This is a genomic window from Bythopirellula superficialaquae, assembly GCF_059632245.1.
The window spans coordinates 2,709,473-2,824,815 of sequence record NZ_CP197426.1; the positions used below are offsets into that span (position 1 = coordinate 2,709,473).

The 115,343-nt window shown below is 55.5% G+C and carries 104 protein-coding genes (2 of these 104 running past the window's edge); 63 read left to right on the top strand and 41 right to left on the bottom strand.

What is annotated here, in order from left to right; translation table 11 throughout:
- The 17 genes from SH678x_RS11085 to SH678x_RS11165 all read left to right on the top strand — a co-directional run.
- On the top strand, positions 1 to 1,329 hold the final stretch of the coding sequence (locus SH678x_RS11085) for an outer membrane protein assembly factor BamB family protein (RefSeq protein ID WP_496922976.1). The gene continues 3,270 nt to the left of window position 1, outside the view; only the last 1,329 of its 4,599 coding nucleotides appear in the window; its start codon lies beyond the left edge, outside the window; it ends in the stop codon at positions 1,327 to 1,329.
- 84 nt (positions 1,330 to 1,413) lie between these two features.
- Positions 1,414 to 2,484 (top strand): prenyltransferase/squalene oxidase repeat-containing protein, encoded by a 1,071-nt coding sequence (locus SH678x_RS11090; RefSeq protein ID WP_496922977.1) that lies wholly within the window; start codon positions 1,414 to 1,416, stop codon positions 2,482 to 2,484.
- Positions 2,485 to 2,524: 40 nt separating this feature from the next.
- Positions 2,525 to 3,580 (top strand): AAA family ATPase, encoded by a 1,056-nt coding sequence (locus SH678x_RS11095; protein WP_496922978.1) that lies wholly within the window; start codon positions 2,525 to 2,527, stop codon positions 3,578 to 3,580.
- Positions 3,546 to 4,457, top strand: coding sequence for a DUF58 domain-containing protein (locus SH678x_RS11100; RefSeq protein WP_496922979.1), 912 nt, complete (start codon positions 3,546 to 3,548; stop codon positions 4,455 to 4,457). The genes SH678x_RS11095 and SH678x_RS11100 overlap by 35 nt, the downstream gene beginning before the upstream one ends.
- A gap of 25 nt (positions 4,458 to 4,482) precedes the next feature.
- Entirely contained in the window at positions 4,483 to 6,690 is a 2,208-nt protein-coding gene (locus SH678x_RS11105) for a BatA domain-containing protein (RefSeq protein ID WP_496922980.1), read from the top strand.
- Positions 6,687 to 9,167, top strand: a complete 2,481-nt coding sequence (locus tag SH678x_RS11110) for a hypothetical protein (RefSeq protein ID WP_496922981.1) — start codon at positions 6,687 to 6,689, stop codon at positions 9,165 to 9,167. The genes SH678x_RS11105 and SH678x_RS11110 overlap by 4 nt, the downstream gene beginning before the upstream one ends.
- An 8-nt stretch (positions 9,168 to 9,175) precedes the next feature.
- Positions 9,176 to 11,413 (top strand): hypothetical protein, encoded by a 2,238-nt coding sequence (locus SH678x_RS11115; protein WP_496922982.1) that lies wholly within the window; start codon positions 9,176 to 9,178, stop codon positions 11,411 to 11,413.
- Between the two features lie 16 nt (positions 11,414 to 11,429).
- Positions 11,430 to 13,307: a hypothetical protein gene (locus SH678x_RS11120; RefSeq protein ID WP_496922983.1), complete on the top strand. Its 1,878-nt coding sequence runs from the start codon at positions 11,430 to 11,432 to the stop codon at positions 13,305 to 13,307.
- A gap of 28 nt (positions 13,308 to 13,335) precedes the next feature.
- Entirely contained in the window at positions 13,336 to 14,364 is a 1,029-nt protein-coding gene (locus SH678x_RS11125; RefSeq protein WP_496922984.1) for a hypothetical protein, read from the top strand.
- Between the two features lie 14 nt (positions 14,365 to 14,378).
- Positions 14,379 to 15,611 carry an NPCBM/NEW2 domain-containing protein gene (locus SH678x_RS11130; RefSeq protein ID WP_496922985.1) on the top strand — a complete coding sequence of 411 codons (1,233 nt, stop codon included), beginning with the start codon at positions 14,379 to 14,381 and terminating at the stop codon, positions 15,609 to 15,611.
- A complete protein-coding gene (locus SH678x_RS11135; RefSeq protein ID WP_496922986.1) occupies positions 15,608 to 17,410 on the top strand; it encodes a S1C family serine protease in 1,803 nt (600 codons plus the stop codon). Before SH678x_RS11130 ends, SH678x_RS11135 begins: the two co-directional genes overlap by 4 nt.
- Positions 17,410 to 18,510, top strand: a complete 1,101-nt coding sequence (locus SH678x_RS11140) for a S1C family serine protease (RefSeq protein ID WP_496922987.1) — start codon at positions 17,410 to 17,412, stop codon at positions 18,508 to 18,510. Before SH678x_RS11135 ends, SH678x_RS11140 begins: the two co-directional genes overlap by 1 nt.
- The gene (locus SH678x_RS11145) at positions 18,507 to 20,489 is read left to right on the top strand and encodes a PDZ domain-containing protein (protein ID WP_496922988.1); all 1,983 of its coding nucleotides are present in this window, start codon (positions 18,507 to 18,509) and stop codon (positions 20,487 to 20,489) included. The genes SH678x_RS11140 and SH678x_RS11145 overlap by 4 nt, the downstream gene beginning before the upstream one ends.
- A 120-nt stretch (positions 20,490 to 20,609) precedes the next feature.
- Positions 20,610 to 21,251, top strand: coding sequence for a hypothetical protein (locus SH678x_RS11150; protein WP_496922989.1), 642 nt, complete (start codon positions 20,610 to 20,612; stop codon positions 21,249 to 21,251).
- A 45-nt stretch (positions 21,252 to 21,296) separates the two neighbouring features.
- Positions 21,297 to 21,575, top strand: coding sequence for a ribbon-helix-helix domain-containing protein (locus SH678x_RS11155; protein ID WP_496922990.1), 279 nt, complete (start codon positions 21,297 to 21,299; stop codon positions 21,573 to 21,575).
- Positions 21,575 to 21,739: a hypothetical protein gene (locus SH678x_RS11160; RefSeq protein WP_496922991.1), complete on the top strand. Its 165-nt coding sequence runs from the start codon at positions 21,575 to 21,577 to the stop codon at positions 21,737 to 21,739. Before SH678x_RS11155 ends, SH678x_RS11160 begins: the two co-directional genes overlap by 1 nt.
- A complete protein-coding gene (locus tag SH678x_RS11165) occupies positions 21,717 to 21,896 on the top strand; it encodes a type II toxin-antitoxin system RelE/ParE family toxin (RefSeq protein ID WP_496922992.1) in 180 nt (59 codons plus the stop codon). The genes SH678x_RS11160 and SH678x_RS11165 overlap by 23 nt, the downstream gene beginning before the upstream one ends.
- 3 nt (positions 21,897 to 21,899) lie before the next feature.
- Here SH678x_RS11165 and SH678x_RS11170 read toward each other — a convergent pair whose 3' ends face one another.
- Both SH678x_RS11170 and SH678x_RS11175 read right to left on the bottom strand, forming a co-directional pair.
- Entirely contained in the window at positions 21,900 to 23,690 is a 1,791-nt protein-coding gene (locus SH678x_RS11170) for a Gfo/Idh/MocA family protein (RefSeq protein WP_496922993.1), read from the bottom strand.
- Positions 23,687 to 24,826 (bottom strand): DoxX family protein, encoded by a 1,140-nt coding sequence (locus SH678x_RS11175; protein WP_496922994.1) that lies wholly within the window; start codon positions 24,824 to 24,826, stop codon positions 23,687 to 23,689. Before SH678x_RS11175 ends, SH678x_RS11170 begins: the two co-directional genes overlap by 4 nt.
- 213 nt (positions 24,827 to 25,039) lie before the next feature.
- Here SH678x_RS11175 and SH678x_RS11180 point away from each other — a divergent pair, with 213 nt between their 5' ends.
- The 3 genes from SH678x_RS11180 to SH678x_RS11190 all read left to right on the top strand — a co-directional run bounded on the left by SH678x_RS11180 (position 25,040) and on the right by SH678x_RS11190 (position 29,048).
- The gene (locus tag SH678x_RS11180; protein ID WP_496922995.1) at positions 25,040 to 26,017 is read left to right on the top strand and encodes a D-2-hydroxyacid dehydrogenase; all 978 of its coding nucleotides are present in this window, start codon (positions 25,040 to 25,042) and stop codon (positions 26,015 to 26,017) included.
- A 496-nt stretch (positions 26,018 to 26,513) separates the two neighbouring features.
- The gene (locus tag SH678x_RS11185) at positions 26,514 to 27,620 is read left to right on the top strand and encodes a serine/threonine-protein kinase (RefSeq protein ID WP_496922996.1); all 1,107 of its coding nucleotides are present in this window, start codon (positions 26,514 to 26,516) and stop codon (positions 27,618 to 27,620) included.
- 177 nt (positions 27,621 to 27,797) lie between these two features.
- Positions 27,798 to 29,048 (top strand): hypothetical protein, encoded by a 1,251-nt coding sequence (locus SH678x_RS11190; RefSeq protein WP_496922997.1) that lies wholly within the window; start codon positions 27,798 to 27,800, stop codon positions 29,046 to 29,048.
- Here SH678x_RS11190 and SH678x_RS11195 read toward each other — a convergent pair.
- Complete coding sequence (locus tag SH678x_RS11195) at positions 29,045 to 29,734, bottom strand: PspA/IM30 family protein (RefSeq protein ID WP_496922998.1); 690 nt, start codon at positions 29,732 to 29,734, stop codon at positions 29,045 to 29,047. The two genes, SH678x_RS11190 and SH678x_RS11195, sit on opposite strands and share 4 nt — an antisense overlap.
- A gap of 166 nt (positions 29,735 to 29,900) precedes the next feature.
- Positions 29,901 to 30,710, bottom strand: coding sequence for an RNA polymerase sigma factor (locus SH678x_RS11200; RefSeq protein ID WP_496922999.1), 810 nt, complete (start codon positions 30,708 to 30,710; stop codon positions 29,901 to 29,903).
- A 200-nt stretch (positions 30,711 to 30,910) separates the two neighbouring features.
- On the opposite strand from SH678x_RS11200, the gene SH678x_RS11205 reads away from it, so the two are divergent.
- The 4 genes from SH678x_RS11205 to SH678x_RS11220 are packed head-to-tail and all read left to right on the top strand — an operon-like array spanning position 30,911 to position 36,128.
- The gene (locus SH678x_RS11205) at positions 30,911 to 34,078 is read left to right on the top strand and encodes a protein kinase domain-containing protein (RefSeq protein ID WP_496923000.1); all 3,168 of its coding nucleotides are present in this window, start codon (positions 30,911 to 30,913) and stop codon (positions 34,076 to 34,078) included.
- A gap of 57 nt (positions 34,079 to 34,135) precedes the next feature.
- Positions 34,136 to 35,197 (top strand): tRNA dihydrouridine synthase DusB, encoded by a 1,062-nt coding sequence (dusB, locus tag SH678x_RS11210; protein WP_496923001.1) that lies wholly within the window; start codon positions 34,136 to 34,138, stop codon positions 35,195 to 35,197.
- 33 nt (positions 35,198 to 35,230) lie between these two features.
- Complete coding sequence (locus SH678x_RS11215) at positions 35,231 to 35,932, top strand: ankyrin repeat domain-containing protein (RefSeq protein ID WP_496923002.1); 702 nt, start codon at positions 35,231 to 35,233, stop codon at positions 35,930 to 35,932.
- A 25-nt stretch (positions 35,933 to 35,957) separates the two neighbouring features.
- Positions 35,958 to 36,128, top strand: coding sequence for a hypothetical protein (locus tag SH678x_RS11220; RefSeq protein ID WP_496923003.1), 171 nt, complete (start codon positions 35,958 to 35,960; stop codon positions 36,126 to 36,128).
- Here SH678x_RS11220 and SH678x_RS11225 read toward each other — a convergent pair.
- The 3 genes from SH678x_RS11225 to SH678x_RS11235 are packed head-to-tail and all read right to left on the bottom strand — an operon-like array spanning position 36,125 to position 38,569.
- Positions 36,125 to 36,562, bottom strand: coding sequence for a DUF2721 domain-containing protein (locus SH678x_RS11225; RefSeq protein WP_496923004.1), 438 nt, complete (start codon positions 36,560 to 36,562; stop codon positions 36,125 to 36,127). The two genes, SH678x_RS11220 and SH678x_RS11225, sit on opposite strands and share 4 nt — an antisense overlap.
- 9 nt (positions 36,563 to 36,571) lie before the next feature.
- On the bottom strand, positions 36,572 to 36,736 hold the full coding sequence (locus tag SH678x_RS11230) for a hypothetical protein (RefSeq protein ID WP_496923005.1): 165 nt from the start codon (positions 36,734 to 36,736) through the stop codon (positions 36,572 to 36,574).
- A 27-nt stretch (positions 36,737 to 36,763) separates the two neighbouring features.
- A complete protein-coding gene (locus SH678x_RS11235; RefSeq protein ID WP_496923006.1) occupies positions 36,764 to 38,569 on the bottom strand; it encodes a sodium-dependent transporter in 1,806 nt (601 codons plus the stop codon).
- 208 nt (positions 38,570 to 38,777) lie between these two features.
- On the opposite strand from SH678x_RS11235, the gene SH678x_RS11240 reads away from it, so the two are divergent.
- From SH678x_RS11240 to SH678x_RS11285, 10 genes are all read left to right on the top strand, one after another.
- On the top strand, positions 38,778 to 39,446 hold the full coding sequence (locus tag SH678x_RS11240; protein ID WP_496923007.1) for a helix-turn-helix transcriptional regulator: 669 nt from the start codon (positions 38,778 to 38,780) through the stop codon (positions 39,444 to 39,446).
- Between the two features lie 171 nt (positions 39,447 to 39,617).
- The gene (locus tag SH678x_RS11245) at positions 39,618 to 40,238 is read left to right on the top strand and encodes an NADH-quinone oxidoreductase subunit B (RefSeq protein WP_496923008.1); all 621 of its coding nucleotides are present in this window, start codon (positions 39,618 to 39,620) and stop codon (positions 40,236 to 40,238) included.
- A gap of 40 nt (positions 40,239 to 40,278) precedes the next feature.
- A complete protein-coding gene (sufC, locus tag SH678x_RS11250) occupies positions 40,279 to 41,109 on the top strand; it encodes a Fe-S cluster assembly ATPase SufC (RefSeq protein WP_496923009.1) in 831 nt (276 codons plus the stop codon).
- A gap of 78 nt (positions 41,110 to 41,187) precedes the next feature.
- Positions 41,188 to 42,594 (top strand): Fe-S cluster assembly protein SufB, encoded by a 1,407-nt coding sequence (sufB, locus tag SH678x_RS11255; RefSeq protein WP_496923010.1) that lies wholly within the window; start codon positions 41,188 to 41,190, stop codon positions 42,592 to 42,594.
- A 55-nt stretch (positions 42,595 to 42,649) separates the two neighbouring features.
- Positions 42,650 to 43,966, top strand: coding sequence for a Fe-S cluster assembly protein SufD (gene sufD, locus SH678x_RS11260; RefSeq protein WP_496923011.1), 1,317 nt, complete (start codon positions 42,650 to 42,652; stop codon positions 43,964 to 43,966).
- Positions 43,963 to 44,286 carry a Rieske (2Fe-2S) protein gene (locus SH678x_RS11265; RefSeq protein ID WP_496923012.1) on the top strand — a complete coding sequence of 108 codons (324 nt, stop codon included), beginning with the start codon at positions 43,963 to 43,965 and terminating at the stop codon, positions 44,284 to 44,286. The genes sufD and SH678x_RS11265 overlap by 4 nt, the downstream gene beginning before the upstream one ends.
- A gap of 25 nt (positions 44,287 to 44,311) precedes the next feature.
- Positions 44,312 to 44,629, top strand: coding sequence for a metal-sulfur cluster assembly factor (locus SH678x_RS11270; RefSeq protein ID WP_496923013.1), 318 nt, complete (start codon positions 44,312 to 44,314; stop codon positions 44,627 to 44,629).
- 153 nt (positions 44,630 to 44,782) lie between these two features.
- Positions 44,783 to 45,805 carry an ATP-grasp domain-containing protein gene (locus SH678x_RS11275; protein ID WP_496923014.1) on the top strand — a complete coding sequence of 341 codons (1,023 nt, stop codon included), beginning with the start codon at positions 44,783 to 44,785 and terminating at the stop codon, positions 45,803 to 45,805.
- Positions 45,806 to 45,841: 36 nt separating this feature from the next.
- The gene (locus SH678x_RS11280) at positions 45,842 to 46,849 is read left to right on the top strand and encodes a hydantoinase/oxoprolinase family protein (RefSeq protein ID WP_496923015.1); all 1,008 of its coding nucleotides are present in this window, start codon (positions 45,842 to 45,844) and stop codon (positions 46,847 to 46,849) included.
- A gap of 27 nt (positions 46,850 to 46,876) precedes the next feature.
- Positions 46,877 to 47,464, top strand: a complete 588-nt coding sequence (locus tag SH678x_RS11285; RefSeq protein ID WP_496923016.1) for a hypothetical protein — start codon at positions 46,877 to 46,879, stop codon at positions 47,462 to 47,464.
- 52 nt (positions 47,465 to 47,516) lie between these two features.
- On the opposite strand, the gene SH678x_RS11290 is transcribed toward SH678x_RS11285, so the two are convergent.
- Together SH678x_RS11290 and SH678x_RS11295 are read right to left on the bottom strand one after the other, a co-directional pair.
- The gene (locus SH678x_RS11290) at positions 47,517 to 48,392 is read right to left on the bottom strand and encodes a deoxyribonuclease IV (protein WP_496923017.1); all 876 of its coding nucleotides are present in this window, start codon (positions 48,390 to 48,392) and stop codon (positions 47,517 to 47,519) included.
- On the bottom strand, positions 48,389 to 48,628 hold the full coding sequence (locus SH678x_RS11295; protein ID WP_496923018.1) for a hypothetical protein: 240 nt from the start codon (positions 48,626 to 48,628) through the stop codon (positions 48,389 to 48,391). Before SH678x_RS11295 ends, SH678x_RS11290 begins: the two co-directional genes overlap by 4 nt.
- 112 nt (positions 48,629 to 48,740) lie before the next feature.
- Here SH678x_RS11295 and SH678x_RS11300 point away from each other — a divergent pair, with 112 nt between their 5' ends.
- Positions 48,741 to 49,592, top strand: coding sequence for an SPL family radical SAM protein (locus tag SH678x_RS11300; RefSeq protein ID WP_496923019.1), 852 nt, complete (start codon positions 48,741 to 48,743; stop codon positions 49,590 to 49,592).
- Between the two features lie 283 nt (positions 49,593 to 49,875).
- On the opposite strand, the gene SH678x_RS11305 is transcribed toward SH678x_RS11300, so the two are convergent.
- Positions 49,876 to 50,724 carry a preprotein translocase subunit SecD gene (locus SH678x_RS11305; RefSeq protein ID WP_496923020.1) on the bottom strand — a complete coding sequence of 283 codons (849 nt, stop codon included), beginning with the start codon at positions 50,722 to 50,724 and terminating at the stop codon, positions 49,876 to 49,878.
- Between the two features lie 417 nt (positions 50,725 to 51,141).
- On the opposite strand from SH678x_RS11305, the gene SH678x_RS11310 reads away from it, so the two are divergent.
- Both SH678x_RS11310 and ndk read left to right on the top strand, forming a co-directional pair.
- Positions 51,142 to 52,227: an AAA family ATPase gene (locus SH678x_RS11310; protein WP_496923021.1), complete on the top strand. Its 1,086-nt coding sequence runs from the start codon at positions 51,142 to 51,144 to the stop codon at positions 52,225 to 52,227.
- A 174-nt stretch (positions 52,228 to 52,401) separates the two neighbouring features.
- Entirely contained in the window at positions 52,402 to 52,860 is a 459-nt protein-coding gene (gene ndk, locus SH678x_RS11315; RefSeq protein WP_496923022.1) for a nucleoside-diphosphate kinase, read from the top strand.
- Between the two features lie 138 nt (positions 52,861 to 52,998).
- Here ndk and SH678x_RS11320 read toward each other — a convergent pair whose 3' ends face one another.
- The 6 genes from SH678x_RS11320 to SH678x_RS11345 all read right to left on the bottom strand — a co-directional run bounded on the left by SH678x_RS11320 (position 52,999) and on the right by SH678x_RS11345 (position 59,546).
- Positions 52,999 to 54,015, bottom strand: a complete 1,017-nt coding sequence (locus SH678x_RS11320) for an acyl-CoA desaturase (RefSeq protein ID WP_496923023.1) — start codon at positions 54,013 to 54,015, stop codon at positions 52,999 to 53,001.
- Between the two features lie 232 nt (positions 54,016 to 54,247).
- Positions 54,248 to 55,534: a metal ABC transporter permease gene (locus SH678x_RS11325; protein ID WP_496923024.1), complete on the bottom strand. Its 1,287-nt coding sequence runs from the start codon at positions 55,532 to 55,534 to the stop codon at positions 54,248 to 54,250.
- Positions 55,531 to 56,826, bottom strand: a complete 1,296-nt coding sequence (locus SH678x_RS11330) for a metal ABC transporter permease (protein WP_496923025.1) — start codon at positions 56,824 to 56,826, stop codon at positions 55,531 to 55,533. Before SH678x_RS11330 ends, SH678x_RS11325 begins: the two co-directional genes overlap by 4 nt.
- Entirely contained in the window at positions 56,823 to 57,590 is a 768-nt protein-coding gene (locus SH678x_RS11335; protein WP_496923026.1) for a metal ABC transporter ATP-binding protein, read from the bottom strand. Before SH678x_RS11335 ends, SH678x_RS11330 begins: the two co-directional genes overlap by 4 nt.
- An 11-nt stretch (positions 57,591 to 57,601) precedes the next feature.
- A complete protein-coding gene (locus SH678x_RS11340) occupies positions 57,602 to 58,582 on the bottom strand; it encodes a metal ABC transporter solute-binding protein, Zn/Mn family (protein WP_496923027.1) in 981 nt (326 codons plus the stop codon).
- A 97-nt stretch (positions 58,583 to 58,679) separates the two neighbouring features.
- On the bottom strand, positions 58,680 to 59,546 hold the full coding sequence (locus tag SH678x_RS11345) for a transporter (RefSeq protein WP_496923028.1): 867 nt from the start codon (positions 59,544 to 59,546) through the stop codon (positions 58,680 to 58,682).
- A 214-nt stretch (positions 59,547 to 59,760) separates the two neighbouring features.
- Between SH678x_RS11345 and mntR the strand changes: the two genes are divergently transcribed.
- Positions 59,761 to 60,189 carry a manganese-binding transcriptional regulator MntR gene (gene mntR / locus SH678x_RS11350; RefSeq protein WP_496923029.1) on the top strand — a complete coding sequence of 143 codons (429 nt, stop codon included), beginning with the start codon at positions 59,761 to 59,763 and terminating at the stop codon, positions 60,187 to 60,189.
- Positions 60,190 to 60,204: 15 nt separating this feature from the next.
- Here mntR and SH678x_RS11355 read toward each other — a convergent pair whose 3' ends face one another.
- Together SH678x_RS11355 and SH678x_RS11360 are read right to left on the bottom strand one after the other, a co-directional pair.
- Entirely contained in the window at positions 60,205 to 60,540 is a 336-nt protein-coding gene (locus tag SH678x_RS11355) for a hypothetical protein (RefSeq protein ID WP_496923030.1), read from the bottom strand.
- Positions 60,537 to 61,601, bottom strand: a complete 1,065-nt coding sequence (locus tag SH678x_RS11360; RefSeq protein ID WP_496923031.1) for a DUF1559 family PulG-like putative transporter — start codon at positions 61,599 to 61,601, stop codon at positions 60,537 to 60,539. Before SH678x_RS11360 ends, SH678x_RS11355 begins: the two co-directional genes overlap by 4 nt.
- 369 nt (positions 61,602 to 61,970) lie before the next feature.
- On the opposite strand from SH678x_RS11360, the gene SH678x_RS11365 reads away from it, so the two are divergent.
- The 3 genes from SH678x_RS11365 (at position 61,971) to SH678x_RS11375 (ending at position 65,111) form a co-directional block, all read left to right on the top strand.
- Positions 61,971 to 62,543 (top strand): GNAT family N-acetyltransferase, encoded by a 573-nt coding sequence (locus SH678x_RS11365; RefSeq protein ID WP_496923032.1) that lies wholly within the window; start codon positions 61,971 to 61,973, stop codon positions 62,541 to 62,543.
- Between the two features lie 86 nt (positions 62,544 to 62,629).
- On the top strand, positions 62,630 to 63,895 hold the full coding sequence (locus SH678x_RS11370) for a M16 family metallopeptidase (protein WP_496923033.1): 1,266 nt from the start codon (positions 62,630 to 62,632) through the stop codon (positions 63,893 to 63,895).
- A complete protein-coding gene (locus SH678x_RS11375; protein WP_496923034.1) occupies positions 63,882 to 65,111 on the top strand; it encodes a M16 family metallopeptidase in 1,230 nt (409 codons plus the stop codon). The genes SH678x_RS11370 and SH678x_RS11375 overlap by 14 nt, the downstream gene beginning before the upstream one ends.
- A gap of 32 nt (positions 65,112 to 65,143) precedes the next feature.
- Here the strand turns inward: SH678x_RS11375 and SH678x_RS11380 are convergent, their stop codons facing one another.
- On the bottom strand, positions 65,144 to 65,536 hold the full coding sequence (locus SH678x_RS11380) for a gamma-glutamylcyclotransferase family protein (RefSeq protein WP_496923035.1): 393 nt from the start codon (positions 65,534 to 65,536) through the stop codon (positions 65,144 to 65,146).
- Positions 65,537 to 65,579: 43 nt separating this feature from the next.
- Complete coding sequence (gene sthA, locus SH678x_RS11385) at positions 65,580 to 67,034, bottom strand: Si-specific NAD(P)(+) transhydrogenase (protein WP_496923036.1); 1,455 nt, start codon at positions 67,032 to 67,034, stop codon at positions 65,580 to 65,582.
- Between the two features lie 204 nt (positions 67,035 to 67,238).
- Here sthA and SH678x_RS11390 point away from each other — a divergent pair, with 204 nt between their 5' ends.
- The 7 genes from SH678x_RS11390 to lipA all read left to right on the top strand — a co-directional run bounded on the left by SH678x_RS11390 (position 67,239) and on the right by lipA (position 77,044).
- Positions 67,239 to 68,582, top strand: a complete 1,344-nt coding sequence (locus tag SH678x_RS11390; protein WP_496923037.1) for a replication-associated recombination protein A — start codon at positions 67,239 to 67,241, stop codon at positions 68,580 to 68,582.
- The gene (locus SH678x_RS11395; RefSeq protein WP_496923038.1) at positions 68,579 to 69,367 is read left to right on the top strand and encodes a DUF6498-containing protein; all 789 of its coding nucleotides are present in this window, start codon (positions 68,579 to 68,581) and stop codon (positions 69,365 to 69,367) included. The genes SH678x_RS11390 and SH678x_RS11395 overlap by 4 nt, the downstream gene beginning before the upstream one ends.
- The gene (locus SH678x_RS11400) at positions 69,368 to 69,847 is read left to right on the top strand and encodes a CbiX/SirB N-terminal domain-containing protein (RefSeq protein WP_496923039.1); all 480 of its coding nucleotides are present in this window, start codon (positions 69,368 to 69,370) and stop codon (positions 69,845 to 69,847) included. It abuts the gene before it with no gap.
- A 129-nt stretch (positions 69,848 to 69,976) separates the two neighbouring features.
- Positions 69,977 to 70,993, top strand: a complete 1,017-nt coding sequence (locus SH678x_RS11405) for a hypothetical protein (protein WP_496923040.1) — start codon at positions 69,977 to 69,979, stop codon at positions 70,991 to 70,993.
- A 90-nt stretch (positions 70,994 to 71,083) separates the two neighbouring features.
- The gene (locus tag SH678x_RS11410; RefSeq protein WP_496923041.1) at positions 71,084 to 74,899 is read left to right on the top strand and encodes a hydantoinase B/oxoprolinase family protein; all 3,816 of its coding nucleotides are present in this window, start codon (positions 71,084 to 71,086) and stop codon (positions 74,897 to 74,899) included.
- Between the two features lie 152 nt (positions 74,900 to 75,051).
- On the top strand, positions 75,052 to 75,993 hold the full coding sequence (gene cysK, locus SH678x_RS11415; protein ID WP_496923042.1) for a cysteine synthase A: 942 nt from the start codon (positions 75,052 to 75,054) through the stop codon (positions 75,991 to 75,993).
- Between the two features lie 103 nt (positions 75,994 to 76,096).
- Positions 76,097 to 77,044 carry a lipoyl synthase gene (gene lipA / locus SH678x_RS11420; RefSeq protein ID WP_496923043.1) on the top strand — a complete coding sequence of 316 codons (948 nt, stop codon included), beginning with the start codon at positions 76,097 to 76,099 and terminating at the stop codon, positions 77,042 to 77,044.
- A gap of 61 nt (positions 77,045 to 77,105) precedes the next feature.
- Here lipA and SH678x_RS11425 read toward each other — a convergent pair whose 3' ends face one another.
- Entirely contained in the window at positions 77,106 to 77,594 is a 489-nt protein-coding gene (locus tag SH678x_RS11425) for a DUF309 domain-containing protein (RefSeq protein WP_496923044.1), read from the bottom strand.
- Positions 77,591 to 80,218 carry a hypothetical protein gene (locus tag SH678x_RS11430; protein ID WP_496923045.1) on the bottom strand — a complete coding sequence of 876 codons (2,628 nt, stop codon included), beginning with the start codon at positions 80,216 to 80,218 and terminating at the stop codon, positions 77,591 to 77,593. The genes SH678x_RS11425 and SH678x_RS11430 overlap by 4 nt, the downstream gene beginning before the upstream one ends.
- A 203-nt stretch (positions 80,219 to 80,421) precedes the next feature.
- On the opposite strand from SH678x_RS11430, the gene SH678x_RS11435 reads away from it, so the two are divergent.
- The 5 genes from SH678x_RS11435 to SH678x_RS11455 all read left to right on the top strand — a co-directional run bounded on the left by SH678x_RS11435 (position 80,422) and on the right by SH678x_RS11455 (position 85,828).
- A complete protein-coding gene (locus SH678x_RS11435) occupies positions 80,422 to 80,721 on the top strand; it encodes a hypothetical protein (RefSeq protein ID WP_496923046.1) in 300 nt (99 codons plus the stop codon).
- A gap of 20 nt (positions 80,722 to 80,741) precedes the next feature.
- Positions 80,742 to 82,841 (top strand): hypothetical protein, encoded by a 2,100-nt coding sequence (locus SH678x_RS11440; RefSeq protein WP_496923047.1) that lies wholly within the window; start codon positions 80,742 to 80,744, stop codon positions 82,839 to 82,841.
- Complete coding sequence (locus SH678x_RS11445) at positions 82,842 to 83,789, top strand: ABC transporter ATP-binding protein (RefSeq protein ID WP_496918579.1); 948 nt, start codon at positions 82,842 to 82,844, stop codon at positions 83,787 to 83,789.
- Positions 83,786 to 85,432, top strand: a complete 1,647-nt coding sequence (locus SH678x_RS11450) for an ABC transporter permease (protein WP_496918580.1) — start codon at positions 83,786 to 83,788, stop codon at positions 85,430 to 85,432. The genes SH678x_RS11445 and SH678x_RS11450 overlap by 4 nt, the downstream gene beginning before the upstream one ends.
- 147 nt (positions 85,433 to 85,579) lie before the next feature.
- Entirely contained in the window at positions 85,580 to 85,828 is a 249-nt protein-coding gene (locus tag SH678x_RS11455; protein ID WP_496918581.1) for a hypothetical protein, read from the top strand.
- A 476-nt stretch (positions 85,829 to 86,304) separates the two neighbouring features.
- Here SH678x_RS11455 and SH678x_RS11460 read toward each other — a convergent pair whose 3' ends face one another.
- The 13 genes from SH678x_RS11460 to SH678x_RS11520 all read right to left on the bottom strand — a co-directional run bounded on the left by SH678x_RS11460 (position 86,305) and on the right by SH678x_RS11520 (position 97,049).
- Positions 86,305 to 86,793 carry a hypothetical protein gene (locus tag SH678x_RS11460; protein WP_496918582.1) on the bottom strand — a complete coding sequence of 163 codons (489 nt, stop codon included), beginning with the start codon at positions 86,791 to 86,793 and terminating at the stop codon, positions 86,305 to 86,307.
- A 90-nt stretch (positions 86,794 to 86,883) separates the two neighbouring features.
- Positions 86,884 to 88,776 carry a type II secretion system protein GspD gene (locus tag SH678x_RS11465; protein WP_496918583.1) on the bottom strand — a complete coding sequence of 631 codons (1,893 nt, stop codon included), beginning with the start codon at positions 88,774 to 88,776 and terminating at the stop codon, positions 86,884 to 86,886.
- A 43-nt stretch (positions 88,777 to 88,819) separates the two neighbouring features.
- Complete coding sequence (locus tag SH678x_RS11470) at positions 88,820 to 89,443, bottom strand: hypothetical protein (RefSeq protein WP_496918584.1); 624 nt, start codon at positions 89,441 to 89,443, stop codon at positions 88,820 to 88,822.
- Complete coding sequence (locus SH678x_RS11475; RefSeq protein WP_496918585.1) at positions 89,436 to 91,004, bottom strand: PilN domain-containing protein; 1,569 nt, start codon at positions 91,002 to 91,004, stop codon at positions 89,436 to 89,438. The genes SH678x_RS11470 and SH678x_RS11475 overlap by 8 nt, the downstream gene beginning before the upstream one ends.
- A gap of 14 nt (positions 91,005 to 91,018) precedes the next feature.
- Positions 91,019 to 91,330 (bottom strand): hypothetical protein, encoded by a 312-nt coding sequence (locus tag SH678x_RS11480; RefSeq protein WP_496918586.1) that lies wholly within the window; start codon positions 91,328 to 91,330, stop codon positions 91,019 to 91,021.
- 59 nt (positions 91,331 to 91,389) lie between these two features.
- Entirely contained in the window at positions 91,390 to 91,908 is a 519-nt protein-coding gene (locus SH678x_RS11485; RefSeq protein WP_496918587.1) for a PilW family protein, read from the bottom strand.
- Positions 91,898 to 92,389 carry a type IV pilus modification PilV family protein gene (locus tag SH678x_RS11490; protein ID WP_496918588.1) on the bottom strand — a complete coding sequence of 164 codons (492 nt, stop codon included), beginning with the start codon at positions 92,387 to 92,389 and terminating at the stop codon, positions 91,898 to 91,900. The genes SH678x_RS11485 and SH678x_RS11490 overlap by 11 nt, the downstream gene beginning before the upstream one ends.
- Before the next feature lie 74 nt (positions 92,390 to 92,463).
- The gene (locus SH678x_RS11495) at positions 92,464 to 92,934 is read right to left on the bottom strand and encodes a pilus assembly FimT family protein (protein WP_496918589.1); all 471 of its coding nucleotides are present in this window, start codon (positions 92,932 to 92,934) and stop codon (positions 92,464 to 92,466) included.
- Positions 92,935 to 92,984: 50 nt separating this feature from the next.
- The gene (locus SH678x_RS11500) at positions 92,985 to 93,308 is read right to left on the bottom strand and encodes a type II secretion system protein (RefSeq protein WP_496918590.1); all 324 of its coding nucleotides are present in this window, start codon (positions 93,306 to 93,308) and stop codon (positions 92,985 to 92,987) included.
- Positions 93,309 to 93,432: 124 nt separating this feature from the next.
- Positions 93,433 to 93,759, bottom strand: a complete 327-nt coding sequence (locus SH678x_RS11505; protein ID WP_496918591.1) for a competence type IV pilus major pilin ComGC — start codon at positions 93,757 to 93,759, stop codon at positions 93,433 to 93,435.
- 21 nt (positions 93,760 to 93,780) lie between these two features.
- Positions 93,781 to 94,932, bottom strand: a complete 1,152-nt coding sequence (locus SH678x_RS11510) for a type II secretion system F family protein (RefSeq protein WP_496918592.1) — start codon at positions 94,930 to 94,932, stop codon at positions 93,781 to 93,783.
- 12 nt (positions 94,933 to 94,944) lie between these two features.
- Complete coding sequence (locus tag SH678x_RS11515; protein ID WP_496918593.1) at positions 94,945 to 96,633, bottom strand: GspE/PulE family protein; 1,689 nt, start codon at positions 96,631 to 96,633, stop codon at positions 94,945 to 94,947.
- 23 nt (positions 96,634 to 96,656) lie between these two features.
- Positions 96,657 to 97,049 carry a response regulator gene (locus tag SH678x_RS11520; protein ID WP_496918594.1) on the bottom strand — a complete coding sequence of 131 codons (393 nt, stop codon included), beginning with the start codon at positions 97,047 to 97,049 and terminating at the stop codon, positions 96,657 to 96,659.
- Between the two features lie 290 nt (positions 97,050 to 97,339).
- Between SH678x_RS11520 and SH678x_RS11525 the strand changes: the two genes are divergently transcribed.
- On the top strand, positions 97,340 to 97,705 hold the full coding sequence (locus SH678x_RS11525) for a competence type IV pilus major pilin ComGC (protein WP_496918595.1): 366 nt from the start codon (positions 97,340 to 97,342) through the stop codon (positions 97,703 to 97,705).
- Positions 97,706 to 97,729: 24 nt separating this feature from the next.
- On the opposite strand, the gene SH678x_RS11530 is transcribed toward SH678x_RS11525, so the two are convergent.
- Both SH678x_RS11530 and SH678x_RS11535 read right to left on the bottom strand, forming a co-directional pair.
- Positions 97,730 to 101,560 (bottom strand): LamG domain-containing protein, encoded by a 3,831-nt coding sequence (locus SH678x_RS11530; protein ID WP_496918596.1) that lies wholly within the window; start codon positions 101,558 to 101,560, stop codon positions 97,730 to 97,732.
- Positions 101,561 to 101,593: 33 nt separating this feature from the next.
- Positions 101,594 to 101,989 (bottom strand): CBS domain-containing protein, encoded by a 396-nt coding sequence (locus SH678x_RS11535; protein ID WP_496918597.1) that lies wholly within the window; start codon positions 101,987 to 101,989, stop codon positions 101,594 to 101,596.
- 301 nt (positions 101,990 to 102,290) lie between these two features.
- On the opposite strand from SH678x_RS11535, the gene SH678x_RS11540 reads away from it, so the two are divergent.
- Positions 102,291 to 103,436 carry a hypothetical protein gene (locus tag SH678x_RS11540; RefSeq protein WP_496918598.1) on the top strand — a complete coding sequence of 382 codons (1,146 nt, stop codon included), beginning with the start codon at positions 102,291 to 102,293 and terminating at the stop codon, positions 103,434 to 103,436.
- Positions 103,437 to 103,439: 3 nt separating this feature from the next.
- On the opposite strand, the gene SH678x_RS11545 is transcribed toward SH678x_RS11540, so the two are convergent.
- Complete coding sequence (locus tag SH678x_RS11545; RefSeq protein ID WP_496918599.1) at positions 103,440 to 105,104, bottom strand: outer membrane protein assembly factor BamB family protein; 1,665 nt, start codon at positions 105,102 to 105,104, stop codon at positions 103,440 to 103,442.
- 148 nt (positions 105,105 to 105,252) lie between these two features.
- On the opposite strand from SH678x_RS11545, the gene SH678x_RS11550 reads away from it, so the two are divergent.
- From SH678x_RS11550 to SH678x_RS11575, 6 genes are read left to right on the top strand one after another with little or no spacing between them, the layout of a single operon-like run.
- On the top strand, positions 105,253 to 106,044 hold the full coding sequence (locus SH678x_RS11550) for an SDR family NAD(P)-dependent oxidoreductase (RefSeq protein WP_496918600.1): 792 nt from the start codon (positions 105,253 to 105,255) through the stop codon (positions 106,042 to 106,044).
- Between the two features lie 21 nt (positions 106,045 to 106,065).
- Positions 106,066 to 107,481 carry a DUF6513 domain-containing protein gene (locus SH678x_RS11555; protein ID WP_496918601.1) on the top strand — a complete coding sequence of 472 codons (1,416 nt, stop codon included), beginning with the start codon at positions 106,066 to 106,068 and terminating at the stop codon, positions 107,479 to 107,481.
- Positions 107,468 to 108,877 carry an aminodeoxychorismate synthase component I gene (gene pabB, locus SH678x_RS11560; RefSeq protein WP_496918602.1) on the top strand — a complete coding sequence of 470 codons (1,410 nt, stop codon included), beginning with the start codon at positions 107,468 to 107,470 and terminating at the stop codon, positions 108,875 to 108,877. Before SH678x_RS11555 ends, pabB begins: the two co-directional genes overlap by 14 nt.
- A gap of 9 nt (positions 108,878 to 108,886) precedes the next feature.
- Positions 108,887 to 109,552, top strand: a complete 666-nt coding sequence (locus tag SH678x_RS11565; protein ID WP_496918603.1) for an anthranilate synthase component II — start codon at positions 108,887 to 108,889, stop codon at positions 109,550 to 109,552.
- A gap of 11 nt (positions 109,553 to 109,563) precedes the next feature.
- Positions 109,564 to 110,172 carry a DUF447 domain-containing protein gene (locus SH678x_RS11570; protein ID WP_496918604.1) on the top strand — a complete coding sequence of 203 codons (609 nt, stop codon included), beginning with the start codon at positions 109,564 to 109,566 and terminating at the stop codon, positions 110,170 to 110,172.
- A complete protein-coding gene (locus SH678x_RS11575; protein ID WP_496918605.1) occupies positions 110,169 to 111,134 on the top strand; it encodes a hypothetical protein in 966 nt (321 codons plus the stop codon). Before SH678x_RS11570 ends, SH678x_RS11575 begins: the two co-directional genes overlap by 4 nt.
- Here SH678x_RS11575 and dapA read toward each other — a convergent pair.
- The gene (dapA, locus tag SH678x_RS11580) at positions 111,131 to 112,018 is read right to left on the bottom strand and encodes a 4-hydroxy-tetrahydrodipicolinate synthase (RefSeq protein ID WP_496918606.1); all 888 of its coding nucleotides are present in this window, start codon (positions 112,016 to 112,018) and stop codon (positions 111,131 to 111,133) included. The two genes, SH678x_RS11575 and dapA, sit on opposite strands and share 4 nt — an antisense overlap.
- Positions 112,019 to 112,131: 113 nt before the next feature.
- Entirely contained in the window at positions 112,132 to 112,848 is a 717-nt protein-coding gene (locus tag SH678x_RS11585) for a pyridoxine 5'-phosphate synthase (protein WP_496918607.1), read from the bottom strand.
- A gap of 328 nt (positions 112,849 to 113,176) precedes the next feature.
- Here SH678x_RS11585 and SH678x_RS11590 point away from each other — a divergent pair, with 328 nt between their 5' ends.
- On the top strand, positions 113,177 to 113,512 hold the full coding sequence (locus SH678x_RS11590; protein WP_496918608.1) for a hypothetical protein: 336 nt from the start codon (positions 113,177 to 113,179) through the stop codon (positions 113,510 to 113,512).
- Between the two features lie 118 nt (positions 113,513 to 113,630).
- Here the strand turns inward: SH678x_RS11590 and mgtE are convergent, their stop codons facing one another.
- Positions 113,631 to 114,989 (bottom strand): magnesium transporter, encoded by a 1,359-nt coding sequence (mgtE, locus tag SH678x_RS11595; protein ID WP_496918609.1) that lies wholly within the window; start codon positions 114,987 to 114,989, stop codon positions 113,631 to 113,633.
- A 339-nt stretch (positions 114,990 to 115,328) separates the two neighbouring features.
- Between mgtE and rnc the strand changes: the two genes are divergently transcribed.
- On the top strand, positions 115,329 to 115,343 hold the beginning of the coding sequence (rnc, locus tag SH678x_RS11600) for a ribonuclease III (protein ID WP_496918610.1). Its footprint extends 729 nt past the window's final position; 15 of the gene's 744 nt are visible here — the first part of the coding sequence; its start codon is at positions 115,329 to 115,331; its stop codon lies beyond the right edge, outside the window.

The following is a 115,343-nucleotide window of genomic DNA, read 5'->3' on the forward strand; positions in this document are numbered from 1 at the left end:
TACGGCCGCGAAGTGTTTCACAAAGTCCTCGGGGAAGAAGAAAAGCAGCTGTTCGACCCCCGAGGAATTTACGGCGTGTCCCGCGGCAATCTGTTGATCTGCTCGATTGGCCAACAGATCACCGCGATCAACACCCTCGCTAAAGAGTCTGACGCGACCGCGGTGCTCTGGCGAAAAAGCACGGTCCGTCTGACGGGTGACCGCTTCCGCTTTCAAGGTCAAAGCGTTTACGGTGGTGAGCGTCCGGGTTCGTATCGTCCTCCCCGATTCCGAGAAAGCGATCGCTTTGTGGGCGTGTTGGCTCCGCTGACTCGTGATAGTTGCGTTTTCCAAGATCAACGCGGTTTGCACTGCGTGGATTCGATGACCGGCAAATTGCGTTGGTCGCGTTTGGGCACGCCCAATGCTTGCCAACTTTTGGGTGACGAAGAAGTGGTGATCGCCGTTCCAGAAAGCACCGGACCCGCGCAGGCCTACAGCATGCTCGACGGCCGCAGTTTGGGCGAAATGATTCTGCCACGGTGGCAGGAACAACTCGCGACACAAGGTCTTAACGTGATTGCTTGGACTCGCTCGGACAAGGGTGAGCACATTCTTTCACGCCGCGATGCGATGACCGGCACGGTGGATTGGGAGAAAACGTTTGCCCGGGGTTCACACGTCGACGTGGCACGCAATCGGTACATCGCCGTGGTCGAGCCGACGGGAAGTTACCATGTGATCGATGCCGTCGATGGCCAGACGCTTGTGGAGTATAAGACTGACCCGATCCCAAGTTTGGGCAAGATTCATCTCTTCGCCGGCAGCGATCATTATTTGATCGCCTCCGAGGTGAATCTCCACACGACCGCCGACCGCACGCACATGCCATTCAATCCGTTTGATTTTGTGATCTTCAACGGTCAATTGATGGCGTTTGCCGCCGAAGATGGTAAGCCGCTGTGGTCCCGCCCCGCGGAAGTGCGTCAGGAATCGCTTATGCTTTCGCAACCAGTTGATTCGCCGATCGTCACGTTCGTCAGCAACCACACTCGGCAGGATGCGAATGGCTCGCGGCAATTGGTTGACATGCTGCTGCTCGAAAAAGCGACGGGTCGAGTATTGTTCTCGGAAGAAGGTCTGCCCCAATCGTCGAACCATTGTGTCGCGGTGGCCAACCCGGCGACGGATGAAGTGTTCATCGAAATGATCAACCGGCTGGTGCGACTCAAGTTTACCGACGAACCCCGCGCGCCCGAGCCCCCAGCCAGTTATGAGGCCGCCCCGTCGGATCAGGAAGGACCGAAGGGAATTTTCGGCATCCTGGAAAAATTCAGCGGCGTGCCGTGACACTCGCCCACCGTTTTCTTAGCACGATGCTCCGGATATAAATCAGAAGCCTTATTGCCCGCCTGAATCACTTTTCCAAGTTTTATGCCCTGCCTGTTCAGATCACTGGGTTCGTCGTCGTGGCTCACGCTCGTATTCGGTCTAGCGTTGTGTAACTCGCTGTTTAATTCAGCGTTGGCCGCGCAAACAGCCAGTGAAGCACAAGTCGATGAGCGTGTTCAGCAAGGTTTGGATTGGCTCGCCTATCAACAAGAAAAAGGGGGGCATTGGACCGCCCAGGGCCGTTATCCCGCCGCGATGACGTCGCTGGCCGGGCTTGCCTTTCTTTGCGAAGGCTCGACCACAACTCAAGGTAAGTATTCCGAGAATCTCCGCCGTGCGGTTGATTTCCTCGTGCGCCGCGCGCGGCCGAATGGACTGATTGGCGATGCAGGTGACGACCGCTATACCTATGGTCATGGGTTTGCGATGCTGTTTCTTTCGCAAATTTTGGGCGAGGAGGAAGATTTAGAACGCCGCGAGGATTTGATCCGCGTATTGACCAAGGCCGTGGTTTTCACCGGCCAGGCCCAGACCGCCGCCGGAGGTTGGGGCTATGTGAGCGCCAAAGACGGCAGCGGTTTTGACGAAGGTTCCACGACGATCACGCAAGTGCAAGGCCTGCGCGGTTGTCGTAACGCGGGAATTCCCGTCCCCAAGGAAGTTATTGATAAGGCGATCAACTACATTCACCAGTGTACGACCAGTGAAGGGGGCGTGCAGTACAGCTCCAAAGGGGGCGGCAGCCGACCCGCGATTACCGCCGCCGCGATCGCCTGCTTGTACAACGCGGGCGAATATGACGACGAATATGTGCCTCGGATGTTGGAATATTGTGAGAAAAATTTGCAGCCCGACCAACACGACAGCTTTGGCCATTGGCATTACGCCCACTTTTATTATTCTCAAGTCAACTATCGCCAAGGGGGCGACGACTGGGATAAGTATCTCAAGACGATTTCGCAGCGGATTCTGCGAGAAGTCGAGCTAATGAAAGTCGGCGACGAAACCGTCGCGGTGTGGAAGCAAGGGATGGTGGGTCCCGTTTATACGACGGCGCTCAATTTGATTATTTTGCAGTTGGATAAGGCTTGTTTACCGATTTATCAACGTTAATTGCCACGCAACAGGCGTGAATAGGAAGAGGCATATCCGGATGAGTTCTCTTGATTCGGCAAATGGAAATGGTCAGGTCATCGAACGCTTGGCCGCGGCGATAGACGGGATTCGCGATCAGCTCAGCCAAGTGATCGTCGGCCAAGATGAAGTCGTAGAGCAGCTGCTGATTAGCCTGTTCAGCCGCGGACACTGCATGCTGGAAGGTGTGCCGGGGCTAGCCAAGACGTTGCTCATCAGCACGCTCGCGCGGAGTTTGAACCTATCGTTCAGCCGCATCCAATTCACGCCCGACCTGATGCCCGCCGACATCACGGGGACCGACATCATCGAAGAGAATCGCTCGACTGGCGAACGAAATTTGCGTTTTCTCGAAGGCCCGCTGTTTTCCAACATTATTTTGGCCGACGAAATCAACCGCACGCCCCCCAAGACACAAGCGGCCTTGCTCGAAGCGATGCAGGAACGCCAGGTGACCGTCGGCCGCGTGCGTCATCAGCTTTCCGATCCGTTCTTTGTGCTGGCCACACAGAACCCCATCGAACAGGAAGGGACCTATCCTCTCCCCGAGGCGCAACAAGACCGCTTCATGTTCAAGGTGTTGGTGACCTATCCGACGTTCGACGAAGAATTTGAAGTCGCACGGCGAACAACGACGACCATGAACGATTCGGTAAAACCAGTGGTCTCGCCCGACGAAATTATCGCCCTTCAAAAACTGGTCCGCGAAGTGCCAGTTTCGGATCACGTGATTCGCTACACATTGTCGCTCGTGCGGCAAACGCGCGTCGGCGAGAAGGGCATTCCCGAATTCGTCGCTGAACAGCTGGCCTGGGGCGCGGGACCGCGGGCCGTGCAGTTTCTTATCATCGGAGCCAAGGCACGGGCGCTCATGAATCGCCGTTCGCACGTGACCGTGGCCGACATTCAAGCCCTCGCCAAGCCGGTGCTTCGCCACCGCATCGTCGTTAACTTCGCCGCTGAGAGCGACGGGGTCTCTTCCGACGACGTGATCGATTCTTTGCTTGCCTCGACGCCGACACAGGAGGATGAGTTGGCCAATGACGCCCGATTCCAAGCGATTTTTGCATCCTGAAGCGATCCGACGCATCAGCCGTCTGGAACTCCGCGCCCGACATATTGTCGAAGGCCTGTTGAGCGGTATGCACCGGAGTCCCTACTTCGGACAATCAGTCGAGTTCTTGCAGCACCGGCAGTACACCCCCGGCGACGATCTCCGGCACGTCGATTGGAAGGCCTGGGCCAAGCAAGATCGGCTGTACGTCAAACAGTTTGAAGAAGATACGAACATGCGGGTCACGATGCTGGTGGACGTGTCGGCCAGCATGCAGTACGGCAACGGTCCGCTCAATAAATATGAGTATGCCGCCACGGTGACTGCGAGCTTAGCTTATTTATTGCTCAAGCAACACGACGCCGTGGGGTGCGTAGCGTTCGATAGCACGATTCGCGCGCGTTCGCCGCTTAACAGCACCCGGCAGCATTTGTATTCGATTGTCAAAACGCTTGATGCCACGAAGCCGCAAAATAAAACCGACGCGGGCACGATCTTGCGCGAAATCGCTGAGAGTGCGCCACGTAGGGGCATGATCGTGGTCGTTTCTGATTTATTGGGAGAAGTGGAATCAACATTACGTGGCCTGCGGCTCTTAAGACAACGTGGGCATGACGTGATGGTTCTACACGTCATGGACGATGACGAGTTGGATTTTCCGTTTGAAGGGCCAACACGCTTCGAGGGTTTAGAAATTCCCGACCATTTGAACTGTAATCCGCGGGCGTTGCGTGAAGGTTATCTTGCGGCACTAGAAAAATTTCTGACCGAGTTGCGGCGAGGCTGCGCCCGCAACGAGGTCGACTACGCATTGGTGCGCACGAGTGCCCCGCTTGACGCGGCTCTCACGGCGTTTTTGAGTCATCGATTGGCCGCGGAACGCACGCGATCGGTCTGAGAATCACGTTTTAGAAAGTTGTTCGTTGTCATTTTTGTTTCAATCGCTGCTTTGGATCGGTCTGCCGTTGGTGGCCGCGCCGCTGTTAATCCATTTGATTAACCTGCGTCGGCATCAGCGCGTCGAATGGGCGGCGATGGACTTTCTGCTCGAAAGCCAGAAACGCAATAAGAATTGGATCCGGCTTAAGCAACTGCTGCTATTGCTGCTGAGAACCTCGGCGATTTTGCTCGTGGTATTGATGCTCGCTGGGCCCGTGTTGATGTCGCAATGGGGCAGTTTGCTGGGAACAGGTCAGACGCATCACGTCGTGCTGCTCGATGATACCTATTCCATGGCTGACCGCTGGCAGGACACGAGCGCTTGGGATCAAGCCAAGCAAGCCGTCGGCGAGATTCTCGAGCAAGCCACCGCGAGTGGCGGCAGTCAGAAACTCACGCTGATGCGATTTTCGCAAGCTGCCGACGCCACCGCCGGGCAAGGGCTGGAGTTTTCCGACAAACCGCTCGATCGCGAAACGCTCAATCAGGTGAACTCGCTGCTGGAAAGAACGACCGCGAGTGAAACAGCCGTGGGGCCAGTGGAAGTCATCCAAGCCGTGCTGGGACTGCCCGCCACGACCGCGGAATCGAAGATCGTGTATTTGATTTCCGACTTCCGCAATCGCCAGTGGGCCAACAATCCTCAAGCCAAACAAGTGTTAGGCGAGCTCCGCGAACAGGTTTCCGATCTGCATCTCGTGCAAGCGATCGACGAAACGCGGCCCAATTTGGCGATCACGCAACTGGAACCCGAGTCGGGCATCCGCGCGGCTGGCGTCGAAACTTGGATGCTGCTTTCGGTGGCCAACTATGGCGATGAAGCCGCCGTGGCCGTGCCGGTGAGCATTTCGCAAGACGGTCATAAACTGCCTGCGGTGGAATTCGATGAAATTGGTCCTGGGGAAGAAGTGACACGACGATTTCGAGTGGCATTTCCCACCGCGGGCCCGCATGAACTCGAAGCCCAAATCGCCAGCGACGCGGTCACTACCGACAACAAGCGGTTCTTCGCCTGCGATGTCCCCAACACATTTCCCTTGTTGCTGATCGACGGTTCTCCCGCAGGGGATGACGGCTACTATTTGCGGACCGCGTTGAGTCCCGGTTCCAGCAAACCGGGTTGGAGCCCACGGGTCGAGCCCCCCAGCTTTTTGCGCGATCACGACGAGCTCAAGAAATTCGCGGCCATCTTTTTGCTCGATGTCCCCCGCCTGGACGATGCCGAAGTGACTGCGTTGGAAGATTACGTCAAGCAAGGCGGTGGCCTAGCCATCTTCCTCGGCCCGGAATCTCAACGCGCGTTTTATAACGACCATCTTTATCGCGATGGCACGGGCTTGATGCCGGTTCCATTGGATGTGCCATCCCAACTATTGAGCGACGGTGCGGAAGAGACCCCCGATGTGGTGGTGACCGATCACCCCGTGTTCCGGATTTTTGCCGGCCAGCGCAACAGCTTTTTGTCGGTCGCTCAAGTGAACTTGTATTACGCGACCGCGCCGCAAACTTCGGCGGACAATCCCGACGTCCGTGTGATCGCCCGCTTGCAGAACGAAGCCCCCTTCGTGGTGGAAAAAAAATACGGCGCGGGCCGCGTCGTTGTGCAGCTGAGCAAGTTGTCGCCCAAATCGACGGACCTTGGCGTGTGGAGCAACTGGAGTTTGAATCCCGTCTTTCCGGTCGTTGCCAATGAACTGGCCGGATACCTGACCGCAGGGGAGCGCGAAGCCGACGTCGAGCAGGTTGGCAGCGACATCGCGTTTGATTTGCCGGAAGATGATTACGAACCCGAAGTGCAGGTTCGCACGCCCGCGAGCGATGCGCTCGTGACGCTCACCCCGCAAGCGAAAGATGGTCGTTATGTGGTCGATGCTGGTCGCGGCCAGGTGAGCGGCGTTTGGCAATTCGCTTTGCAGCCCCGGCAGCAAGCCCCCGCGAGCCATTTGGTCGCCGTCAATGTGGCCAATGGCGAAGGCGACGTGCACCACATGGATCGCGCGGCCTTGGCCAGCGAACTCACTGGGATCGACTACCAATTTTCGTTGGCCTCGCAAATGACCGCCGCCGATGATCAGCTCGCCGGTTACCGTTTGGGCGACACGATGCTGCTCTTTTTGTTGGGGGTACTCCTCGCCGAGCAGTGGCTGGCGTACAAAGTGAGCTATCACAGCCCCGTGGGGAGCCGGTCATGATCCCTACGCTCCCCATCAATTTGCTGTTTGCCGCGGCAAGTGACGCGACGGCACCTACACGTGAACTCGTGACCTACGAATTTCGGCGACTCACGCAATTCGACGATCCGCGCATCTTTTGGGCGTTGCTGGCCGTACTGGCCGTGTTGATCGCGGCCTATATCGTGTGGCTCTACCGCCGCGAAAGTTCGACGCTCTCCCCTGCCCTGCGGTTAGTTTTCCCCGTGCTGCGAATTATCGCGTGGACCGGGGCAATCCTGTTTTTCCTGGGTCTCGAAAAGCGGGTCGATCAACAAATCGTTTCCGATTCGCAAGTCGTATTGCTTGTCGACACCAGCCAAAGCATGTCGGTGGCCGACGTGAATGCCGAAAGTCGGCAGCCGCTCACCCGTGGCGAAGCGGTCGCGCAAACGCTTGAAGAGTCGCCGCTGGTGAAATCGTTGCGCGAACGGCACAAGGTTTCACTCGCCACGTTCGACCGCGACTTGCGGCAGATTCGCAGTTGGGATCGCGGCACCGATATTTCGGAAAAGCCTGCTGAAACGGCTGGTGTTTCGCCACAGGCGTTGCAGCCTTTGGATTGGGAAGATGCCCTGCAACCGCGTGGCGTCGAAACTCGGCTTGGCGACGCTTTGAAGGGGACACTCGATCAACAACGCGAAGGTCCGCTCGCCGGGATGATTGTCATCACCGATGGCGTGCAGAACAGCGGCATCGAACCACTCTCCTTGGTCGAAGGCGACGAGCAATCTTCCGTGCCGATCTACACCGTCGGCATTGGCTCGAACGAACCTCGCCGCAATTTGCGAATTCAAGAACTGAGCGCACCCTCGCGGGTTTATCCCGAGGACCGCACGATGGTCACGGCAATGATTCAGGGCGAAGGCTTTGCCGGCCGCACCGTGCCGGTGCAGCTTTACGCCCGTGAAGCGGAATCCAAAGACGCCGTACCCGCATTGGTCGGTGAAGCCCAAGTCACGTTCTCCGAGGATTCGGAAATCTTGCCCGTGGAGTTTCCCATCGAGCCTGCGGAGATTGGCCGCTTGGCGTTGGAGCTGCGCATCATGGCCCCGCGCGAGGATCAATATGCCGGAGATAATGAGCGCGAAGTGGAAGTGGAAGTTGTCGAAGCCAGCACCCGCGTGCTGTTGATCGCTGGCGGTGCTTCGCGTGATTATCAATTCTTACGGAATCAATTGTTCCGCGATCGTCACGCGACGGTCGACGTCTGGATTCAATCCGCCGACGGAGGCATCTCGCAAGAGGCCGATCATATTCTCAACGGTTTCCCGAGCACCCGCGAGGAACTTTACAACTACGACGCCATCGTGGCCTTCGATCCCAATTGGGAACTGCTCGATGCCGAGCAAGTGGAAATGCTCGATTCGTGGGTCGCCGAAGAAGCCGGTGGGTTGATCGTTGTCGCAGGACCGATTTATACGCTCAGTTGGTCGCAAAGCCCGGAACTCGGCAAAATCCGCGCGCTTTATCCCGTCGAGTTCCAACGCCGACTGACTCTGCTTGACGATGGACTTTATGGCAGCAAGAGCCCGTGGCCCATTCTGTTCACCCGCGAAGGGGAAGAAGCCGAATTTTTGTGGCTCGCCGATGATGCCGTCGAAAGCCGCGTCCGTTGGGAAGAGTTTCCCGGCGTATATGGCTGCTACGCCGTGAAAGGTCCTAAGCCGGGGGCGCGTGTGCTGAGCTACTATGGTGATCCCGACGCGAGTCTTTCCGGCGACTATCCTGTTTATATGGCCGAGCAATTTTACGGCAGCGGTCGTGTGTTTTATTTGGGAAGCGGCGAGCTCTGGCGGTTGCGTTCACTCGACCCCGCGTATTTTGAAGTCCTCACCACGCGACTTATTCGCCATGTCAGCCAAGGCCGGTTGCTGAAAGGTTCGTCGCGGGGGCGCTTGCTTGTCGAGCAAGATCGTTATTCCGTCGGCGATGAAGTCGTCGTGCGGGCGCAACTTTTGTCGGCGAGCCGCGAGCCCTATCTGGCCGATCAAGTCACCGCCCAAGTTGTGGAAGATGGCGGCCGCAGCAGCACTCTCGTGATGCAACCCGATAAAAGCCGACCGGGGAACTATATCGGGCAGTTCACCGTCAAAGGGGAAGGCTCCTATCGCATTCAACTCGCCGTGCCCGATGCGGTCGACGAACAACTGGTGCGCCGAATTCAGGTGGTGGTTCCCGATTTGGAATTCGATCACACGCGACGCAACGATGAATTGTTGGCGGCGCTCGCTGCTCGCACGGACGGAAAGTATTACACAGATTTGACCGCCGCTGTGAATGGCACCGACGATGTCAAACCGATCGGCGAGCTCATCGAAAGTCGAGCCGAGACGCGCACCTTGCGTGGCACGCCCGACCCGGTGTTTGGTGAACGATGGAACAAGATTTTGCTCGCCGTCATTTGTGGCGCATTGTGCCTGGAATGGCTGCTTCGTAGGTTGGTGAAACTCGCGTAAGAAAGTGTATGGCCTCCGCTTCCCTATCCACTGCAATACCCAAGACGATTGCCCGTAAGGTGCAGTGGTTGCGGCTGCTCGTGCGCGGATATGTGGCCGTCGAGGGTCTTGCGGCGACGACGATTGCCGCGGGACTCGCCTTTTGGATCGCTCTGTTCTTGGATTGGTCGTTTGAACCGAGCGCTGCGCTGCGCGTGATCATGTGGGCCATTGCCGCCGCTGTGGTCGGCTTTGTGGCGTGGCGGCAATTTTTCTCGCGGTTCTTTGCCCGGCTCTCCGACAACAACATGGCCTTGCTGTTGGAACGGTCGTTTCCCCAGATCAATGAAAGCTTGGTCACAACGCTGCAAGCCGCGCACAGCCGGTTTAGCATCTCACCGCAGCAACGCGAATTGCTGACCAACACGAGCAACCAAGCCAGCCACCGATTGCAAGAAGTTTCGCTCACCCGAGTGTTTCGGTACCAGCCATTGATCTGGAAGTGTTTGGCGGCGGTCGCACTCGTGGGGTCCATCGTCGCCTTCGCTACGCTGCGTGCCAACGCGTATCACTTCTGGCTCGACCGGATGGCCCTGTCTCATGATCTTTGGCCGCGGCAAGTGCAGCTCGCGGTCGCGGGTTTCGACGAAATGGATGGCGAGCGAGTTCGCAACGTCGCCCGCGACGATGACTTTGAATTGCAAGTACTGGCTTCGCTCACAGACAAGCACGTTGCCCCCGAGCAAGTTGAGATTCGTTATGAACTGGCCGATGGTCGCCGGGGCCGCGATACGCTGACTCAAATCGGTGCCGCGGTCGCTGGGCAAGATGATGCCCAAAAGTTCCGTTACGACTTCAAAAATCTATCGGGCGATATTTCGTTCGATGTCATCGGCGGTGATGACCGCATTCGCGATCTGCGATTGCATGTGGTCGAGCGCCCCCAGATTTTGCAGACGGCAGTAGAGTGTGAGTTCCCTGCTTATTTGGATTGGGCACCGCGTTCGATTCCGTTCACGGGGCGGGTCGAAGTCCCTTATGGTTCGCAGATTGTCTGCAAGGCCGAGGTCAACAAGCCGCTCACAGAGGTTCGCGTTTACGACCCCGCGACCAAAGAAGAAATTACCGCGGAGCTTTCCAACGACAAGCCACGCGAATTCAGTTTCCCGCTCTCGACGATCAAGGAAGACCGGATTCTGCTCGTTGATTTGCGCGATCAGGATGGCGTCGTCAATCGCGAACCGTATCGGCTGATGGTCGCGATGGTGCCCGATGAACTCCCCGAGGTCGCCGTGCAACTCCGCGGCATTGGCGCGGCGATCACTCCCCAGGCGACGATTCCGCTCGTCGGCACGATTGTCGATGACCACGGCGTGGCTGAAGCGTGGATTGATGGTCAGATCGATAAACATGAGCCCCAGCGGCGTCCGCTCGAAAACATTGCCGACACGAGCCGCGAGAATGTGGAACTCGGGCAGTTTGATTTGGCGGCAATCGACCCCGAAACGCAGGAACGATTGCTCGTCTTGAAGCCGGGGCAACAAGTGACGCTCTCGGTCAAAGCGCAAGACGCCTATGACTTAGACGATGCACCACACGTCGGTTCGAGCCAGCGGTTTGTGCTCGACGTGGTGACTGATTCACAGTTGCGATCGCTCTTAGAGAAACGCGAGTTGGGTTTACGACAACGGTTTGAAGCGTTGCACGAAAAGATGGTTTCAACCCGCGAATTGCTCACGCGGATTGAACTCAATCCCCAAGGCGAGGACGGCAAGCCGTTGAGTGCCGACGAAATCGCTCAACTCAAAGAACGCGATAAACTGCGGGTCGTGGGCGTTTTGCAGAATGTGTCGCAACTTGGCTTTGAGACGTTTGGCGTGGCCGAAGGGTTTGAAGATATTGTCATCGAACTCGAAAACAATCGCATTAACACCGAAGAGCTCACGCAACGCTTGGGCCGCGACATCGCTGAGCCTTTGCGGGTCATGGCGGCGGATTTGATACCCGAGCTAGAAAAACGTGTCCAGAAAATCCCTGCAGCCCTCGACGACGGTAACGGAAATGCCGACGTGCTTTCCGCGGCAATTATCCAGTCCGATGAAGTTGTTGCGGCTATGCAACGCATTTTGGACCGCATGCTGGAGCTAGAGAGTTACAATGAATTAGTGGACTTGTTGCGCGGCATCGTGGAAGACCAGAAGCAATTGAGCGAAGAAACCCGAGCCCAACGCCGCGAGCGACTACGTAGTATGCTCGATGAGGAATAATCGAGAGCGAAGACCGATGATCCAAGTTTTCAATCACTGGCGATTCTTTTGCATGAGCGTGGCGCTCATGCTCACGCTCGCGGTCGCGGTCGGTCCACTCTTCGCTCAAGAAGAAAAACAGAAATCGGACCTGGCCATGCAAGAGCAATCCCTCTCCGAACGCTACGACCGCTTGGAACTGTTGGCCGGTCGGCTGGCGGAAATGTCGAAAGCGACGCAACCTCGCCGTGCGGAGCTTTTGCAACAACTCGTAGCCCGCAGCCGCGAAAAGGATTTGCCAGGCCGCTTTGAAGCCATCGTCGAAGCGCTTAAGACCGACGATCTGAGCAAAGCGAACGATGGTCAAACGTCCTTGCAATCCGATCTGCAAGCGATGCTCGAATTGTTGTTGCAAGAAGATCGCGATCGGCAGATCGAATCCGAGCGGCAACGCATCAGCAAGTATCTGGCGGAACTCAACAAAGTGATTCGCCAGCAACGCGGAATTCGCGCTCGCACGGCGGGTGGCGATAACGAAAAAGAGCTCAGCGACGAACAAGATCGCACGGCCGACAATACCAAACAGCTGGGCAACAAGATCGAAGAGACCGAAGTCAGCGAAAAAGACAACTCCTCGGAAGCTGATTCAGAAGGCAAAGAGTCGGACGCCAAGAATTCCGACGGCAAATCCGCTGAAGGCAAACCAAGCGAATCCGATTCCAAGGACGGTAAGCCGGGAGAGCAATCGGAATCAAAGAACGGCGAATCAAAAGAAGGAAAGCCAGGCGAGCAATCGGAATCTCAAGAGAAAAAACCCGGCGGCTCCGAATCCAAGGAAGGCCAAGCCGGTGAGAAATCCGAATCGGAGTCAAAGCCGGGCGAACAACAAGCGGGTGAACCCAAGCCGGGCGAATCCGACTCGAAAGAATCAGGTGAATTAAAACCCGGGGAATCGAAGTCGAGCGAGGGACAGCCCTCAGACTCCAAGCCCTCCGATTCCCAATCCCAGGGTTCGCCGAGCGAATCTCAAGGTCAGCCCGGCGAATCGGGCGAAAGCGGCGAATCGTCAGAGAGCCAAGAGCAACAAAAATCACAAAGCCCTGGTGAAAAAGCGGTTCAAAAACTTCGCCAAGCTCAACAAAAGATGAAGCAGGCGGAAGAACGCTTGAAAAAAGCGGAACGCGAAAAGGCCGTTGAAGAGCAAGAAGCCGCGCTGCGGGAACTTGAGCAAGCCAAGGCCGAACTCGAAAAAATCCTCAGGCAACTGCGTGAAGAAGAAATGGAGCGGATGCTCGTGCTGTTGGAAGCCCGGATTCGCAAGATGCTCGACGCACAGAACGAAGTTTATGACGAGACGGTGAAGTTGGACCAAACCACTAAGCAGATCGCTCATCATGAACTGGAAATCGCGAGTGCAAGCTTGGGCCGCAAGGAAGATCAAATCGTCAACGAAGCCGATCGCGCGCTGGTGCTGCTCCGCGAAGATGGCACGTCGGTGGCGTTTCCTGAAGCGTTGCAGCAAGCCCGTGAAGATATGCAGACCGTCGCCGAGCGGTTACGCCGCGTGAAGCCCGACAAGATTACGCAGGGGCTGGAAGAAGATATCATCGCCACGCTGGAAGAAACGCTGGCGGCATTGCAGCAAGCACTCAAAGAACTGCGCGAGCAGAAGGCCTCGCAGCAAGGTGGGGGTGGCGAGCCCGGCGAGCAAGCTCTGGTAGACCAGTTGGCTGAATTGCGTATGATTCGGGCATTGCAAAACCGCGTGAACGACCGCACCGAGTTTTACGACAAGATCATTCTCGAAGACCGCACGTTCGAACCAGAGCTCCGTGAAGCACTCGATGGCTTGGCGGAACGCCAGGAACAGATTTTTGAAGCGACCCGCGACTTGGATCAAGGCACCAATCGATAACAGACATGTTTTCGCACACTGACAAAACTTGGTTGGCCGTTGTCACGCTCATCTCTGTGAGTATGGTTGCGCCCGCGCGGCGCAATTGAGCTTCGAGCCGAGTTGGCAACTGCCCGCTTATGAAGATGTGCGGGGAGAGGTGTTCGAGTGGATCGATCAATCCGAGGCCAACGCCAAGTTAAAACAAGAAGCGCGGTCGCTGTGGCCGTCGGTGGCATTGCGAGAAATGGATGGCCCGGCACTGCTGGATAGCGTGGTCGAAACTGCAGCCCTGCTCGATCCGCAAGTCGCCGAGTTGGTCAAACAAAGCAATGCCGAGGTGCAAATTCCCAAAGCACCCGACGTGAGCTGGATCGGCGACAGCGATTTGCCGGAGTTCGTTCAGCAAAACCTGCGGCTGTATGTGGCCCGCTGGCTTGGCCAGCAAGCGATGTACGATGAAGTGCTCGAAACGGTTGGGGACATTAAGCCCGACGATGTTGTCGACCCGGCCAGCTTGTTGTTCTATCGAATGGTGGCCTACCATCAAATCGTCGAGCCCGATCAAAGCCGTGTCGCGCTCGTGGAACTATTAGAACACGAAGATCAACTGCCAGTGCGTTATCGTCAAATTGCCGAGATGATCCGCCAAGATCTGGCGGGGCTTAAAGATGAGTCGCTCGATCACATTTCGCGTCGCATGAACGACGTCCGTCGGCGGCTGAAATTGGGCGAAGCGGGTAAGACGGTTCAAGTCGTCGAAAAAGGGGTGTCCGATTCGCTCGACAACATGATCAAGAAGATTGAAGAGCAACAAAAGCAACAACAAAGTGGCGGTGGTGGCGCGGCCCAAGGTTCCACACCGATGCAAGACAGCCAACTCCCCGCGATGCAAGCTCCCGGCAAGGTCGATCCCAGCGACATTGGCCACAAGTCGGGTTGGGGGGATTTGCCGCCCAAAGAGCGTGAAGAAGCGATGCAACAAATTGGCCGAGAATTTCCCGCCCACTATCGCCAGTTGATCGAGCAGTATTTCCGCGATCTGGCCGATGAATCGACCAACGAGCCTCAGAAGTAACCCCGCCGAATATTATGTCGCGAATTTTTCCCCTAACCCGCTGTGTGATTGTGTCGCTGCTGTTTTTATCAACAGCATGGGCGCAGCAGGTCGAGTTCACCCAGCTCGATGGTAAAAAATCGACCGGAGAACTCACCGATTGGCAAAGTGATCAACTGACCGTTGGAGTGGAGGGGAAAGCCACGACGATCCCAGCGGCAGATTTGCTGTCCGTGCGGATGGTCGACGCGCCCGTGGCCAAGGTGGTCTTTACGCCAACGGTCGAATTGGTCGATGGCACACGCATTCCGTTCACAGAGTTCACAGTCGCTGATCGACAAGCCAAGATTGTCACACCACTCTCTCCGCAGCCGATCACGATCCCTACGCAAGAGATTCGCGGCGTGCAGTTCGTAGCGTTAAAAGCCGGCACGCAACCATGGCAGCAAGATCTTACTGCCGACGTGCTGGTGATCACCAAGAAGGATTCCGATCAAACCGAAACGCTCGAGGGAATCATCGGCGACGTGCTACCTGAACAGGTGTTGTTTTCCTGGGATGGGGACACGATTCCCGTCAAACAGAGCAAGATCGCGGCCTTGGGATATTTTCACGCGCAAGCGGCTGAATCCGGCGAGCCGGTTTGTTTGTTGCAACTCGTATCGGGAGCGTTACTGCCTGTAGCTAAGATCGAGCAATCGGGTGATGAACTGCGCGTAACGACCGTTGGCAAATTGGAATTCACACTGCCGCTGGCTGATATCATCAGCGCCGACTACTCTCTCGGAAAGCTGACCTATTTAAGCGACCTTGAGCCGCTCACCTCAAGTTGGACGCCACTTGTGGCGCTGCCCACAAGAGCGGAATCAATTCAAAATTTCGGTGAGTTCCGTCGGAACATTTCCTTCACGGGTTCGCCACTCACGCTCTCGTGGCCCGGCAAAGATAACACTGCGCTCACGACTTACGATAAAGGGTTGGCGATTCGCAGCCGCTCGGAACTTGAATATCGACTGCCTCGAGGTCTGCGGCGATTCGTGGCAATTGCGGGGATCGATCCGCAAACCCAATCCCAGGGGAGCGTTGATCTGGCAATCGAAGTCGACGGCGCCCAGGTCTTCAAGCAAACCATCGACGGCACCGCCGAACCGGTGGCCATCGATTTGGATATTGCCGGCAAACAGCGACTCAAGCTGATCGTGGACTATGGAGAGAACCTCGATTTGGGCGACCGGCTACACGTGGTCGACGCACGATTGGTGAAATGAAATACCCGCTACTAATCAACTGTTGTTTGCTGCTGGCTGCGTTCGGGGGAATTGCGCGTGGCGAAGTCACGCCTGATCCGCAGGTGCTTGCCACCGAAGCCGAGCGCGTGGAAGTCGTGAAGCGGGCCTCAGCCGCCGCGGTCGCCATATTTGAGTCGAGCGGCCAAGGGGGTGGTTCAGGCGTGTTGATCACGCCTGATGGTTTGGCGCTCACCAATTTTCACGTCACAGCCCCCTGTGGCGCGACGATGAAATGCGGACTCAACGATGGCCAGCTTTATGATGCAGTGATCGTGGGCCTAGATCCCGTGGGCGACGTCGCCTTGATTCAATTGCTCGGTCGTGATGATTTTCCCACGGCGGAGCTGGGCGATAGCGACAAGGTGCGCGTCGGCGACTGGGCTTTCGCGATTGGCAATCCGTTTTTATTGGCCGACGATTTTACTCCTTCCGTCAGCTATGGATTTATCTCGGGTGTGCATCGCTATCAGTATCCCGCCGGCACGCTGCTGGAATACGCCGACTGTCTGCAAACCGATGCGGCGATCAACCCCGGCAATTCCGGTGGCGCTTTGTTCGATGCCGACGGCAAACTCATCGGCATCAACGGCCGTGGCTCGTTTGAAAAGCGTGGCCGTGTGAACGTCGGCGTCGGTTATGCTATTTCGATCAATCAGATCAAGAAATTTCTCTCGCACCTTGAAGCGGGACGGATCGTCGATCATGCCTCGCTGGGCTTCACCGTGAGTACCGGCGAGATCGGCCGCGTTGTGGTCGACGATATTCTGGAAACCAGCGACGCCTATCGCCGTGGCTTGCGCTATGGTGACGAAATCGTGGAGTTCGCCGGCCGAGAAATTACCACGGCCAATGCGCTCAAGACTGCCCTTGGTACATTCCCGCGTGATTGGGTGACAACACTCACCTATCGCCGCGACGGTCAGAATCACAAGGTGACTGTGCGACTGCCTGGCGTACATGACCCCGCGCAGCTGATCGACATGATTCAAAAGCAAGAAGCGGAGCCTATGGAGCCCTCGGAGGAGAAACAGCCCTCTGACGATCCGTTGGAAGAGCCCAAGGAAGGCAAAGAGAAAAAGCCGGGCATGATTCCCGATCTGCACAAGCTGCTCAAGAAAGAGCCCGAAATGCCTGCCGCGGTGAAAGCGCGTTACGAAGAAGTTCGCGGCTATGCCAACTATTGGTACAACCGGCAGAAGCAAGAGGAACTTTGGAACAAGTTTCGTGCTGAAAATCATCTGGAACAAATGGGCATGAGTTGGCAACTTGCTGGCACCACCAAGGATGGCGAGTTCACGCTCAAGATTGGTCCTGACCGCGCGGAGATGCGTTTGCCCACGGGCCAGTTTGGCGCGGTGTTCGCCGGTGATCTCGACACACAACTCAGCCCCCCTGGCTCTGGTGGGTTGTTATTGTCGCTGCATCTATGGCAGCGGATGTTCGACAAAGGCCTGCAGAAGTTCGGCGAAGTGTTTTATCTCGGGCAATTGCCGCTGGGTGAGAATGGCGAACTGGTTGATTGCCTGGTCGGCTATCATGCTGGTCTCGAATTCCGTCAACTCTTTTCACCGGCCACGGGTGAGCTCGTGGGGCTGGAGATGTCGCCGTCCGATGATGCCGACCCCTGCGTGATTCATTTCTCAGAGTACGGTGAAGTCAACGGTAAGCGTTTGCCCAAGCGGTGGCGAGTACGTCACGGCGACAAGAAGTTTGCCGACTTGCAGATTACTTCCTGGCAGATTGATAACGCGGCCCCTGCCCCGGAGGCGACCAACTGATGAGCCGTGCCGTCTGCAAAATGATTTGTTGGTTGGCAACGCTGCTCATCATCGGCGATTTACAGGCTCAAGATCTCCACAAAGTCATTCGCCAAGCTCAGCAGAAAGTCGTCAAGATTTATGGTGCGGGCGGATTGCGACAGATGGAGTCCTATCAATCCGGCATCATCGTTTCGCCCGAAGGGCATGTGCTCACCACGTTGAGCTATGTGCTTGATACCGATGACTTGGCGGTGGTGCTTGATGATGGGCGTAAGTTTTTGCCCGAGCGTGTGGGGACAGATCCCTTGCGTGAGCTGTCGCTCTTGAAACTGCCGCTCGAAGAAGGGGAAACCGTTCCCTACTTCGATTTGAAGCAGAAGCCCGAAGTCACCATCGGCGAGCGAGTGATGGCGCTCAGCAATTTGTACGGCATTGCCGCGGGTGATGAACCTGTGAGCGTGCTGCAAGGCATGATCACCGCGATCGCACCGCTTGATGCGCGCCGTGGTTCGTTTGCCACGACTTACCGTGAAAATGTCTACATCACCGATGCATATGCCAACAACCCCGGCGCAACGGGTGGGGCGCTGGTCAACTGGCAGGGCGAACTCTTGGGCCTGTTGGGCAAAGAACTCAAAAGCCGCGTAACGGGCACGTGGCTCAACTATGCCTTGCCGGTGACGAGTTTCGCCGAAAGCGTCGACAACATGATTGCCGGTCGCGCGAATAATGTGGAACCGCCGTCGCAACTTCCCGAGGAATCGCTGAGCCCTGAATTGCTCGGTATCCGTTTGATTCCCGATGTATTGCGGCTCACGCCTCCCTACATAGACGCCGTGCGGCAAGGCTCGAGTGCCGAGCAAGCTGGCTTACGGCCTGATGACTTGATCGTGTTCGCCGCGGGCAAGCAAATTGCTTCCTGCCGGGCGCTTATTGAAGAATTGTCTTATCACGATCAGCGCGAGGAAATCGATCTGGTTGTGCTGCGTGACGGCGCGATTGTCGAGACGAGTTTGCAACTCGCGGAAGAACCTGTTGCAACTTCTGAAAACTCGCCAGCAGAAGAAACGAGCACAGACGAACCCACCGCGGAAGATTCCGAGGAGGCCGCGCCTTGAATTGCAAAGCCTTTTTCGTGATGTTGGCGTTGTCCCTTACTGCGACTGCTAGTTTTGCGGCGGATCGCGATTACGCTCTCGAACAACAAGCCATCAACCAAGCCACCCAAGCGGTTGCAGATTCGGTCGTCCAGATTCGGACGGTGGGTGGCTTTGAGCGCATCGGCGAAACGACTGTCTCGCAAGGCCCATCAACCGGTTTGATCGTGACCCCCGATGGCTACATCGTGTCGAGCGCGTTCAACTTCGCTCAACGCCCGAGTTCGATTCTTGTGACGCATCCCAGTGGCAAGCAACTCCCCGCCGAATTGGTGGCCCGCGATCTCAATCGCATGTTGGTGCTGCTGAAAGTTGAAGCCGAGGACGAACTCCCCGTGCCGACGTTTGTTCCTGAGCGGGAGATCGCCGTGGGGCAATGGGCCCTGGCCTTGGGCCGCACGTTTCAGACGGACAAAGTCGATACGTCGCTCGGCATTATCAGCGCGCTCAACCGTATGCATGGCCGCGTGGTGCAAGCCGATGCTAATGTCTCCGCGGCCAACTATGGCGGACCTTTGGTCGATATTCGCGGCCGCGTGTTTGGAGTACTCGTTCCCATGTCACCGCAACCTGCGGGCGCTGGGGCGGAAAGCGAAGTCGCCGGCGCCGAGTTTTACGACTCGGGCATTGGCTTTGCGGTTCCGCTGGAGCATGTCCTCACGACGCTCGACCGGTGGAAGGAAGGCGAAGATTTGCTTCCCGGCAAACTGGGCGTGGCCCTGAAAGCGGGTAGCCCGTTTGTCGAACCTCCGGTGATTCATACCGTGTGGCCCGGTTCCCCCGCGGCTGAGGCGGATTGGCAGACGGGTGACACAATCATCGCGGTCGATGGCAAAAGTGTTGCTACGCAATCGCAGCTTCAGTTCTTGACTAAGCCGCTTTATGCCGGAGACACGCTCACGATTTCCTTGCGCCGCGGCGAAGGAGACAAAGCGGAAGAACTCGACACCGACATCACGCTCGCCGGTGAGTTGCCGCCCTATCGGCATGCGTTCTTGGGCATCTTGCCGAAAGCCGAGCAGAAAAAAGCGAAAGACAAGGGAGTCGTCGTGGCCCACGTGTGGCCCGGTTCGCCCGCGGCCCGCGCCGGTGTTGAAATTGCCGATCGGCTGACGAAAATCAACGACACGGAAATCGCACATCTTCCCGCGGCGATGGCTACCCTGCGAGCTTTGCAACCCGAGGAAGAAACTAAGCTCACGATCATGCGTGATGACAAAGAGCGGGAACTCTCGACCGAGCTCACGACTCTGCCAGACAACATCCTGACGAGCGTCGATCTCGATCAACAGGGCTCGCTCAAACCTGCCGAGCCGCGTGAACTGGAAACCTTGAAGCTGCCGCAATTTCCGCAAGAGGCCAAGTTTCTTACGCCCGATAGCAAACCGGACCAGCCCGGACTGCTGGTTTGGCTTCCCGAGAAAGGTGAGGAAGAAGAAACGGCGCTGGCTAAGTCTTGGCAAGCCGTATGTGATGCGCAAGGCTTGGTGCTGCTGATGCCGCGACCGAGTGGCGAAGATGGTTGGCAGTTTGAAGACTTGGAATATCTCGACAACTTGGTGCGCATGGCGAAGGGAAAATTCAACGCGGACCCACTGCGGACCGTGATCGCCGGCAGCGGCAAGGCGGGCCAAGTAGCCTATGCCCTGGGGCTGCGGCGGGCCGACGAATTCAGCGGCGTGGTTGCCGACAATGCCCCCCTCCCCCGTACGCTGAAGATCCCCGACAACTCGCCATCGAATCAGTTGTCGCTACTGACCATCATGCCGGCGAATTCAAGCTTTGCCCCCCTCGTGAAGCAAGACATCACGCAGCTTCGCGAGAAAGGGTTCGCAGTGAGCATCCTCGAACGCCCCGCGGCAACCGACGAAGGCCAGCTTCTCGACGCCAAAACCCGCGCAGCGCTGGCTCGTTGGATCGCTGGGTTGAGGCGGTTTTGAACCAGGGGAGTCATCCTGAGAGAGGCTTGCCGACCGAAGGATCTGGCCTGTAGTACCCTCACGTATTGAAGACGCGTAGGTCAGGAAGCTAGATTCTTCTGTCGCCTAGGCTCCCTCAGAATGACAAAAATTTTCTCCAAGATTCCATCCTCCCCGGCGAATAGCGAACAACACGAAATCATAATCGCGGAGATTCGACGCATGACCGCCAATGCCGGTGCCCTCGGGGCCAACGACAACCTGCTGTTCAAGGAGATCGAATATCAGTGGGAGGAAACCGCCCTGGGGCTGTGGCGGAGATATGTTTATCCCAGCGGCGCGCGATTCGAGGAGTTCAAATCACACGGCTATATCGGCCCGCTGCCGATTCTTCACTACACCTACGGCAAGTGCCCTGAGACGGGGAGGCGAATCGTCGCCCACGGTTTCATCGCGGTCGGCCGGCTCGCAAGAGGCGTGATCGCCATCGGCCATGCCTCGGTGGGAATCATCGCGATCGGCCAACTTGCCATTGGCTTGGGCCTGGGCTTAGGCCAAGCCGCCACGGGGATTGTTGCCATCGGCCAATTGGGAATCGGCGCGTACTTCGGCCTCGGCCAATTTGTGACGGGGCATATCGCCATCGGCCAGATCGCGCTGGGCGGCTACGTCCTCGCACAAGTAGGCTTCGGCTCGCACGTGTGGGACAGCGTCCACGGCGTCGACGCCGGAGCCAAGGCGTTCTTCGGGCCAGTCCTGCGGTGGTTTGGGATTGATGTATAATGGCAGTGAATGATTTGGTAACGAATCTCCAGAGCCGAGTGTTCCATGTCGGAAATTCAAATTAACTTGCCCGATGCAGCAGCTGAATTTGCAGGCGCACAAGTGTCGTCGGGAAGATTCCCATCCGTTGACGATTATTTTCATGCTCTTGTCCAGGCCGACCAATTATCTCGAGAAGAGCTTAATTCCATTTGGAAGAGTCCTAAGCTTGAGAAGCTTTTGGAAGAAGGAATTAACAGCGAGTCGTCGTATGAATGGAATGCAGAGTCACTTGCGAGACTTAAACAGCAAGTTTTGGATCGTTCGTCAGGAAAGCACTCGTAATGCTTACTTGTAAGTACACGAGCCATGCGGAAGTGGACTTGGCATCCTGTTCCGTGTATTTGCAAACACAAAGCGATGACTTGGCGATTCGCTTTCTCAACGCTTTTGATAAAACCGTTAACTTCCTCAAACAATCACCATTTGTCGGCAAGGTTTGCCCCTAACCCCAATCCACTTCTCGAAGGGACAAGAGTTTGGCGAATCAGTGGATTCAAGAACCACTTGATCTTTTACCGTGTCATTAAAAACGAGTTAAAAATCATTCGCGTTCTGCATGGCTCGCGAGATTTGGAATCAATGTTTGGCCATTCCGACTTTTGACCCCTACACCAACTCGCTCAGCTTCCGCGGCTTTTGGCCTTCGGGGGTTTCGTCGCTGTCGATGTCGAACCATTCCGGCTTGAAGTCGATGCGTTGGTTTTGCTTCATCGCGATGTTCGAGGTCAGTGCGATCACCGCGTCGGCGAGTGCCACCTTGGGTGGGCATTTGGGCTGATTGGCGGGGTCGGGATTGCGAATGCACCAGGCCCAATGTTCGATCTCTTCTTTGTAACCGCGACTGACGTCCTTGGGCAGCGCCGCTTCGGCGACCGCGGCTTGTCCGCCGCCTGTTTCGTAAGTATCCATCTTCGAGCCGCCGTCAGTCACGGAAATCTTTGTGGCCGTGTCGGACTTCTTGAACAGCATCGCTTCCTGCTCGCGGTCGAGGATCAGCGTCCCCTGCGTGCCAAGCACGACTTCGCCGTAACCGCCGTAACCATTGCCGTTGATCGACGAGTAAGTGACGATCGTCTTCTTGCTGGGATCGGCCACCTCGCCCTTGAAGCCTTCCTTGTAATAACCCTTGGCCGGATATTCAAAGATCGTGTAAACGTGGTCATCGACGTCGCGGTCGGCGGGGAACAAGGATCGACTGCCGTTGCCCGTGACGCTCAGCGGCAAGACTTTTTCATGGGCCGGATTCTGGGCACTGATGAAAATGCTCGCCGCATCGAGTTGATGGCTTCCCAGTTCCGCCATCAAACCCCCGCCCGTGCGATCCCACAACCGCCAGCGGATCAGTTCCTCAAGCGGAGTCCGCTCGCGGTTGAGCTCGGTGAGCATCCGGCTTTCGTAACCATAAGCGGCGGCATCCACTTGGGCGTCTTCGAGTTGCTGACGCTTCTGCGCGACTTTAAGAGCCCATTCCTCCGCAGCTGCACCGGAGCTTTGATCGCGTTGCTTGGTCCAAGCGTGAAGTTCACGCAGCAATTTGTATTCGTTCCGCAAAGCAGCGAGTGCCGCATCGCCGCCGCTGTTTTTTGCCGCGCGCTCCATCTCGGCGAATTCGCTGGGCGACAAAACATTCGTCGGCAATGCCGGTTGCCAACTGTCGTTGCCCGGCAGGTTGTCGCGATGCCATTGGGCGCGAATGTGATGCACGTAGCCCAACAGACCGCTGGAAATTTGATCGACCGCATTGGCGTAGAGAATGCTGTAATGCCGTTGATGACCGGTGGCGAGTATCTTGCCGGTTTCTTTCGCGACGCGGCCCATCTCTTTGCATTGGCGTACACTGTGAGCCATCAGTTTTTCGGTCAGCACGTGTTTGCCAGCACGCATCGCCTTGATCGCCGCCACGTCGTGGAGCCACAATGGCAGTGCGATAATCACAGCTTCGACGTTGGGATCGTTGATCAGCTCGTCGTAGGTTTGACCTTTTTCTTGGCAATAAATCTTGACGTTCTTTTCACCCTCGGCTTGATCCTTCCAACCATAAACACTGCACAAGCCCGGGCGGGCCTTAGCGGTGCCGGGGCTCGAAAGATCGCCATAAAACGCGCGGTGGATGTTGTAGGGACGAATGTCGGCGATGGCCACCACGTCGATGTATTCCGGATTGAGCGCGCCGATCAACACGCCCCCTTCATCTCCCGTGCCGATGATCCCCACCCGCAAACGGTCGTTCTTGATCGAGCCGTAGCCAAAATACATGGCCCCCAGCGACGCACCGGTGACGGCGCCACCGACCAGCGCTCCCTTGAGGAAGTCGCGGCGATTGGCGTTCAGATTGTAGCCGGTCGCTTCTTGAAAGTTTTGCTTACCGACGGCTTTTTCTTCGGGGGTGAGATTCATGCGTTAACTCCCTGGGCACTGCTTTTTGGAGTGACTTGGCGTCTGCTCCACAGTCCCTGGATAATAAAGTCGAGCCCCGCCCAGTGCCCCGCGCCGATGGCCGCGAGATAGATGAGGGCCGCGAATTCGACCAATTGATAGTAGAAAAACATCGCGTTGGCTCCCGCGACCCACGGGGGTTGCGAAGCCATCACGGACAACAAAAACAGAGCGCCGACCACCGCGGCCACGCGCGTGAAAAGTCCCAACATCAAGCAAATGCCCCCCCCCGTCACAACGCACGTGATCAGCACGTTCATGCGATTGAGTCGCGTCACTTCGGGATTGGCAACCGCCGCGTCAACCTGGTTAGCTAGCGGCGATTCCTGTTCTGGTACGGTCAAAATCCCGCGGAGTTCGTCAGCAAAACCCTCATCGAGCGATTTTGCCTGGGCCACCCACTTGCCGGGGGTCCGGTCGACCGTGGCTTGCTGGTCGCTCACCCGGGCGATTTCAAACGGCACTTCATCGAAAGCGGGCGTTTGTTTGGCCGTTTCCAAACGCCAAATTTCATGCTGATAGGCCTCAATGGCCAGGGCTTCTTCGGCTAGAAAATCGGCCAAATAACGCTCATGCTTTTTGAACGCTTCGTCAGCCTTTTCGAGTTGTTCCTTGCTCAGCGATTTAATCTGTTTGAACCGTTTGAGCGTGTCCTGCCAATCAGCGCGAATTTGCTCGCCCCAAGTTGCCGCGGGGGAAAAATCCGCGAACTGGGCTTCGGTCGGCTTGCCGCTCTTGAGTTCCCCCTGCCGCCGCTTCACGTAGCTGGCCACCCAACCGGAGAGCTTGGCGCTCTTCGCAGGATCAAGCTGCTTGGCGACCACCAAGTTGTTGCGCCACTTGTGGGTTGTGGGGGCTTGGTTCTGAAAAAACGGGGCCATCGGTCCCTTGGCTCCGTTCAAAAATCCTTCCGCCGAGAAGACCATCTTCCACTCGCCGCGGCTGGTGTCGTGCTCGACCTTTTTGATTCCTTCGCTGAAAAAATGCCAGCCAATGCACAGCCGCAGAAACACCAGCGCAACAATCGCCGACCAAACGCAGCAACTCACGCCCGTCGGCGTACAACTGTTCTTCTCAACGGTGGAGTTTTCGCTCACAATCGGAAACCTCGGTCAGCGGTCCGTCGAATGACGGAGGGATGGATATAGAGTTTAGGTGGGATATCTGAAAAGCAGGATGGCTGGCGACAAGATAACGAACGATTTTCTTACATGCCTAAGTAACTCATTTTAGGCCACAATTGCGGAATTCTCCAGTCCCTGGCGGCCTCGAAAGTTCCGTAAACTCGACAACTTACCCCGATTTTTCCCATGCGTATTGTCCTTTGCTATCCGGTAGAAGATCGCCACCTCGCCCAAATTCGCACGGCCTGGCCGGGCTGCGAAATTATCGACGCGGGACAGGAACGCATCGCCGAGGAGCTTCCCACGGCCGACATCTATTGTGGACACGCCAAAGTGCCGGTGCCCTGGGATGAAGTGGTCGCCGCAGGGCGGCTCCAGTGGATTCAATCTTCTGCCGCGGGGATGGATCACTGCCTCGTGCCGTCGGTCATTAATTCTGAAATCCCCGTGACTAGCGCTTCGGGCGTGCTCGCCAAACAGGTGGCCGATCACACGTTGGCGCTGTTGGCCGGAATACTTCGTAACCTGCCGACGTTTTTTCGCGCCAAAGATGCGCGGGAATTTATCCGCCGCCCGACCCGCGATCTGCACGGCGCGACCATCGGCATCGTCGGCATGGGGGGCAATGGGCGTGTGTTGGCCCGCGTGCTCAAGCCGTTCGAGACAACCATTCTCGCGACCGATTGGTATCCCGAGAACAAACCCACTGAAGTCGATGAACTTCATCCTGCCGATACGCTCGATGAGATTTTACCGCGCTGCGACATTCTCATCCTCGCCGCCCCGCTCAACGATTTCACCCGCGGCATGATCGACGAACGCCGGTTGCGATTACTGCCCAAAGAAGCTGTGATCGTCAACATGGCTCGCGGGCCGTTGATCGTCGAAAGCGATCTGGCCAAGGTTCTCACATCCGGCCACCTCTGGGGCGCGGCGATCGACGTCACCGAGGAAGAACCACTCCCCGCGGATAGTCCCCTGTGGGAGATTCCCAATCTCATCATTACCCCGCACGTCGGCGGTCAGCGCAAGAGTCGTATCGACGACATGACACGCTTGTTTCTAGAAAACTCCCGCCGCTGGCAAGCTGGCGAAACACTCATCAACCGCGTGGACAAGCAGTTGGGATTCCCCGAGCACGGGGCGATTTTGTTCTCGCCGTGAAGTGTCATAGCATTTAGCTGGAGTACGTAGATCGTTAAGTGTCATTCCGAGGGGCCCAGCATGTTTGTTGTAGCGCGACCCGAGGAATCTGGCTTCTAGCTTTTCACGTTTTCCCTACGAGATCGTGCCGCGCACCAGCTCCTTTCCACCTGTGGCGGATCAAGCCTCTCTCAGGATGACACATTGGGCGGGCTGGGCTAGTCATACTCTCCAAACACCTCGTGATCTTCTTCTCTTCTGAAGGTGTCTGAAAATCGTACAACCCGCATGTTTTCGCTGAAAATGCGGCCAAATTTGCGATCTGGACTCCCCGCAATCGCACACAGTATCATTTTCTTCGCCTCTGATCCTGACTAAGATGAAATTGTCGGGCCTCGAATCTGTCGGTTTTGGCCTGGCAGTTAGCAACCCACCTTGCCCTCCCCCTGGTCGGCATGACTTATTTGATGCACATCTTGAGCTCTCGACTCTCCTATCCCATGCACCCAGGTAACGGATGAATCCTTCGACAACGATCCTGCAAGGAACGCGGACGATCACTTTCGATGGCGAGCAATCCCGCCGCTGTCCCAACGAGCTGTATCAGCGCTACGAGCATCTGCTCAACACGCAATACATCGGTTGGACAGAGCATTTGCGCTTTCGTCGGTTGCTGGGAACCGGTGGCCAAGGCGTGGTGTATCTCACCGACCGCCGCGGCTCCGACGGTTTTACGCTGCCTGTCGCGTTGAAAGTTTTTTCGCCGGAGCGTTTTTCCTGCCAGCAAAGCTATGACTTGGCGATGGAACGGATCGCGCAAGTCGCCAGCTGCGTGGCCAAGATCCAGCACGACAACTTGCTCGACGTTCAGAATTTCACCGAGCGCCGCCGTATTCGCGTAATGGAAATGGAATGGGTCGACGGCTACGACCTCGACAATTTGCTCACCCCTGCGATGTTTTCCCGTGTGCAACAACGTGTGAGCAATCGTCGCTGGAAATATATTAACGACGTGATCGTCACCGCCGGCCCCGTGCGGCCCCGTTTGAAACCGGGCGTGGCGGTTGCGATTATTCGTGCCTGTCTCGCTGCACTGGCTGCACTGCACCGCGAGCGAATTGTCCACGGCGACTTGAAGCCGTCGAATATCATGGTCAAGCGCACGGGTCATCCGAAGATCGTCGACATTGGTTCGGCTTTGCAGCTCGACAACATGCCCGAGCAGCGCACCTGCACACCGCAATATGCCGCGCCGGAAATGCTCGAGCGGAACGAATTCACTCCGCGCGCTGACTTGGCGAGCCTTGGTTACGTGTTGATCGAAGTTTTGGCGGGTCGGCCATTGTTTGCTGGCTTACGTAATCTGGGCGAACTGCTCGAAGCCAAGTGGACCCTGCCGCAACGACTTGAGCGCATCTTGCCCGAGGACGTGGCCGACAGCGATTTGCTGATGAGTATTTGCCGGCGTCTCACTTCCCCCGATCCCGTGTTGCGGTTTGGCAGTGCCGAAGATGCCGACACCGGCAGCGGCGGGTTGGCCGAATTCCAGCGTTCACTCGTGATCGGCGATTTGGCCAGCGAATACGAAAACGAGCTCCGCGTCTGGCTCGAAGAATTGGACTGATAAGTTAGCCACGTCGCTTGCGACGGTTTGCCGAAAACACGGTAATTTGGGTCATTTGCCGCGAGGATTGACGTTTCTCACCCCTCATGGCAAGCTAGACTTCCCTTGGCAGGGATGCCCTGTCTGCAAATCCGCCCGCCGCGAATCTTGCCTAAATCGCCACAGGAGTTTCAAGCGATGCAATCCACGCTCATGCTATTGGTTGTGTTTCTGGCTGCCCAAATCGGCGATCGCTATCCCGATTTGTCCCCACCGCCCGCTGAGGAAACCCCTGCGGAAGCCACGACCGAAACTCCGACAACCGACGCTCCTGCTGGCGATTCGACCGACGTCACGAGCAATCTGTTTGACGAGATCGATGCCACGGCCCAGCCCCTCGCGACTCCCCCCGATTCCAATCCGCTGAGTTCCGAAGAATCCCCCGACCTCGATTCTCCCACAACGACAACTCCCAATACTACTGCTCCAGCTTTTGGCGCCACCACTCCACCCGCCACGCAGCCTCCACGCACTCCCACCACAACAGAGACGGCACCACCCGCCAGCGAAACCGATCCGGCCAAGCTGCTCGCGAGTTTTTTGGAACCCCCGTTGGGGGAACAACTCAAGGGCACGCCGATCACCTTGGCCCAGGCGGTGAATAATTCACTCTCACGCAACGAGCAAACGCAGCGCGTGATCGCCTACTGGGAGTTGTCCCAAGCCATCGCGAATTATTACCTCGCGCTCGACGACCGCACAAAGCTCGTGGCTCTCGAACAGGCGATCACACAACCGGGCCCCGAATGGGAGCTTGCGAAACAGACCGCCGAAAACCGCGTGCAACTTGCTCGCGACCGGGCGCGCGTGGCTCAAGAAAATTTAGCCGCGATGATGGGCAACGTGACCTTCGGCTTCATGCCGTTGCCGAGCGATGCCCCATTTTCCGACGCCTACGAAACCCGCTATGCCGAAATTTTTCAGAATCGCCCTTCGCAGCTTGCTCAGCAGCTGAATGAACTCTTGCCGCGGGCTTATACCGACTTGTCGACGCGCACGCTGGAAATCGCCGATGCCCGCAAGTGGATGTTTCAGGTGAGCGATGCCCGCAGCCCGCAATCCGATGGCAGCGATCTGTTGATGGCCTTTGAACTGTTCTCCGCCCGGCGGCGGATGTTTGTCGGCGCGGTCAAGGAATACAACCTCGGCATCGTCCGCTACACCGAGATCGCCACCCCCGGCACGCTCGATACGGACCGTCTCGTAGCGATGCTGATCCGCACCGGCAGTTCCCCGGCAAGCACGTTCGACACCGAAGTGCAACGCGCGAACGCCGTGGAAGGACTCAACGATTCATCAAGCGTTGCGCCGCAGACACCCAGCGTCAGCGGCTGGCAAGGCGTCCCCACCAACGGCTCCGAACGCTCGATCTTAGTTCCGAAAAGCTAACTCGCTTGCGGCTTAGCGCCCCGTTGTTTGAGCGCCATCAACTCCGCATCGACATCGATATTCGCTTCCGGCTCGCAGCACTCCCCCAATTCAACCGTGCGAGTCGCCGATTGTAATTCCGACATCGCTTCGGCCTCAGCCTCGGCTTGTTCGACGCGATTCCGCAGGCGCTCAAACTTCGCGAATGCATGTTGATCGAGTTCCGAAGGAGCACCCAAATCGACGGTTTGCATCTTCTTGCGAAACGCGGCCGCGCGATGCCGCACCGACAGATTCGCCAAACTACGTTTCGCTTCCGTGAGTTTTGCCTTCATCGCTTCGAGTTGCCTCTTCAAGGCTTGAGCCGCTTCCTGCGAGGCCGTGAGTTGATCTTCGAGCGCCGCCACAAGTTTTTCGTGCTCTTGTTTCCGCTTGATCGCCTTGCGAGCCAATTCATCATCGCCGGCCTGGACCGCTTGTTCGGCCCGCTCCAGCCATTGCGTGGTTTGCACTTGGTTGGTTTTGAGAGCCTTAGACGTGATTTTTTCGCTGGCCAGGGCTCTGGCCGTTTCCTCGGTCGCCTTGGCGATCGATTCTTCCATCTCGCGAATCGCTTGCTTCAACAGCTTTTCGGGATTCTCAAAGCCGTCGACGAGTTCATTAAAATTGGCCGAGAGAATATCGCTGATACGTTTGAAGATTCCCATGATCGTTTCCTGCACACAAATTGTTGGCTTGGCGGCCGAACAACACGCTCTGGCAACGCCTCTACCAACCTTCATGTCAGGAAATTGGAAAACTCGTAAATAATTTCTCTGACAGCCCAATAGCCGGACCGCCACGCGGTCCGGGGTCTTCAAGACAGCATTGATCTCAGCAGTCCAGCGGCAGCTTCGTCAGCGTCTCCCGAATCCGCGTTGGCTTATGAGCTTCCAACGACTCGCGTTCCACGAATTCCTGCCCCCCGCGAATTGCCTGCTCCAGCCCGCCGTGATCGTGCAGATATTCGCCCAGCCGATTCCATTCCGCCGCGAATTCCTGCTCAACCTCTGCTGCATCACAATAGCGAACCACGTGCGAGCGAACCGCCGACTCCAATTGCTCATTAAGCCGCTTGCGAGCATGGCGGTAATAATTGTCGACGTCGCTGGTGCTGATGCCGAGTGCCGTGGCGGTTTCCGTAATCGACAACTCTTCGCAAATCCGGCCGTAAAGCACGCGGAAATAGTTTCCCTTGCCAGCCGCATGATATTCGCGTGCCATCGTGCGCAGCGTTTGTTGCAACAATTCCTCAGCCCACGCGGCAAAGAAGGCCGTGTCGACATCGGCGGAACTTGTGGGCCGCGTGTGTAGCAATTCCTCGGCCAAAGCTTGCTCGAATTCCCCTTTCTTGCGCGTCGCGCGAAATTCATTCGCTTGCAGCTTGCAAACAACGCTGCACAACAACGTGCGCAGCTTGGCTTGCCGGCTGCTCACCCACCGCTCGAGCAACTTATTGCGAATGACGACCTCGAAGCATTGCGAGGCCAAGTCCTCAGCCGTGGCCAGCGTCGCCGCACCACGCCGCAAAGCAAATCGGCAGATTGGTCCCCAATAATCGGTCAGAAATTCCTGCCAGTCGCGTTCACTTTGACCGTCAACGAGTCGCAGTATCAGCGTATGCCGTGTTTGGGGAAAACTCATGGTAGAAAATATATCCCCCTCCCCTGTACTCGGGGGAGGGGCTAGGGAGGGGGAATTTAGCAGCATCACCAGCTACACTATTCTAGCAAGCGTCGTATTAAAAGTTCTTCTGAGATTTCCATCTTTGCTTTACGAATTGTCTCGCCAACGGACATGAACTTAGTGATCCGCCCGCAAAAACCCTGCTAACTTGTCCCGTCATGCCGCAACTCTCACCCAACAACCTGACGGATTCAATCGACTCGCCCGCCCGGCGAGCCCAAATCCTCACGTTGTTGAACCAACTCTGTGAACAAGTCGCCAAGCTGCACGCCAATGGCCAACTGCATCGCGCAATCAACGCCGAAAACGTTTCCGTCAGCCCAAACTTTCAGGCCACGTTATCCCCGCCCCAGGAAATCGCCGTTGAATGCGCAGGTCCTTGGGCCTCTGTTCCGCCGGAATTAGAATCCGCGACCACGCTGCTCGCTCCTGCCGACATCAAGCAAGCCGAATCCGTTCTCCGGCGTGCCGACATTCACTGCGACCCCCGCCGCATCGACCTCTTTCAAATCGGCCAGCTCGCTCTTCAATGGCTCACCGGCGAATCGGTTGAAGCCTATCTCACGAGCCCGCAAGTAGCCGCCAAAGTACCCGCGGAGTTTCGTGAGTTGATTGACGGTGCCTTAGGCTACGATCCCGCGCGGCGTTTCACCAACAGCCAAGAAATACAAGCCGCACTCGCAAACGTAGCAAAGTCCATTACGGCCAATAACGAAACTCCAGCACGCGGCACTGGCATCGATGTCCATCACGACACGCCCGCCTTTGGTCATCAGCAAGCACAAACAGAAATCCCGTTTGAACGCTTGGGGCCTTATCGTATCGACGCCAAAATCGGTGCGGGCGGCATGGGCGATGTTTACCGCGGTTACGACGAACGGCTCGAACGGACCGTCGCGATCAAAGTCTTGCCGCGCGAATTGGCACGGCAACAAGCTTTTGTCGACCGGTTTACTTCTGAAGCCCGCGCGGTGGCGAAACTCGTTCATCCCCACATCGTGCCCATCTATCAAATCGGCGAAGAGCAAGGGCATCACTACTTCGCGATGCAATACATCGCTGGGGGTTCGCTCACCGAGCTGTTGAAGGCGAACGGCAAGCTGCCATCTCAATCGGCCGTGCAGTTGATTGCCCAAGTCGTTGCGGGGCTCGCTCACGCGCACGAGCAGGGTCTCGTTCACCGCGACATCAAGCCGGGCAACATTCTGATCGATCACCTTTCGGGCAAAGCCCTGCTTGCCGATTTTGGTTTGGTGAAGTCGCTCTCCAGTGAGTTGCAACAAACGGCCACCGGCGTCGTGATGGGGACCGTCGATTATTTGTCCCCCGAGCAAGGCCGAGGGCAACCGGTCGATGGCCGCAGCGATCTCTATTCGGTCGGCGTGTTGCTCTATCAGATGCTCAGCGGGCGGTTGCCGTTCCAAGCCGACAGTCCCACGTCGATGATCTTTCAGCATGCGTATGAAATTCCGCCGCCGCTCACCGAGATCATTCCTAGTGTGCCAGCCGACGTGGCCCAGATCGTCCATCGCTTGCTGCTCAAAGATCCCAACGCCCGCTATCAAACGGCTGGCGAATTGCTCGCGGATCTCAACCGCGTGCAAGCGGGCCAATCGCTTTCCCAAAACTCGGCGGCGACATCCCGGCCTACGTCGGTGATCTATCTTCCCGCCGAACCGGCGAGCCCGTCTTCTGCCATCGAAAACTATCCGAGTGCGTTCGAGCAGCCCGCATGGCCAGCGCGATTGCGAGCGTTCTTCAATCTGCACGCTCCTGAATCGCTCAAGAATTTGCAGAACACGCAACAATTGGTCGATGGAGGCTTGGCCGTCTTTCAGCACCGTCGCCAACAACTCGCCGCGCTCGCCGAAGAGGCTTACGCCGTCGAACGCGCGCTCACCGATCAAATCGCGCTCGAGCAAGAGAGCCTGGCCGAATTGCGGCAACAACAGGGGAACACGCCCAGCGCAGAATTGGAAATTCCCATCGCCGAACGGGAAACGAATCTTGAATATTTGGAGAGCCAACTCGTCGAGCAACGCCGACAGTCGCAGCAAATCCGCCAGCGTTTGTCTGATATCAATGCTCAGTTACAGAATCTGCGTTCCCAACGCGACTTGCTCCGCGCACGATTGGAAACGACCCAAGATCGGATGGCTATCGAGCGCGGCGAAACACCTCCAAGCAAATTCCATATTCCCCCGAGGGCTGCCCTACTTACAGCGGGAATCGTGGGGATTGTGCTCCTGGGCTTAATCTCGCGCAAATCGACTCCTCCTTCTGAAAGATTCTCTATCGGTGTACCGGCGCCCCCATCTCCGGGATTGACGGGAGGCGACACGATCACCATTGCCAAGGGTTCCGTCGATCTCATGTCGTTGATCGCCGTCGAGCGGGATGCGATCTCCGGGATCTGGCGGCGAGACCCCCGCGGTGATATCTGGCGAGAGCAACGCGATTTGGGCGCGAAAAGCCTCGTCGTGCCAATCCTGATTGATGGCTCTTATGAACTCTCGGCCCGATTTGAGGTTCGCGCCGGTGCGCCTAACCGAGCCGTCGGTTTTCAACTTCCATTCGGCGCGGGCCGTGGCATGGTCGTGTTGGGTATGGATCATTTGCAATCCATCAATGGCGTGGGTGGAGTGATGGGTTTAATGCCCTATGACCTGGCCAATCCCACCTTTAATTCCGAGTATCGGTTTCATCCAGGATTCGAACACAACGTCGTGATCGGCGTGCGTCTGGCAGGGAAAAATGTTTCGATTCGCGTGATGGATAATAATGAAACAGTCATCGATTGGACCGGTTTACAAAGCGACATTCATCGTGGTTTGAGCATAAAGGGCAGTCCTCCCACAGACGATCGCTTTATCATCAACGTGTGGGGGAGCACGGTGATCTTCAGCGAATTGAAGTTGCAGATGTACGATGGCCAAGCCACGATCCTTCAGCGCGAAGCCGCAGTGCCTAAGAAAGCTGCCCCTGGCCCCTATCACGGCACGTGGCAGATCAACTTCCCCGCCGGTGCCCAGCGGGCGGTGACGATTCTCTCGATGCCCAAGGACGAGCTCATGCTCTACGGCAGTGGAAATCTCGATGGCCGCTATCGCTGGGAGGAAGACCGACTCGTGATGGTCGAGCCCGAGGACAAACGCTACCAACATTTGATCTGGGAGAAACAAGGCGAGGATCTGGTGCTCGTCGAAGAGCCCCCCGATCACCCCAGCGGCGCGCGCTACGTCGGCGTGCGACTTAAATTCATTTCCCAGGACACTTCCAAGGAAACCCAGGCCACGGTTCCTGTCTTGCCGGTGAAGCCCAAATAGCCGCTTGCGGCTTGGCGGCCTGCAAGAACTTCTTATTTTCGCGTACAATAGCGCATCATGTCGCTCACCGAATCCCCACTCGCCGTTGCGCCCATCGCCAAGCCGTTTTACATCGGCCCGCTGCTGATTGATCCGCCGATCTTGCAGGCCCCCATGGCGGGGTTCACCAACTATGCCTTTCGGCAGATCGTTCGCGAATTCGGCGGGGCGGGTTTGTTGGCTACCGAGATGGTCAACGCCCGCGGCTTTGTGTGGCTCGATGAGCAAGAAGCCGAGCACCCCGACCGCTTGTGGGGCGTCGCCGAAGAGTCGCGGCCACTTGCTGTGCAGATTTGGGATAATGAGCCCGAAACGCTGGCCAAAGTGGGTGCTCGGCTCGCTGGCGATGAATACGGCGTGAGCGTTGTCGACATCAACTTCGGCTGCCCCGTGCGTAACGTCACACAAAAAGCTCACAGCGGCTCTTATTTGTTGAGCCAACCCGAGCGGATGGGTCAAATCATCGAGCAAGTCGTCGCGGCCTGTGCCCCGACGCCGGTCACCGCGAAAATCCGTCTCGGCTGCACCCGCGACACAATCAACGCCATCGACATTGCCCAAGTTGTCGAGGGAGCCGGTGCCGCGGCACTCACCGTGCATGGCCGGACCGCGCAAGACATGTTCACCGGTTCGGCCGATTGGGATCGCATCGCCTCAATCAAACCCCATTTGAAACGGATTCCGCTCATCGGCAACGGCGATCTCGACACGCCGCAGAAAGTGGTCAATGCCTTCCGGCGTTACAACGTCGACGGCGTGATGATCGCCCGGGCATCGCTCGCCAAACCGTGGCTGTTCGGGCAAGCCGCCGCGGCGATTCGTGGCGAGCCGATTCCCCCCGAGCCGACGCTCGAAGAAGAGCGGCAGCTTCTGTTGCACCATTTTGAACTCGTGTGCGAACGCTTCGGCGACGAGCGAGGCACGATGCTGATGCGCAAGTTCGCCTGCTGCTACGCCCAAGGCCGCCGGGGAGCGCGCGAATTCCGCAAGCACGTGGCGACGATGAAAACCCCGGCGGAATTTCGCGCGATCGTCGCGGAGTATTTTCCGCGGGAAATCCTGGGGCACTTTCACACTTAAGCGGTGTCTCAAAGAGAAGAACGGGTCCATAAAATGCCTATTGATCTCATCTCCGCCGTCAAAGAGGGAAACATCGAAGACGTGCAAGAAGCACGTCAACATTCGAGGAACATCAATGAAGTCGACCGCGAGGGATGCACCGCGCTGTACCATGCTGTTATCCAACGCGACCTTGAGAAGGCTAAGTTCCTGTTGCAAAAAGGCGCTAGCCCAGTAGCCATTGCTTTAGAGCGGATGCACAAAAGCGCCTTGAATAAAGCCGCCGAACGGGGGTATTTGGAAATTGTGGAGGCCATCTTGGACGCGGGTGTTCATCCTGACGCGGTTACCGAACACGGGTTTCCTACTGCACTCATGAGCGCAGCACTCAAGAACCGTTTGGAAGTCATGCAACTTCTGCTTAATCGAGGCGCCAACCCTAACTACAAATCTGTTGATCGGCTACGTCCAATCGATTACACAACTGGTGGACCTACTTTGGAGGCCTACGAACTTCTCTTGCCGTTGACGGATCGCTGGTACCGTAAGACTGCAAAAAAGAATTTGGAACAACGACAGTGGCTCAATGCACAGCGAGCGGCCAAAGAGACGCCCGAGTTTAAGGCGGAGCAGCAGCGAAAGTATCAAGAGTTTGTTGAGAATCAGGAGGAAGTTTCTCTACTAGACCAGCTCATTGCAGGTAAAATTCATATATCAGACATTAAGCCCTATAACGTCGAAGATTTCGACAACTGAGTGTGTTCTCTCTGACTTTGCCCGAATGCTGACGCAAATCGAATTCACACTTCTTACCCTATATATTGCTCCGTTCAAGGCCGCCGGGGCACGTGAATTTCGCGAACACGTGGCGACGATGAAAACTCCGGCGGAATTTCGCGTGATCGTCGCGGAGTATTTTCCGCGGGAGAGCATACACTTGGCGGGCACCTAACTCGGATGCCGCACTTCAATCGCTAGCGCGTGCAACGTCACGTTCACGTCGCGCAGAAACGACACCAACGAGCCGATGATTCCGAGCATGCTGCCCATGAAAATGATGCTAAGGAGCCAGCCGATTTCCCACTTCATCAACACGCTCAGGAAGACCAAGATGATCAGCAGCGCCGCGAGTAACGCACTGGTGGCTGCCATGAAGATTGCCGAACGAAGTAATCGACCTCGGTGAAGCAAGACTTTCAGCTGCGATTGGCTATTCTCCTGCTCTTCGTTCTCGGCTTGTTTCAGGATCGAGACTAATTGCCGTGAACGGTCGATGACTCGGCCCAAACGATTGGTCATCGTCAGCAGCAGCAGCCCGTCGCCAGAAATCAGAATTGCCGGGCCAACGGCGATCTGCAACACGGGAATCAATTCATTTAAGATCATGCCAGCCACTCAATCCGCATCCTGCGTGTCGCCCGTGTCGATATCTAACGGAGCTTTCATGCTGTCTCCGAGTTCGCTCGGAGGCAAGGTGAGAACTCGATACATGCAAAAGCTAACGAGTCCTAAAACACCGCACACCGACGCGATCATAATCATCCAGCCGGATGAAGTCATAATAAGTTCCTCGCAAAACTGCGGCTATTACAAGCGGCCTTCGCGCTCCCAACGTCGGCAGGCGATATTAGTCAGAATGCTCATAAATATTCCCACGATGATGATAAAGCCAATCGACATCATCGCGACCCTGTTGTAGGCCAAGGCCTGCACGGTGCCGATTGAAAATCGATTGACACGCAGCCCCGACTGACCTTCGTCATTTTTCGCGATTTCAAACGTGTAGAGCGGCTTAGTTGTTTCGTCGCGAATCATCCAATACGGTTCGCCTTCTTCGGTGGTGATGGAAAACGTCGTGGGAACGGTTTGCTTGTTGTCATTGAGCACACTCATCACGTTCTCGGGGACCGTATTGTCGAAGACCTGCGGGACTTCCTCACCGGGTAGGAAGGCAATTTCCACGTCTTTGCTCACCAGCGATTGCCAACAGAACATCCCAAAAATGACAAACAAAAAGAGTGGCGAAACATATTTCAACATGAACTGCACCAACCGCGGCACGCGCAAATGGGCGCCGTGGTGCATCTCTTCTTCGCCCTTCTCAATTCCTAATCCCCACCCATACAGCAGCGTCTGAAACATGGCCAGCACATAGATGAGGAATGTCCCCACCCAGAAATCCATCGTATCGAGGGCGACGGTTCCTTTGGAAAAGTAAACGCAAAAGCCCGTGCCAAACGCCGCGATCAACCCAAGAAATGTCACCGAGGCATGACGCTTCAGCCCTAAACCCTCTTCAAAAAAGGCGATCACTGGTTGCAGCATCGACAGGCTGCTGGTGATGGCCGCTAAGAACAACATAAAGAACCAGACGAAACCAAAGAACCGACCACCGGGCATCACGGCAAACACGTTGGGCAGTGCGTTGAAGCCCAAACCAAACGTCCCCATCATCGTGGCACTCGCGCCTAGAAAAATAAATGCCGCCGGCAGGGTAATCATTCCCCCCAAACAGACTTCGAAGAACTCATTCACGCTGCACGCCGTCAAACTGCTCAGCGCTACGTCATCTTTCTTCTTCAAGTAACTGGCGTAATTGATGATGATGCCAAAACCGGCAGAGATGCTGAAAAAGATCTGCCCCGCCGCAGCGAGCCAGGTGTCGGGCTTCCACAGAAACTCGGGATTCGGGTTCCACATCGAGCCCAAGCCGTTAACCAAATTGTTTTCGGGATGCGCGGGATCGGGCGTTCCCAGGGTGAGAACACGAATCAAAACGCAAATCGCGCACACCGCCATCAACGGTATGGCCACGTTGCAAAATTTTTCGATCCCTTTGCTGATCCCGCGATAAATCAAAATGAAATTTAGGATGAAGACGAAAGCCAGTATCCCAACCAGTTCATTATTGCCCCCTTCGTAGATAAATCCGTCGGCGTTTTTACCGACAAAATTATCGAAGTAGGCCGTGTAGGCCGCGGGGGTCGGTTCGATATTATTGAAGTTGCCCACGAGATAGTCGTAAGCGTAGCCCAAACACCACGCTTCGATCAGCACGTAATACATGTAGATCACCAGCGGGATCAGTAACGCCAGCGAACCGAAATAGCGCGCGATCTTGCTGGGCCAGATGACGGAAAAAATTCCGGGCGCGGAATTGAAGCCTTTGCCGCCGCCATAACGGCCCATGGTCCATTCTGCCCAACACATGGGGATTCCCAGGATCAGGAGGGCCGCGAAGTAGGGGAGCATGAAGGCCCCCCCGCCGTTTTGAGCGGCTTGCCCAGGAAATCGCAAGAAATTTCCCAAGCCCACGGCCGAGCCAGCCACAGCCAGAATGACCCCCAACTGCGAACCCCACTGCTCCCCTTGTGGGCCTTTTGCTTCGCTCATGCTCTCTGCTCCCAATCGGGGAAGTTGCTGGTCGGGTTCCGTGTGCTAGCAGGCACGCGAATTTCCATGCTACTTCTAGCTAATAAACTGTTCTGGGTCAACACTTTACGATTTGTCACTTATTTTTCAAACCAACCATTGTCAAAAATAGCCGATTCGGTACGATAACTAAGGAAGTAGTAGCCAAGCTTTTTCAGAGTAACGACTTATGTCCGTGCCTCACCATCAATTTTCGGACGAAGAGCATGCCGTTGGCGACCGCGCGGTGGTCGAATACCTGCGTCGCCAGGGTGCTGCCACGGTCCAAGACTTGGTCGACTACGCTGGCGTGACCGCCACGGCCATTCGCCAACGCCTGACTCGCTTGATGGATCAGGGCCTGATCGTTCGCGAATCAGAAGCCGCCGGACGCGGGCGGCCCACACATCGCTACTCGCTCTCCACGGCAGGAGTGCGCTCAAGCGGCACGAATTACGAAGATTTGGTGGGTGTTTTGTGGACCGAAATTCGGGCCGTGAAGGACCCTGATGTCCGTTATGGTTTGCTCAAACGGATTGTTGTTCGTTTGGCCGAGCTTTACCGCGATCAAATCAAGGGCGAGTCGGTCAACGATCGAATGGAATCGTTGGTCGAGCTGATGCGAGGTCGCGACATTCCGTTTGAAGTGATCAAGCCCGTCGAAGGGCAACTGCCGGTGCTGAAAGCGCTGGCCTGCCCTTACCCGAGCTTAGCCGAGCAGGATCGCAGCATCTGTTCGATGGAAAAGATGCTGTTTGCCGAAATCCTGGGGAGTGGCCTGCGACTGAGCGACTGCCGCTTGGACGGGGCGACCCATTGTACGTTTGATATGAACCCTCACGTGGCTGCCTCGGTTTAGCGGTGGCTTCCAGCCGCTGCCAAGTGACTTGGCGGCTGGAAGCCACCACTACGCAGCACCTAGCCACTAGGAAAATACCGTGTTACTCTTGACCGATTCGAGCGGTTCCTGGAAGGGACCGCAGCGCGAACAAATCAGTCGAGAGAAACCCTTGGAAATTGGAAGATTGTTATGAGCCAGCCATGGATTGAAGGTCGCTTTGAAGAGAACGTCATCACCACGACGGTCGAGCAAGCCATTAACTGGGCTCGGCAGTCGAGCATTTGGCCGATGACGTTTGGACTCGCTTGTTGTGCTATCGAGATGATGGCCGCGGGCGCTAGCCGCTACGACATGGATCGCTTCGGTGCGGGGGCGTTTCGCGCAACTCCTCGTCAAGCCGACCTGATGATCGTGGCCGGCACGGTGACCTACAAAATGGCGAGCCGCGTACGCCGACTTTACAACCTGATGCCCGATCCGAAGTTCGTGATCGCCATGGGTGCCTGCACCGTCGGTGGCGGTCCTTATTTTAAGTATGGCTACCACGTGGTGAAGGGTGTCGATTTGGTTGTGCCCGTCGACGTTTATGTCCCCGGCTGCCCGCCGCGTCCTGAAGCCTTGCTCGAAGGACTCATGCGTATCCAAGACAAGATCAAAGGCCACCGCATCGGCAAAGCCGCCGGCACTGCAGGCCCAGGTTTGCTCGGTCGTAAGCTCGAAGACGAACTTCCGATGCCTCACCACAGTGGCTATGTCGCCTCCGCGGTCGAGATCGACCCTGTGTACGACCACCAAAAAATCACTGGTTAATTTTATTCCGTAAACCGAATTTCGAACTCCGCAATTGAAAATGACTGAAACGCTGAAAATTACGAATCTCCATGTCTCCGTCGAAGGCAAGCCAATCTTGCGCGGCGTGAATCTTACGATCAACCGTGGCGAAACCCATGCCCTCATGGGCCCCAATGGTTCCGGCAAGAGCACGCTCGGCAACGTCATCATGGGACATCCTAACTACGAAGTGACCGAAGGCACGATCGAGCTCAACGGCGAAGACATCTCCGAGTGGGATGCCACGGAGCGGGCCCGCGCGGGGATTTTCATGGCGTTTCAACGTCCGATGGCGATCCCCGGCGTGAAGATGGCCGACTTCCTCCGCCATGCGACGACCAACGTTCGCAACCCGGCGCGTAAGGAAGGCGAAGAGCTGATCCCCATGCGGCAGTTCCGCAAGGAATTGACTGAGAAGATGGAACATCTTCGCATGGACGTCGAGTTTGCCCGCCGTTATGTGAACGATGGTTTTTCGGGTGGCGAAATGAAGCGGGCCGAAATCCTGCAGATGGCCATGTTGCGGCCCAAGTTCGCGATCCTCGACGAAACCGATAGCGGTCTCGACGTTGACGCCGTTAAGTTGGCCAGCCAGAGCATCGCACAAATCGGCAAAGAGACGGCCGACAGTGCGGCCATGGGCATCCTGATTATTACCCACCACGACAAGCTCCTCGACCAAAACACGCCGGACTTCACGCACGTGATGCTCGGCGGCAAGATCGTCGAAACCGGCGGAGTCGAATTGGCTCACGAGTTGTTCACCGATGGCTACGACCGCGTGCGGGCGAGCTATCCCGAAGCAGCTGCCCAAGAGCGCGAAATGGCCACCGCCGAAGCTGCTGTTTAGTAACGCATTACTGTCATTCCCGCACAGCCGGGAATCATGAAGACACCCACCCGCCTCGTTTGAGAGGGGATAAATATTATGGCTTCCGATATTCTGCAAGAACCCACCATCGGTGAAATCAATAAGTACGATTTCATCACACCGTCGCACGATGTGTTCAAGGCCAAGCGTGGCTTGAACGCCGAGATCGTCGAGCAAATCTCCGACATGAAAAAAGAACCCGCCTGGATGCGGGACTTCCGTCTCGAATCGCTCAAGATTTTCGAGTCGAAGCCGATGCCCCAGTGGGGTGGCGATATCGGGATCGATTTCCAGGACATTTTCTACTACTTGAAGCCCACCAACGAGCAGGGCAAGTCGTGGGACGATGTGCCTCAGGACATCAAAGATACTTTTGACAAGCTTGGTATCCCTGAAGCGGAAAAGAAGTATCTGGCGGGCGTGAAGGCCCAATTCGAGAGCGAAGTCGTCTACGGCTCGCTGCAAGAAGACCTCGGCAACAAGGGTGTGATCTTCACTGACACCGATACCGCCGTGCGGGAACATCCCGAATTGCTCCGTGAGTATTTTGGCACGATCATTCCGCCGTCGGACAACAAGTTCGCCGCGTTGAATTCCGCCGTATGGTCGGGTGGGTCGTTCATTTACGTGCCCCCCGGCGTGAAGATCGAGTTTCCGCTGCAAGCCTACTTCCGCATCAATGCCGAGCAGATGGGGCAGTTTGAGCGGACGCTGATCATTGTCGACGAAGGGGCTTCGGTTCACTACGTCGAAGGTTGCACCGCCCCCATGTATACCACCGAGAGTTTGCACTCGGCCGTGGTGGAAGTGATCGTCAAGAAGAATGGCCGTTGCCGTTACACGACGATTCAAAACTGGGCCAACAACATTTACAACCTCGTGACCAAGAGAGCCGTGGCTTACCAAGATTCCTTGATGGAGTGGATCGACGGCAATCTCGGCAGCCGGCTCACGATGAAGTACCCGGCCGTCTATATGATGGAACCGGGGGCCCGTGGCGAGATCCTGTCGATTGCTTTTTCGTCGAAGGGTCAGCATCAAGACGCCGGCGCGAAGGTGGTTCACTGTGCCCCGCACACCAAGAGCCGCATCATTTCCAAGAGCATCAGCAAGAACGGCGGCCGCAGTAGCTACCGCGGCTTGTGCAAAGTCGAAGAGGGTGCGACCGACTGCAAGAGCAACGTCGTTTGCGACGCATTGATTCTCGATTCGGACAGCCGTAGCGATACCTATCCGTACATCGAAGTCGAAGAGCAAGACGTGCAAATCGAGCACGAAGCCAGCGTCTCCCGCATCGGCGAAGAGCAACTCTTTTACTTGATGAGCCGCGGCCTAACCGAAGCCGAAGCGAGCTCGATGATCGTCAGCGGCTTTATCGAACCGTTGATCAAAGAACTGCCGATGGAATATGCGGTCGAGATGAACCGGTTGATCGAACTGCAGATGGAAGGCAGCGTGGGTTAAGCCCGCTTCCGTTCCTTTCGTTACAAGTATTTTTTTGAATTTTTGATTGAGTTCTATGAGCGTGACTTTGCAGGCAACTGGCTTTTCGCAAGAAGTATTCGATTCGTTCCTCGCCAGCCGCGACGAGCCTAGTTGGCTTACCGATCGCCGCGTGGCCGCTTGGAAACAATTCCAGACCTTGGCGATGCCCAGCAATCGTGACGAAGAATGGATGCGGACCGACATCCGGCTGTTCAAGTTCGATCGCTTCACGCCGTTTGCCGAAATGGAAACTCCCGCGCACAAACCGACTGGTTTGCTCGCCGAGGGCGTGCAACTCGCTGGTCAAACCATTTCGCTCGATAGCCGCAACCAAGAAGGCGAGCTCTCGGAGAAATGGGCCAAGAAGGGCGTAATCTTCGGCAGCCTCGATACTCTCATCGCCGAGCATGGCGACTTGCTGCGGCCTTATATCGAACGCCAGTTGGTGAATCCCAACAAAGACAAATTCTCGGCGCTCAATGCGGCATTGTGGAGCGGTGGCACGGTGCTGTTCGTTCCGAAAAACGTGCAAATCTCCGAGCCGCTGCACTCGCTCTCGATTATGAATGCGGGCGGCGTGGATCTCGGCAAGACGCTCGTCATTTTGCAGGACGGAGCGGAAGCGACATTATTATCCGAAACGGCCAGCACCGAACACGAAGGCGAAGGGTTGCATTGTGGTTCGATTGAGCTGATCGTCGAGCGCGCAGCCCGCCTGCGTTATGTGAACCTGCAAAATTGGGGCACGGGCGTGTGGCACTTTGCCCACCAAATGGGCCACGTCGGGGAGAAGGCCGGATTGCAATGGACCATCGGTGCCCTCGGCAGCCGGCTCGCCAAGGTGAATCAACACGTGGCCCTCACCGGCCAAGATGCCGAAGCCCAAGTCAACGGCGTGATGTTCACTCAGGGCAAACAACATCTTTGCTACAACACCCACCAACATCACAAAGCCGCTTACTGCCGCAGCGATTTGCTTTACAAAGCCGCGTTGCAGGATAAGTCCCGCACCGTTTGGCGCGGCATGATCAAAGTCGACGAAGGGGCCCAGCGCACCGACGCCTATCAGCGCAACGACAATCTCATGTTGTCGCGCGATGCCCGCGCCGATTCGATTCCTGGTTTGGAAATCGAAGCCGACGACGTGCGTTGCACCCACGGCAGCACCAGCGGCCGCGTCGACGATCAACAATTATTCTACGCCATGACCCGTGGCTACACCCGCAAGGAAGCCGTCCGCATGATCGTCGAAGGCTTCTTCCAACAGGTGTTCGACCGCATCACGATTGAAAGCGTCCGCGAAGCCCTGGGTGAAGCCATCGGTCGCCGCGTGCGAGATATCGGCGAATGAGCGATTTCCATCCGGTTGCCAAAGTTTCAGAGCTTACCGACCCAGGCTCGATGCTCGTCGAGGTCGAAGACCGTTTGGTCGTATTGATCCACGCGGCGGGACATTTCTATGCCCTCGACGACGTTTGCACACACGACGGCGGCCCGCTCTCCGATGGTCCGCTCGATCCGAAAGCAGGTACAATCGCTTGCCCCCGCCACGGGGCGAAGTTCGACATCAAAACCGGCGCCGCCGTGACGATGCCCGCGACGAAGCCTACAATAGCTCATGAAGTGAAGGTCGAAGGGGATCAAATCTTCGTGCGACTTAACGAAGCATAACCACCAGATTTTTGTGAGGTGCATCATGCCCATAGCCGAAGACGCCGTTCGTGAAGAACTCAAAAAGGTGATCGACCCCGAGTTGTTCGTCAATATTGTCGATCTTGGCCTGATCTATGAGATCAAAGTCGACGAGACCGACGAAGGCAAATCTAACGTCGCGATCAACATGACAATGACCAGCCCCGCCTGCCCCGCGGGTCCGCAGCTGCTCGGCCAGTCCAAGGATTTCGTCAGCCGAATCGAAGGGGTCAACGAAGTCGACGTGCGGCTCGTGATGGAGCCACCCTGGACCCCCGACCGCATGACCGACGACGCCCGCGATCAGCTGGGAATTTTCTAGTAGTTTGCGTAACTGTCATTCCGAGGGGAGTTCTACGACCCGAGGAATCTGGCTTCGGGCTTTTCACGTTATCCATGCGAGATCGTTGGGCACACCAGATCCTTCGGTCGGCAAGCCTCTCTCAGGATGACATGATTCAGACACACTCCCCTCATGCACATCTTCCTCTACGAGTGGATCACCGGCGGGGGACTTGTTGAAGAACCGAGCCCGCTCCCCGAAACGCTGCTCATCGAAGGGGAGGCGATGCTCACGGCGCTGGTGAGCGACTTTGCCACGATCCCCGAGACGCGCGTAACCATTCTTCGTGATGCCCGGCTCGATCCGCTCACCCTGCATCGTTGCCAGGTCGTCGACGTTCACTCCTGCGAACATCATCTCGAAGAGTTTTCACGACTGGCGGCCAAAGCGGATCATACGATCGTGATCGCGCCGGAATTCGACGGCATTCTTTCCGACACAATTCGCACCGCGCGCGACGTCAACGCCAAGTTGATTGCCGCGTCTGATGAGTTCATTCGCATCGCGTCGAACAAACACTTAACCGCCGAAACTCTCACCGCCTCGGGCGTGTCAGTTCCCCCGGCCATTTTGCTCGACGCCGACGTCGAAAAGCTGCCGTTCGATTTTCAATACCCGGGCGTCTTGAAACCGCTCGACGGTGCTGGTTCGCAGCATACTTTTCAGGTGACGAGCCGCTTCGACGAGCCGCCGCCCTACCCCTGGCCGCGCAGGCTGGAACAGTTTATCCCCGGCATCGCGGCCAGCGTGGCATTTTTGTGTGGCTCCGAACATCGCGTGGCCCTCGCAGCTTGCCGACAGCATCTCACCGACGATGGCCGCTTCGGTTATCTCGGCGGTTCGCTGCTGTGGGAAACAGACCTTGCCGAGCGTGCCGCAAAGCTCGCCGATCGCGCGTTGGCAGCCATTCCGGGCGCGTTGGGCTATGTGGGAGTTGATCTTATTCTCGGTGAAGCAGAAGATGGCAGCCAGGACGTGGTGATCGAGGTGAACCCTCGGCTCACAACTTCCTACGTCGGTTTGAGAGCGATGACACACGACAATCTTGCCGCGGCGATGCTCGAAAATGCGGCGGGCAATCGATTGACGCCACAATTTCGACTCGATCCCTTAGAATTCTCCGCCAACGGCGCCGTTCGCCGACCATTAGGATAACTCTATAGCCGGGCCGCAACGCGGGCCGGGAGAACCATGAACCTCCTCGCCCTCGACATCGGCGGTGCCAACATCAAACTGGCTGACGGCCAAGGCTTCGCGGCGAGTTGTCCCTTCGCGCTCTGGAAACAGCCTGAGGAACTGGCAACCCAGCTGTCCCGTTGCTTGGCCGAAGCTCCACCGCACGAGCGCATTGTGGTCACCATGACCGGCGAGCTCTGCGACTGTTTTGAAACCAAACGCGTAGGCGTGCGGCACATCGTCGACGCCACGTTAAAAGCAGTCGGCGAAACGCCCGTGTTGTTTTACCAAACAACCGGCGAGTTTGTTTCCGCCGACCAAGCATATGAGAAATATCTGCTCACCGCGGCCAGCAACTGGCACGCGCTGGCCACCTTCGCCGCAACTTTCTGTGACGACAAGCCGGGCATGTTAGTGGATATCGGCTCCACGACAACCGACATCATTCCCATTCTCCACACTCAAGAAGCGGGTCACGGACGAACTGATCCCGATCGACTCAAGTCCGGCGAGTTGGTTTACACCGGAATCGAGCGCAGCCCCGTCTGCGCAGTAGTCTCTCACCTGCAATGGCACGACAGTGCGTGTCCCGTGGCTCAAGAATTGTTCGCCACCACGGGCGACGCCTACCTGCTGTTGAAAGAATTGGCGGAAGATAGCGAAAATCTTTCCACCGCGGATGGCCAGCCGTTTGACTTTGACTCAGCCCACGCACGCCTCGCCCGCATGGTTTGTGGTGATTGCGAATTGGTCAGCCGTGCAGAGGTCATAAGTTTTGCCGAAGAGATTCAAGAGGCTCAACTCAGACTTCTCGTGCCTGCATTTTCGCAGGTGATTGGTGTCATGGGACAAAGTCCTGAGGTGATTGTGCTAAGTGGCCACGGAGAGTTTCTCGCGAGACGACTTCTCAAGCGTCTTGAGTTCGACGTTTCCGTGATTTCACTCACAAAAATCTTGGGCCCGGAAGTCAGCCGCTGCGCGACGGCGCATGCCCTGGCGGTAATCGCTTCTGAAACAAAGTAGCCGCGATTCAACAAATAGCACGGTTTCATGCCAAAACCCTTTATACGAGTCGTCAAAGTCGGTGGCAGCTTATTGAATCTGCCGAACCTGGGCGGACAAATTCAAAGATGGCTCAATCAACAAGTTCCCGCACAGAACATACTCATTCCAGGCGGCGGCATTCTTGTCGATGCCGTGCGGATGGAAAGTCACGGCGACGACGCGACCGATCACTGGTCCTGCATCGCGATTATGAACGCATTGGCGCTGACTTTCGCAGGCAATGTTCCCACCGCACAGTGCATCACTTCCCCCGATAATCTGGCGGAAACCGATGCGTGCTATGTTCTTGCTCCAGAAACTTGGTTGCGGGACTGCGAACCTTTACTCCCTGGCACACGCCTCCCAGAATCCTGGGACGTCACCAGCGATTCCATCGCCGCGCGCTTGGCAATCTGCCTTGATGCCGACGAATTGGTGCTGCTCAAAAGCGCTGACCCGCCCACTGGCGATCTGCAAGAACTGAGCGATCTCGGCTACATCGACAAGTTCCTTCCCAAGCTCGCCGCGGAATTGCCGCCGTGGCGGATGGTGAATTTGCGAAGCTTCACCGGCGATTCGTCGAATCGCGGCTAATCCAGCTCTCAGAAATCAACAGCTCTAGCCGCGAACCGATGGTTCGCCGGTCCTACTTCGCAATCAACCCGCGCAGCGTTCGCAGATTGATCACATCCAAATCCTCGCCGTCTTCTTCGCCCTTGGCGGTTTCCAGATACATCGGCACTTTTGCAAATCGCTTATCGTTCATCAGATTGCGGAACGGCTCGAGCCCCATCTTGCCGCGGCCGATATGGGCGTGGCGATCAACGTGCGAGCCCAGATCCTTGAGACTGTCGTTGAGATGAAACGCCTTCACGCGGTCGATGCCGACGATGAGATCAAGCTCCTTCATCGTGGCTTTGTAATTTTTCGGCGTATCGAGCGGATAACCGGCCGCGAAGATGTGGCAGGTGTCGACGCACACGCCCACGCGGTCGGGATCTTTCACCAGATCGATAATCGCAGCCAAGTGTTCGAACTTCGCGCCGAGATTGCTCCCCTGCCCTGCCGTCGTTTCCAACAGGCACTTCGCTTGGCAATCGGGCAACTGGCCGTGAACTTCATCCAGCGCTTCAGCGATCCGTTTCAGCCCCGCCTCTTCGCTAGAAGTCGTAAACGCCCCCGGATGTGCCACGACATAGGGAATCCCCAACTGCTCGGCCCGTTGGAGTTCGACCACAAACGCATCGATCGACTTCTGCCACAACTCTGGGTCGGGGCTCGCCATGTTGATCAGATACGAATCGTGCGAAATCGGGTGCGAGATGCCCAGCGACTTGAGCGAATCTCGAAACTGCACCGCTTCGGCCTCGGTGATTTCCTTGGCCCGCCATTGATTGTTGTTCTTGGTGAACAACTGCACGCAATCGCAGCCCGCCTTGCTCGCGGCTTCGACGGATTTGTAATAACCGCCGGCAATCGACATGTGAGAACCGAGGATCGGAGCGGATCGACCTACGCTCACTTTTTCGAAGCCTTCTTGGCTGCCTTTTTCTTCACGGCCTTTTTGCTAGTCTTGGGTGCAGACTTCGTAGCAGCTTTTTTGGCAGTCTTCGTTTTTGCCGTCTTCTTCTTGGCAGTTTTCTTAGCCGACTTCTTCTTCGCTGTCTTTTTCTTAGCCGTTTTAGCCTTGGGGCCAACTCCTACCCAGCTTTCGACCGTTTCCACGATTTCTTTGATCTTGCTCTTTTTCTTCGCCATGAATCACTCCTTGAATAAAAAACTAAGACGGGAAGTCATCAACCCAGGCACACTATAAGCTTCACAGATTCGCGCGCCTACTCTTCGCAGGGTGAGCGCGTAAAATTATCCAATGCCGATCCCACTGATCAATAACAAGTCGATCCTTACCCCGACGAGCGGCTTCCTTGGCTCGGGGTTCACGCACACGATCAATATCTATTCAGGCTGCGCGTTCGCCAGCTCGGTCTGCGGAATCTATTGTTACGCTCAGCACAACCACTGGATCACGCAGGGCCGTCCCTGGGGATTGTATGGAGCGAAACACAATGTCGTGTCGGCCTATGACAAGGAGTTTGATCGCCTGAAGCAGCCACGCCGCGGCGATCCCAAGTTCTTGCGCATCTACATGAGCTCCAGTACCGACCCTTATCTCCCTCAAGAGCGGTCGCTGGGGCTCACTCGGTTGCTTCTGGAAGCGATGCTCGTTCGTCCCCCCGACGGCCTCGTGATTCAGACTCACGCCACGTTAATCGAAAGAGATTTCGATCTCATTAAAGATCTCGCCACGAGAACGGCTCTCTGGGTGTCGATCACGGTCGAGACCGATCAGGAAATTCTTCCCGGCTTTCCTCAACATGCGTCATCACCCGCGGCGCGGATCGCAGTATTACGCAAATTTCGAGAAGCCGGTATTCCGACGCAGGCAACAATCAGTCCCTTGCTCCCTTTGGCCAATGTTACCAGCTTTGCCCAGTCGCTATGCCAAGCCGCCGATCGAGTCGTTGTCGATCATTATCTCCTTGGTGACGGTTCGAACGGTGGCTGGCGGACGAGGCAAACCGAGTTTCCGAAGTTGCTCGAGGATGCCGGGTTCGGCGAGTGGAACAGCCTCGATAAATTTTGGGAGGTCGTGTCGACCTTACGCACGGTGCTGGGAGCGGATCGAGTGCTGGTGTCGGAAGCGGGGTTTAATACGGCGTGATCAAGGGGAAGGTGGAGGGCGGAGGGCGGAAGGGGGAGAACGGCGAGCCGTCAGCGTGAGGGCCACGTGTCATTCCCGCGAAGGCGGGAATCCAGTATTTTGAAACTCATCCCTCCGTGTGCCACTGGCTCGCCAGTGCTTTTCGACGACGCATGACCGACAATCCATCGTGACAAACGCACCACCAATCTTGCTGGTCACATTTCTTCTAAGACAATCCGCAAGAGCTTGGCTTTTTTAGACACTGGCAAGCCAGTGGCACGCGGAGTGAGCGCCCGGAGTCTCATTTTTGTGAACTCTCGTTAGCCATCTCTCGGAGAGAATAAGGCAAGACCCCAGCTCTCAATATTACTAAAAGCTCGTCGATCGTCTCTTCTGGCAAGCCGATGAAATCCAGGGGTTTCTCTTTCAATTCGCTTAGCCCAGCGGCACCGTAGGCTTTGCCATCGACAAACATTCCGCATACTAATTTTGTTTGGCCTTTGTCAGACCTCAGAAAATCGGCCTGATCCTTTAAAATTGACTGTCCTTCGGAGTTAAGAGTAATATTCAGGACTGGAGTATTTCCGCCATCAATCGCTTTCGACGCAGACATTAGATATTCCCCGCTCAACTGCGACTTTACAATCCACGTAAGAACTTGAGACTGAGATTGTCTAGTTCGTACAACTAGACAATTGTCACGATGAAAACGTGGAGAATATGTTGAAAGTGGGAGCCATTCCGTATTGATGGCTTTGTTTCTTTGTTGCTGCCATGAACTCGCAAGAGCCTGATCGATAACCTTGCGATTACTCTTCTCCCAGGAGTCAACGTAAAAACGCAATTTGACCTCTCCGTGAGTCAGTCTTCTCTTGATCTTCTCCAAATGATTCAAGTCAAGTTTGTCGCTAATTCGAACTCCAATCTGATCATCACCGTCTTGAAATGCTTTGCCGAGTCCCGACAATCTCTCATTCACAACGGTCAGCAAACTTTCAAAGTCAGTGCCGTGACTACCCGGCTGAGACTTGTCAACGGCGTAGTAGAGGGTTATCCCTTTTTCAGTCGCGGCAAGAATCGGCATCGCAGAGCAAAATGCTGCTGCTATGAAGAAAAAGCTTCGTAAAAAGAAGCATACGGAGAATGGCATAAACAATCTCTTTAATCTGGTGACGTTCTTAAAAACAGTTTTTCGTCATAGCTAATCATAAACAGCTGCTTGGCAATCTGACAGTATCCAATGAAATTGTCGCTGACGCACGTCGATTCACTTGTTAATAATTTTCATCATCTCCTATCATTCACCGTCAACCCACCATTCTTGGCCACCCCGCATTTTCTTCTCTCCGCGGCCGCTGCGTCTCTGCGTGAAATAATCCCTCTCACCCAGATTTTTTTGTAGAAATTGTGCCACGGGTTGTGCTAAACCTGGATGCAACGTCTGGATTCCCTCCCCCACGTCCGTGAGGGCAGGCTCTGCGCGAGAATGACAGATTTTGCCGGAACTGCGCATCCGCCTATGGCGGATTCCGGCCTACGTCCTTAGTAATTTTGCATGAGTGGTGTTATGTCTGGCAGAAGTTATCGTCCTTATCCTTTAAAGCCGCGGGAATTTTATGGCGACAGGCCGCTCGTTCAATCGTTGGGCTGTATTCCTGAAAGTACCGTCAAATGGCTGTGGCGCGATTGGTTCCCGGCCAATAAGGTTTCGATGATTGTCGGGCCCGACGGCATCGGCAAAAGTATGGTCGCACTCAGCATTGCCGCGCGGGTCACCAATGGTCAGGCTTGGCCAGACAAGGCAACGAATCACATCGAACGCGAAAGTGGCGTCTTGTATCTGACTGAAGCGGATGCCCCCGAGGACACGATTCGTCTGCGCCTTCACAAGATGCGCGCCGTCCTAGATCGGGTGTTCATTCTTCAGGAAATCGAAAAGGCGGGGCCGATCCCCGGCGAGAAAACCCATTTCTCGATCGAAGGGACGATCGAGATGCTCACCGAAATCATCGAGAGTATCGATGACTGCCGATTGCTGGTGATCGATCCGCTGTCGAACTACTTAAACCCAAAGGTTCACGAACAGAAACTGATGATCGCCAGCCTTGTCGAACTTGCGCAGCGATTACAGGTGGGGGTGCTGCTCGTCAATCGTACCCCCCACTTTGGCGAGGCGGCACGGGCGGTTTGGACAATTGTCCGCGACCGTCGGGATCGTGCGTGCCGGTATCTCGTACCGGTGAAGAACAGTCTGGCGCCGGATAGCCACGCCATGAAATTTCGGATTGCGGGCAAGGACTCGTATGAAGCTCCTTGTTTGGAGTGGGAGGACACGCCGGTGGAGGTTTCGTCGCTCGATCCCATGACGACAGGCATCAGCAATCTCTCGCAGCTACCGACACAAAGCCTGCGTGAAGTGGCTCGGCTTTGGCTGGTAGAACAATTGGGTAACGGGCCGCGACCTTCGCAAGAGTTGTTTGCCGCGGCGCGTGCTGACCAAATCGCCGAAGCGACGCTGCGCCGTGCCTTGCACGATTTGGGCGGGGTCGCCCGCAAGGCATCAACGGGGGCGTGGTCGTGGAATCTGCCGCTTCTGCAAGCGAACGCCATTTCACCAAGCCCAGTTGCGGAAATCCTTCAACTTGCTCAATGAGGAGGCGTGACAAAGTTGATGAAGATGAACAAGTTGATCAAGTTCGCCCTGAAACAGCGACCTTGAGAGGGAGTTGAATTTGACTTAAAATTCGCGATTCCCTGCGACTCGTTGAGTCGCGGCTATTGTTTTGTTTTTCACAACTTACCACTGACAACAAACGACTGACGAACCATGGAACGCACCTTCATTTTGCTTAAGCCCGATTGTGTCCAACGCCGCCTGATGGGCCAGGTGATTTCTCGTTTTGAACAAAAGGGCCTCAACATCGTGGCGATGAAGATGCTCAAGATTACGCCCGATCTGGCTAAGCAGCACTATGCCGAGCACGTGCAAAAGGGTTGGTACCCGACGCTCGAAGCATTCGTGACGGGCGGTCCCGTCGTGGCGGCCGTCGTCGAAGGCTTGGAGGCGATCAAAGTCGTGCGCGACATGTTGGGCGCGACCAACGGCCTGAACGCCGCCCCCGGCACGATCCGCGGCGATTTCAGCAGCAGCCGGCAGATGAACTTGGTGCACGGCAGCGACGGCCCCGACGCCGCTAAGCGCGAGATCGCACTGTACTTCGGCGAGAAGGAAATCTGCGAGTACACGCCCACGATCACGCCCTGGATGCGTGCGGCGGATGAGTAAAAGAAATTGTCATTCCGAGGGGAGTTCTGCGACCAGAGGAATCTAGATTCGTAACTCACACGTGTTGATGCGCGTGTAAAAGTTGAAGCTAGATTCTTCAGTCGCCTAGGCTCTTTCAGAATGACAATAGCGCAACGCCTACGACGCTTGCTTTTCTTGCCAGACGCGGGGAAGCACGACGTCTTTGACGAGGCCGACTTTTTTCAGCGCGAGAATCGTCAGCCACGTCAGGTCGAATTCGTACCACTTGTGGCCGTGGGCGGCTGCGCGTTGGTCAGCATGATGATTGTTATGCCAGCCTTCGCCGTTGGCCCACAAACCCACGAGCCAGTTGTTGCGGCTGTTGTCGTCGGTTTCGTAATTGCGATAGCCCCACACATGGGTGAAGGAGTTCACACTCCAGGTGATGTGCCACGTGAGAACAGTCCGCACGAACACACCCCACACCAACAGGCTCGCGCCAAATTGCACGCCCCCCGAGGTCCCCCACAGCGGCCAGCCGATCAAGAAACCCGCCGCGAAAAACACAGCCATCGAAATGAAATAAACCTTGAGCCAGTTCTCGTTCTTTTCGAGCTTCATATAGAACGGATCGCGGAGGATATCACGAGTGAAGCGTTGGTAGTCGTAGACGTTCAAGAATTCACGATTCAAAAACATCAACCAGCCGCAGTGACCCCAAAAGAAGTTCACCAGCGGGCTATGCGGATCGGGGCGATCGTCGGAATGCTTGTGATGAATCCGATGCATGGCGACCCAACACGCGGGGGTGTCTTGCATCGTGCAGACGCCCAAGATCGCAAAGGAATGTTCGAGCCACTTGGGGCACGTAAAGCCTTGGTGCGTGAGCAGGCGGTGATAACACAAGTTGATCCCCAACGTGCCGAACACGTAGAGGCCCAAAATCGCGAGCACCACGCCGGTCCAACTGAAGAAGTACGGAAAGAACGCCAGACAGGCGAGTACATGGACAACGGGAATGCCGATCGCATACCGCCAGCGAACTTTGACCGGATCGACCGCCGTTTCGGGCCACTGGAGCTTGCGGCCCGCGGCCGAGGTCAGCCCCAAGTTCTCGGCGACGATGTCGTCGTTCGGTTGGGATTCGGAGTCCAAAACAGGATCAGCTTCGTCGATGATTGTGTCGGTTGCCATGAATTCCACTCAAATAAACAGGTCGTCCGGCCTCTGCGGTTCACCCCATAGTATACAGGTCGAGGCACGGCGGTTAACAGGCGAATCGCAGCGGTTTTCCGAGTGTGCGGGCTCGCACAGCCGTTATTTTCGGCAGTTTGATGGAAGAGGCTGGCGAAGTTTGGGAAAAAGTCCAGGCATTCTTTGGACGTTCCCACGACACTTTATCGTGGATCGAGATTTTCAAGGCAATTTACTCAGGAATCTCCCGGCCGTGGGGATCTTGAGCCGAAGTTTCCAACTCCGCGGCAATCCGCTTTTGAATGTCTTCGTCGATGTAATGTTCCACGCGGTGAGCCGGGTCGTGAACGTGGTCGAGCGGCAAACCCAAGTGCTTTACTAAATAGGCTTCCCAAAGGCGGTGAGAACGAACGAGTTGGCGAGCAGCATCGCGGCCCGTGTCGGTGAGCAATAGGTGGGAATCGCGTTCGACGATCTGGTCCCGGCGTTCTAATTGGTTGGCGGCAATGCGAGCGAGCAGCGTGCCCCCCACGGCGGTTTGGGCTTCGTGGGCCGTGAGCAAATTCGTACTCCCAAGTTCTTCCAAGCGATACAGCATCGCCAGCAGATCCTCGCGCATCACTTGCAGCGACATGCGAAAGTTATGGGCCACTTTGCTGATCACCCCGTACTGCGGGGCAAAGAGTACGGCAATCGTAAACAATCCCCCCGCGGCAACGGTCATCATGCCGCTGATACTGGTATCCCAATAGACACCTGCCGCATAACCCAATACCGCCGCGAGAATGCCAAGAACGGCTGACAGCACCACCATCACCCCGAGGCGATCTGTGAGCAGAAAGGCCGTCGATGCGGGCACAATCAGCATGGCCACGACGAGAATCGATCCCACGGCTTCGAACGAAGCAACCGTGGTGACAGAAACCAGCGTCATCAGCAAGTAATGCATTGCCGTCGCGGAGAAACCCATAGTCGTGGCGAGCTCCGCATCGAACGAACTGAGCTTGAGTTCTTTCCATAGCAAGACAATGACCAGAATATTGACCACCATCACGACCAGCGAACTGAGCAGCGGTCGGGGCAATCCCCACACGCGTTCGGCAAACGGCACGTACTCCAGTGCTCCTTCATAAACGCACCCAATGTCAAAGTGCAGCCCCCCGGCATAGCGCTTCACGAGAATGACCCCCAGCGCAAACATTGCCGTGAATACGATTCCCATACTGGCGTCACTGGGGACGCGGGCATACTGATGAAGTGTTTGCGTGAGGAATGTCGTGAGTAAACCCACAACAACCGCACCGATGAACATTGGCACGATCCCCATCGAGCCACTCAACACAAAAGCTACGACAAGGCCGGGCAGAACGGCGTGAGAGAGGGCATCACCCATCAAACTCATCTTGCGCAGGATTAAGTACGATCCCAGCAACGCACAGGCGACGTTGACAGTCGATCCCGTCAAAACGATCCAAGTCCCAGGGTCTGGTTCCGCGAAACCGATTGGAGGAGGCATCATAGCGTTGTGCCCCCCTGTTCGGCATGAATCTCATGCGGCGATATCGGCATCTCGGCCACGACGGTCGGCAAGCGACCTTCGGCAGCCAATTCTTGTTCGAGCTTGGCTACCAAGGATTCCGGCAGAAGGTGCTCAACGTCGTCGGCATCGCGGTCGACGTGATCGGGGGCAATGTCGGCGTGCCGCACCAGATACAATTCCCACAGCCGGTGAGCTTTGGTGATCTGCGCCGCTCGCCGCAGACCCAGTGGCGTCAATTGCACTTGGTTCTTATCCCACTCGATCAGTTGCTCATCGCGCGCTCGTTCCAACAAGCGCTCCAGCGACCACCAATGGCGATAGTCACGAAGCGTTGAGAGATTGATCACCGGCACGGCGGGGAGTTCGGCTTCGCCTAGTTCAAACAGCGCACGCAAGAGATGCTCTTCGGCCACACGGCGACGAAGGCGATACTCAGACAGTAGCTTGGAAACGATCCCGCGCTGCGGTGCAAAGAGTAGGGAAACTAAAAACAGGCTCGCTGCGGTAAGCACAATCGCTGCGCCAGCGGGATAACCGCGTCCCACTTGTGTGCCGATAAGCCCTGCCGCAGCACCGACGAGCCCACTCACAAGCAACAGCACGGGCAAGCGATTGGTCCAAAACCGGGCCGTTGCGGCGGGCATAATAATCATCGCTGCCATGAGAATGACGCCGACAATCGGAAGCCCGACGATCGTCACCGTGGCGAGCATGGCGAGCATCGCTAGATCGAGCCACAACGTCGGCCAGCCTTGCGAACGAGCAAAATCCGTATCAAAGCAAGTCAGCTCAAATTCCTTGAAGAACAGAACCACTGCCGCGAGCACAACCACCGCCACGACCGCCAGCACAACCAGGTCGCTGTTCAGCATTCCTCCTGGTTCGCCGAAGAGATAGGAATTCAGGCCCGCCTTGTTACCACTGGTTGTTGGCTTTTGCACGATCGAGAGCAGCACCACACCAGCACCAAAAAATGTGCTCAGCACGATGCCAATCGCCGCGTCTTCCTTGGTGCGCGTCCAACGTGTGATGACAGTCACCGCGCCAATCGCCAGCAATCCGGTCACCAAGGCCCCGGCCGAAAGATTGAGCAAATTACGTTGGCCTGTGATGAGAAAGGCCAGGCAGACACCTGGAAGTGCCGCATGGGCGAGCATGTCCCCCACGAGTGCCCTGCCCCGCAGCACGGCGAAACTGCCGACAACACCAGCCATCCCGCCCAACAAGGCGGTGCCGATCATCACTTTGTCGCTGAGTGAAAGACTGATCATGGCAAAGGTTTCTGCCGGCGGATCGCTTCGGCGGCTTCGTCGAGAATCGTCAGCCGCCCGCCGTAGGTTTTTTGCAGATTCTCGGTCGTGAATGTGGTCTCCACAGGCCCGCACGCCACCAGCCGCATATTGAGCAGAATCACATAGTCAAAGTAATCGCTCACGGTTTGCAGATCGTGATGCACCACCAACACGGTCTTGCCGGAAGATCGCAGGGCATGCAAGAGCTCAACAATCGCCGCTTCCGTGGCGGCATCGACGCCGGCAAACGGCTCATCCAGAAAATAGAGCTGTGCGTCTTCGGCCAAGGCTCGGGCCAGAAAGACTCGCTGCTGCTGCCCGCCCGAAAGCTGGCGAATTTGTCGCTTGGCATACCCCGCCATGCCGACTTGCTGCAAACAGCGGTCAGCAATTTCGCGTTCCGCTTTGCCAGGTCGCCGAAACCAACCCAATCGACCATAAGTTCCCATCAGCACAACGTCGCGCACAGTAACGGGGAAATCCCAATCGACCGATTCGCGCTGCGGCACATAGCCGATCAAATGACGCTGCTCTTCGTAGCTCTTGCCGTAGATTTCCACTTTACCGCTGGCAAGGGTGACCAAACCCAACGCGGCTTTGATGAGGGTTGTCTTGCCCGCGCCATTCGGGCCGACAATGCCAACAAGTTTCCCTTCGGGAATCGAAAGATCGATATCCCACAACACAGGCCTGCGTTGATACGCTACGGTCATGTCGTGCACTTCAAAGGCGATCTTTTCCATAGTTTGCCTTTTCACTTCGAAAGTGCATCGACGATTGTTTTCACGTTGTGGCGAATCATACCTGAATACGTACTGTCGTCCGTTCCCGCCGGACCTAACGCATCGGCGTACAACTCTTCTTTGGGAACCTGGAGATCGTGTCCCGCCGCGTGGCACGGTTCAACCAAGGCTTGAACGGTCCGTGGTGCGATGGCCGACTCGACAAACACGGCGGGAATTTTGCGATCGACCAGCATTTTCTGGATTTCTTCCTGATGTGCGAGATCAATTTCATCCTCGGTGCTGATTCCCTTCAGACCAAAAACTTCCAAGCCATAGGCTTTGCCGAAATAGCCAAAAGCGTCGTGAGCGGTCACGAGTACACGCTGTTTTTCAGGAATCTTGGTGATCTCGGTTTTGCAGAATTCGTTGAGTTCCGCCAATTCCGCGCGATACTCCGCGGCATTCTCTCGATAGTTAGCCGCATGCGCCGGATCGAATTTGGCAAGCATTTCCGCCACATCGTTCACGGCATCACTCCACAGTGCCACATCATGCCATACGTGCGGGTCATACATACCTTGGAATTCCGGCGGTTCACGCAAGCGTTTGTCTTCGCGAGAAGTCAGTCCTTCGGTGACTGCGAACGTGGCCTTACGCCGTGCCATCTGCACGAACAAATCAGCCATCCGTCCTTCCAAATGCAAACCGTTGTAGAAAATCGCATCGGCATCGTTGAGTTTAGTGACATCCGAGGCAATCGGTCGATAAAGATGAGGATCGACACCGGGGGCCATCAGAGGCTCGACCTTCACGTACTCGCCCCCCACGCGCGCGACCATTTCGGCCACAGGCCCGGTGGTGGCCACGATTTTGATGGGATACGTGCCGCTGAAGGTGTGCTCGCTAGACTCCGGCTTGTCGTGGGAGGAATCAACAGCAGAACCACATCCCGCCAGCGTTAACAAGAACGCGATTAAACCGTAGCAATTGAGACAAGCCGTTTTATTCATGGTCGAACCTTAGCGGGCGCAAAATGTAGCACTGGCTACAAATCTATCCTGCCAGCGTTCACAGGTCAACCGCAGAATGAAGCAAGAAGCCGACTGTTTAGAAAAATCGGAATGAAATGCCCGAGCCGACAAAATAATCGTCGGCCGCTTCGCCTATTCCCAGACCGGCGCGAATATCCCACATCACATTGTTTGTGAAGTAGTAGCTATAGCCGCCATTGAAGTACTGTTCGGGCTGAGCGATGTCAGAGCTGTGGGGAATCAGGCAATACCATTCGGTGTACGCATTCAAATTCTCAAGGAGCGAATAACCAATCGTCCATGATTGAGCAAATTCTGAATATCCCTCGGATGGCAGAGTTTGAACTTGGCGATTGAATTGCGTGCTGCCACCCGTGCTCAGCACGTCGTTTAATTTCCAGCTGTAAACCCAGTTCAGGCCAGGGAGGACTTCATTTGCGCTGAACACTTCGGCCCCCGTGGGGACGGTCATCTGCGGAATGATTGCCATCTCGGGCAGAATGCCGGCTTGGCCCGTTAATGCCAACTTTGTACCCAGATAAAGGTCTTCCGATCCCGACTCATCAATGCCGTTCAGTTGTTCGTTGGCGTAGTTGTATTGGACACGCAGCTCCAACCAGTCTGCCCACACTCCGAATCGCCACAACGTTTCGGGATAACTATGAGCGATGGCCTGGTCAGTCGAAGTGTCATCAAATGTGTAGGTGTAGCCACTTTCGATCTGCACGACACCGCGCCCGACCGTTGTGGCTGCCTCCGTGAAATCGGGGCGATCCGTCACCATCGGTTCATCGAGATTTGGTCCCCCCTCCTCGGCCTGGGCCGAATTCCACCGCATCAGGGTGGGCGCTTGCGCATGAGAGACTTCTCTATCAACGACCTCCCACGCCACAAGCGTGGCTAGGGCCGCAATTAACCTTCGTATGCAAGAATTGGTGACCATAGAACCTAGGCAGAGTGAGGGAAAACCGCTTCCTGGGAATCTTGTCGACCGAGCCGACTCCCCAGGGAAAGCTGTTTGCGATAAAATTGCCACCATCAAGTGCTAGCAAGGCAACGCTGGCGTATTTTGTCCTTGCGAAACTTATCGGCAGTAATGTAGCAAAAGCTACACTGCTTCCTGCATGGCGGGAAACTCCGGCAACTTACGATACACCATGAAAGAAACTCGCAAATTCGCTGATGGCCACCGTCGTACGCGGCGCGATCATGCCGCCGAAACGGCGGAAGATTACGTCGAAGCGATCAGCGAAGTGCTAGCTGAAAAGGGCGTGTGTCGTGTCATCGATCTGGCTCGGCGGTTCGATGTGAGCCACGTGACGGTCACCAAGATTGTGGCCCGGCTGAAAGAACGCGGCTTGGTTTCCAGTGAACCCTACAAACCGCTGGAGCTAACGGACTCAGGAAAACGCTTGGCGGCCAAATCTCGCCGCCGTCACGAAATTGTTCACAAATTCTTGCTGGCGATTGGCGTGAGTGAAGCGATCGCAACCACCGACAGCGAAGGGATCGAGCATCATGTCAGCCCCGAAACTCTCGAAGCCATGCGGGCGTTTGTCGAATCGGTTGAGGTCAAACAAAAATAGCTTGCCGCAAATCCATTACGGATATTTTACTTGATCATTCATGAGGCGGCGTGCCTCGCTCGTGGCGGTCTGCCAATCACCGGCCTGGGCAAATGCGAGTATCTCGCGCAGCATTGTGGCTTCTTCAAAGGTGATCGAATTATCTGCCGTCCCGCTTTGCACAAGCTGATCGATACTCGCGAGCTTTGCAGCATCTTGGCGATTGCATACGGAATACATCGCTGTGGCGATTTCATAAGTTTTGTCGCTGACTTCGCCGTAACCGCTGGAACGCAAGCTTAAAAATGCGACCAGCGAGCAAAGCACGACTGCACCGAGAATTTTAAGCCCTTGAATTTGATTCGTGCTCATAGCTCTTTTGTAGAAACCTCTCCTTCAGAGATGCTCGAAATTTCTGCCCAGAGCAAGAGATCCACGTCGTCGGAGGCGAATCGCACGGTGCCGTCGCCAAAGCTGACATTTCCACCACCCGGATGTTCTGAATACATCTGCCCGACGTGAAACGTGGGAAAGTTCACGGGATGGATAATCGGAAAACCAGTGATGTCTAACTCACCCCCTGAGGGCCCGCCGTGCACAAGCACCAATGTTGCGGCGGCATCGTCGCCGTTCTCGGGCGATTGGAACTTTGGCAGCGTCAGCGCTCCGGGTACAACACCCACCCAAGTCTTGTCGCTCAGCGCCGAGGAATGTTCACCTAAGAAAATCGTGTTCGACAAACCATCGGTGATCTCGCGAAACTCAACCTTGGAATTCCGATAGAACGGACCATCGCCAACTTTCGAGACATCGCCGTTTACTTCCACGACTGTGGTTTCACTCGTGTAGATATTTGTGAAGACCGTTGCCGTTGGATCGGCCCCGCAGGTTCCCCAACACGATTCCTGGCCGTGACTCGCCACATAATTCGATCGGCCCAATTCCACTTGGCGTCCATCAATCGAGAGGGGTTGCCCTGAGGGATCGGTCACGAAGAATGCTTCTCGCTCGCCCGAATCCGTGGGGCAGAGAAAACTATCGATATTCGTGCGAATTAATTCGGCATGCCGAGGATCCCACAACGGCGTTTCCATATCCGCTTGCCCGCTGATGCTCGCTTGTTCGAGATACGGCAACAGAAACGCCCCCCAACCCCAGCCGGGCGGTGCATCCCAAGTTTCAGGGTCACGCGTCACCGGTGCTGGAACTGCTAAGGAGTTTGACGCGTAGCCGGGAGGCATGTGATTGTTGGCACTTTCAAAATTCTGAATCGCTAGCCCCAATTGCTTGAGATTGTTTGTGCACTGCGCACGCCGTGCCGCTTCGCGTGCTGCTTGAATCGCCGGCAACAGCAGGGCGATCAACACGCCAATAATGGCAATCACGACCAGGAGTTCAACCAGCGTAAACCCAGCTTTATTTCTGCTAATCATTGTCACTCTCGCTGTAAAATTTGTAGCCTCTGCTACAGGCGGCATTTTAAATGTACCGCCGGCTACACTTTCTACAAGAGTTCTTGTTTTGATTTTTTCAAAATGTTGTGTTCGCTTTTTATAGGAACAAGGGCTATTCGGAAGAAGGCCGGGCAAACAAACCGAGATTCATATCCTTTTCTATGAGTGTCCAGCACCACAACGAATCCGATTCTGCCGACAAAGCTGGTCGCGGCGCCGCCAAAATGTCTCAATATTCGGCAACTTCATGCGAAATGCTTTTCTCCGGCGCGGCTTATGGTATTCTTAGAGAACTCACGGAGTGGATCCGGACTGAACCGAAGGTTCGCCTTGCTTGCCATGCGGTTTATGAATTTTCATTATGTGAAACGCTATCGCATGGAGTTAAATCTTCAGCGCTGGCAATCTCCACCGCTGCGACTCCCCAGCGGCTACCGCTTGGTCCCTTGGCACTCGTCGCTGACAAGAGTTCACGCCGAAGTCAAATACCACAGCTTTCAGGGCGGCATCGACGCTCAACTCTTCCCCTGCTTAGGTGAGCTAGAAGGCTGCCAACGCTTGATGAGCGAAATTAAAGCCAAGGAAGGGTTTATTCCCGAGGCCACGTGGCTGATCGAATATGTCGGGGCGGGTATCCACCGCGCCGAGTATTGTGCCACGATCCAAGCGGTGAAAATTCAAAAATACAAAGCCAGCGTGCAAAACATTGGGGTCACCCCCGAACACCAGGGCCGGGGCCTCGGCACGGCCATCATCCAGGCCAGCCTGCTGGGCCTGCAACAAGTCGGTATCTCGCACGTCGGTCTCGAAGTGACCGCCGAAAATCAAGGGGCCGTCCGGCTCTACCGAAGACTCGGTTTTCGCACGGTTCGCACTCTCTATAAATCAGTTGAACTTGCCTACAGCAGCGCGGGCCGGTAGGCTGCTAGTTTTCCCGGTAAGCTGAAAGCACGCTGTCCCGCCGCCCGCTCCGCCGGTCTCGTTGCATAGAAAACCAAGCCGCTTTGATGACCGTAACTAGTCACGTTTCTCACAACGACATCTATTCTCATCGCCTCGCCAACGGCATGATTCTCGTCGGCGAACCCAACTCCACGGTGCAATCCGCCGCGATCACGCTGCTTGTTCCCTCGGGTTATATAACCGATCCAGCAAACCGATTGGGGCTCTCGTCGCTGGTTTGCGACATGGTCTTGCGGGGTGCCGGAAGTCGCGACAGCCGGGCTTTGATTAACGACCTGGAAATTCTGGGAGTCGAACGCGGCGAATCGGTCGGCGCATCGCAAATCAGTTTCAGTGCCGCCACGCTCAGCGAGAATCTCGACGAAGCGCTGTCGATTTACTCAGATATCATTCGCCGACCCCATTTGCCTGCCGATCAAATCGAAGCGGGGCAACAAGTTTGTCTGCAAGAGATTAACGGCATCAACGACGAACCAGCCCAGCGTTTGATGGTGGAGTTGCGAAACCGCACTTATCCACAACCTTGGGGACGTTCGAGCCATGGCACCGAAGCGGGTGTGAGTGCCTCGACGGCCGATGATGTTCAATCACATTGGGCGAAATACTTCCGGCCGAATTCCGCCATCTTGGGCGTGGCGGGCGACTTCCAATGGCCGCAGTTGATTGAACGGATCGAAACGCTGTTTGGCGATTGGAAAGCGAATGATGTCCCCGCTATTGCTGAAACGCAGCCCCAATCGAGCGAAGCTCACACGCATCATGATGGGAATCAATGCCACATCGGCATCGCGTATCCGACGGTTCCTTACCGCGATCCCGACTACATGCGGGCGTGGGCAGCCGTGGGTGTGCTTAGCGGTGGGATGAGCTCGCGACTATTCACCGAAGTCCGTGAAAAACGTGGTTTGTGTTACACGGTCAGCGCATCGCTGCAAACGCAACTCGATCGCGCGCGGGTGCTGTGCTACGCCGGCACATCCAGCGAACGGGCCCAAGAAACTTTGGATGTCACTTTTGCCGAACTCTTGCGACTTCGCGAAGGCGTGCTTGCCGATGAGCTCAAACGGCTCAAAGCCCGCATCAAAAGTGGACTCATCATGCAGCAGGAATCCACAAGCGCCCGCAGCGGAGCGATTGCCCGCGAGTGGTATCATCTGGGCCGCGTACGCACGCTGGATGAAGTGGGCCGCATGGTCGATGAGCTGACCAGCACGATGATCAACGAATATCTAGAACAACAGCCACCGCAAGATTTTACCTTTGCGACTTTGGGCCCGACCCCCTTGGAGTTGCCGCGTGAAGTTTCGTAGTCATACGCTCGACAATGGCCTGGAAATCGTCGCCGAATGCAACGACGCCGCCCACTCGGTGGGGCTTGGCTTTTTTGTTCGCACGGGCGCGCGTGATGAAACCGACGAAGTTGCTGGTGTGAGTCATTTTCTCGAACACATGGTCTTCAAAGGGACGCCCAAACGTTCCGCCGACGATGTGAATCGTGATTTCGATGAGCTGGGCGCGCATTACAACGCGTTCACCAGCGAAGAGAACACGGTTTATTACGCCTCGGTCTTGCCAGAATACCAAGAGCCGGTGGTCGATATTCTCGCCGACATCATGCGGCCAAGTCTGCGCGATGAAGACTTTAACATGGAAAAGAAAGTCATCATCGAAGAGATTCAGATGTATGCCGATCAACCTCCCTTCGGCATGGACGATAAAATCAAGGAGCTGCACTACGGCAAACATCCGCTCGCCCGCAGCGTGTTGGGAACGGAAGAAACCGTGGGCGGATTGGCTGTCAATCAGATGCGCGACTATTTTGAATCGCGTTACGCTCCCAACAACATGTTTGTCGCCGCGGCAGGGAAGATCGATTTCGACGCGCTGGTTAAGCAGGTGGAAGCGCGTTGCGGTGCCTGGAAGTCTTGCCCCGCGGTGCGCGAAGTTCCGGTTTCAAAATCTCAAAGTTCTTTCCATCTGATGACGCGATCTTCGTCGGCCCAGCAGTATGTTCTGCAGCTGGCCGATGCCCCCGCGGCGGAGGATGCTCGCCGCTACGCCGCAAAGCTGCTCGCCACGATCTTTGGCGACGATTCCGGCAGTCGGTTGTATTGGGACCTCGTTGATCCCGGTTTGGTGGAAACGGCCAGTCTGGGCCATTACGAATACCAAGGCGCAGGAATGTACTTCACGTGGGTCAGCTGCAACCCCGAAGACGCTGCCGAGAATTTCACACGTGTGCAAGAGCTACAAGCCATTGCCGAACGCGACGGATTTACCGAGGAAGAACTCCACCAAGCCAAGAGCAAAGTGAAATCTCGCGTCGTGCTGGGCAGCGAGCGCCCACGCAATCGCTTATTCAACGTTGGCGGCAACTGGCTTCAGCGACGAGAGTATCGCAGCGTAGCCGACGATCTCCAGGCACTGCAAGCCGTGCAACTTGCCGACGTTCACACCGTGATGCGCGACTTTCCACTCAGCAAGCACACCACCGTGAGCATCGGTCCGTTAGAAACTTGGAGCTAGTCGGTTCGGCGCAGTGAATCCACTGCCGATCTCTAGCCATTGAGATATCGATCCAACTCGTTGAGCCGAAACCACTCGCGGTCCCAGCCTTCGTCAGTCAGCAGATCACGCCGTGACGCTGGCACGATATAGGCATGGCATTCTAAGTCCGCGCCATCGGCCGTTTTCACCGTGACTGGCAACCTCTCATAAAAGCTCGATTCGTAGGTATCGAGTTCAAACAGCGTGTCTTCATCGAGGTCGGCATACACCAACCCCTGCACTTCCGCCGCGTCGTCGCCACGGATGATGCCGGGATAGACCGCGTCTTTGACGCGATACATGGCATAGCCACGCAACACGGCCGGCTGCGAAGGAAACTCGCCAATCGAGATGCGTCGCCACACCTCAGGGAACATTAATGTGCCGTAGGTAAACAGATGCATGAGACGTGCGTAAAACTAAACTTTAAAGAAATCCATCGAGTACTCAGACAGACCCACAGCTTACCGCAGCCGGTTCGGATGCACCACCATAGACGTGGTTGAGTTTGTTGAGTCCGTTGTACGCCGCCACTTTATAACATTCCGCCAAAGTCGGAAAATTGAACACGTTGTTCACGAAAAATTCAGCATCTCCACCGAGTGCCATCACGGCCTGCCCGATATGCACGAGCTCCGTCGCGCCCGTGCCGATCACGTGAACTCCGAGAATTTTATGCGTTTCCTGGTGAATCAGCATCTTGAGCATGCCCAATTCGTCGCCGAGTAGCTGCCCCCGCGCGATTTCACGGTAATTGGCGATGCCTGCTTCGTAGGGAATGCCCTCGAACGTGAGTTGTTCTTCGGTTTTGCCAACCATCGAAATCTCGGGCACCGCGTAGATTCCGTAGGGAAATAACGAGGTGTTGTAGTTCGCCACGTCGCGGCATCCGAAGGCGTGACATATCGCCCGCCGCCCCTGCTCCATGCTGGTCGACGCCAGCGCCGGGAAGCCAATTACGTCGCCGGCAGCGTACACATGCTCGGCACTGGTTTGATACCACTCGTTGACTTGCAGTCGCTCACGATCATCAAATTCGATGCCAACATTACCCAAACCGATATCTTGGCAAACCCCCTGACGACCAACCGCATACAACAGCGTTTGTGCCCGCAAGGTTTTGCCCGATTCCAGTTGCGCTTGCACGAGATGATGCTGCGTGCCGTTTTGGAATTCGACTTCGCAAATCCGCTCGACTTTTTCACCGAGCCGCAGCGTGATCCCCTGCTGCCGCATGAAGTATTGAAACGCGTCAGCAATCTCCAAATCGAGGAAGCCCAAGACCCGATTTCGGCCTTCAACCAGCGTTACTTGCACGCCGAGCGTGGCCATGATGCAAGCGTACTCCGTGCCGATCACACCACCACCCACAACGATCATCGTCTTGGGTAGCGAAGTAAGCTTGAGCACTTCATCGCTCGTAAAAATGGTTCGTTCATTGAATGGCACCGAATCGGGACGAGCCGGTTTAGTTCCCACGGCCACCAGAAAGCGATCGGCTGACACGCGCTCTTCACCGTTGGGTCCTTCGACCGCGATTTCGTGCGGCCCCGTGAATCGGGCCTTACCCCAAATTAAATCAATGCCATTGCGGTCGAATTGATCGCGGATCACGGCCCATTCATGGCGAATCACGCGCTGCGAAAAGCTCACCAGCTCGGCAATAGTAATGTCTTTTCGGGGCCGCGACACTTCGCCGAACAGACCCCGCGAGTTGCCCGTCAAATGGAGGACCGCTTCGCGCAAAGCCTTCGACGGGATTGTTCCCGTGTTGATTTGAGCTCCGCCGAGCACCTGATTCTTTTCGATAATGGCGACGCGCTTGCCGAGCTTCGCGGCCTGGATGGCACCCTTTTGGCCAGCGGGACCAGTTCCAATCACGACACAATCGTAGTGTTTCATGGGAGACGGCGCTTCAGTTGGGGAAGGCGGGAGGTTGGCGGGAATGCGACCAAAGAGGCTGTTTGGCCTTCCGTCGCATCGGCGCAGTTTACCACTCTCCTTGAAAATAACAAACCTTGCCGGTATTACCGGCTCCCTAGGCGGGGCAACCGGCACGGCGTACAACGATTATAGGAAAAATAACTGTTTTACCGGATCGTCATCGTGTCACTCTTTGAAGCCGCTGAAGCTGAAAATCGTCGGAGCGCCCAGCCGCTGGCGCTGCGGATGCGCCCACGCACGCTCGCTGAGTTCGCGGGCCAGCAACATTTTCTTGGCGAAGGCAAGCTCCTGCATAGACTTATCAAGGCCGATCGATTGACCGCGCTGTTGTTCTACGGCCCGCCAGGGACCGGCAAAACAACGTTGGCTCATTTGCTTGCCGCCGAAACAAAATGCCGCTTTCGTCAACTCAATGCTGTCACCAGTGGCGTGAAGGATCTACGCGAAGTCATCGACGAAGCCCGCGACGTGCTTGCCGCCGAAGGGACGCGCACGTTGCTGTTCGTCGACGAGATTCATCGCTTCAATAAATCGCAGCAAGATGCCCTGCTCCCCGACGTTGAAGACGGCACGGTGGTGCTGGTGGGGGCGACCACGTCGAATCCTTTCTTTGCAGTCAATAGTGCGCTCGTGAGCCGCAGCCGCGTCTTTGAATTTCAGCCACTCAGTCCTGACGATATCAAATCACTACTTAAGCGGACTTTGGCTGATCGCGAGCGCGGGCTGGGTAAGATTCCCGTCAATTTGCATGATGACGCCGCGGAGTTCATTGCCCAAACTTGTGACGGCGATGCGCGGCAGGCACTCTCAGCACTAGAGATTGGTGTTTTATCCAGCGAAGAGCGTCCGGTGGATTTCACACTCGAGCTGGCCGCTGAAAGTGTCCAGCGCAAAGCCGTGCAATATGACCGCGATGGCGATACGCACTACGATTCAATCAGCGCCCTAATTAAGAGCATTCGCGGCAGCGATCCTGACGCGGGCATCTATTGGCTCGCTCGGATGCTCGAAGGGGGCGAAGATGTTCGCTTTCTCGCGCGGCGGTTGGTCATCTTGGCAAGCGAAGACGTTGGCAATGCTGACCCCCATGCCCTTCCCTTGGCGATTGCGACGATGCAGGCCTGCGAATTCATCGGCCTGCCCGAATGCCAATTGAACCTCGCGCAGACGGTCGCTTACTTGGCATGCGCTCCTAAATCCAACGCCGCGACCGTGGCCATCGGCGAAGCACGTGCCGACGTCCGCGAAGGGCGCACTGTGCCGGTTCCAATCCACCTGAAAGACGCACACTATTCAGGTGCCAAGCGATTGGGCCACGGCGAAGGTTACGAATATGCTCATAATGCCGAGGACGGCATCGCAGCTCAGGATTACTTGGGGGTGGAACGAGAATACTATCGGCCGGTGAATCGCGGCTTCGAGCAAGAATTGGCCGCGCGGCTCGAATCCATCAGGAGTAAACTTCGCTCGTCACGATCCACGGCCTCGGAAAACAAGCCAGAATGAATTCCGTCTTCACCAAACCAACATGGCATGACGCCCGGTTCTGGAAGCCCTCGGTCCTCTCGCTGATCGCGGCCAATTTCCTCCCGCTGCTGGGAGTGCTCTTTCTGGGTTGGAGCACGTTTGCCATCGTGGTGGTGTATTGGGCCGAGAACGTGATCATCGGCATGATCAATGTACTTAAGATGATCGTCTGCTCGCCGTCGCGCGAAACGATTCAACTTGCCGAAACCACCGACAAGCAACGCACAGGCAACAGCAAGCAAGTTCTCGACATGCTTGAGAAGCAGGCCCCTCACCTCGCGGCCTTTCATCACGCCTCGAAGTTCTTTTTCATCCCGTTTTTCATTTTTCATTATGGGATGTTTTGCTTTGGCCACGGTGTCTTTGTTTTCGAACTGCTTGGCAAAGGGGGCGCGATGTTCGGCGGTCCCTTAGAATCCTGGTCTTATTTCTGGGAACAACTGCGCGCAGAAAAGCTACTCTGGGCCGTCGCCGCGCTCGCAGCCAGCCATTTGTTTTCGTTTTTTACCAACTTCATCTATCGCGGTGAGTATCGGCGTGTGACCGTCATGCAACTGATGATCCAGCCTTACGGACGAATCGTCATTCTGCACGTAGCCATTATTTTCGGTGCGATGTTGATACAATTCCTGGGATCACCCGTGTGGATGCTAGTGCTGCTGGTCATCGGCAAGACAATTCTGGATATTGGTATGCACGTAGCAGAACGCGAGCGGAATTCAATTGCAACTAAAACTTCTAAAGTGTTACCTCCAACTGCCTAAATGACTCTGACACCCTCACAACTTGGTATTCCCCACGACAAGATCGCCGTGATTCTCGTCGACCACGGTTCGCGCCGTGACGAAAGCAATCAGCTCTTACTCAACGTCGTTGCCGCGTTCCGCGAGCACTCAAGCTGGGCCATTGTCGAACCGGCGCACATGGAACTGGCCGAGCCGTCGATTGCCACGGCATTCGAACGTTGCGCGAAACAAGGGGCAGAATTGGTGATCGTCTTCCCGTACTTCTTGTCTCCCGGGCGGCATTGGAACGAAGATATCCCCCGCCTCGCTGCCGAAGCGGCCCAAAATCACCCCGGCCTACGCCATCTCGTCACTGCACCATTGGGATTGCATTCCTTGATGATGCAGATCATTGATGAGCGTATCGCCACCTGCTTGCAGCGCGTGGCTGGCACAAATGTCTCTTGCGACTCCTGCTCTGATAGCACCGGCTGCACGCTATCATCGCCTAAAACCTGAGTTGGTCGACTTTTCCGATTAGTAAAAGTTGAGCGCGCCCCTGCCCTACGCCGATAAACCCAGCAGGCGGTTTGCGCAGAGGCAGCTCCGCGCGGTCACCACTTTTCTCGCTCATCGCAGGACACAGTTATGTCACGCTTTTCTTTGGCCATCGCGGTTCTCGCTTGCTTAAACCAAGTGAGTTGGTCCGCCGACGAACCGTTTGTTCCTGGCACGGGTATCAAAGTCTCGCAAGTTGGCGACAACTTCGAGGACCCCAGTTGGAGCTACACGATGAATGGCGCGAAAGCCAGTCACGAGCAGGACGAGCAACAACGTCCGCCCGGTGGCCGTTCGCGCAATGGCCGGTGGTACGAAAGCGCAATGCGTGGCCAGCCGGACTTAATCAAACGTATTTCCACGCCACCCGGTGGCATTGAAGGAAGCAAAGGTTCGTTGCTGTTGCGAACCCGTCTTTCCGGCATCCCCGGCGAACTGGCTGAGAAACAAATGCAAGATGACTTGCTGATGAGCGTGATGCAACGCATTGGTCGCCCTGTACCTGTGAGCTGGAGCCCTAGCTTTACGGTCCGTGTTTACTTGCCACCATTTGACAAATGGGAAGATCGCACGGGTGCCTCGTTCGGCATTCGCGGCGATTGCCGCGGTATCAACACCAACGGCGAAATGGAAGCCTATTGGCCCGGCTTCTTCATTTTGTTCCGCAGCAAAACCAGCAAAGATTTCGAAGAAGACTTCGCTCAAATCGCCTTCCGCGCGCAACAGTCGGGCAAGGATTTGCCCGGCCCCATGATCTACGAGCATGGCTGGTGGACGTTTGGCATGTCTTACACGCCTGATGGCCGCATTCATTACTATGCCAGCGAAGGGACCGATGAACTTACCGAAGACGATCATCTCTTCAGCAGTTTTGCTTATGGGTGGGAGTGCAAATTTTTTGACAACATGTTCGTCAACGTATGCAACTTCGAGAATGGCACGAACTGGTCGACACCTTGGGTGATCGACGATCCGGAATTCTTCGTCAATCCGCCCGAGGGACAATCGCTGGCCAATCTGGTCCGCCGGAATCCACGCAACAACTCCACGGCCAACGGCAACAACGGCGGAATCAAGAATATTTTCAATCGCGCGATCAGCCGTTAATCGACTCGCCAAAAGTCCTGTGGCTTGGGCAAGCGGTGTGATATGCTGGAACGCATTTGGCGTTTCAACATTTAGTCCCTCCGCTGCTCCATGACTCAATCAACGTGGGAATTTTGGATCGACGTCGGTGGGACATTTACCGACTGCCTCGCCAAGCGTCCCGATGGCACGATTGTTCGGCACAAGCTGCTCAGCTCTGGTGCCACGAAAGGCACAATCGGAGATCATTCCTCGGCACAGCGAATTGATGACCCGCTCCGTGCGAACGATCCCGCCAACTTCTGGCAGGGTTATCGCCTGACGGTTCTCGATCAAAATGGCCAGCCTGTTTGCGATTCGATTGTCTCACGATCCAATGGCAGTGAACTAACGCTAGAACAACCACTGGCGATTTCACCGCCGACTGGATCGAGCTACGAGCTCAAGCGCGATCTCGAAGCCCCCGTGCTGGCGATTCGTTATCTGCTCGGTTTGCCACTGAGCGAGCCAATTCCCCCCGTCCGCCTCCGCTTGGGAACAACACGCGGCACGAATGCACTCCTCACTCGCACGGGAGCGCGCACCGCACTGGCTATCAACCAAGGTTTTGGCGATTTGTTGGAAATCGGTTCGCAAGAACGCCCCGACTTATTTGCCCTCACGATCGTAAAACCACCGCCACTCACCGAGTGCAGTATTGAGATCGCCGAGCGTGTCGCCGCCGATGGGACGATCTTGATCGATCCCAATCCGCAAGTGATTCGCGGGCAACTCAAAGAATTAAGGCAACGCGGCATTGAATCTCTGGCCATTTGTCTGATGCACGCGGATCTCTATCCTGAACATGAAATCCTCGTTGAACAACTTGCACGGGAAGTCGGCTTCACCGAGATCAGCCGATCGAGCGAAGTCGCTCCACTAGTCAAAATTGTTCCTCGCGCAGAAACGACGGTGGTTGATGCCTATCTCAATCCGGTCTTGCGTAAGTATCTCGACAAGTTGCAGCAGGCGCTCCCAGGTAGCCATATTCGTTTGATGACCTCGGCGGGGGGATTGGTGGGTGCCAATGCGTTTCATGGCCATCAAAGTGTGCTCTCCGGCCCTGCGGGTGGTGTCGTCGGCTATTCGCGAATTGCGGCGGCCGCTGACTTCAACCGCGCGATCGGCTTCGACATGGGAGGCACAAGCACCGACGTGTCGCGCTACGACGGTCACTACGAATACGAATTTGAAACTCGCAAGGCCGGCGTTCGGCTGGTCACGCCGATGCTCGCGATCAGCACCGTGGCGGCGGGTGGTGGCTCGATTTGTAAATTCGATGGCACGAAACTGACCGTCGGCCCAGACAGCGCGGGCTCCGATCCCGGCCCAGCCTGCTATGGCCGTGGGGGACCGCTCACGGTGACCGATCTCAATTTTTATTTGGGACGGATTATTGAAGAACGCTTTCCATTTCGTCTCAACCGCGCGGCCGTTGAAAAGAAACTCAAAGAACTTGCTGGGCAAGTTGCCTCCGCAACTGGTGAAAATCTTTCGCTGGCGGAACTTGCTGAAGGATTGCTCGCGATTGCCAATTCCAACATGGTGCGTGCGATTCGTGGCGTTTCAATCGCCAAAGGGGCTGATCCGGCTGACTACGTGCTGGTCTCGTTTGGTGGTGCCGCGGCACAACATGCTTGCGCGGTCGCGCGCGAATTGGGGATGAAGCAAGTTCTCAATCATCCTGACGCCGGAATTTTAAGCGCCTATGGCATCGGAAAGGCGGATGTCACCCGCCACGCGGCACACGGTAAGTCCGAATTGCTAGAAGCCTGTGATATCGCTGGGCTAGCTGCCCAGTTTGCCGAGTTGGAAAGCGCCCTACTAGCAGAATTGAATGACGAAGGAATCGCTCCGGAAAAGATCGCGATCAACCGCACGCTTGATCTGCGTTACAAGGGAACCGACGTTCCTCTCAATGTGTCGTTTGATTCCATGTCGAACGTCTTTCATGAATTTGAGAGGCTCCACAAACAACAGTTTGGCTACATCCCCAACAAAACGCCCATCGAAATCGTCGCGTTACGAATTGAAGCCATCGGGCAAACAGCTGAACCATTGCCCCCAAGCATTAAGTCACGTCCCCAAAACATTCAACCATCCTCCACAGCCGCTTGCCGGCTTAGCGGCCAAGACCAACAAATCGCCTGCTTCGACCGCGCCCACATGGTCCCCGGCAACTCACTCACCGGTCCAGCATTAATCTCCGATCTGCACTCGACTATCGTCGTCGAACCCGGCTGGGAATGCGAAATGCTCACCGGCGGCGAACTTTTGATGACAGATAACGCCACCAATTCACAAACAGCCGCAGCCGCTTCCAATGCGGTCATGCTCGAAATCTTCAACCATCTGTTCACAGGCATTGCCGAACAAATGGGGCACGTCCTACGGCGAACTTCCCTGAGCGTAAACGTCAAGGAACGACTCGATTACAGTTGCGCGGTTTTCACCGCCACGGGCGAACTCGTGGCCAATGCGCCGCATGTGCCAGTGCATCTCGGCGCCATGGGCGCAACCGTTCGTGCAATCCTTGCTGAGAATCCAACACTCGCTCCCGGTGACGTGTATGTCACCAACGATCCCTACCGCGGCGGTTCACATTTGCCGGATGTCACTGTAGTTACGCCCGTTCACGACCCGACAACTCACCAGCTTTTATTTTTCACGGCTTGCCGCGCTCATCATGCCGAGATCGGCGGTGTGCGGCCAGGCTCGATGCCCCCCAGTTCGCGCACGCTTGCCGAAGAGGGCGTACTGATTTCCAACTTTGCACTCGTGCGAAATGGAATCTCTTACGAAGCCGAGTTGAAAGAGCTTCTCACAAATGCCCCGTATCCCTCACGCCGAGTGGAGGAAAATTTGGCCGACTTGCGCGCCCAGGTAGCTGCCAACCAGCAAGGGGCTCGCGACCTGTTGCAACTCGTCAGACGCTATTCGCTCGCCACCGTTCAACAAAAAATGCTGGAGATCCAAGATGTTGCCACCACGAAAGTCCGGCAAGCGCTCGCCAAATTCGGAAATCAAACACGTTCGTTTACGGATTATTTGGAAACGGCCAACGGCAGTAGCGTTCCTATCTCCGTAACGATCACGTTCCACCCCGATTCAACCGAGTCCGCGGCCACGATCGACTTCACCGGCAGTGGTCCCGTCGTAGATGGCAATCTCAACGCGAATCCCGCGATCGTTTCCGCGGCCGTCCTTTATGTGCTCCGGTTACTGGTGGAAGAAGATTTGCCGCTCAATGATGGTGCTCTGCGGGCAGTGAGTATCGTCCTGCCGCCAGGGCTACTCAATCCATCACCTGGCGCAACTCCCGAGGAAAGTCCCGCGGTCGCCGCTGGGAATGTTGAAGTCTCACAGCGCGTGGTCGACGTTCTGCTCGGCGCGCTCGGCATCGCCGCTGCTAGCCAAGGGACGATGAACAATCTCCTCTTTGGCAACGACAAGTTTGGCTATTATGAAACCATCTGCGGCGGTTCGGGAGCGACTGCCACGGGCAACGGTGCGACCGCCGTTCAAGTTCATATGACGAACACACGTTCCACCGATCCAGAAATTCTTGAACGCCGTCTGCCGGTGCAACTTTGGGAATTTAGCATCCGCCGAGGCTCTGGCGGAAAAGGCCAGCATCACGGCGGCGATGGAATCACGCGACGGATGGAATTCCTTACCGAGCTGGAGTTGTCACTCATCACCGAACGTCGTGGGCCGCATCCACCGTACGGGATGGATGGAGGCTCTCCTGGTGCTTTAGGGAAAAACACTTTACAACGCGCCGACAGGAAGCCAATCGAACTTCCCGGCATTTGTGAACTTTCCGTTCAGCCCGGTGATGTGCTCACGATTGAAACCCCCGGCGGAGGCGGATTTAGGCAGCCATAGGACTTCATACAGAGCACGACGGCTTTGATAGATGCAACCGGAGGGCTTGTCCTATTTCCCCCGAAAAACGATAATTTTCGGCATCGCGACAACGCGGCTTTTTCGGAACAATTCACCAAATCACTCACCACATTTTGATGTAAGGGACTACCATGCCGCGAAACAAAACTTACGACCATGCCGCCGCCGCGATTGGCGATACCCCCATGATCAAGATCAACCGCTTGATCCCCGCGGGACAGGCGACCGTCTTCGCAAAGTGCGAGTTTTTCAATCCGCTCAACAGCGTGAAAGACCGTATCGGCGCTGCGATGATCGAAGCCGGTGAAAAGGCGGGCAAGATCAACAAAGACACACTCATCGTCGAACCAACTAGCGGCAACACGGGCATCGCGCTGGCATTCGTTTGTGCCGCCAAGGGATACAAGCTCACGCTGACCATGCCCGAATCGATGTCGGTCGAACGCCGCGCTTTGCTGCGAGCACTTGGTGCAGAACTTGTGTTAACCCCTGCCTCGGGCGGCATGAAAGCTGCGATTGAAAAAGCTGGCGAGATCGTCGCGAACACACCGAACGCGTACTTACCCCAACAGTTCGAGAATCCTGCGAACCCTGCCATTCACGAACAAACCACCGGCCCTGAGATTTGGGAAGATTCGGGACACAACATCGACGCCATTGTGGCGGGTGTAGGCACAGGGGGCACCATCACCGGCGTGTCTCGTTACATCAAACCTAAGAATCCCAACTTCAAAGCGATCGCCGTCGAGCCTGCCGATTCGCCTGTGATTAGTGGTGGTTCGCCTGGCCCACACAAGATCCAAGGCATTGGTGCCGGCTTCATTCCCAAGAACCTCGACACGTCGCTGGTCGATGAAGTCATTACCGTGACCAATGAAGAAGCCTTCCAATGGGCGCGTCGTTTGGCACGCGAAGAAGGCATCATGGCCGGTATCAGCAGCGGTGCCAACATGTGCGCCGCCGCCAAATTGGCTGCTCGTCCTGAGTTTGCTGGCAAGCGAATCGTCACCATCATGTGCAGCCTCGGCGAACGCTATCTGTCGACGCCGTTGTTTGAAGGCCTGACGGGCTGATTTTTGCTAGTTACCACTAAGACACGAAGGGCATAAAGAAGTTTGAGATATAATCCTAGTGTTCTTTGTGTCTTAGTAGTTATCCAAAGTGTGACAGTATTTGATGAACCAGCTTCCTATTGCTGAACCTAACCTGGCTCGCCCGCGCCTGCCCGAATGGCTGCGCGTAAATCTCCCGGCAGGGAAGGCTCAATCCACCTTCAACAGCACGCAACTGGCCGTGCTCGGCAATCAACTCCATACGGTGTGCGAGGAAGCTCGCTGCCCCAACATTCATGATTGTTGGGCCCGGGGCACGGCCACATTCATGATCGCAGGCAAAGAATGCACCCGCGGCTGCCGGTTTTGCAGCGTCGAAACGCTCAAAACACCACCGCCTCTGGAAGTCGACGAGCCGGAGCGATTGGCCGACGCCGTCGAGCGCATGGGCTTGGCTCACGTGGTGATCACGGTCGTCAATCGCGATGATCTTGCTGACGGCGGTGCCGACCATTACAAGCAATGCATCACGACAGTCAAAAACCGGCTTCCAGCAACGACAATCGAACTCTTGTGCAGCGATCTCGACGGCAACTGGACCGCGCTGGAGCATTTGCTCGACAATGTGCCGCTCGCTGTGTTTGCTCACAATGTGGAATGCGTCTCGCGCTTGGATCGCACGGTGCGTGACCCCCGCGCATCATTTGCGCAAAGCCTGGAGGTCCTCCGCCGCGCCAAACAGTTGCGTCCCGATCTTTGGACCAAAAGCAGTATCATGGTCGGCTTGGGTGAAACCGATGACGAAGTCGTCGAAGCGATGCAGCAACTCAACGATGCAGGTGTCGAACTTCTGACTCTGGGCCAGTACCTTGCTCCGGGCAAACCGGGTACGCGATTCTTGCCCGTGGATCGCTACGTACATCCGAATCAATTCGAAGTGTGGACTAAGCAGGCTTATGAAATGGGATTTCTAGGCGTCGCCGCCGGGCCACTTGTTCGCAGCTCCTACCGCGCTGGATTATTAATGGAGCAAGCTGAGCAATCCAAGAAGAAGATTTTTAACCACGAATAGAACGAATACCACGAATAAAAATCATTCACGCTATTCGTAAGATTCGTGGTTTCTCTATTTACTAATTAAGTACTATCACAAAGTCCTGCGGGAACTTTGAATCAAGCACCGCTATCTGCTCCCTCAGCTTCGCAAAATCAATTCCGCAGAAATTCTGTTCGTTCACCACGCCGAGCAACTCGCAAGCCCGCTTGAGATGCCGCTCAACTCCCGCGGCGTTCCCTTCGCTATGCTTCACGCCCGCCGCGGCCAGTTTGATTAGCCCTTTGAGAAAATCGGCCATGACACCTTTGTGCCCGGCCGCGTGCCAGAGCGATTCCCACGCTTCATGGGCTTCCCAGTAATAGCCGTGATTGAACAAATCAACGGCGTACAAATAAGTCTCGTTGGTCGCCCAATGATTTGTATCAAGCGGCTTCGGCAATTCGTGTTCAACACCGTGCATGTGTCCGCGGGGATCGCTGACGGGATGCGGTGTGCCACTTCCCGGCACATAACTGTAGGGCGGAAAGGGCGTGCTTGAATAACGAATTCGTGCTGCATCACTCATGGCAACGCCGCGGCGGATATTTTTAGATCCACATGGGCCTTCAGTTCTCCGTCCGCGACCTCAAGATCCCCTTGCATGCCACGAAACCAGGAAAGCAGTGGCAACTTGAACTCTGCGGGAACTTCGGTGAGTAAGTTGCGATTCTGAGCGGGCAGCGCCGTTGACGACCACACCGGCAAACTTCGCGCGGATTCAAACAGCTTGTACTCACCATCCAGCGGGCACACAAAGGTTGCATCGAGTAGGTGCTGTGCGAAATCGAGTGACTCGTCGCGCGGCACTTGGAGCAGATTGCTGAGCGAATTCGCCAGCCGGCTGGGGGCGACCGAAGTTTCTCGCACCCGCATGTAACCTAAAGCGTTGATCGTCTCGGCAATTTGTTTATCCGCCAGATCGACAATCATGAGTCGCACTTGCGCGGGTCGCTCGGCTGGCTCGAACATCAGCTGCGGCTGCACTTGTTGGATAACGTCGGGCTTGAATGAGATCAGCAAAAACTCTTCCGCCTGGGCATGCCACATTTGCTCGCCCAGCGGTTGCGGCTCCGTGCCTGGTTGCTCCGACGGCCCTTGGAGCATTTGCAAAATCCCCGGCCGCGGCCAAGCACCTACGTAGCCGCGAACTAATTCACTTCGCTCCGAACCTGCGACGACTTTACCTTGGCTCACGGCAAGTGGCGAACGGTAATCACGCAATCCCGCAAACAAGAGATGCGGCTGGCTTTCGCCACCAATCAACGGCACCGGCAAGTTGAGCGAAACTTCCAGCGAAGCAACATTTCCCGCAATCGGCCCAAGCTTTTCATCGGTTGGCTCACCCAGCGAATCGATGACTTTCCCCAATTTGACACTACCCAACGGTCCAGCGAAGACATCGACGGCCAGTGACCGCACGTCCCCCGTTTCATTGGGAAATCGTTGCACGCCAAACGCGATCGGCGGCATCTGCCCCACTTCCACCGCAAAGGAATTCAAAAAGTTCGTATAAGCTTGTAACTCCGCGGGCGAGAATTCCTTCGGGGGCAGATCGCCCACGGCGACAAAATAGCCTGGCGCACCTCGGAGCGAATCGATCACGCCATTGTCGGTTTGTTCGAGCGTGCCACCGTCCACGCGCACTCCAAAACCCGTAGGCAAAATGTTCGCGGCGATAAGCTCATCGATTGTCTCCGCGTTGCCTCCTTCGCACTTGGCCGCATAGCGCGCGAGTTCCACTACCTCCGGCTGCTGCATGCTCTCGCGACGGCGCTTGGCTTCCACCCAATATTCAATCGTGCATAAGTTTTGGAAGAACTTCTCAGATACGAACGCAAACACCGTATCGTCACGCTTCATTGGCAATTCACGGCGCGCATTGCGAAAACTCGGCAAATTGGCCAGCGATCCCTTCCCCTGCCCCACTTCCAAAAAGCGCTCGGCCAGTTTTCTCGACGTCGTCACCAAATGAAAATCGCCGGACTGTGCATAGTAGGACCGCACCCGCCCATCAGGGGTGGCAACGAGCGAAACATCTTGCCCAGCAAGTTGCACGGTGGTTTCTGCTGCATCAGGAAATGCTTGCAACGCAGCTCGGCGTTGCCGCATGAAGTCTTGTGAGAGCAGTTGGTTGTTGCGAGCTTGCACCAAGATTCCCACCGCAGCGCCTTGCTGCACGTAAGGGTCCAGGCCAATCAATGCGGCATCGCTAATAAATTGCGGGGCCAGAATCCTTGAGAGCGCATTTTCCTTGAGCGAAAGCTGCTGTTCGATGCGGCTCGTGGCGAGTCGTTTCAGTCCACGGCGAATGACCATGTTCTGCAAATCGCCGTCCCACTTGGTACTCAAATCGCGAAACCAAAAATAATTCGTGAAGTTCCCAAATCGAATATAGAAGCACTCCTCCGGCACATGCGCAGCCATTGGCTCGACTTCGACTTCATCCAAAGCCACCGGATCAATCTGGGGTTCTTCCCACGCCACCGGCGCGGGGAGTGGCACCTCTTTGTCAGAGACATTGCTTGCGCCCAACAGCATCTCACGATGCAAACCAAGTTGTGCCGCCTCGCCACCGAACAGTTTTTCGAGCGCCGTGACTTTTTCGGTTTGCAGTCCCAACAAGCCGGCAGGCACGGCGGGAATGTCTCTGTTCAATCGCCGTGCAAACATCGCCACCAAAAAATTCTCGGCGATCGGTGGAAACTGCGGATCCTTTTGCAAACGCGACCATCGCTCGGTCGTTTGCTGCCACCATTCTTCCATGAGTCGCCGATGGCCCTGGGGATCGTTGCGTGGAGTGACACGTGCCCCTTGCTCCAGCGGAGAATAAACCGACAAATCAAATGGCTCGTCGCCACGAAACAAAAAATAAAGTGTTACATTTCGCGGCGTTTCAATTCCCAACAGCCCCCGCAAGAACTGCCGCGCTGGCTCGACCTTGACCACCGAATAAAGCACCCGGCCGCTCGCTTCCAGGGCCGTGAATCGCTCGTCGTTGAGTGGGAGTGACGGCTCACCGCGAAACACGGGCACGGTGACGCGTCCCACGCCAAACGGCTGCCCCGCATAGGCTTCGACATCCGCTTGGCATTCAGAAACTGCGAAACAATGAGATACGAAACAGGCCACCAATAGAAGTGTCGTACTCACTTTTGGTTTCGCGATCAATCTGCTGTGATCAAGAAACTTGCTGCTCATCACCCCTCCTCCAACGATTTCTGCGGCTCAGCTGTGCTATTTATGCTAACGGCATGCCGCAGCACCGGCCAGGGGCTTAATCCGCCCAACGATTCAGCCAGCACGCCCCTGCCAAACACTTGCTTAGAGCCGATTCCGTCTGCGACAATAGCACTATGATCCTTCCCCGCTTTACTCTACGTGCCACCATCGCCGCGGTGACTTTTTTCGCGCTGTTCAGCCTCGTGCTGGTCCGCGCGCAAGCCGGGGATACCTGGGCCGTCGCGGCGAGCATGGCAGTGTTCAGCTTGTTGGTGATTGTTCTCGTGCATGGTTGCCTGTATGTCCTGATTTCAGCAACCGCCCGAGTGATTGGCACACAATCGTTACCCGCCCGTACGCGGCAGGGTGGCGTGCAACTGAGTCCCGACGAGCAACTTCTTCCCGGAACAGCCTCCCCCGCGAGCGAAACTTAATCAGTCCTCTTCAATATTCTATGCCCCATCGATTCGTGAACCTTCGCTTGCTGCGTCAACGACTACAACTGTGCTGTTTGCTTGCGTTTGTTGGTTCGGCACAAACCGCCCTCGCTGCTAGCGGCGGCCTTATCGAGCTGCCGCAATCCCCCAGCGGTGCGATGGTTTATTCCAAGCAATCAGGTATCGACCTGCGGATTGATACCACTTGGGCTGGCGTGCATGGCTATCGCCCGATCACGTGCCGCGTCACTGCCCAAGCCCCCTCGCAGGCTGACAAACAAATTAAGATTCGCTTCATGGCCGGCCAATGGCGCAGCGATCAACCGGTGATCGTGGCCGAGAAATATTTTGAACTCCCCGCGGGAAGCATGTCGGTCAGCACCACACTCTCCGTTCCGCAGTACGCGGATTGGCGAACCATCGGTTGCGAAACCTTTGTCGACGGCGTCCGCGATGACGATCTTTGCCAATCGCAAGTTCCGTTCAACAGCCCCAACACCGGCCACAATTTCACGGCCTTGATGCTCGACGACATCGGCTTTAGCGCATTTCGATTGTTTCGCGATGTTCGTGGTGGCCCAGCCGAAGTCTTTCTCCCCACGTTCAACGTGCAGCAAGAAAACTGGAGCGAATACTCATCAATCGACGTGGCGGTGACGAGTCCCAGCGATCTTGCTTCCCGGCGTGAGAAAAATCCCGACGAACTTGCCGAGTTGCTGAAGTGGGTCCGCGCGGGAGGCAATCTGTGGGTCATTTCTAACGCCGAAGACTTTCAAGACGCTCCCGGCATTGAAGAAGCACTAGGAATTTCCGCCGACACACAGCAACAGTTTGATTTTGATGCGTTACTAGCTCGCGGTTGGCGGTTTCCGAAACTTGATAATCCGGCGAGCGACTCGCTCGACAAATATAGTCAACTTCATGGACAACCCAGCACCGAGCCAGTAAGTAATAATATCGTTGCCGGTCAAGAAGCCCCGGAAGATTCTCGCGAATGGTTCACAACCCGCCCGTTCGGCATGGGGACCGTCACACTCTTGGCGTTTCCAGAAACGATCTCCCGCCAAGAGTCTCGCGAAATTCGCTGGGCCATCACGCAATCGCTGCTGGCCGATCGCTTGTCATGGGAATTGCGGCACGGCACGAACCCCGGCCGTGGTAACGAGAATTTCAACGACTTCTTAATCCCCGACGTTGGCACTGCGCCGGTCACATCGTTTCAAGTGTTGCTATCGCTCTTTGTATTAGGCATCGGTCCAATCAACTACTTCTTTCTCAAGAGCCGTGAAAAATTGCCGCTGCTGTTGCTCACCGTTCCCGCCGCGGCGCTCGCGACGACGATGTTTTTGTTGATTTACAGTTTCACATCCGAAGGGTTCGGCACGCTCGTTCGCGCACGCAGTTTCACGCTGCTCGATCAAACCGCTGACTCGGCCGTCTGCTGGTCGCGACTTTCCTATTATGCGGGGATCGCCCCCGCCGAGGGTTTAGAATTCCCCCAAGATGCCCTCGTTTATCCGATCCTGCCGTCATCGCGTCTCACCGACCGTCGCGAATCCCGCCGCTATGCCGGCCAGCGTCGTGAGATAGTGTGGGATGGCACGCAACAACTCACCCGCGGTTGGCTGCAATCGCGCACCCCCACGCAATACCTCACCGTCACCAGTCGCGATACGAAAAAGCAGATTCAGTTTGAACCCGCCACCGACAAACTCACGGCCACCAACCAACTGGGTGCGAACATTCAACTGTTGGTTGTCGAAGATCACGACGGAAAGATTTTCCTCGGCGAGCAACTCGGCAACGGGAAATCCGTCGCGCTCGCCCCCAGCGATCAAGTTCAAGCGATGCTCAAGCTCCGCACGTTGCTCGCCGATAACGAACCCGAGTTCCCCGCCGGAACAATCGAATCGCTTTCGCTGGGTAGCGGTATCGACCTGCTCCCCTTCTCGCAAAATTTGATGGAGACGCAAATTTCCGCCATCACTTCGGCCGTGACCAAAAGTTGGGGGCCCGGCAGTTATATCGCGGTCACCGATCGTGGCATCGACCTCTCGCTCGGCATCGACTCCGCCACCGAGAACACGAGCTTTCACGTCGTGCGAGGAGTCTGGTAAATGATTCACGCACGACGACCATTGATCGAACTTCGCAACTTGCACCGTTATTTCGGCAAGACCCGCGCGGTGCAAGATATCAGCTTTGAAGTCTACCCCGGCGAAGTCTTTGGTTACATCGGTCCCAACGGGGCAGGCAAAACCACCAGCATGCGAATTCTCGCCACGCTCGACGAACCGACCTACGGCGACGCGTTTGTCGATGGTTTTTCCGTGGTCGACGATCCCGACCGTGTCCGCCGACGCTTGGGCTTTATGCCCGACAATTTTGGCACGTACGAAAACGTGAGTGTGATCGAGTATCTGGACTTCTTCGCGCGGGCCTATGGCCTTATCGGAAAAGAACGCCGCGTGGCGATCGATTCAGTGATGGAATTTACACTGCTCAACACGATGGCCGAAAAGCCGATTAACGGCCTCTCCAAAGGGATGAAGCAACGCCTTTGTCTGGGACGCACGTTGATTCACAACCCTTCGGTGCTGATTCTCGACGAACCCGCGGCGGGGCTCGATCCCCGGGCACGCATCGAACTGCGCGACATGATCGAGCAGCTCGCTCGCATGGATAAAGCGGTGCTCATCAGTTCGCACATTCTTACCGAGCTTGCCGAGATCTGTGACAAGGTAGCGATCATCGAACAAGGCCAACTGCTTGCCACGGGCAGCGTTGACGAGATCAGTGCTCGCTTCGAGGCGGCCAGCCGTGTGCGGATGCGCGTGCTGGGCGATCAAGCACCGTTTTTGACTTGGCTCAACGCTCATGACGATACCAGTGAAGTCTTCGTCGACGGAGATGTGATCGTCTGCACCCACGGTGGTGGGCAAGATAAGCAAGCCACCCTGCTCCGCGAAGCGATCGAAGCTGGTTTTCCGCTGCACGAGTTTTCCAGCAAAACTCGCAGCTTGGAGGATGTGTTCCTGCACGTCACGGAAGGGAGAGTGCAATGAGTACCGCCGTTGTTGCTAACGAACAATCCGCCGCAAAGTCGAATTGGCTCTCGGACCTGCTCGTGAGACTCGAAAAATACGCCGACCGCCTCAACCCAATTCTGGTCAAAGAAACCCGCCAAGCCCTTAAGAGCCGCCAATTCGTCGTCACGTTCTTGGTGGTACTGGTCGCGTGCTGGACGGCCAGCTTCGCCGTCGTGGCCATCGTCGGACCCGATGTGTATTACGTCGCGTCAGGCCCACGGATGCTCTACGTCTACGCCATCATCTTGGCATTCCCATTGATTCTGATCATCCCGTTCTCGGCATTTCGATCTCTCGCCGCCGAGCAAGAAGAGAACACCTACGAGCTGCTTTCGATCACAACCCTCACCGCCGGGCAAATCATCACTGGCAAACTCGGCTCCGCCGCCGTTCAGATGATGGTCTACCTCTGCGCGGTCACTCCCTGCATTGCGTTCACCTATCTGCTCCGGGGTGTGGATCTCCCCACGATATTTTTCATGCTGCTCTATTTCGTATTCCAATCGATGGGTCTCTCGATGCTGGGACTGTTGGCCGGCACGAGCGCGAAAGTCAAACATACCCAAGCACTGATTTCTCTACTGCTAGTACTCTGCCTGGCCTTGGTCTTATTGGGCACGATCAGCTTGATCGAAGATTTCGTCGATCGAAATTTCGTCGACGTCATGAGCCCCATGTTTTGGCTGGCCAATCTCGCGGCCTTGTCGTTCTATGTCGCGATTTTTGCTTTGCTCCACGCCGCCGCGACCGCCCAGGTTTCGTTCCCCAGCGAGAACCGCTCGACCGCACTGCGCATCCGCATGTTGCTGCTCCAAGCCTGCTTCATCGGCTGGATGAGTGCGATCCCCTTGAGCCTCACCGGCCCGCAAGATTACATGCAAACGATCCTGTTCATCGCGGCCGGGTCGATGATGTTTTGGTTTGTGATGGGCTGGTTGCTCACGAGCGAATGGCCTCACTTATCGCGGCGAATGCTGCGTACGCTCCCCGCCAGCACGGTCGGTCGCATTTCACTCACATGGCTCAATCCGGGCCCCAATACAGGATTTGTGTTTGCCATTGGTTCACTCACCGCGGTGCTCGGTGCGCTACTCGTGCTCACATTCCTGTTGCCCCCTTCAAGTTTACTGGCCTGGCCCGGACAGCAAGCCCTCGCCTATTTTCTTGTCTTGAGTTGGTGCTACGCCGTGTTCTTTCTCGGCCTCGGCAAACTGCTCGTCGCCGCGGTCCGCACGGTCACTTACGTTCAACTCTCCGCCGGTTTCTTGTTGCACCTCGTGCTGTTTCTGATCGCCTGTGGCATCCCTCAGGTGATTTATTTGATGACGCCGTCGCTCCGCTCCAGCGAACAATTTTCGTTCTTGCAAATCACCAATCCCGTGTGGGTTCTCTTTTCGGTGATTCAAAGTTGGCCGATTGAAGAAGCTAATATCCTGTTGTTAATTGTCGGCGGGGCCGCATTGTTGATGCTACTGTTGAATCTCCGCACGATCGCGCTCGACGTGAGCTACCGTCCACGGATGCTGCCCACCCGTGTGCTCGAAGACGAAGCGGAACTTCACCCCGCCCCAAGCCATCAACCCACCAATCCCTGGGAAATCTCGGCGAGCGATCCCTAGTACTGGCCTATAGATAAACAGATTGATCAGCAAAGAATCAGGGCCTCTGCCCAACATTGAGATTTTTCCCAGAAAATTTCTTTGCAAATTAGGCACACGGGTTGCTTTCGCGGTAGGGCAATACCCACCATTCTAGGGAATGCCCTTATGGAAAAACACGCACACCCCTTGCATGGAATCGATCACATACCCAATGACGGGTGGCAAGTCTGGTCACACATCTTGCGATATCCCGTTCGTTGCCGATGCCCCAAAGACGGTAAGCGGGTTGCCCTCGCTCTAGAGGCTCAATATCCCAATGGTGCAACCGTTGATTACACGCAAATCAATCAAGCCATCGCCGAACAAGACGCGATAGACTCGGAGGTATTAACAAGCGATGCCCGAACCTCTTAAACTAGTTCTAAAGCTATCAACGGCCATCATGGCCGTTGGACTGCTAACCGCCCTATTGCTGGCGGCGATTTCTCGCTGAGAAAATCTCCTCGAATTTGGCCGCGCACTCTGCTATATTGTGGGCAAAATGGATTAGAAGACTGTGGACGGTAGGACTGTCGACTGTGGTCTTTGCGTGCCGCGAAACCACGGTAGATGGAGCTTGTGATAGTGCGCCATCAGGAAATCGCCCTTTGCAGCTTGCCTGGTTTAACTTGATCAAACGCAATGCGTGAACAAGTTGATGAAGTTGAGCAAGATGATCAAGTTCGTTTTTTCTGCTTTGCAACAGCAAGAGGCCGCAAACCAGGCAAACCTCGCCAACCTGGCAAAGCTGGAAGAAGAGCTATTAGCTGTTAGCAATTAGCTCTTAGCCAGAAAAAAATTCATGGCGTGTACCTGGATTCCGCAATCCGAAATCCGCATTCCGAATTCAACTAGTTTTCCAGCGTCGCTTGCCAACGCTCGCGGCCACGTTGTAGGACGACCGCGGGGGGTTGAATCGAGATGACTTCGATCCCCGCCGTTTGCGCGCCTTCGGCCATCGGCACGACGTCGCCGTTGATCGAGAGGATCACCCGCTGACCGTCGACATTTGCAAACCCCAGGAGCTCCACGGATTGTTCGATGCCCCGTTTGTTTTCGTGCTTGGCACTCCGCTTAGGTGCGAGGAACAAATTCTCACGGTGCGGATACGGTGGTTTAAAGACGACTTCGGCCGGTTTCTCCGCGGGCTTGGTATCAACCTTGGCTGGTGCAGGTTTGTCCGCTTGAGGTTTGACCTCAGGCTTAGGCTCAGATTTCGCGATAAAAGCTGGCGCTTGAGTCAGCGCGGCTTGAGGAGCTACCTTCGACTCGCCGCAGCCAACGAGCGCGCAGCCCAGCACAACGAGCAGCGTGATTCGCGTTTTTGGCACGGCGGGCATGGAAACTTGGCTTTCGAGGGGAATGATCCAACCAAGTTTAGCACGCCCCAACGGCCAACTGATTCTTCGGCGAATGTGCCCGCAAAATCGTTATTTCTTGAACATCCGCGTCCAGACCTGCGATTTCTTGGCGGTCTGTTCCTTCTCACTGATCGATTGCCGCAGGGGTGCCGAATCGCCAGTCGTGCGGTACCGTTCGTCGAAATCCTTGCGCAACGGTTCATGCTGGCTAGTGAGATCGACCTGCTCGGGCATCGTCTCTTCAGCTGGGAGTTGGTACATCTCTTCGCTTTCGATCGATGGGAAAGGGATCGGTTCGTTGCAAGGCACACAATTGGCGTTGGGCATCCCTTCGGCCAGTGGAATGCCATTGAGCCGACTATCAAGAGTCTCGGCTGCCATGTATTCGCGGGAACTCATGACTTGGTCGTAATCGACGATCTCCGGTTGGAGGAACACCAAGAGCTCGCTTTCGCGAACATTGGTATCACGAGCCCGAAACAACGGCCCAATCACGCGAACGTCTTTCAGGAACGGGATGCCGTTGAAATCTCCAGTGTCACTCCGTTGCCGCAAGCCGCCGATGACGACGGTGCGTTTGTTGGCCACGCGGACGGTGGTGGTGGCAATGCGGGCGTCGACGATCGGCTGATCGTCGGTTTCGGTGAAACCAGCCACACGGCTGAATTCCTGATTGACAATCATTTTCACCGTACCATCGGAAGCAATCTGCGGGGTCACGTTCAACGTGATGCCGACAGGCTTGAACGCCGTCGTGCCGATTTGCCCACCCAATTCCGATTGCGTGATTTGCTGGAAAGGAATTTCCTGCACGCTGCTCAATTCGGCCATCTCGTTTTCTTCGACCGTCACGTTGGGATCGGCGAGCAAACGGGCATCCTTGGCGTTTTGCAGCGCGAGGATCACGGCACGGATGTCGAAATTGGTGGTGAAGCTCTTCACCGTGACCGCTCCGCCGCTCGAGCCCACGTTGAACGGAGCGAGCGTTTGCGTATCGAGCTTCAATTCCTGGTTGGGAACACCGTCGGCGTTGACATCGTTGCCTTTGATGTTCTGGTTCCAGTTGATGCCCAATTGCTCGACATCTTGGAGGCTAATATCGTAGATCAAGCCGGTGATACGTACCTGCGGTCGGGGGCGGTCGATCTTTTCAAGCACACGTTTCACCATGTCGATGTTCGAGGGGTAGTCGACGACAACCAGCCGGTTTTCCGCGGGCATCGTGGCGAGTTTACCCGTCGCACTCAGGACGGCCGTGAGCGCTGGCTTAGTATTATCAACGGGTATGTATTGAGTATGAAAGTAAGCGACTTGCAGCCTCTTGTACGACTCCGACGGAATGCCCCCGGTCGACTTCGAGGCAGCGGCATCCATCTGTTCCACAAAATTCCGAATCGATTCGACGCGGTCGGCAAAGTCGACAACCAAGATGCTGTTCGCCGATTCCATCGACTGAAGTTGGCCCTGGCTGCTCAGCAAGAGCCGCGCTCCTTCGACGACTTCTTGCAAATCGCTGTGCGTAATAGGGATCGCAGCGGATTGAAACAGCGGGTTGGCGCTCCCCACTTCCTGCGACTTCTGCACGACAAGGCTTTGCCCGACGGCTCGATAGCTATATCCGTTGGCGAGCAGGATCGCATCGAGGACTTCCCGCAGCGGGGCCTGGGTGTAGATGCAGCTCACCGTGCCATCGACTTCCTTGCCGACAACGATATTCACGTTCCAAGTGGCTCCGATTGTGAAGAGCGCCTTTTGAATCGTCGTATTTTGCAGCGATAGGTCGCCGCGGGTATCAAGTGCTTGTTCGAGCGGAACATGTGCCTTTTGCTGTGGCGGTGCGGGAGGAGTCAGCACCGGCTCTTGGGCGAAGATAGCTTCCATAAGTGCGCAGCAAAGAGCCAACAAACAGACCAGCATCTGGCCTGTCGAGCGCAATCTTCGACTCGCGCTACTCGTTGGCATGTGTCCTCCCTGACACGGTTGCTCGTGTTGCCGTACTACGTGGCTAGGAACTTTGTCTGCTCAAAGCAAACAGCAGCAGTTCCAGATCCATCGTCACTGTTTCACCATTTTGGCCGTCTGATTGGATTTGCATCCGCTCGGGGTAGGCCAAAGTGTTGTCCTGTTGCAAGCGTTCCAACAAACTGTAGATGTCGTGCGTATTGCCGTTCACCGAAAGTTGGATGCTGCGACGTTCCAGGAAAAATGGTGTCGCCTTCCCTGACGAATCACTCACGTTTCCTTCCTGGAGGGGGTTGTCCCCTGCTCTCCAGGGTCGACGGGCAGGTTCGGCCACGTCGAGGCGGCGGATTTGGCAACTCGATTCGCGGATCATGTCCACGAGCCGAGTACGATAAGTGCTCACCGTTTCTTCCGAAACGGAGCGCCCCTCCAAGATCCCCAACTCTTCGGCAACCGCGGCCATTTGCTTCTCCAACTGGGGAAGCTGCTTGGCCGTCTGTCGTGCATTTTCCAATTCTTCGGCAAGAGCCCTACGACTCTCCTTTTTGTCAAAATAGTCATCGGCCAACGTGGTAAATACCACCAGACCAAGGAGGATTGTAACGGTTGCAACGATTAGCGAGCGATGACGGCTTTCGCAGAATCTACGGAGCAATGTCTCATTCATGGCGGGCCACCTTCTTGGCGGGGGCGTTAGGGTCTGCCAGGCTTAACTCAACGTCAAAGTCAACAGTCGGTCCTGCCACGGATTGACCACTTTTGGTTCCACGGAGGGCTACGCTATCAAAACCAGGAGCCAATTCGAGCCAGCGAACGAAGTCGAATACACCGGCTTCCAAATAGCTTGAGCCCTTGAGTGCTAGCGTGTCGTCATCATTATAGCTCAACGAGCTGAGCCATACGTCGCTCGGCATACACTGGGCAATCCGGCGCATGATTTCGGCATTGGGCGGTGAAACTAGCTGACTGGCGAGTCTATTGAGTTGGTCGAGCTTGGCTTCCGAAGCGGCCTGTTGTAACCGTAATTCTCGAGCGCGGTTTTGGGCCACGGCGAGTTCATCAAGTTGTTCCTGCAATACATTCAAGGCACGCTGCTGGTGAAAGTCGACGCCGGCTATACCCAGTGCCACAAGCAACACGGCAGCGATAGGAATCGCGCTGCGTATGAGAATCGGCTTCATCGGCTCACGGCTCACCGCGATGATGTGGTCCATGAAATTGGGAGCGTCGGATTCGCCTGCGGGCAAATATGTTCCGAGCATTGCGCCAAGTGCCGGGATCGTGGAGGGATCGCTGGCTCCTGCCGTGATCTGCCAGGTCGCTTGTATCTCTGCAGGTGAAACGATTTCCAGTTCCATGTCCTCGACCTTGCCGAGGGCACTCAGCACACTTTGAATCTGCAGACGTTCACCCGTGAGATAGACATGCCGTAATTTGGGAGTCGCTTCGCCCAGGAGACGTCCAACATGTCGTTCCAAGCGGCCAAAGTGCGTACGAACGACTTCGATCAGTTCTTCAGGAGTTTCACAGGAACCTGGGCGATATTCCAGCAACAAACGTCCCCGATGGCAGACCCCGATTTCAACCGTCGAATTATCTATATGAATCAATAGCGTGGGTTGGTCGGGAGCATTCTGCAAGCGTCCTACTGCGCGACTATTGGCCACCAGCGCGGGCTCAATCGATTCTATTCGCAGGCCGGTTCGCTCACTCGCTTCGTACAAGGTGTCGAGCGTTTTCGCATGGCAGACAGAAGCCACCGCATAGGTATGTCGGGCGTCGAGCGGTTTGCAATGGCTCACGGTGACTTTTTCGCCAGTACCAAGCAGCAAATAAAGCTGGCTGCGTTGTTCGAGCTGTTGAAGTTCGTGGCGAACCTCCTCCGTGGAACCAAGGATGGCTTTGGTCACGCAATAGCGTCCACCCAGCACGTAACGCACCGAGCAACCAGCGAGGTTGTGCTGTTCCACAAGCTTACGTAAAGCTGCAGACAGCTCAGATTGGCCTTCAGTCGAATTCGGTGAATTTGCTTCTTCACGCCAAGGAATTGTTAAGGCTTCCACTTGGTCGCGACCACCATTGGCGGCACGCTGCAATATGGCTACACGCAAATCGGATTCAGCCAACTCAATAACCGCAATTCGATTGTCAGTGCCTTTACGGCGCTCTCGCGGTCGGCGTCGCTCGCGGCTTTGCCGCCGTTCAGCTTTTGCTCGTCTGTCGGACATCTGTGCTACTCAAATTAAAGTTCAATCGTTGCTTGCAAGTTGCGGACCACGTCGCCGGCGACACCGCTCGACGTGACAATCACCGTTGAATCTGGTCCATCCACGGCTTCGGCGAAGTAGCTATCGTCAGCCGGAAATGATCCATCAGTCACCGTGCCACGCCAAGTGCTGTTGGTTTCCAACGTAGCCGCGATGTGATGAACCCCGGCATTGGCTAGGTACATTGCTCGTTCATAATCCATGGAATTTCTGAGCGTTGACAGCTCCAGCGTGGTTGTGTCCAGCACATTCACAACCATGAGTGTGACCAACGTCAGAATAAACATGCAAAACACAAGCGCGGCCCCGCTTCTTGTTTTTGAGTTTCGCTTTGAAGTATTCATAGCTACCACGCCCTCAACCAGGCTTGGCACGATGCGGCAACCGGTTCGAGTCCATTAGGTCGTTCCAGCTGAACTTCAGTCGCAGCTCGGACGGAATGAATTAACCCAACGTCAGTGCTCGCAGTCGTGCCATCGGTACGCAGACCCACGAATTTCAGCTGTTCGATGCCGGTAGCGAGCACCTGATCGGCATTTGTTACTCCAAACAAGACTCGCTTCGTGCCCGAGTCGTGATCCCAAACCAGTGTCTGACCTGTGGGCGTCAGAATAGATAAACTTCCGGAATTGTCCGTGGCCGATGAAATAGCAGAAACTGCGGTCGCCTGACGAACATGCCGTACGATATGGCGTAATACGGCAATCCCAGCTTGCCGCGTCTCTTGATCCTCTTCATGGCGATTCCACGCCGCGTACGAAGTCCGCACCAACACCATCGTGGCAGTCGTCAACGCAGCCAGCATGGCCGTTGTGACCATGAGCTCAAGTAAAGTGAAGCCGTGTTTGGTTTGTCTATTCTTCATCAACGTAGGATTGCAGGTTAGCCACCTTGGTCCGATACAAAACGCTCAACTCGTTGTCATCGAACGTCGAGTCACTGTCCGCGTCGTCAAAGACAGTCACTCGAATGTGCATCAACTGACCCGTAAGACCACCGCTTGCAGGTGCATCCGAGCGAACAGCGCTGTAACGGATATTCGCATAGCCATCGGCAGCGAAATTCCCCGTGGTTGTTGTGTTCGTCCAATTTGTCATGGTTTTGGCCGCCTGTGTTTCTAGCACGCTCACCGCGTAGTTCGATAGCAAATTGCGCCGGTTGAGATCGCGACTTTTGGCCATGGCGTCGCGCATGACGGCCATTGTTGGAACCAATGTCCCCGCGACCAAAGTGGCGGCCATCACCATTTCCAACAATGAGAATCCTGCCCTCGCAGTAATTTTCTTACCGAGAATGTTGGAATTCACCGTCTGTGTTGACCACGACACCATAGCGAGACCTTGCACGCGACCTGTTTCGAAATGCCTAGAAAAGATAGGTTACGGAACCGTGTCCGCAACCGTAAAAATCGGCTCAGATACTACGGAGTGTTCTCTGTTACAGAAACGCTGCCGGTGAGTGTTACGACAGAAAGATTCCAACTACGTTGATCGCCTGCCACGGTAATCGAATAGCCCCCAAGTGCCGCCCCATCGAAATCGAACTCAAGAACCGCATGCGACGAGCTGACAGTGACATCTTGGGGTACGGATCTCGACGTATCCACCGGGACGTTTCCACCGCTCGTGCGACGGTAGAGCGTAAAACTCGTGGCATTTGTTGCGGAAGGACTGAGTTGAAGATAATGGTTGTCGCCCGTAGAAATCGTGGCTCGACGAGCGTGTGTCAGCGCTAATGACAATTTACGAACAAAACCTTCGGCCCCCCCATTGCTGAGGGTCGAACTGCCAAAGGATGTTATAGCTGTTATGCTTAACAGTCCCACGATGGAAACTACCACGGCCAGTTCTAAAAAGCTCATAGCTCGACGCACCGGAGTGCGCCGAGCCATGAAAATCGATTCTGTGTGTTGGCAAGCCATAGGCTTCGCTGCCCGTCGGGCTATTTCACGCGGTGGGTCGTGGTGTTGAGCGAGTAAGCCGAGCCATCCACGGGATTGGTCGGGAGACCATCTGGGAAGTAATTCGGATCTTTACCGATATCAGAAAGATCAGCCGCAGGCCAAGTGCTATTATCGACGTAATATCTTTCCACGGCAGCGTTGATTGTCGCTTTGTGATGCTCGCTGACGCGTTCCTTGGCGGTATCGCTCGAAATCGAGACACGTGGAATGATGATCGCGGCAATGATGCCGAGGATCGTCACAACGGCCAACAACTCAAGCAGCGAAAAACCACTTGTCTTGCATTGGTTCCGCGACTTCATGGTAAGTGACTCCTCAAACAGGGACTTATGTGGTGAGGCAAAAGCTGCCAGATTTTCTGCGTTTTTTACCGCTTACTAAGGAAACTTAGGTTACGATTCGTGACACAAGAAAAATTTTTGAGTTTTAATGATTGTGCCCAGAAACCCTACCCGTGTTAGGATCAATCGTATAGTTCCCACCATCCACAGGGCATGTTGGCGCGCCCTCGGGGAAGTAGCTCATATCTGATCCAATGTCACTCAAGTTGGCTGCCGGCCAGCTGCCTGTATTGTGCATCCAAAGTTCCGCTTGAATCTCGATATCACCCTTATTGGTTTTACAGGCGGCAACTTTGGCTTGTTCATCACTTCCCGCAACGCGCGGCAAGATGATTCCCGCCAATAGCCCAACAATCGCCAAAACGGCCATCAGCTCGACCAAAGAAAACCCGTAAATGTACTTTTTATCCATGACAAAACCCGTGGGTTACGCTTACTTGATGGTGTTCACCATGTCGAACATGGGTAGGTAGATTGCTAGGAGCACAACTGCAATCGCACTGGCAAGTCCGATCGTTAGAATCGGTTCCAGCGCCCCAACCACAAGGCTGCTTTTTCGCTCGATCTCACGCCGCAAGTAATCGCAAATATCTTTCGTGGCGCGAGTGAGTTGCCCAGTGCTTTCTCCCACGATCACCAATTGATTCACAATTGGAGGAAACAAGTCTTCGTGCCGTTCTAGCTCGCGGCTGAATTTTTCGCCGCGATTGATCGCTACTTGAAGATCATTGACACCCTGTCGGACTGCTCGATTACTAACAGATGACGCCGTTTCCCTCACGGCTTCGGCCAATGTATAACCAGCCGCCATCAAACTGTGCAGCACTTCCATAAGCTGCAATACAGCCATATCGCGCATCCAATTGCCGAATAACGGGGCCCGCAGCAAAGCCCGATCGATCATCACGGCAAATTCGCTCCGTTTCCGGAGCTGCTGAATTGCTGCCGCTGTAAGAATTCCAATTCCGATCACCCAGGGGCCATATGTTTGCATGATCCCAGAAAATGAAATCAAAATACGGGTGATCAGTGGCAGTGGAACCTTGGCTTTTGCATAAGTCTCTTCAAATACTGGCACGACGTACATCAACAAAAAAGTCAACAAACCGCTGCCCAGGGTAATCAATAACACGGGATAAGCGAGCTTCTTGATAACTGCTTGCTTGAGTTCCGCGCTCTTGCCACGGTTCTCTGAAAGGTGTTGGAGAGTGTCTGCCAAAGTGCCCGACCGTTCGCCCAGGCGAATTTGACTGGTAGTAATCGGATCGCAGACTTGTGGGAACTCGGCGAGTGCAGTGCTAAAGGGAACGCCCGATTCCACTTTTCGCCGCAATATTTCCAGTAATTGCCGATGTTTCGCCAGCGTTTCTTCGCGAGCCAGTGTTCCGAGAGCTTTCGGGAGCGACACACCGTTGCTGACCAATGTCGACAAGGTGCGCAGAATAAATGTCAGCTCGTGGGGCTTTAATTTCTCGGACGTCTTCGACGACGAAGTGAGTTTCATCCACCAATGATCGAGCTGGAACGAGCCCGATGAATTCGCAGCATGTGCCGAGCTTAATGCGAGTTGCTTGTGACGTGACATGGCGACGATCGACTAACCTGAAATTTTGTAGAAAACTTCTTCCACGGTCGTGTGGCCCGCCAGAACCTGTTCCAAACCGGCCGTAGCCAGTTCGACCATACCTTCCTGCACGGCAATTTCTCGCAACTTCGAGCTTGGCAAACCCTTTTCGATGGCCATCGCAAGTGTTGGCGTCACGGTCATGATTTCGTAGATGGGAATACGACCAGCGTAGCCCGTTCCCAAGCACTTCTTGCACCCTCGCCCGGCAAAAAACACGGTTTCGGCGGGTATGTCCAAACTATGGCTCAGGGCGTTGAGAAAATGTTCGTTAGGATTCACAGGCTCCTTACATTGATTGCAGATCGACCGCAACAAACGCTGAGCAATTGCACCTAATAGCGCGCCACCCGTCTTGAAGCTATCGATACCCAAGTCGTTGAGACGCGCCACCGATCCTACGGCATCGTTAGTGTGCAGCGTGCTAATAAGCAAATGCCCTGTCAGGGCGGCTTGCACGGCGGTTGAAGCTGTTTCGTGATCACGGATTTCACCGAGCATGATCACGTCGGGGTCCTGACGCATGATGTACTTCAGCGCGTTGGCGAAACCCAGCCCATGTTCATTGTCGGAAGCAACTTGATTGATCCCAGGCAGTCGATATTCGACGGGGTCTTCCACGGTCACGATATTACGGCTCACGGCATTCAGTTTGGAAAGCAACGCATACATCGTTGTACTTTTACCGGAACCCGTGGGTCCGGTAACCACGATCATGCCGTGCGGCTTGTCGATCAAGCCTTGAATCTTTTTGAGGTCTCGCTCGTGCATTCCCAATTGATCGAGCTGAAAGATACGGCTGCCTTCGTCGAGAAGACGCATCACTACCTTTTCGCCACCTACAGTGGGAATTGTGCTGACGCGGAAATTCACGCGTCCCGTAACTTCGTTGATGCTGAGCTGACCGTCTTGAGGCCGGCGATTTTCGGTCGTGTCCATGTCAGCCATAACCTTGATGCGCGCGACGACCGATTCTTCAATATGACGTGGAATTGTCATCACGGCCTGCAATTGGCCGTCGACGCGGTATCGTACCCGCATTTCGGGGTGATGCGGCTCAAGGTGAATATCGCTCGAACCAGCGTTGATCGCACCCATGAGAATGGCTCGCACAAGACGAACAACGGGGGTTTGATCTTCATCGATTGTGATTTCATTGGTTAGCTCTTGGCCGATCATGCTTTCAGCCGCAGCCAGATCGGCCATCTTCATGTCAACGATCGTTTGCCGAGCCACCACGCGGTCGTCAAAACCACGGTCCAGAGCGCCCTCAATGGCATTTTGAAATGCCACCAACGGCACGACTTTGTATCCGGTGATCAACTCGGTTTCGCTGATCACGTCGATGTCGTCCGGAGCCATCATGGCCAATTGCAGCGAACGTCCAGCCACCGCTACAGGAACAACTTTGTGATCGCGCGCCAATTCTTCAGGCAGCAAACGTACGACTTGGGGGTTGATGCTTTCAGGAACAATGTCGAAGAACGGGACACCGTATTGTTCTGCGAGAGCCTCACCAAGTTGATCGCTTGTGATCAGGCCACGACGAACGAGAATTGTTCCTAAGAGGCCACGTTCCGAGCCTTGCGCGGAAAGAGCACTTTGGACTTGCCCTTCGGTAATCCAACCATGCTTAACCAGTATGTCGCCAAGACGTGCCATGACTCAACAATGCTCAAGAGATGTTATGATTTCGCGGTGTAGGTAGCACCTACAAGATTCTGAACTTTCTTTTCCAACATCAGCGGATCAAAGGGGGTCACTAGAAACTCGTCGGCACCAGCGTTATACGCTTTCTGCACGTCTTCCAAGTCCGAACTACTCGACAAATAAATCACCGGGATTTCGCTTGTCCGTGGTTCGTTACTCAACTGGTTCAAAAACTCAAACGCTCCCGCATCGGCAACTTGTCCGACAACAATCATGTGGGGAACTTGCGTTAGTAACCATTCACTGGCCTGACTGGCACCTTCCCACGCAAAGACCTCGTAGCCTAGTAATTCCAACCGAAACGTGGTTATCTCCCGCAAAATGGGTTCTTCTTCCACAAGCAAGATCGTGCAGTGATGGTGAGACATAGTTGTCGCAACTTGGGGGGCAAAGCTTCTAACGGCTGATGGGGCGGATTCCAACGCACAACCGTAGCTTGCTAGCCCGTCCAGTCAAAGACAGAAGTGCGGACTGACCATGCGTTGCTGTGGTTGAGAAGCCAGCAGACCGCAAAATCAGATCAACTGCTACATCCCCCAAGAGGTGCCTCTCATAATCCGAACTCATTTTCTTACAGCGCTATGTGAGAAGCTAGAATTCTTTACATGTTCTCAAGGCAACTAGGGACTTAAGCCAGATCGCGATCAGGCCATCAAAGATGTCAACTCACTCCCTGTATTCAAAACTACCGCGACCGCAGCAAGCCTTCTCGCTGCTTGAATTGATGGCGGTAGTGACGTTGATCGCTGTGGTTGCGGCAATCGTGGTTTCTCGCGTCACCCAGTCGACCGACACCGCGAAGTGCAAAGCCTGCCGTCATAATCGCTTAGAGTTGAATGCCGCAATTGAGCGGTATCACCTCGACAATGGCAGCTTTCCCACGAGTCTCAGCGACGTTGCCACGACCAATTATCTGCCTGCAGGCTTGCCGGTTTGCCCAGTCTCAGGTGCCGCTTATTCGTTGAACTCAGCGACTCATCGGATTGACGGTCATACGATCGATTCGGTGCCAGGCGACCACTAAGATTCGCTGCCCGATTGCAATAAACTACCGCGTTTCGATCCAGCGAATAATCCGCACCCCTGCGGGCCGTCCCCCTTGGTAGATTGCGTTGACTTCACCGGGACAGATCGCACGACTGTAAACTCGCACGTCGTCGAATCGTCCATCAAAATAGCCTCCCGACGCGGTCAACACTCCTTCACCAATCTTGAATGCTCCTGTGTTGGTGCCGTAGTTCGAGGTTGATGATCCCCCCGAACCGACTTCGCTGCCGTTCACATAGAGGCGCAAGTTTGTGCCTTCTCCCACTGCGACGACATGCGACCATTTGGACATCGCCAGCGGTGCTGTTGCACTTATCGATCCCCCATTGCTGGTCCAAAGATCAATGCGGTCCGTCTGTGTATCGATACCCAACTCGATCAAGCCGTTTTGGCCAACAAACGACTTGTCAGGCGTCAGGCTATCGGGGCGGACCCACACAGAGAGTGAGAATTTTTGCAATCCGTTCAACAAGCTCTTGCCAGCCGTGACATATTGGCTCGATCCGTTCAACTCAACCGCCGTCCCGTTTGCGGAGTTCGTCCCCCCCACGTTCAGTGTAGGATTGCCTACATAAGTCGCATTGTTACCTCTAACGCTCGAATCGATCGCAACGGTCCCGTTCGATTCGTTGAGTTGCCATCTCGCGATCACACCAGCCAACTTGGCAATTTCAGAGTTAAACATGGGCCGATTGTAAATACGAAAATCGCGGATCGAGCCTTCAAAGTTGTTTAGACTTCGCGTACCAGAGCCAAACCGCAACTTTCCAGGAGTTTGGTCTTTCATGGCAGTCGTCGAAAGTCCCGTCTTGTCTAATTCCCCGTTTATATGAATCGAATAGTTGTCGGTGTCGGAATCATATTGAGCAACCACGTGATACCAACGGTCCTCAAAATCCAACGGCGTAGTTGTGATAAAGCCACCCTTAGACCCATTGGTCGAGAGATCGCAGCTAATCAATCCGTCCGAGCCTTGCCACACCTCATAATTGCCCTTGATCCCCCATAAGCGTTGGTTTCTGGCCGGAGTACCGGTGCTACGAAACCAAAAGGCCACCGCACCTTGAGCGGGTGGATCAAAATTATTTGTTGTTACTGCCGAATCATTGAAACCATCAAAATCTAAAGCCGTGTTGCCGGCGCAATCGCTGCTCCAAGTCGCTCCACTAACTGACGCATTATTGCCGGCACCCGAGGAGTCAGCGACAATTGTTCCCGTGCCTTCGTTAAAGGCCCAATGGCCCATTAAGCCAAACAACTCGCCAATTTCCTGATCGCTGAGGGCCCTTTGATACAACCGCAGTTCATCGAGTGTTCCGCGGAGGCACTGTGAATTACTAAAACCTCCGCCGACGCTGTCTTGCTCTTGAGCAACGATCAAACCACCGACATCAATTGAGTAGGGCGTGCTCCCCGCGCTGATCGATTTGGTTCCCATCGAAACCTTATCGAGATACATCGTTGTCGTATTGGTGTCAGCCAACGAAACAACAACAATGTGATGCCAGTTGCCGTCGGCGATTGAGGGAATTCTCCATGACTGTGTACTTCCATGACAATAAATTCGAAACTCAGTGTGGCTGCCGAAAAACAACAAAAATTCATTGTCCTTCGCAGTGTTATTACCGCTTACGATACTTTGCTCACCTGTGTGAGTCGTCTTAATCCAAAACGACGCCGAAACTGTCGAGGCATCATGGATTACTGCTCGCGGCAGTGATAGATACTCGGCCAAAGTGGCGCTATTAAAAGTCGTGGCTAAATCATAAACGCCGGTTTGCCCCAGCGTCGGATTACTCGTGAATGTGCCATGATTCTCGGCCTCTGAACTATCCGCGGCTATTGTTCCCGATATTTCTTCTAACTTCCAATACCCAGCATTGCCATAGAGCTGTGCAATTTCCTGTGCCGTCAGGGACCGGTTGTAAATCCGCACATCATCAAGCGTCCCGTCGGCTGCGAACTTATTAGTGCCGCTTCCTGGGCTAGCGATACCTAACTTCCACGTTGAGGTCCCTTGCTCGAAAGCCGCTTTGTTGGGCGTGAAAGATTGGCTCGATTCCAGTTGGCCGTTGACATACAGTGAGAGATTACCGGTCGCTCGTTTTACAACGACCACCACGTGATGAAATGTTCCCGATGCGAATGTGTTCGTGGAATTGGTCTGCAGAATACTTCCATCTGCGAACGGATGAGCCATCCCAAATTTTTGTTCGTACGTGTACCCAAGTCCGCAAATGGCCCCGTTCTTTATAGCCAAGGCGTACGTACCGTCGTTCGTAGTTCCTGTCCCTGGCGGCACGCTCGCTGGCTTAAACCACATGGAAAGCGAATAGTCATCTTCCTGCACGTCTTGCAACGACTTCGAATTGGGAATTGTCACATAATCGTCGCCATTTGTGTAATTGAAGCGATGACCATTACCGCGTACCGCTGTTCCCCATCCTGCCGTTCCTGACACGGTGCCGTTATTTCCAGCCCCCGAAGAATCCGCAGCTGTCGTGCCAGTGGTTTCATTGAGTTTGAAATGCCCGACCAACCCGTAAACCGCGGCAATTTCCGCTTGCGATAATGCGTAATTGTAAATTCGCACGTCATCGATCCGACCATCCATGTCGTAGATCGCGGCGCCATTGCCGTGCCGCCCCACAACGGTCGCCGTGCCTTGACCACTGTAGTTAATTGTAGCCGTTACAGTAGCAGTCGTTACCAAGACACCATCGATATAGATTTTCAGCGTGTCCGAAGCGTCATCGAACGTAAACGCATAGTGATGCCAACCCGCTCCCACGGGAGCAAACGTAGCACTTGTCGTCAGCCACGTAGAGCCGTTATAGAGCACGGCTCGCACCGAGTTAGCAGTCAGTCGAAAGTTCACATGGTCGCCTATGGAAACGATCTCCGCGCCCGAAGAGTCGGGCGCATCGAGATCCACCCACGCCGCCATGCTGATATTCGCCGGATTGCCTAACTCGCTGTTGGTTTGAATCTTCGTCGTGCCGTTAAAATCAAACCCATTATCGCGTACCGCGGAAACCCAAGTTGCCGTCCCTGTGACGGTCCCCGTGTTCCCATCACCCGATGAGTCCGTCACAGCCGTACCACTTGTATGATCGAGCTTGTAATGCAGTAATAACCTTTTACCCGTGGCCCATTGCAAGGACTTTTGGAGTATCAGCAAACCGTCGGAATTGAGCACGCTCCAATTGAAGCTGTCGCCCCCCCACGGCAGATGAACGCGACGACCTGCTGCCGTGCTATTTCCAGCGACCGTATTGGCCAAGGTTGCGCCAATATCAACGACCGTCAGGGCTTTGTTTCCCCAATGTTGTTCGGCAAGAATTGTTAATCCAGAGGCAAATGTGGGATTCATCAACGTCATCGGCTGGCCCGAGGAATTGAAAATCGTCAGATTGCCCGTGTTAAAAGAACTCGTAATCTCGTGGGTGTTGTTGGTGATGCTGATTTGCGTGTAAGACGTGGTATCCCAGCCAGGTGCGGTCGACAGGCCAAAATTGTCATCGAGATAGCGTTCCTCGCAAACAACCCCTTTGGAACAGTTACGAAGTTTGTCCGCTAATTCCCAGTCGGTCACCGTACATGGGATATATACGACATCTGCCACCGCAGTAGCCGCATCAATCGTGGCTTGGCTAGCACTGTCGAGAATCGTATTGACCGTGAAACCCCAGGTTTGCAACTGAGTCCGGCGCGCGGTTTCGCCCGCGTTAAGAGTGCTGGTATCAGTAAACATCAGCACCGTTTGGGCCGATGCGCTAAGACCCGTCAGCCAAAACAGCAAGAGCACGGCAACGACGTGAGGAACTCGCATTAGTTGACGTACTCTTTTTTAATTGCGAACTAGTTAAAGGACACACGCCATCAACGTGGCTTCGTAGATACCCTTGAGCACATCCCGCCGCGAAATCAGGCCGACAATCTGCCCATTCTCAACCACAGGGATACGCCGCACGCGGTGCATAATGCACAGGTCTGCCACCTTGCGAATCGGATCGTCAGGGGCAACAAAGATCACATCCGTGGTCATGTGCTTAATAACTTTTTCCTGCCGAACGTCCACGTCGTAGGCCATTGCCAACAGTGCAAACTCCGTAATCACGCCGATCAACTTGCCGTCGTCATCAACAACCGGTAAGCCCGAAATTTTCCTACGCATCAGCGTTTCAATTGCCTCCTGCACCGTCGCATTCGGGCTGATGGTCAACACATTGTCGGTCATGATGTCTTGAGCAGTAAGCATATTCTCCCTCGTCCTTGGTGTGATCGTTGGCGTTCGATTTGCTGAGGGATCAGCGAAATCTCAACACAAAAATAGGTCAAATCCTTCGGGAGAGGGTCGCGGTTTTCCCTATGTACTCATGGTTTTCATGCTTTCCAGGCTCATTTTTTGGAGACGTATTTCCAAGTGACTGATTGAGATCATGCCTACAACTGCTACAGCCCACACCGTGCACAAAAAACGAATAAAAAAGAACGTTTATCCCGGTTCGTGCGTAAAACCGATAGCATTCTCATAACATGCAAGACCAGGGCCGCCTTTGATGCCAGCCACTTTGTCAAACAAACTTTCGCATGCCGCGTTGGCCTTTCGCGGCTACAACGTAACTAATTTGGGCCGCACGCCCGAATTGCTCGATGTGCCAGCATATCGAAGCATCGTCGAATATGAGCTAGTCCGATTCGGCCATGTCTGTGCGGAAGTTACGAACAAACATGTCGATTTGGTCCAGCACGTTACCGATCGTCAAGAATTTGGCATCGAAACCTACGCCGAAGCCATCGCTTTGATTGTCGCGGCGGAAGTCGCCCAGCTTCGTTTGCTGCAAGAGATCTTTGAAATCGACACAACCCGCGTCGGCTTGTCGTTTGGTTACAGTCTCGGCGAACTTGTCGCGGTGAGTTGTGCGGGCATCATGGCACCCGATCACATGATTCGCGTCCCGTTGGCCATGGCAGCCGATGCGGTTGAACTCGCAGCCGATGTCACGATGGGGGTTCTCTTTTCCCGCGGACCATCGATCAAGCTAACCCAAGTCGAGCGGCTGTGTGAACTGATTACCTGTGAAGGTCAAGGAACTATTGGTGTCTCTTCGATTCTGTCGCCCAACAGTTATTTGTTGTTGGGACAACGCGACACCATCAATCGTTTTCGCGCTTTAATGAAGCATTCACTGCCACACCGTGCCCAGCTGCGCGTCAATGAGCATCGCTGGCCGCCGTTGCACACAGCAATTGCCCGACAGCGATATATTCCCGATCGTGCATCGCTGATGATGGAAACCTTGCCCGACGGCAACGTCCCCCCTTCCCCACCTGTGCTCTCACTTGTTACGGGAAAGCAGAGCTACATCGACACTTCACCCCGGGAAATTCTGCGAGATTGGGTCGACCATCCTCAACGACTTTGGGACGCGGTGGATTACACCTTAGCAGCTGGCATCGAAACCGTGATTCACGTTGGCCCCGAACCCAACGTCATTCTCGCGACATTCAACCGCCTCAGTGAAAATGTTCGCGAGCAAACCCGCGGCAATTCGTTTAGCAGCCTCAGCTTGCGAGCCGTGTCGGGTATTGCAAGAAACTCGTGGCTGGCTGGCTTGCTTCCGGCAAGAACAAATTTGCTCCGCGCGCCCTATGTCGAGCAAATCATTTTGGAAGACTGGCTGCTAGAAAACGCCCCCAAATGATGTTCACTTCTGCGCCGTTGCGACGGGCTTTTCTACCATTGGCATCTTGAGACAAACGGCTTGCTCGTTGTTTCTTAGCAGGAAGTACGGGGCGCTAAAGGCCGGATTATTCCACGTGACCTGCTCGGGCGGAAAAACTCGCATCGCGGCAAGCTCTCGATATTCCTCGGGATTTGGATCGATAAGAATAAGTTCCCCGGCCTCGGAAAGCACCACCAAAACATCACCAATCAGCATGATCTGGCCATGGCCGATCGCGGGGACGCGGCGTTTCTTCCATTGACTCTTACCTTCTTCAAGATCGATGCATTGAAGAATGCCTCCGTCGAGGCCATAAACATAACCGTCGCGAATGACGACGTTGCCCATTTTGGTCTTCATCACCTTGCGGATCGTTGGGCTCCATAAAGGCTCGGCCACGATCTTCCCCTCTTCATCCCGCGACAATTGCAGAAGTGAAGATCCAATTCCATAGCCTTTGGATAAAAACAGCTGGTCACCGGGCAACGGAATCGGCTGCGAAGCCGTGGCATCGCTGTCGCTGTTTCCAGGCCATTCATGGGCCCACACGATCTCCCCGTCCGCCACACGGTGGGCGGTGAGCAAATCTTCGTTGATGCTTAAAATCAGTTTCTCGCCCAACAACTCAGTAACCACGGGCGTCGCATACGACGATCGGTTCTGCCCGGCCGACCAAATGATTTCCCCCGATTCCGCATCATAAGCAACTAGGGAACCGGTCGGCGAACCGACGCTCAGCACAACCAAGGTCGGACCTTCCGCTTGCTCGACAATCAACGGAGAACTTGCTTTTCCCCACATGATATTGTCGATCTTGCCCTCGGCATGCGTATCGTGAGCCCACAGTTTTTCCCCCGACCGCGCATCAAGGCAGTTAAAAATCCCCGTGGCTCCAACCGTATAGACTTTGCCATCAAAAACGATTGGAGTCGCTCGCGGTCCGATGCCGCCCAGGGCCCCTGCGCCGATCGGATCAAAACGGACCGTATCGGCATGGCTCCAGACTGTTTCACCTTCAGGATTATCGGTGCTAATGCGATAACAAACGACGAGTTCTTGGTCACCACGCTGTTCTTGTGTGATGGCATAGTCTCCCACCAACGCAAAGCCAGACCAACCCGCCCCCACATCAGTGCGCCATAGTTCCTGCGGCGGGTTCACCGACCAATCGGTCGCAAGCTCCACGCCAGGAACCTCCGCCCAATAGCCATTGCCCAAAAAGCGAGGATAGTCGTGCGGAGTTGTTTGCCAATCTTGGATGATATTGGTCGAAGTGACAGGAACCGATAACGTCTCGTCATGCTTAGCGCCCCAGCGCCACTGCCAGCCCACAAAGCCCACGTCGCCGTTGTTGACCAGTTCAATCGCCGAAAAAAAGGCAATCCCGAGTCCCCAAGGAATCAAGCCAAGTGCCAATCTCTGCCGACGGGGTAACCCACTACACAACAGCGTCCAAGTCGATAGACCAAGAGAGAAAATGATTGTTCCCACCATCAAGACGGTGTTCTTGATGTCCTGGTCTTCTCCCGAAAACTGAAATCCCAGGCAAATCACCGCGGCGAGTACGAGCCAAATGAGTGGGAACCTACGCAAGCGCACGCGCGTTGCCGGTTCAATGCCACGCCACTCAATTTCAGAATTCGCCATGAAGTACTCGATGATGTTTCACCAAATGCACGCTGGAACTATCGTAGAAATCAGCGTCAGATCTGACAACTCGGATTGCGGTATGCCTCTCGTCAACCAAGCGACGGCAAGCGATAATAAACCTTCGACCTCTGTAACTTAATTCACCATGCCAGCTGACATTTCACAATCGTTCGACGGAAAATGGGCCCTGGTCACAGGCAGCTCCGGAGGAATCGGTGCGGCCATTGCCACCCAACTCGCCGCGGCGAAGTGCAATCTCATCCTTCAGGGGCATCGGCACAAAGATAAAGCGCGGAAACTGGCTGCGATGTTACAACAGGAAGGTGTTTGCGTTGAAGTGATCCCTTGTGATTTGGCGGATTCAGCCAATTGCCAGACACTGGCCGATCAAGCCTGGAGCATCGCGCCGCTTGACATCTTAGTGAATGGTGCCGGTGCAGACGTGTTGACCGGTGAAGCGGCTCAAGGGAATTTTGAGCAAAAGCTGACCGCTTTATGGAACGTCGACGTGCAAGCGGCAATCCTGCTGTCGCGGGCGATTGGTGCCATGATGAAGAAACGCGGCCAGGGTACGGTCATTAACATCGGCTGGTCGCAAGCGGAAATCGGCATGGCGGGCGACAGTGGCGAATATTTTTCCACGGTCAAGGCCGCCGTAGCGGCCTTCTCACGGAGCCTAGCGAAGTCACTGGCGCCGTCAGTGCGAGTCAATTGCGTCGCGCCGGGTTGGATTCAAACCAAGTGGGGCGAATCGGCAAGTGACTACTGGCAGCAACGTGCCAAGAGCGAATCGCTGCTCGCCCGCTGGGGACAACCCGACGACGTCGCACGAGTGGTCCGTTTTTTAGCATCAGAAGAGAGCGCCTTTGTGAACGGTCAAACAATTCACGTCGACGGGGGCTTCGCGGGCTCTGCCGACGAACGTGGCTGGAGTTAATTCGCAACAGCGTCAACGATCATGGCACAGGAGCACATTCAATTTGTCACGGGACGTTTGGCTCGCCATGCGCTTGAACAATTGCTCCCTGGTCTGGCTCAAACGGTTGGCTTTACTTACACAATCGATGTTCTGCCAATTACCGTCGCTGCTTTGATGTCTCCGGTTTGGATCTCAAAACATATCCAAATCGACCCTCGGGCGACTCGCGTCATTATTCCCGGATACTGCGAAGGCGATCTCACGCCGTTAACAGAGTTAACCCATATTCCCGTCGAAGTCGGTCCCCGCGATCTACGGCAGCTCCCGCGATTCTTTTCAGCGGAGACGACCGCAACGGAATACGGGGCTTATGACATCGAGATTTTGGCAGAAATCAATAATTGCCCACGTCTGTCGCTGGGCGAAATCCTAGCAGTGGCCGAGCAATATCAGCTTGCGGGCGCAGATATTATTGATCTTGGATGTGACCCTGGCCATACGTGGTCCGGAGTTGCCGAGGCCGTTGCTGCTTTGCAAGATCGAGGGCTGCGGGTTTCGATCGACAGCCTGAATCCTCAAGAAATTGCCGCCGCTGCCAAAGCGGGAGCCGAATTGGTGCTGAGCGTTAATTCGTCGAATCGTGCTGCCGCCGCGGATTGGGGAATCGAAGTCGTTGCAATTCCGGATGATCCTCATTCCCTGGCCGGTCTGAGCGACACGATTGAGTTCCTGGCCGCAGCCGACGTGCCGTTGCGTATCGATCCTATTTTGGAACCGATTTCTTTCGGTTTTGCCCAGAGCCTCGGCCGATACCTGGAAATACGCCGCCGCTATCCCGATGCCGAAATGCTAATGGGCATCGGCAATTTGACCGAGTTAACGGACGCCGACTCCGCAGGAATCAACACACTGTTGCTTGGCTTTTGCCAAGAACTTGGCATTCGCAGCATCCTCACAACACAAGTCATCAATTGGGCCCGCACAAGTGTTAAAGAATGCGACCTTGCCCGCCGCTTGATGTATTACGCGGTCAACAACCAGTTGTTACCAAAGCATGTGGAATCTCGGTTAGTCATGTTGCGAGATGAGCAGCTTGCTGCCTCCACGATTGATGAACTCACCAAATTGGCCAACGAAATTCGTGACAACAACTATCGCATTTTTGTCGCCGAGAATGAAATACACTGTATATCCAGTCAGCTAGAATTGCACGATCGCGATCCCTTTTCCTTGATGGAACAGCTTCGCCAAGCCGGACCCCACGGCAGCTTGCCCACGAATCTTGATCCGAGTCATGCCTTCTACCTCGGCTATGAAATGGCCAAAGCGAAAATCGCCCTCACGCTCGGCAAGAACTATGTGCAGGATGAAGCACTTGATTGGGGATTGGCGACCGAAAAAGAAAATCGGCATTACCTGAAACGCGCTCCGCGGGGTCAACGTGAGCAAGATTGATTTCCCCGTCATCGTCGAGTTGCCAGCGAAATTGACAGCAGTCGCGGCCTTTGAACGGCTGTCTCGACTCCCGCACGCCGTTTTTTTTGACAGCGCCAGTACGAATGGCCGGCTGGGTCGCTATTCGTTCGTGGCAGCCGACCCGTTTAACTGGCTTGAAGCCCAATCAAACGGAGGCGATCTCTTTGCGAAACTGGCGCAGAGCATACAGCAATTCCAATCCGAACCCATCTCCGGCCTTCCCCCGTTCCAAGGAGGTGTGGCGGGGCTGTTTGGCTACGAACTTAATCGCAGTCTTGAACAATTGCCGAGCCCGCGTTTTACCGATTTTTCTGTCCCCGATTTGGCTGTCGGATTGTACGACGTGGTGCTCAGCTTTGACCACCAAGAGAATAAGGCTTGGTTGATCTCACACGGTTTCCCGGAACTTGATCCAAAGCGTCGGCAAGCGCGGGCGCATGCTCGGCTCAACGAATTTTTGAAGAACCTTTCTCTGCCTGTAACTGACGTTAGCCAGAAGCCGACTGAGAAGATTTCCAAGCAGGCGTTGGCTCCTCAGTTTGATGTCGGACTGGGCGACGTCACCAGCAACATGTCCGCCGAGCAGTATCAACAAATGATTCGACAAGCCGTCGAGTACATCCACGCCGGCGATGTGTTTCAAGTCAATCTGGCCCAGCGGCTGCTCGCCCCGGCTAAAACCGACGCCGTTTCGCTTTATCTCAAACTCCGCGAGAAAAATCCCGCGCCTTATGCGGGCTATCTCGACCTAGGCAATTGGCAGATTTGCAGCAGTTCTCCTGAATGTTTCCTACAAGTTCGAGACAACATCGCTGAAACCCGCCCGATCAAAGGCACCCGTGGCCGTTCTCATTCCCCCGAGGCGGATTTATTCGTTGGCGACGAACTGCAACTCAGCGCCAAGGATCGGGCTGAAAATGTGATGATCGTCGATCTGATGCGCAATGATTTTGCGCGTGTCTGCACAATAGACAGTGTTTGCGTTACCGAGCTTTGCCAAGTGGAAACTTATGCCCATGTCAAACATTTAGTGTCTGCCGTCCGAGGCACTTTACGACCGAATGCGTCGTCGCTCGATTTGCTGCGAGCCTGCTTTCCCGGCGGGTCGATTACCGGTGCCCCTAAAATCCGAGCGATGGAAATCATTGCCGAACTCGAGCCAACCGCGCGAGGGCCGTACTGCGGTTCACTCGCCTATATTGGCTTTAACGGCCAGATGGATAGTAGTATCTTGATTCGTACGATTACCGCTGGTGGCGGATGGTGGCAGATGCCCGTCGGTGGCGGTATTGTCGCTCAATCGGATCCTCTTGATGAATATCGGGAAACCTGGCATAAGGCCCGTGGTTTGTTGCAGTCGCTTGAATTGGGTTAAGCCAACTCCATGATTTTGTTGATCGACAACTACGATAGTTTTGTTCATAACCTGGCGCGTCATTTCCAACGACTCGGTCAGGAAACGCTGGTCGTGCGTAATGATACGACAACTCCCGCCGATGTTCGACATCTCAAACCGCAAGCGATTGTCCTTTCACCAGGACCATGTACGCCGACTGAAGCAGGTTGCAGTTTGGATTTAGTTCGCGAGTTATCTGCCGAGATTCCCATGCTCGGTGTTTGCTTGGGCCACCAAACAATCGCTGCCGCTTTTGGTTCTAGAATTGTTCGTGCCATTGAACCAATGCATGGCCGCACTTCGGATGTCTGGCACGAACAAACAACCCTGTTTCGCGAAGTTCCTTCGCCTTTTACCGTGTGTCGTTACCACTCGTTGATCGTGGAAGAAGCCAGTTTACCTGCTGAATTTGCAGTTACAGCGCGCACAGGGGATGGCACAATTATGGCAATCGAGCACCGGCGATTTCCCGTCGTTAGCGTGCAATTTCATCCCGAAGCGACCCTCACGCAGTTCGGTTATCAGTTGCTCGCCAACTTCCTGCGGATGGCAGGGATTGATGCCAACGTGAACCCCCAAGAAATTGCCGCCAAGGAATTGCGCTTGTCACAAAATTACAAACCCCACTTGCCGACTCGGCCAGTCACCTTTTAATGGGAAACTTCATGTCCACGGATTCCGTTCCCCAACTTGGTGCAACCGGTCGAATTCTCGAAGGGATCGTCACCACGCATAATTCGGCAGGTGCGATCAACATTGCTCCCATGGGGCCTGTGGTCGACGACGAGTTTGAAACATTCGTACTGCGGCCGTTTCAAACTTCAACAACCTTTGAAAATCTGGTTCAAACTCGCGAGGGCATACTGCAAATCACCGATGATGTGGAACTCTTCGCCGCAGCGGCAATTGGACGCGTGGAAAAACCCACGTTTTTATCGGATCATCCGTTGGTGCTCGCGAATGCCTGTCGCTGGTTTGAATTCAAGGTGATTTCGATTGACGACTCACAGCAGAGATCATGCATCATTGCTCGAACTCAAGCTCGCGGTACGCTGCGGGACTTCTTTGGCTTCAATCGTGCCAAACACGCCGTGATCGAAGCCGCGATCTTAGCCACGAGACTGCATATCTTGCCATCGGAGGAGATTTTGGCGGAGCTTGTACGTCTGCAACCTCTGGTCGACAAAACCGGCGCTGCCGGCGAACACCGTGCTTTTGATCAGCTCCGGCAGCATATCGAGCAAACACTTGCGGCGGAGTCAACACGATCATGAAACGCCGTGTCGAAGTTCATACCCATTGTCGCCTGCATTTCGGGCTCACGAGTCTCGGGCATGATGCCGATCGCCCACAATTCGGTGGCATCGGGGCCATGGTTGCTGCGCCGGGCGTGGAGTTGGAGATCACCGCGGCCGATCAATTCCAAGCCACAGGGCTTTTGAGTGATCGCGTCATCACATTTGCTGATTCCATCGCTGATCACTTGCAGCTATCGATTCTGCCGCAGATCTGCATCAACGTTCGCGCAGCTTCGCGTGAACACACGGGTCTCGGCGTGGGAACACAACTTGGCTTGGCCGTGGCGGCGGGAATTGCTGAAGCCATGGGCTTCCCCTGGCGTGATCCCGTCAGGCTCGCCCAACTGACGCGGCGCGGGCGGCGTTCAGCCATCGGCACGTACGGTTTCCTACTCGGCGGATTCATCGTCGACGCAGGACATCTTGCCAACGAACCACTGGGAAGTCTCGCTTATCGAGGCGAATTCCCGGCCGAGTGGCGCTTCCTGCTGATCACTTCCAGCAATCTCCAAGGACGCGCCGGGCTGGAAGAAACTCGCACGATCGCTAAATTGCCAGCGGTTCCGTCGTCTGTAACCACTGAATTGGAAAGTCTCACTCAGCTCGAACTTATCCCTGCGCTTGAAGCCCGTGAAATCAGCAAGTTCTACGAAGCACTCTATCAATACGGTTGCCTCGCCGGAAAATGCTTTGCTCCCGCGCAAGGTGGGATTTTTTCTTCACCGGAAACGGCGCGGCTGATCGCTTGGCTTCGTGCCCAGGGAATCACCGGCGTCGGCCAATCCTCATGGGGGCCCACGGTGTTTGTTCTGCTGCCTGACCAAACCTCTGCCCAACAACTTTGTCAAGCACTTCTCGCCACTTCAGAATTCCGCGGCTACGAAACCCTCATCGCCCCCCCCGCCAATACCGGGGCCAACATTCAAGTTACTGATTAAAGCAAACCGTATTTCGTTAGCGTCTTACGCAGCGAGGCTTCTTCGTCCTTGGTGAGCGGCGTCATCGGCAAACGCAATTCGCCCGTGTCGCGACCCAGCATTTTCATCGCGGCCTTGATCGGAATTGGATTTGTCGCCAGTCCCAACATGTCGCGGCAGAGCGGGAACATTTTGTAATGCAATTCTTGGGCTTCCGCGATCTTGTTCGCGTTGAAGGCCGTCAGCATCGCAATCACGTCCTTGGGAACGACGTTCGCCGCGACGGAAATCACGCCACCACCACCCACAGCCATGATCGGCAGCGTCAAACTGTCGTCGCCGCTCAGTACCGTGAGGTTGGTATTGGCCAACACAGCCGAGGCTTGATCCAGCGAACCCGTGGCCTCTTTCACGAGGGCGATGTTCTGCAATTCGGCCAGTCGGATGATCGTTTCCGGCTCAATGTTTTTGCCGGTTCGTCCCGGAATGTTGTAAATGCACTGTGGCAGGTTCGTTTCTTCGGCCAGTCGCTTGAAATGCTCGTAAAAGCCTTGTTGAGTGGGCTTGTTGTAATACGGAGCTACCTGCAGCGCGCCATCAGCACCAGCTTTTTCGGCCGATTTTGTCAGCCGCAACGCTTCCGCCGTGCTGTTGGAACCGGTGCCTGGCATCACTTTGATGCGGCCATCGACGGTTTCGCAGACGAAGGCAATCACCCGCTCATGTTCGTCGTGCGAAAGCGTCGGCGATTCACCGGTCGTTCCCACGGGACACAAGCATGCCACTCCGGCAGAGATTTGGAACTCGACTTGTTCCTTGAGACGGTCGTAGTCGACTTCATCATTTTTGAAGGGCGTGACAATCGCGACCGAAACGCCGGCAAATTCCTGACCTTTTCTTTCCATTACTTGATTCCTCCCTGGATTGTATTACTCATGATCTCACGCCCCGTGGAATCCCGCATGATAGCGACTCAGGCCGTCGGCCTGCAATCGCCCCATCCGCTAGAGGGCCATCTTCAGAGGGTGATCAGCCGTTTCATATCGCGGACCGCCTGTTCGAGCCCCACCATAATCGCTCGCGACACAATGCTGTGCCCGATGTTCAGCTCGCACATATTGGGGATCTCGGCAATCGGCCGCACGTTGCGGTAAGTCAGTCCATGCCCAGCGTGCAAGATGAGCCCCGCATCGTGAATCTGCTTGCCGGCCACGATCAAACCGGCCAGTTGTTTGCTTGCCGCGAATTCCGCCGCGGCATGGGCGTAGGCACCCGTGTGCAGTTCCACCGCGGTTGCGCCGGTGGCAATTCCTGCTTCAATCTGCGCCGGATCGGGATCGAGAAACAAACTGACTACAATCCCCGCCTCCTGCAACCGCTTCACGGCGTCGGTCACACGTTCTCTTTGCCCGACAACGTCCAACCCTCCTTCGGTGGTCACTTCCTCACGGCGTTCCGGTACGAGCGTGGCTTGATGCGGGCGAGCATTACAAGCAATGTTCAGTACGTCGTCGCTGCAAGCCAATTCCAGATTCAGCTTCACGGCCACGGTCTGACCTAACAGAGTCAAATCGCGTTCTTGAATGTGGCGGCGGTCTTCGCGCAAATGCAGCGTGATGCCATCGGCACCGCCGAGTTCCGCCAGCGTGGCCGCCCAAACAGGGTCTGGTTCGTTCGTCATCCGGGCCTGACGCACGGTGGCCACGTGATCGATGTTGACTCCCAAAGTGGGCATATTCGCGGTCTCTAAAACTTCAATATGTTGGGGCCGTTTGTAACGGTTGTAACCGCCACGCTTCAGCGGACACACCCAGCCAACGGCGGTTCACGGTATCCCGAGATAGGCTCAAAAACCGGAGTGCGGTTCCTACTCACATCATAACGATTCAACGCGCGTTTGTAAGCTAAGCTTTGACAAACGGGCACGCTACAGAAACGGAAATAATGCTCGTTCAATACTTTTCACCAGCGGAATCTTGTCTGACGGAAGTCGAACTTCAAACCACTGAAATCGCCTGCCGCTCACCGCTCAATACCTTGCGTTAGCATCCAGGAATACGTCCATGAATTGCGAAAAACTCGCGGGCTTGATTCAGGAAATTCAACCCGAAGCCTCCGCTCAAGACGTGGCACGATTGTGTCTTTTGATCACGAACAATGCCGACCGTTTGGACGAACTGCATGAAGAAAAAAATCTTCGTGCCGCCTGGAGCGAAATGGGCCTCAAGCTTCAATTCGCGACCGACCAACATGCCGCGATGACCTACGAATTGGAAGAACTGGCCAGCTCCGATCCGGAGAAATTCAGCAAAGACCAAATCTGGGTTCTCATTCGTGCGATCAAAGTGCAGAGCCAAGTCCTGCAAATGTATGTGGGCCAGCCGCTGCTGGATGTTTAAAGAATTCTGATTTATTGATTCTTATCAGCGTTGATCAGCGTCCATCAGCGGTTAAGAACTTTGCTGCCCCGGGTGGACGGTCGGCAGAACCTCCCGATCACCCGGGGCTAAATTTAGCCTACAGACTCGACTTGAGCAGCCAGCCTGCGACATTCATATACAGTACGATGCCCACAATATCGCTGATGCCCGCGATAAACGGGGTACTCATCAACGCGGGGTCAAAGCCCAGCCAATGAAATAACAGCGGCAACAGCGATCCTAACAGCGTGCCGCAGGCCACCACGAGCACAATCGTGAGTGGCAACACGAGCGCATCGATAAACGAGGGAGCCATAAAACAGCCCACCATGTAGCCGATGATCGAGAGGCAGCCCCCTAATAAGAAGCCGATCACCAGTTCACGCACAACGACGCGCCGCCAGTCGGAGGGCGAGATTTCTTTGGTCGTCAAAGCGCGAATCATTAACGTCGCCGATTGGCTCCCCGAATTTCCTCCCGTGGAAATCACGAGCGGCACGAACCACGCGATCCACGCAAATTCTTGCACACTGTCGTTATAAGACCGCATAGCAAAGGTGGTAAACAACGCCCCGGCGAACAATAAGGCCAGCCACCCTGCCCTGTGTCGCGTGAGCTGCATCCAGGGGGTAGCTAAATAGGTTTCGGTCAGCGGCCCCACGGCACCCGCCAAGTGCGCGTCGCGGGTTGCTTCTTCTTGCAATACGTCGATCACGTCGTCGTGCGTAATAATGCCGACGAGGCGTTGCTCGCTGTCGACCACCGGGATCGCCAGAAAGTTATAATCCGCAACCTTCTCAGCCACGGTTTCTTGATCGTCGGTTGCCACCACCGTGACTAAGTCGCGAGTCATCAACTCGGAAAGCAGCAGGTTAGGCTTACCGATGTGCGTAACTAGCTGCCGCGCCGACACGACTCCCCGCAGGTGCATTTCGGCATCGACGATGTAGATGTAATAGATCGTCTCGAAGTCGTGCGACTCGCGACCAATCTCTTCAAGGGCATCGCGAACCGTGAGCGTCTCGGGCAGGAACGCCACTTCGGTGGTCATCAACGCCCCGGCGGTCCCTTCCGGATAGGCTCGCAGGCGAAGAATGTCGCGGCGTTCCTTGGTCGGCACCAGGGCCAACACTTCTTCCACGATCACCGGGTCGGCCTTTTTCATCAGGTCCACCCGGTCGTCGGGGGGCATATCCGCGATGAGTTGGCTGACTCCTTTGGGATCACTGGTTTCAAGAATCGCCACCTGCATCTCTTCGGGCAGATAGCTAAAGATCTGAGCCCGCGTGTTGCGATCCGCGGCCTGCAAAACAGCCCACGCTTCGTCGGGAGACAGACCTTCCATGAATTCCGCCGTGCGAGCTGGATGCAGCGCGGTGCAGAACTCCTGCAGCTCGCCCAGGTCGTGGGCGGCCAGCATTTCGCGTAGTTCCGGCAGGTAAAGCGTGTTAATCATGGATACCGAGCATCAAAACGTGTGAGGGAATCTTGCAGTGTATCTGTTCAATCATTCCCTGGGCAGGCTTCATTTTCGATGACAACCCTTGAAAGACTACCCCAGAAATTTGGCCACCCCCACACCAACGATCTGCGTTAAACCATGAACTTTGGGCGCTAATGACCCATGAGCGACGCAACAAGAAGAATCGGAACCCGTTGGACGGCCATGGCTCGCGTTGACACTTTTTCGGGTCGTGGGTAGCCTAGAATGAGTGCGAAAACGCTTGTGCCGCAGGGTTTTAGGGCAAGTGACATCAACTTCGCATCTATGATCACCCGCTCGCTGAGAGTTTCTTTGTCTGAATCAAAT

Bases quoted from the DNA above. Each gene is read 5' to 3' on its own strand.
- SH678x_RS11410 (WP_496923041.1), top strand. From the start codon at position 71,084: ATGACTCAATCAACGTGGGAATTTTGGATCGACGTCGGTGGGACATTT.
- SH678x_RS11460 (WP_496918582.1), bottom strand. From the start codon at position 86,793: ATGCCCGCCGTGCCAAAAACGCGAATCACGCTGCTCGTTGTGCTGGGC.
- SH678x_RS11285 (WP_496923016.1), top strand. From the start codon at position 46,877: ATGCCAAAACCCTTTATACGAGTCGTCAAAGTCGGTGGCAGCTTATTG.
- SH678x_RS11590 (WP_496918608.1), top strand. From the start codon at position 113,177: ATGAATTGCGAAAAACTCGCGGGCTTGATTCAGGAAATTCAACCCGAA.
- SH678x_RS11515 (WP_496918593.1), bottom strand. From the start codon at position 96,633: ATGGCACGTCTTGGCGACATACTGGTTAAGCATGGTTGGATTACCGAA.
- SH678x_RS11525 (WP_496918595.1), top strand. From the start codon at position 97,340: ATGTCAACTCACTCCCTGTATTCAAAACTACCGCGACCGCAGCAAGCC.
- SH678x_RS11130 (WP_496922985.1), top strand. From the start codon at position 14,379: ATGTCGCGAATTTTTCCCCTAACCCGCTGTGTGATTGTGTCGCTGCTG.
- sufB (WP_496923010.1), top strand. From the start codon at position 41,188: ATGGCTTCCGATATTCTGCAAGAACCCACCATCGGTGAAATCAATAAG.
- SH678x_RS11505 (WP_496918591.1), bottom strand. From the start codon at position 93,759: ATGGATAAAAAGTACATTTACGGGTTTTCTTTGGTCGAGCTGATGGCC.
- SH678x_RS11295 (WP_496923018.1), bottom strand. From the start codon at position 48,628: ATGGCGAAGAAAAAGAGCAAGATCAAAGAAATCGTGGAAACGGTCGAA.
- SH678x_RS11405 (WP_496923040.1), top strand. From the start codon at position 69,977: ATGTCACGCTTTTCTTTGGCCATCGCGGTTCTCGCTTGCTTAAACCAA.
- SH678x_RS11485 (WP_496918587.1), bottom strand. From the start codon at position 91,908: ATGAAGAATAGACAAACCAAACACGGCTTCACTTTACTTGAGCTCATG.
- SH678x_RS11465 (WP_496918583.1), bottom strand. From the start codon at position 88,776: ATGCCAACGAGTAGCGCGAGTCGAAGATTGCGCTCGACAGGCCAGATG.
- SH678x_RS11100 (WP_496922979.1), top strand. From the start codon at position 3,546: ATGACGCCCGATTCCAAGCGATTTTTGCATCCTGAAGCGATCCGACGC.
- SH678x_RS11450 (WP_496918580.1), top strand. From the start codon at position 83,786: ATGAGTACCGCCGTTGTTGCTAACGAACAATCCGCCGCAAAGTCGAAT.
- SH678x_RS11240 (WP_496923007.1), top strand. From the start codon at position 38,778: ATGTCCGTGCCTCACCATCAATTTTCGGACGAAGAGCATGCCGTTGGC.
- SH678x_RS11355 (WP_496923030.1), bottom strand. From the start codon at position 60,540: ATGAGCACGAATCAAATTCAAGGGCTTAAAATTCTCGGTGCAGTCGTG.
- SH678x_RS11340 (WP_496923027.1), bottom strand. From the start codon at position 58,582: ATGAATAAAACGGCTTGTCTCAATTGCTACGGTTTAATCGCGTTCTTG.
- SH678x_RS11115 (WP_496922982.1), top strand. From the start codon at position 9,176: ATGGCCTCCGCTTCCCTATCCACTGCAATACCCAAGACGATTGCCCGT.
- SH678x_RS11220 (WP_496923003.1), top strand. From the start codon at position 35,958: ATGCTGACGCAAATCGAATTCACACTTCTTACCCTATATATTGCTCCG.
- SH678x_RS11570 (WP_496918604.1), top strand. From the start codon at position 109,564: ATGTCCACGGATTCCGTTCCCCAACTTGGTGCAACCGGTCGAATTCTC.
- SH678x_RS11435 (WP_496923046.1), top strand. From the start codon at position 80,422: ATGATCCTTCCCCGCTTTACTCTACGTGCCACCATCGCCGCGGTGACT.
- SH678x_RS11565 (WP_496918603.1), top strand. From the start codon at position 108,887: ATGATTTTGTTGATCGACAACTACGATAGTTTTGTTCATAACCTGGCG.
- SH678x_RS11205 (WP_496923000.1), top strand. From the start codon at position 30,911: ATGCCGCAACTCTCACCCAACAACCTGACGGATTCAATCGACTCGCCC.
- SH678x_RS11225 (WP_496923004.1), bottom strand. From the start codon at position 36,562: ATGATCTTAAATGAATTGATTCCCGTGTTGCAGATCGCCGTTGGCCCG.
- SH678x_RS11480 (WP_496918586.1), bottom strand. From the start codon at position 91,330: ATGTTTATTCTGACGTTGGTCACACTCATGGTTGTGAATGTGCTGGAC.
- lipA (WP_496923043.1), top strand. From the start codon at position 76,097: ATGAACCAGCTTCCTATTGCTGAACCTAACCTGGCTCGCCCGCGCCTG.
- SH678x_RS11170 (WP_496922993.1), bottom strand. From the start codon at position 23,690: ATGAATCTCACCCCCGAAGAAAAAGCCGTCGGTAAGCAAAACTTTCAA.
- SH678x_RS11475 (WP_496918585.1), bottom strand. From the start codon at position 91,004: ATGTCCGACAGACGAGCAAAAGCTGAACGGCGGCAAAGCCGCGAGCGA.
- SH678x_RS11235 (WP_496923006.1), bottom strand. From the start codon at position 38,569: ATGAGCGAAGCAAAAGGCCCACAAGGGGAGCAGTGGGGTTCGCAGTTG.
- SH678x_RS11140 (WP_496922987.1), top strand. From the start codon at position 17,410: ATGAGCCGTGCCGTCTGCAAAATGATTTGTTGGTTGGCAACGCTGCTC.
- SH678x_RS11380 (WP_496923035.1), bottom strand. From the start codon at position 65,536: ATGCATCTGTTTACCTACGGCACATTAATGTTCCCTGAGGTGTGGCGA.
- SH678x_RS11345 (WP_496923028.1), bottom strand. From the start codon at position 59,546: ATGGTCACCAATTCTTGCATACGAAGGTTAATTGCGGCCCTAGCCACG.
- SH678x_RS11365 (WP_496923032.1), top strand. From the start codon at position 61,971: ATGAATTTTCATTATGTGAAACGCTATCGCATGGAGTTAAATCTTCAG.
- SH678x_RS11230 (WP_496923005.1), bottom strand. From the start codon at position 36,736: ATGACTTCATCCGGCTGGATGATTATGATCGCGTCGGTGTGCGGTGTT.
- SH678x_RS11470 (WP_496918584.1), bottom strand. From the start codon at position 89,443: ATGAATGAGACATTGCTCCGTAGATTCTGCGAAAGCCGTCATCGCTCG.
- SH678x_RS11360 (WP_496923031.1), bottom strand. From the start codon at position 61,601: ATGATTAGCAGAAATAAAGCTGGGTTTACGCTGGTTGAACTCCTGGTC.
- SH678x_RS11455 (WP_496918581.1), top strand. From the start codon at position 85,580: ATGGAAAAACACGCACACCCCTTGCATGGAATCGATCACATACCCAAT.
- SH678x_RS11245 (WP_496923008.1), top strand. From the start codon at position 39,618: ATGAGCCAGCCATGGATTGAAGGTCGCTTTGAAGAGAACGTCATCACC.
- SH678x_RS11400 (WP_496923039.1), top strand. From the start codon at position 69,368: ATGACTCTGACACCCTCACAACTTGGTATTCCCCACGACAAGATCGCC.
- SH678x_RS11160 (WP_496922991.1), top strand. From the start codon at position 21,575: ATGCTTACTTGTAAGTACACGAGCCATGCGGAAGTGGACTTGGCATCC.
- SH678x_RS11310 (WP_496923021.1), top strand. From the start codon at position 51,142: ATGTCTGGCAGAAGTTATCGTCCTTATCCTTTAAAGCCGCGGGAATTT.
- SH678x_RS11095 (WP_496922978.1), top strand. From the start codon at position 2,525: ATGAGTTCTCTTGATTCGGCAAATGGAAATGGTCAGGTCATCGAACGC.
- SH678x_RS11195 (WP_496922998.1), bottom strand. From the start codon at position 29,734: ATGGGAATCTTCAAACGTATCAGCGATATTCTCTCGGCCAATTTTAAT.
- ndk (WP_496923022.1), top strand. From the start codon at position 52,402: ATGGAACGCACCTTCATTTTGCTTAAGCCCGATTGTGTCCAACGCCGC.
- dusB (WP_496923001.1), top strand. From the start codon at position 34,136: ATGTCGCTCACCGAATCCCCACTCGCCGTTGCGCCCATCGCCAAGCCG.
- SH678x_RS11335 (WP_496923026.1), bottom strand. From the start codon at position 57,590: ATGGAAAAGATCGCCTTTGAAGTGCACGACATGACCGTAGCGTATCAA.
- SH678x_RS11185 (WP_496922996.1), top strand. From the start codon at position 26,514: ATGAATCCTTCGACAACGATCCTGCAAGGAACGCGGACGATCACTTTC.
- SH678x_RS11500 (WP_496918590.1), bottom strand. From the start codon at position 93,308: ATGAAGTCGCGGAACCAATGCAAGACAAGTGGTTTTTCGCTGCTTGAG.
- SH678x_RS11190 (WP_496922997.1), top strand. From the start codon at position 27,798: ATGCAATCCACGCTCATGCTATTGGTTGTGTTTCTGGCTGCCCAAATC.
- SH678x_RS11440 (WP_496923047.1), top strand. From the start codon at position 80,742: ATGCCCCATCGATTCGTGAACCTTCGCTTGCTGCGTCAACGACTACAA.
- SH678x_RS11135 (WP_496922986.1), top strand. From the start codon at position 15,608: ATGAAATACCCGCTACTAATCAACTGTTGTTTGCTGCTGGCTGCGTTC.
- cysK (WP_496923042.1), top strand. From the start codon at position 75,052: ATGCCGCGAAACAAAACTTACGACCATGCCGCCGCCGCGATTGGCGAT.
- SH678x_RS11370 (WP_496923033.1), top strand. From the start codon at position 62,630: ATGACCGTAACTAGTCACGTTTCTCACAACGACATCTATTCTCATCGC.
- SH678x_RS11330 (WP_496923025.1), bottom strand. From the start codon at position 56,826: ATGATCAGTCTTTCACTCAGCGACAAAGTGATGATCGGCACCGCCTTG.
- SH678x_RS11510 (WP_496918592.1), bottom strand. From the start codon at position 94,932: ATGTCACGTCACAAGCAACTCGCATTAAGCTCGGCACATGCTGCGAAT.
- SH678x_RS11585 (WP_496918607.1), bottom strand. From the start codon at position 112,848: ATGCCCACTTTGGGAGTCAACATCGATCACGTGGCCACCGTGCGTCAG.
- SH678x_RS11495 (WP_496918589.1), bottom strand. From the start codon at position 92,934: ATGGCTCGGCGCACTCCGGTGCGTCGAGCTATGAGCTTTTTAGAACTG.
- SH678x_RS11325 (WP_496923024.1), bottom strand. From the start codon at position 55,534: ATGATGCCTCCTCCAATCGGTTTCGCGGAACCAGACCCTGGGACTTGG.
- SH678x_RS11300 (WP_496923019.1), top strand. From the start codon at position 48,741: ATGCCGATCCCACTGATCAATAACAAGTCGATCCTTACCCCGACGAGC.
- dapA (WP_496918606.1), bottom strand. From the start codon at position 112,018: ATGGAAAGAAAAGGTCAGGAATTTGCCGGCGTTTCGGTCGCGATTGTC.
- SH678x_RS11305 (WP_496923020.1), bottom strand. From the start codon at position 50,724: ATGCCATTCTCCGTATGCTTCTTTTTACGAAGCTTTTTCTTCATAGCA.
- SH678x_RS11275 (WP_496923014.1), top strand. From the start codon at position 44,783: ATGCACATCTTCCTCTACGAGTGGATCACCGGCGGGGGACTTGTTGAA.
- SH678x_RS11320 (WP_496923023.1), bottom strand. From the start codon at position 54,015: ATGGCAACCGACACAATCATCGACGAAGCTGATCCTGTTTTGGACTCC.
- SH678x_RS11555 (WP_496918601.1), top strand. From the start codon at position 106,066: ATGGCACAGGAGCACATTCAATTTGTCACGGGACGTTTGGCTCGCCAT.
- sthA (WP_496923036.1), bottom strand. From the start codon at position 67,034: ATGAAACACTACGATTGTGTCGTGATTGGAACTGGTCCCGCTGGCCAA.
- mntR (WP_496923029.1), top strand. From the start codon at position 59,761: ATGAAAGAAACTCGCAAATTCGCTGATGGCCACCGTCGTACGCGGCGC.
- mgtE (WP_496918609.1), bottom strand. From the start codon at position 114,989: ATGATTAACACGCTTTACCTGCCGGAACTACGCGAAATGCTGGCCGCC.
- SH678x_RS11540 (WP_496918598.1), top strand. From the start codon at position 102,291: ATGCCAGCCACTTTGTCAAACAAACTTTCGCATGCCGCGTTGGCCTTT.
- SH678x_RS11445 (WP_496918579.1), top strand. From the start codon at position 82,842: ATGATTCACGCACGACGACCATTGATCGAACTTCGCAACTTGCACCGT.
- SH678x_RS11155 (WP_496922990.1), top strand. From the start codon at position 21,297: ATGTCGGAAATTCAAATTAACTTGCCCGATGCAGCAGCTGAATTTGCA.
- SH678x_RS11425 (WP_496923044.1), bottom strand. From the start codon at position 77,594: ATGAGTGATGCAGCACGAATTCGTTATTCAAGCACGCCCTTTCCGCCC.
- SH678x_RS11280 (WP_496923015.1), top strand. From the start codon at position 45,842: ATGAACCTCCTCGCCCTCGACATCGGCGGTGCCAACATCAAACTGGCT.
- SH678x_RS11215 (WP_496923002.1), top strand. From the start codon at position 35,231: ATGCCTATTGATCTCATCTCCGCCGTCAAAGAGGGAAACATCGAAGAC.
- SH678x_RS11575 (WP_496918605.1), top strand. From the start codon at position 110,169: ATGAAACGCCGTGTCGAAGTTCATACCCATTGTCGCCTGCATTTCGGG.
- SH678x_RS11150 (WP_496922989.1), top strand. From the start codon at position 20,610: ATGACAAAAATTTTCTCCAAGATTCCATCCTCCCCGGCGAATAGCGAA.
- SH678x_RS11180 (WP_496922995.1), top strand. From the start codon at position 25,040: ATGCGTATTGTCCTTTGCTATCCGGTAGAAGATCGCCACCTCGCCCAA.
- SH678x_RS11545 (WP_496918599.1), bottom strand. From the start codon at position 105,104: ATGGCGAATTCTGAAATTGAGTGGCGTGGCATTGAACCGGCAACGCGC.
- SH678x_RS11090 (WP_496922977.1), top strand. From the start codon at position 1,414: ATGCCCTGCCTGTTCAGATCACTGGGTTCGTCGTCGTGGCTCACGCTC.
- SH678x_RS11550 (WP_496918600.1), top strand. From the start codon at position 105,253: ATGCCAGCTGACATTTCACAATCGTTCGACGGAAAATGGGCCCTGGTC.
- SH678x_RS11120 (WP_496922983.1), top strand. From the start codon at position 11,430: ATGATCCAAGTTTTCAATCACTGGCGATTCTTTTGCATGAGCGTGGCG.
- SH678x_RS11530 (WP_496918596.1), bottom strand. From the start codon at position 101,560: ATGCGAGTTCCTCACGTCGTTGCCGTGCTCTTGCTGTTTTGGCTGACG.
- SH678x_RS11265 (WP_496923012.1), top strand. From the start codon at position 43,963: ATGAGCGATTTCCATCCGGTTGCCAAAGTTTCAGAGCTTACCGACCCA.
- SH678x_RS11395 (WP_496923038.1), top strand. From the start codon at position 68,579: ATGAATTCCGTCTTCACCAAACCAACATGGCATGACGCCCGGTTCTGG.
- SH678x_RS11110 (WP_496922981.1), top strand. From the start codon at position 6,687: ATGATCCCTACGCTCCCCATCAATTTGCTGTTTGCCGCGGCAAGTGAC.
- SH678x_RS11535 (WP_496918597.1), bottom strand. From the start codon at position 101,989: ATGCTTACTGCTCAAGACATCATGACCGACAATGTGTTGACCATCAGC.
- sufD (WP_496923011.1), top strand. From the start codon at position 42,650: ATGAGCGTGACTTTGCAGGCAACTGGCTTTTCGCAAGAAGTATTCGAT.
- SH678x_RS11520 (WP_496918594.1), bottom strand. From the start codon at position 97,049: ATGTCTCACCATCACTGCACGATCTTGCTTGTGGAAGAAGAACCCATT.
- SH678x_RS11200 (WP_496922999.1), bottom strand. From the start codon at position 30,710: ATGAGTTTTCCCCAAACACGGCATACGCTGATACTGCGACTCGTTGAC.
- SH678x_RS11270 (WP_496923013.1), top strand. From the start codon at position 44,312: ATGCCCATAGCCGAAGACGCCGTTCGTGAAGAACTCAAAAAGGTGATC.
- sufC (WP_496923009.1), top strand. From the start codon at position 40,279: ATGACTGAAACGCTGAAAATTACGAATCTCCATGTCTCCGTCGAAGGC.